Annotated in this window: 82 protein-coding genes and 1 tRNA gene (1 of these 83 running past the window's edge); 48 read left to right on the top strand and 35 right to left on the bottom strand. The window is 73.3% G+C overall.

Annotation, left to right across the window (positions count from 1 at the left end):
• Window positions 1-28 precede the first annotated feature (28 nt).
• From G8D98_RS09060 to G8D98_RS09050, 3 genes are all read right to left on the bottom strand, one after another.
• The gene (locus tag G8D98_RS09060) at window positions 29-658 is read right to left on the bottom strand and encodes an RDD family protein (protein ID WP_166101902.1); all 630 of its coding nucleotides are present in this window, start codon (window positions 656-658) and stop codon (window positions 29-31) included.
• 64 nt (window positions 659-722) lie between these two features.
• On the bottom strand, window positions 723-1,964 hold the full coding sequence (locus tag G8D98_RS09055; protein WP_166101900.1) for a DUF4032 domain-containing protein: 1,242 nt from the start codon (window positions 1,962-1,964) through the stop codon (window positions 723-725).
• A 105-nt stretch (window positions 1,965-2,069) separates the two neighbouring features.
• Entirely contained in the window at window positions 2,070-3,167 is a 1,098-nt protein-coding gene (locus G8D98_RS09050; RefSeq protein ID WP_166101897.1) for an ABC transporter ATP-binding protein, read from the bottom strand.
• A gap of 206 nt (window positions 3,168-3,373) precedes the next feature.
• Here G8D98_RS09050 and G8D98_RS09045 point away from each other — a divergent pair, with 206 nt between their 5' ends.
• The 6 genes from G8D98_RS09045 (at window position 3,374) to G8D98_RS09020 (ending at window position 9,681) form a co-directional block, all read left to right on the top strand.
• Complete coding sequence (locus G8D98_RS09045; RefSeq protein WP_166101894.1) at window positions 3,374-3,802, top strand: CBS domain-containing protein; 429 nt, start codon at window positions 3,374-3,376, stop codon at window positions 3,800-3,802.
• Window positions 3,803-3,893: 91 nt separating this feature from the next.
• Entirely contained in the window at window positions 3,894-5,585 is a 1,692-nt protein-coding gene (locus G8D98_RS09040) for a serine/threonine-protein kinase (RefSeq protein WP_166101891.1), read from the top strand.
• A complete protein-coding gene (locus G8D98_RS09035) occupies window positions 5,582-7,042 on the top strand; it encodes a threonine/serine exporter family protein (RefSeq protein WP_166101888.1) in 1,461 nt (486 codons plus the stop codon). Before G8D98_RS09040 ends, G8D98_RS09035 begins: the two co-directional genes overlap by 4 nt.
• A 74-nt stretch (window positions 7,043-7,116) precedes the next feature.
• A complete protein-coding gene (locus G8D98_RS09030; RefSeq protein ID WP_166101885.1) occupies window positions 7,117-8,187 on the top strand; it encodes an LCP family protein in 1,071 nt (356 codons plus the stop codon).
• A gap of 137 nt (window positions 8,188-8,324) precedes the next feature.
• Window positions 8,325-8,397 (top strand) — tRNA-Thr (locus tag G8D98_RS09025).
• Between the two features lie 153 nt (window positions 8,398-8,550).
• Window positions 8,551-9,681 carry a tyrosine-type recombinase/integrase gene (locus G8D98_RS09020; protein ID WP_166101882.1) on the top strand — a complete coding sequence of 377 codons (1,131 nt, stop codon included), beginning with the start codon at window positions 8,551-8,553 and terminating at the stop codon, window positions 9,679-9,681.
• 8 nt (window positions 9,682-9,689) lie between these two features.
• Here G8D98_RS09020 and G8D98_RS09015 read toward each other — a convergent pair whose 3' ends face one another.
• The 3 genes from G8D98_RS09015 to mobF all read right to left on the bottom strand — a co-directional run bounded on the left by G8D98_RS09015 (window position 9,690) and on the right by mobF (window position 12,833).
• The gene (locus tag G8D98_RS09015) at window positions 9,690-9,878 is read right to left on the bottom strand and encodes an excisionase family DNA-binding protein (protein ID WP_166101880.1); all 189 of its coding nucleotides are present in this window, start codon (window positions 9,876-9,878) and stop codon (window positions 9,690-9,692) included.
• Window positions 9,875-10,084, bottom strand: coding sequence for a hypothetical protein (locus G8D98_RS09010; RefSeq protein ID WP_166101877.1), 210 nt, complete (start codon window positions 10,082-10,084; stop codon window positions 9,875-9,877). Before G8D98_RS09010 ends, G8D98_RS09015 begins: the two co-directional genes overlap by 4 nt.
• A 94-nt stretch (window positions 10,085-10,178) precedes the next feature.
• Complete coding sequence (mobF, locus tag G8D98_RS09005) at window positions 10,179-12,833, bottom strand: MobF family relaxase (RefSeq protein ID WP_205859747.1); 2,655 nt, start codon at window positions 12,831-12,833, stop codon at window positions 10,179-10,181.
• Between the two features lie 591 nt (window positions 12,834-13,424).
• Here mobF and G8D98_RS09000 point away from each other — a divergent pair.
• Both G8D98_RS09000 and G8D98_RS08995 read left to right on the top strand, forming a co-directional pair.
• Window positions 13,425-15,623: an arylsulfatase gene (locus G8D98_RS09000; protein ID WP_240920861.1), complete on the top strand. Its 2,199-nt coding sequence runs from the start codon at window positions 13,425-13,427 to the stop codon at window positions 15,621-15,623.
• Window positions 15,620-17,263, top strand: coding sequence for a SulP family inorganic anion transporter (locus G8D98_RS08995; RefSeq protein ID WP_166101873.1), 1,644 nt, complete (start codon window positions 15,620-15,622; stop codon window positions 17,261-17,263). The genes G8D98_RS09000 and G8D98_RS08995 overlap by 4 nt, the downstream gene beginning before the upstream one ends.
• Window positions 17,264-17,317: 54 nt before the next feature.
• Here G8D98_RS08995 and G8D98_RS08990 read toward each other — a convergent pair whose 3' ends face one another.
• The 4 genes from G8D98_RS08990 to G8D98_RS08975 all read right to left on the bottom strand — a co-directional run bounded on the left by G8D98_RS08990 (window position 17,318) and on the right by G8D98_RS08975 (window position 21,604).
• Window positions 17,318-17,806: a DUF1269 domain-containing protein gene (locus G8D98_RS08990; protein ID WP_166101870.1), complete on the bottom strand. Its 489-nt coding sequence runs from the start codon at window positions 17,804-17,806 to the stop codon at window positions 17,318-17,320.
• A gap of 23 nt (window positions 17,807-17,829) precedes the next feature.
• Window positions 17,830-19,122 carry an ATP-binding protein gene (locus tag G8D98_RS08985; protein ID WP_229661821.1) on the bottom strand — a complete coding sequence of 431 codons (1,293 nt, stop codon included), beginning with the start codon at window positions 19,120-19,122 and terminating at the stop codon, window positions 17,830-17,832.
• 103 nt (window positions 19,123-19,225) lie between these two features.
• On the bottom strand, window positions 19,226-19,783 hold the full coding sequence (locus tag G8D98_RS08980) for an HdeD family acid-resistance protein (RefSeq protein ID WP_166101866.1): 558 nt from the start codon (window positions 19,781-19,783) through the stop codon (window positions 19,226-19,228).
• 108 nt (window positions 19,784-19,891) lie between these two features.
• Window positions 19,892-21,604, bottom strand: a complete 1,713-nt coding sequence (locus G8D98_RS08975; RefSeq protein ID WP_166101863.1) for a SulP family inorganic anion transporter — start codon at window positions 21,602-21,604, stop codon at window positions 19,892-19,894.
• A gap of 184 nt (window positions 21,605-21,788) precedes the next feature.
• Between G8D98_RS08975 and G8D98_RS08970 the strand changes: the two genes are divergently transcribed.
• From G8D98_RS08970 to G8D98_RS15475, 4 genes are all read left to right on the top strand, one after another.
• Window positions 21,789-22,673 (top strand): bile acid:sodium symporter, encoded by an 885-nt coding sequence (locus G8D98_RS08970; RefSeq protein WP_166101860.1) that lies wholly within the window; start codon window positions 21,789-21,791, stop codon window positions 22,671-22,673.
• 61 nt (window positions 22,674-22,734) lie between these two features.
• Window positions 22,735-23,748, top strand: a complete 1,014-nt coding sequence (locus tag G8D98_RS08965; protein WP_205859746.1) for a DUF389 domain-containing protein — start codon at window positions 22,735-22,737, stop codon at window positions 23,746-23,748.
• Between the two features lie 175 nt (window positions 23,749-23,923).
• Window positions 23,924-24,166, top strand: coding sequence for a hypothetical protein (locus tag G8D98_RS08960; RefSeq protein WP_229661822.1), 243 nt, complete (start codon window positions 23,924-23,926; stop codon window positions 24,164-24,166).
• Window positions 24,167-24,213: 47 nt separating this feature from the next.
• Entirely contained in the window at window positions 24,214-26,808 is a 2,595-nt protein-coding gene (locus tag G8D98_RS15475) for a LuxR C-terminal-related transcriptional regulator (protein WP_166101858.1), read from the top strand.
• On the opposite strand, the gene G8D98_RS08950 is transcribed toward G8D98_RS15475, so the two are convergent.
• Complete coding sequence (locus G8D98_RS08950; RefSeq protein ID WP_166101855.1) at window positions 26,761-27,975, bottom strand: hypothetical protein; 1,215 nt, start codon at window positions 27,973-27,975, stop codon at window positions 26,761-26,763. The genes G8D98_RS15475 and G8D98_RS08950 overlap by 48 nt on opposite strands.
• Window positions 27,976-28,063: 88 nt before the next feature.
• On the opposite strand from G8D98_RS08950, the gene G8D98_RS08945 reads away from it, so the two are divergent.
• From G8D98_RS08945 to G8D98_RS08935, 3 genes are read left to right on the top strand one after another with little or no spacing between them, the layout of a single operon-like run.
• Window positions 28,064-30,118, top strand: a complete 2,055-nt coding sequence (locus G8D98_RS08945) for an alkaline phosphatase family protein (protein WP_166101853.1) — start codon at window positions 28,064-28,066, stop codon at window positions 30,116-30,118.
• Complete coding sequence (locus G8D98_RS08940; protein WP_166101851.1) at window positions 30,115-31,218, top strand: AI-2E family transporter; 1,104 nt, start codon at window positions 30,115-30,117, stop codon at window positions 31,216-31,218. The genes G8D98_RS08945 and G8D98_RS08940 overlap by 4 nt, the downstream gene beginning before the upstream one ends.
• 2 nt (window positions 31,219-31,220) lie before the next feature.
• The gene (locus G8D98_RS08935; protein WP_166101850.1) at window positions 31,221-31,802 is read left to right on the top strand and encodes an HdeD family acid-resistance protein; all 582 of its coding nucleotides are present in this window, start codon (window positions 31,221-31,223) and stop codon (window positions 31,800-31,802) included.
• 375 nt (window positions 31,803-32,177) lie between these two features.
• Here the strand turns inward: G8D98_RS08935 and G8D98_RS08930 are convergent, their stop codons facing one another.
• The 3 genes from G8D98_RS08930 to G8D98_RS08920 are packed head-to-tail and all read right to left on the bottom strand — an operon-like array spanning window position 32,178 to window position 33,903.
• Window positions 32,178-32,570, bottom strand: coding sequence for a carboxymuconolactone decarboxylase family protein (locus G8D98_RS08930; RefSeq protein WP_229661823.1), 393 nt, complete (start codon window positions 32,568-32,570; stop codon window positions 32,178-32,180).
• Window positions 32,567-33,079 (bottom strand): MarR family winged helix-turn-helix transcriptional regulator, encoded by a 513-nt coding sequence (locus tag G8D98_RS08925; RefSeq protein ID WP_166101848.1) that lies wholly within the window; start codon window positions 33,077-33,079, stop codon window positions 32,567-32,569. The genes G8D98_RS08930 and G8D98_RS08925 overlap by 4 nt, the downstream gene beginning before the upstream one ends.
• On the bottom strand, window positions 33,076-33,903 hold the full coding sequence (locus G8D98_RS08920) for an MBL fold metallo-hydrolase (RefSeq protein ID WP_229661824.1): 828 nt from the start codon (window positions 33,901-33,903) through the stop codon (window positions 33,076-33,078). Before G8D98_RS08920 ends, G8D98_RS08925 begins: the two co-directional genes overlap by 4 nt.
• A 272-nt stretch (window positions 33,904-34,175) precedes the next feature.
• Here G8D98_RS08920 and G8D98_RS08915 point away from each other — a divergent pair, with 272 nt between their 5' ends.
• The 6 genes from G8D98_RS08915 to G8D98_RS08890 all read left to right on the top strand — a co-directional run bounded on the left by G8D98_RS08915 (window position 34,176) and on the right by G8D98_RS08890 (window position 41,566).
• Window positions 34,176-35,894, top strand: a complete 1,719-nt coding sequence (locus tag G8D98_RS08915; protein ID WP_166101845.1) for a cation:proton antiporter — start codon at window positions 34,176-34,178, stop codon at window positions 35,892-35,894.
• Between the two features lie 227 nt (window positions 35,895-36,121).
• Complete coding sequence (locus G8D98_RS08910; protein ID WP_229661825.1) at window positions 36,122-37,171, top strand: LacI family DNA-binding transcriptional regulator; 1,050 nt, start codon at window positions 36,122-36,124, stop codon at window positions 37,169-37,171.
• Window positions 37,168-38,487: an ABC transporter substrate-binding protein gene (locus G8D98_RS08905; RefSeq protein ID WP_166101842.1), complete on the top strand. Its 1,320-nt coding sequence runs from the start codon at window positions 37,168-37,170 to the stop codon at window positions 38,485-38,487. Before G8D98_RS08910 ends, G8D98_RS08905 begins: the two co-directional genes overlap by 4 nt.
• A 157-nt stretch (window positions 38,488-38,644) precedes the next feature.
• Window positions 38,645-39,496, top strand: a complete 852-nt coding sequence (locus G8D98_RS08900) for a carbohydrate ABC transporter permease (protein WP_166101993.1) — start codon at window positions 38,645-38,647, stop codon at window positions 39,494-39,496.
• A 5-nt stretch (window positions 39,497-39,501) separates the two neighbouring features.
• Window positions 39,502-40,398, top strand: a complete 897-nt coding sequence (locus G8D98_RS08895) for a carbohydrate ABC transporter permease (RefSeq protein ID WP_166101990.1) — start codon at window positions 39,502-39,504, stop codon at window positions 40,396-40,398.
• Window positions 40,399-40,477: 79 nt separating this feature from the next.
• A complete protein-coding gene (locus G8D98_RS08890) occupies window positions 40,478-41,566 on the top strand; it encodes a glycoside hydrolase family 172 protein (RefSeq protein WP_166101839.1) in 1,089 nt (362 codons plus the stop codon).
• A 63-nt stretch (window positions 41,567-41,629) separates the two neighbouring features.
• Here G8D98_RS08890 and G8D98_RS08885 read toward each other — a convergent pair whose 3' ends face one another.
• Together G8D98_RS08885 and G8D98_RS08880 are read right to left on the bottom strand one after the other, a co-directional pair.
• Window positions 41,630-42,112 carry a hypothetical protein gene (locus tag G8D98_RS08885; RefSeq protein ID WP_166101836.1) on the bottom strand — a complete coding sequence of 161 codons (483 nt, stop codon included), beginning with the start codon at window positions 42,110-42,112 and terminating at the stop codon, window positions 41,630-41,632.
• Between the two features lie 333 nt (window positions 42,113-42,445).
• The gene (locus G8D98_RS08880) at window positions 42,446-43,093 is read right to left on the bottom strand and encodes a biotin transporter BioY (protein WP_223179079.1); all 648 of its coding nucleotides are present in this window, start codon (window positions 43,091-43,093) and stop codon (window positions 42,446-42,448) included.
• Window positions 43,094-43,261: 168 nt separating this feature from the next.
• Here G8D98_RS08880 and G8D98_RS08875 point away from each other — a divergent pair, with 168 nt between their 5' ends.
• The 11 genes from G8D98_RS08875 (at window position 43,262) to G8D98_RS08825 (ending at window position 54,114) form a co-directional block, all read left to right on the top strand.
• Window positions 43,262-44,110: an IclR family transcriptional regulator gene (locus tag G8D98_RS08875; protein WP_166101834.1), complete on the top strand. Its 849-nt coding sequence runs from the start codon at window positions 43,262-43,264 to the stop codon at window positions 44,108-44,110.
• Window positions 44,107-44,580, top strand: a complete 474-nt coding sequence (locus tag G8D98_RS08870) for a pyridoxamine 5'-phosphate oxidase family protein (protein ID WP_166101832.1) — start codon at window positions 44,107-44,109, stop codon at window positions 44,578-44,580. The genes G8D98_RS08875 and G8D98_RS08870 overlap by 4 nt, the downstream gene beginning before the upstream one ends.
• 7 nt (window positions 44,581-44,587) lie before the next feature.
• Complete coding sequence (locus G8D98_RS08865; RefSeq protein ID WP_166101829.1) at window positions 44,588-45,787, top strand: M20 family metallopeptidase; 1,200 nt, start codon at window positions 44,588-44,590, stop codon at window positions 45,785-45,787.
• Window positions 45,784-46,779, top strand: a complete 996-nt coding sequence (locus tag G8D98_RS08860; RefSeq protein ID WP_166101826.1) for an ABC transporter permease — start codon at window positions 45,784-45,786, stop codon at window positions 46,777-46,779. The genes G8D98_RS08865 and G8D98_RS08860 overlap by 4 nt, the downstream gene beginning before the upstream one ends.
• Window positions 46,776-47,987, top strand: a complete 1,212-nt coding sequence (locus tag G8D98_RS08855; RefSeq protein WP_166101824.1) for a substrate-binding domain-containing protein — start codon at window positions 46,776-46,778, stop codon at window positions 47,985-47,987. The genes G8D98_RS08860 and G8D98_RS08855 overlap by 4 nt, the downstream gene beginning before the upstream one ends.
• A 29-nt stretch (window positions 47,988-48,016) precedes the next feature.
• Window positions 48,017-49,510 carry a sugar ABC transporter ATP-binding protein gene (locus tag G8D98_RS08850; RefSeq protein ID WP_166101822.1) on the top strand — a complete coding sequence of 498 codons (1,494 nt, stop codon included), beginning with the start codon at window positions 48,017-48,019 and terminating at the stop codon, window positions 49,508-49,510.
• Complete coding sequence (locus tag G8D98_RS08845; RefSeq protein WP_166101819.1) at window positions 49,507-50,487, top strand: ABC transporter permease; 981 nt, start codon at window positions 49,507-49,509, stop codon at window positions 50,485-50,487. The genes G8D98_RS08850 and G8D98_RS08845 overlap by 4 nt, the downstream gene beginning before the upstream one ends.
• The gene (locus tag G8D98_RS08840) at window positions 50,484-51,350 is read left to right on the top strand and encodes an amidohydrolase family protein (protein ID WP_166101818.1); all 867 of its coding nucleotides are present in this window, start codon (window positions 50,484-50,486) and stop codon (window positions 51,348-51,350) included. The genes G8D98_RS08845 and G8D98_RS08840 overlap by 4 nt, the downstream gene beginning before the upstream one ends.
• 61 nt (window positions 51,351-51,411) lie before the next feature.
• Window positions 51,412-52,527 (top strand): pyridoxal phosphate-dependent aminotransferase, encoded by a 1,116-nt coding sequence (locus tag G8D98_RS08835; RefSeq protein WP_166101815.1) that lies wholly within the window; start codon window positions 51,412-51,414, stop codon window positions 52,525-52,527.
• On the top strand, window positions 52,524-53,180 hold the full coding sequence (locus G8D98_RS08830) for a bifunctional 4-hydroxy-2-oxoglutarate aldolase/2-dehydro-3-deoxy-phosphogluconate aldolase (protein ID WP_205859745.1): 657 nt from the start codon (window positions 52,524-52,526) through the stop codon (window positions 53,178-53,180). Before G8D98_RS08835 ends, G8D98_RS08830 begins: the two co-directional genes overlap by 4 nt.
• Window positions 53,173-54,114 carry a sugar kinase gene (locus G8D98_RS08825; protein WP_166101812.1) on the top strand — a complete coding sequence of 314 codons (942 nt, stop codon included), beginning with the start codon at window positions 53,173-53,175 and terminating at the stop codon, window positions 54,112-54,114. Before G8D98_RS08830 ends, G8D98_RS08825 begins: the two co-directional genes overlap by 8 nt.
• 42 nt (window positions 54,115-54,156) lie before the next feature.
• Here G8D98_RS08825 and G8D98_RS08820 read toward each other — a convergent pair whose 3' ends face one another.
• On the bottom strand, window positions 54,157-55,401 hold the full coding sequence (locus tag G8D98_RS08820) for an ROK family protein (protein ID WP_205859744.1): 1,245 nt from the start codon (window positions 55,399-55,401) through the stop codon (window positions 54,157-54,159).
• Between the two features lie 61 nt (window positions 55,402-55,462).
• Between G8D98_RS08820 and xylA the strand changes: the two genes are divergently transcribed.
• Both xylA and G8D98_RS08810 read left to right on the top strand, forming a co-directional pair.
• The gene (xylA, locus tag G8D98_RS08815) at window positions 55,463-56,650 is read left to right on the top strand and encodes a xylose isomerase (RefSeq protein ID WP_205859750.1); all 1,188 of its coding nucleotides are present in this window, start codon (window positions 55,463-55,465) and stop codon (window positions 56,648-56,650) included.
• Window positions 56,651-56,742: 92 nt separating this feature from the next.
• Window positions 56,743-57,729: a LacI family DNA-binding transcriptional regulator gene (locus tag G8D98_RS08810; protein ID WP_166101977.1), complete on the top strand. Its 987-nt coding sequence runs from the start codon at window positions 56,743-56,745 to the stop codon at window positions 57,727-57,729.
• A 34-nt stretch (window positions 57,730-57,763) separates the two neighbouring features.
• Here G8D98_RS08810 and G8D98_RS08805 read toward each other — a convergent pair whose 3' ends face one another.
• The 12 genes from G8D98_RS08805 to G8D98_RS08750 form a co-directional block, all read right to left on the bottom strand.
• Window positions 57,764-58,474: an ABC transporter permease gene (locus G8D98_RS08805; protein ID WP_166101809.1), complete on the bottom strand. Its 711-nt coding sequence runs from the start codon at window positions 58,472-58,474 to the stop codon at window positions 57,764-57,766.
• A 3-nt stretch (window positions 58,475-58,477) separates the two neighbouring features.
• Entirely contained in the window at window positions 58,478-59,392 is a 915-nt protein-coding gene (locus G8D98_RS08800; protein ID WP_166101807.1) for an ABC transporter ATP-binding protein, read from the bottom strand.
• Window positions 59,389-60,285: an ABC transporter permease gene (locus G8D98_RS08795; RefSeq protein WP_166101804.1), complete on the bottom strand. Its 897-nt coding sequence runs from the start codon at window positions 60,283-60,285 to the stop codon at window positions 59,389-59,391. Before G8D98_RS08795 ends, G8D98_RS08800 begins: the two co-directional genes overlap by 4 nt.
• The gene (locus G8D98_RS08790) at window positions 60,278-61,246 is read right to left on the bottom strand and encodes an ABC transporter ATP-binding protein (protein ID WP_205859743.1); all 969 of its coding nucleotides are present in this window, start codon (window positions 61,244-61,246) and stop codon (window positions 60,278-60,280) included. The genes G8D98_RS08795 and G8D98_RS08790 overlap by 8 nt, the downstream gene beginning before the upstream one ends.
• 58 nt (window positions 61,247-61,304) lie before the next feature.
• Window positions 61,305-61,976 (bottom strand): zinc ribbon domain-containing protein, encoded by a 672-nt coding sequence (locus G8D98_RS08785; RefSeq protein WP_166101801.1) that lies wholly within the window; start codon window positions 61,974-61,976, stop codon window positions 61,305-61,307.
• A 41-nt stretch (window positions 61,977-62,017) separates the two neighbouring features.
• Window positions 62,018-62,710 (bottom strand): substrate-binding domain-containing protein, encoded by a 693-nt coding sequence (locus tag G8D98_RS08780; protein ID WP_166101799.1) that lies wholly within the window; start codon window positions 62,708-62,710, stop codon window positions 62,018-62,020.
• Between the two features lie 10 nt (window positions 62,711-62,720).
• The gene (locus tag G8D98_RS08775; RefSeq protein ID WP_166101794.1) at window positions 62,721-63,671 is read right to left on the bottom strand and encodes a VOC family protein; all 951 of its coding nucleotides are present in this window, start codon (window positions 63,669-63,671) and stop codon (window positions 62,721-62,723) included.
• Window positions 63,672-63,737: 66 nt separating this feature from the next.
• Window positions 63,738-64,364 (bottom strand): GntR family transcriptional regulator, encoded by a 627-nt coding sequence (locus G8D98_RS08770; RefSeq protein WP_166101791.1) that lies wholly within the window; start codon window positions 64,362-64,364, stop codon window positions 63,738-63,740.
• 119 nt (window positions 64,365-64,483) lie between these two features.
• Window positions 64,484-65,338, bottom strand: a complete 855-nt coding sequence (locus tag G8D98_RS08765) for an ABC transporter ATP-binding protein (RefSeq protein ID WP_166101788.1) — start codon at window positions 65,336-65,338, stop codon at window positions 64,484-64,486.
• A 1-nt stretch (window position 65,339) separates the two neighbouring features.
• On the bottom strand, window positions 65,340-66,122 hold the full coding sequence (locus G8D98_RS08760) for an ABC transporter permease (protein ID WP_166101785.1): 783 nt from the start codon (window positions 66,120-66,122) through the stop codon (window positions 65,340-65,342).
• A complete protein-coding gene (locus G8D98_RS08755; protein WP_166101782.1) occupies window positions 66,119-66,937 on the bottom strand; it encodes an ABC transporter permease in 819 nt (272 codons plus the stop codon). The genes G8D98_RS08760 and G8D98_RS08755 overlap by 4 nt, the downstream gene beginning before the upstream one ends.
• Before the next feature lie 68 nt (window positions 66,938-67,005).
• The gene (locus G8D98_RS08750) at window positions 67,006-68,025 is read right to left on the bottom strand and encodes an ABC transporter substrate-binding protein (protein WP_166101780.1); all 1,020 of its coding nucleotides are present in this window, start codon (window positions 68,023-68,025) and stop codon (window positions 67,006-67,008) included.
• 253 nt (window positions 68,026-68,278) lie between these two features.
• On the opposite strand from G8D98_RS08750, the gene G8D98_RS08745 reads away from it, so the two are divergent.
• The 7 genes from G8D98_RS08745 to G8D98_RS08715 all read left to right on the top strand — a co-directional run bounded on the left by G8D98_RS08745 (window position 68,279) and on the right by G8D98_RS08715 (window position 75,211).
• Window positions 68,279-69,058, top strand: a complete 780-nt coding sequence (locus G8D98_RS08745; protein WP_166101778.1) for an IclR family transcriptional regulator — start codon at window positions 68,279-68,281, stop codon at window positions 69,056-69,058.
• Between the two features lie 182 nt (window positions 69,059-69,240).
• On the top strand, window positions 69,241-70,266 hold the full coding sequence (locus G8D98_RS08740; protein ID WP_166101972.1) for an amidohydrolase family protein: 1,026 nt from the start codon (window positions 69,241-69,243) through the stop codon (window positions 70,264-70,266).
• Between the two features lie 11 nt (window positions 70,267-70,277).
• Complete coding sequence (ligK, locus tag G8D98_RS08735) at window positions 70,278-70,967, top strand: 4-carboxy-4-hydroxy-2-oxoadipate aldolase/oxaloacetate decarboxylase (RefSeq protein WP_166101775.1); 690 nt, start codon at window positions 70,278-70,280, stop codon at window positions 70,965-70,967.
• A 13-nt stretch (window positions 70,968-70,980) separates the two neighbouring features.
• Window positions 70,981-71,898, top strand: a complete 918-nt coding sequence (locus G8D98_RS08730) for an amidohydrolase family protein (protein WP_166101772.1) — start codon at window positions 70,981-70,983, stop codon at window positions 71,896-71,898.
• A gap of 25 nt (window positions 71,899-71,923) precedes the next feature.
• Entirely contained in the window at window positions 71,924-73,237 is a 1,314-nt protein-coding gene (ligA, locus tag G8D98_RS08725) for a protocatechuate 4,5-dioxygenase subunit alpha (RefSeq protein ID WP_166101770.1), read from the top strand.
• A gap of 1 nt (window position 73,238) precedes the next feature.
• Complete coding sequence (locus tag G8D98_RS08720) at window positions 73,239-74,204, top strand: Gfo/Idh/MocA family oxidoreductase (RefSeq protein ID WP_166101768.1); 966 nt, start codon at window positions 73,239-73,241, stop codon at window positions 74,202-74,204.
• On the top strand, window positions 74,201-75,211 hold the full coding sequence (locus G8D98_RS08715) for an aldo/keto reductase (RefSeq protein ID WP_229661830.1): 1,011 nt from the start codon (window positions 74,201-74,203) through the stop codon (window positions 75,209-75,211). Before G8D98_RS08720 ends, G8D98_RS08715 begins: the two co-directional genes overlap by 4 nt.
• Here the strand turns inward: G8D98_RS08715 and G8D98_RS08710 are convergent.
• A complete protein-coding gene (locus G8D98_RS08710) occupies window positions 75,193-76,053 on the bottom strand; it encodes an SDR family oxidoreductase (protein WP_166101766.1) in 861 nt (286 codons plus the stop codon). The two genes, G8D98_RS08715 and G8D98_RS08710, sit on opposite strands and share 19 nt — an antisense overlap.
• Window positions 76,054-76,196: 143 nt before the next feature.
• On the opposite strand from G8D98_RS08710, the gene G8D98_RS08705 reads away from it, so the two are divergent.
• A complete protein-coding gene (locus G8D98_RS08705) occupies window positions 76,197-76,808 on the top strand; it encodes a sulfite oxidase-like oxidoreductase (RefSeq protein ID WP_166101764.1) in 612 nt (203 codons plus the stop codon).
• A 34-nt stretch (window positions 76,809-76,842) separates the two neighbouring features.
• Window positions 76,843-77,562 carry a ferredoxin reductase gene (locus G8D98_RS08700; protein WP_166101761.1) on the top strand — a complete coding sequence of 240 codons (720 nt, stop codon included), beginning with the start codon at window positions 76,843-76,845 and terminating at the stop codon, window positions 77,560-77,562.
• Window positions 77,563-77,586: 24 nt separating this feature from the next.
• On the opposite strand, the gene G8D98_RS08695 is transcribed toward G8D98_RS08700, so the two are convergent.
• Window positions 77,587-78,582: an aldose epimerase family protein gene (locus tag G8D98_RS08695; protein WP_205859742.1), complete on the bottom strand. Its 996-nt coding sequence runs from the start codon at window positions 78,580-78,582 to the stop codon at window positions 77,587-77,589.
• Window positions 78,583-78,626: 44 nt separating this feature from the next.
• Between G8D98_RS08695 and G8D98_RS08690 the strand changes: the two genes are divergently transcribed.
• Complete coding sequence (locus tag G8D98_RS08690; RefSeq protein ID WP_166101758.1) at window positions 78,627-80,003, top strand: sensor histidine kinase; 1,377 nt, start codon at window positions 78,627-78,629, stop codon at window positions 80,001-80,003.
• Here the strand turns inward: G8D98_RS08690 and G8D98_RS08685 are convergent.
• Window positions 79,975-80,661, bottom strand: coding sequence for a response regulator transcription factor (locus tag G8D98_RS08685; protein WP_166101756.1), 687 nt, complete (start codon window positions 80,659-80,661; stop codon window positions 79,975-79,977). The genes G8D98_RS08690 and G8D98_RS08685 overlap by 29 nt on opposite strands.
• A 187-nt stretch (window positions 80,662-80,848) precedes the next feature.
• On the bottom strand, window positions 80,849-81,121 hold the full coding sequence (locus G8D98_RS08680; RefSeq protein ID WP_166101753.1) for a DUF7218 family protein: 273 nt from the start codon (window positions 81,119-81,121) through the stop codon (window positions 80,849-80,851).
• A gap of 159 nt (window positions 81,122-81,280) precedes the next feature.
• On the opposite strand from G8D98_RS08680, the gene gabT reads away from it, so the two are divergent.
• The 4 genes from gabT (at window position 81,281) to G8D98_RS08660 (ending at window position 87,800) form a co-directional block, all read left to right on the top strand.
• Window positions 81,281-82,615, top strand: a complete 1,335-nt coding sequence (gene gabT, locus G8D98_RS08675) for a 4-aminobutyrate--2-oxoglutarate transaminase (RefSeq protein WP_166101750.1) — start codon at window positions 81,281-81,283, stop codon at window positions 82,613-82,615.
• 70 nt (window positions 82,616-82,685) lie between these two features.
• Window positions 82,686-84,491 carry an ABC transporter ATP-binding protein gene (locus G8D98_RS08670; protein ID WP_205859741.1) on the top strand — a complete coding sequence of 602 codons (1,806 nt, stop codon included), beginning with the start codon at window positions 82,686-82,688 and terminating at the stop codon, window positions 84,489-84,491.
• On the top strand, window positions 84,488-86,350 hold the full coding sequence (locus G8D98_RS08665; RefSeq protein WP_166101747.1) for an ABC transporter ATP-binding protein: 1,863 nt from the start codon (window positions 84,488-84,490) through the stop codon (window positions 86,348-86,350). Before G8D98_RS08670 ends, G8D98_RS08665 begins: the two co-directional genes overlap by 4 nt.
• An 88-nt stretch (window positions 86,351-86,438) precedes the next feature.
• Complete coding sequence (locus tag G8D98_RS08660) at window positions 86,439-87,800, top strand: MFS transporter (protein WP_166101745.1); 1,362 nt, start codon at window positions 86,439-86,441, stop codon at window positions 87,798-87,800.
• Between the two features lie 162 nt (window positions 87,801-87,962).
• Here the strand turns inward: G8D98_RS08660 and G8D98_RS08655 are convergent, their stop codons facing one another.
• On the bottom strand, window positions 87,963-88,442 hold the full coding sequence (locus G8D98_RS08655; protein ID WP_166101742.1) for a hypothetical protein: 480 nt from the start codon (window positions 88,440-88,442) through the stop codon (window positions 87,963-87,965).
• Window positions 88,443-88,504: 62 nt separating this feature from the next.
• On the bottom strand, window positions 88,505-88,992 hold the end of the coding sequence (locus tag G8D98_RS08650; RefSeq protein ID WP_166101740.1) for an acyl-CoA dehydrogenase family protein. 667 nt of this gene lie beyond the right edge of the window; only the last 488 of its 1,155 coding nucleotides appear in the window; its start codon lies off the right edge, out of view; its stop codon occupies window positions 88,505-88,507.

The following is an 88,992-nucleotide window of genomic DNA, read 5'->3' as shown; positions in this document are numbered from 1 at the left end:
GGGCGCCCGCGACGGTCGGCCGCGGCGGTCAGCCGCGGGGGAGCTTGACGACGGTCGAGCCGACCGCCTTGTCGGCGAGCGTCTGGCGGTTGTCGTCCCAGAGCATCCACAGGTAGGACAGCCAGACCACCTGGTTGACCAGGCCCGAGAGCAGCTCCCGCCCGAGGCAGGTCCCGGCACCGACGGGCTGGCCGGTCCGCTCGTCGATGAGCCGCAGCCCGGTGTGCCGCTTGCCGAGGCTCTGCCCGGTGCGGCCCATCCGCCACACCCGGTTCCAGAGGTTGAAGACGGCTGCGGCCAGGCTGGCGAGGACGATGACGGCGATGCCCGCGGCCAGCAGGCCGCCGTTCCCCCCGACGAGGTGGGCGACGCCGTCCGCGTCGTAGGTCGTCTCCCTGGGGACGCCCGCGACCGTCAGCACGATGCCGACGACCATGGGGACGAAGAAGACCAGCGAGTAGGCCATGTCGATGAGCAGGGCCAGGGCGCGGTCGCCGAAGGAGGCCACCGGCCCGAACTGCGACTCCACCCACGCCAGCCGGGCGCCCGTACCGGCCGGGGCGGTGGTCGGCCCGCCGTAGGGGTTGACCTGCGGCGGGGGAGCAGCCGGCGGGTGGGGCTGCTGTTCCGGCGGTGGCGGCGGCTGTGCGTCGCTCATGGTGGGTCCTCCCAGGGAGTGTCGGCCGGCTCCCGATCCTAGGGCGCGGCCGGCGCGGGCGTGCTCAGTCGCCGGCGACGACCGGCAGCTCCTCGGTGTCGACGCCGAGGACGGCCATCTCGTCCGGCTTGCCGGGCAGCACCTTGGCGACGTAGTCGGCGATGACGTCCTGGATGGGGACGTCGTGCTGGGCCCGCTCGGCCATGTACCAGCGGTGCTCGAGCACCTCGTGGAACACCTCGGCCGGCTCGAGCTTGCCGAGCAGCTCGCGCGGGACGCCCCGGGTCACCGGCTCGTACACCCGCTGCAGCCAGTCGTGCGCGACGATCTCCTCGTCCTCGCCCTGGCGACCGGTGGCCGCGGCGAACACCTCGAGGTCGTTGAGCAGGCGCCGTGCCTGGTTCTCGCGCACGTCGAGACCGGTGAGGCGCAGCAGCCGCCGGGAGTGGTGACCGGAGTCGACCACCTTGGGCTGCAACCGGATCGACGTGCCGTCGATGTCCGTGGTGATCTCGAGCTCGTCGACGTCGAAGCCGAGCTTGTTGAGCCGCCGGATGCGGTCGTCGACCCGCCAGCGCTCGGTGTCGTCGATCGTCTCGGCACCGGTGAGCTCCTCCCACAGCTCGCGGTAGCGGGTGACGATCCGCGAGCTGACCTCGATCGGGTCGCGCTCCTCCTGGAGCAGCCCGCCGGCCTCGAGGTCCATGAGCTCGCCGGCGATGTTGACCCGCGCGATCTCCAGGTCGTGCTCGCGCTGGCCCTCGCTGAGGCGCTGGCGCAGCTCGCCGGTCTCGGCGTCGACGAGGTAGGCGGCGAAGGCGCCGGCGTCGCGCCGGAAGAGGGTGTTGGACAGCGAGACGTCGCCCCACCAGAAGCCGGTGAGGTGCAGCCGGACGAGGAGCACGGCGAGCGCGTCGATGAGCCGGGTGGCGGTGCCCCGGCGCAGCGACTGGCTGTAGAGCGCCCGGTAGGGCAGCGAGTACTGCAGGTGCCGGGTGACGAGGCAGGCGTCGAGGGGCTCCCCGTCGGTGCCGACCCGCCCGCTGACCACGGCGAACGGCTCGACCGCGGGCAGGTGGAGCCGGCGCAGGTCGCGCAGCATCTCGTACTCGCGCCGGGCGATGTCGTCCTTGATCTCCTTGATCGCCAGCACCCGCCCGGAGAGCCGGACGAAACGCACGACGTGCCGGGAGATGCCGCGGGGGAGCGCGGCGAGGATGTCCTCGGGCCACTCCTCGAGGGGGATGCGCCAGGGCAGGTCGAGCAGGGCGGGGTCGGGTCGGGCGGCGGTCAGCTCGAGGGCCATGGTGGCGTCCTGCGGGTCGTGGTGTGCGGCACGGGACGCAGCGACGCCCCGGACGAGAGGCTCGTCAGGGGCGTCGCCGCATGCCGGCGTCCTTCGGACGCAGCGTCAGAGACGCTCGCCGGAGGCCTTGTCGAAGACGTGCATGTGCTGGGCCTTGGGGTAGACGTAGATCGTCTCGCCCTTGTTCGGCACGGTGCGGCCGTCGACGCGCGCGATGAACGGCTTGTCGAGGTTGTCGTCGCCGCCCTCGAGCTTGATGTCCTGGTCGGTCGGCGTGCCGTAGACGTAGGCGTCGGCGCCGAGCTCCTCGACGACGTCGACGGTCAGCTGCAGGCCGTCGTCGTTCGTCGTGACCTCGACGTCCTCGGGGCGCACCCCGACGATGACGTGCGAGCCACCGGAGCCGCCCTCGCGCGGGATCGGGACGCTGTGGGTGCCGAACTTGGCGCCGTCGGAGCTGACCGGCACGGTGACGAGGTTCATCGCGGGGGAGCCGATGAAGCCGGCGACGAAGAGGTTGGCCGGCTTGTCGTACATCTCGCGCGGGGTGGCGACCTGCTGGAGCACGCCGTCCTTGAGCAGCGCGATCCGGTCGCCCATCGTCATCGCCTCGACCTGGTCGTGGGTGACGTAGACCGTCGTGACGCCGAGCCGGCGCTGGAGAGAGGCGATCTGGGTGCGGGTCTGCACGCGCAGCTTGGCGTCGAGGTTGGACAGCGGCTCGTCCATGAGGAAGACCTGCGGGCTGCGGACGATCGCCCGGCCCATCGCGACGCGCTGGCGCTGGCCACCGGAGAGGGCCTTCGGCTTGCGCTCGAGGTACTGGGTCAGGTCGAGGATGTTCGCGGCCTCCTCGACCCGCTTGCGGATCTCGCTCTTGTCGACGCCGGCGATCTTCAGGGCGAAGCCCATGTTGTCGGCGACGGTCATGTGCGGGTAGAGCGCGTAGTTCTGGAAGACCATCGCGACGTCGCGGTCCTTGGGGGACAGGTCGGTCACGTCGCGGTCGCCGATCCAGATCTTCCCGCCGTTGACCTCCTCGAGGCCGGCGAGCATCCGCAGCGAGGTGGACTTGCCGCAGCCGGAGGGACCGACGAGGACGAGGAACTCCCCGTCCGCGATGTCGATGTCGAGCTTGTCGACGGCCGGGGTGTCGGACCCTGGGTAGATCCGGGTGGCCTCGTCGAACTTCACAGTTGCCATGGCGTCATTGCCTTCCTTCACCGGCAGGAACGTGCCGGACGATCCGTTGTAAAGGGGATGGAGCTCCCGCTGCGTCGGTGCACACGGTGAGGACCAGTATGCCGGATGCCGCCGCGCGCCGCGAGGGTGCCCCGGCGGCCGCGTGGGACGTGGCGCGGTGACGCGTTCCCCTGGCGCGTCGGGGCGGGAGTCCCTACGGTTGGGTCATGAAGATTGCCGACGTCGTCAAGCGCAAGGGGGATGCGGTCGTCACGGTGGGGCCCGAGGCGAGCGTCGGCGAGCTGCTGGGGCTGCTCTCCGAGCACGGCATCGGCGCGGTCGTCGTCAGCGGGGACGGCTCGGCCGTCGACGGGATCGTCAGCGAGCGCGACGTCGTGCGGCACCTGCACACCGACGGGCCGGCGCTGCTCGAGGTGCCGGTGCGCCAGATCATGACCGCCGAGGTGCACACCTGCACCCCGGAGGACTCCCTCGAGGACATGGCCGCGCAGATGACCGACCGCCGTATCCGGCACGTCCCCGTCGTCGTCGACGGCACGCTCGCGGCGATCGTCAGCATCGGCGACATCGTCAAGACCCGCATCGACGTCCTCCAGGCCGAGCGCGACCAGCTGCGCGACTACATCTCGCAGTAGCCGGCGGGGCCCGCGTGGGCCCGCCCCGCGGGCCGGCGTGCCCCCGCGTGGTCCTCAGCGCGCACCCAGACCGAGCGCTTACCGTGGTGACATGACCGCCGACGCCCCCGTGGACGGCGACGTGCCGCGGGACCACGACGAGCCGGTCTCGCCTGCCCGGCTGGGGCCCTACCGGCTCGTCCAGCGCCTCGGCCAGGGCGGGATGGGCGTCGTCCACCTCGCCCTCGACCGGCACGGCCGGGCGGTGGCGGTCAAGGCGCTGCGCGGTCACGTCGCGCAGGACGCCGACGCCCGGGTGCGCCTGGCCCGCGAGGTCGACACCCTGAGCCGGATCCGCAGCCCGCGGGTGGCCCCGGTGATCGACGCCGACGTCGACGGCGAGACGCCGTACGTCGTCACCCGCTTCGTCGACGGGCCCTCGCTCGACGAGCACGTCGAGGAGTGCGGCCCGCTGCCGCCGCAGGAGCTGCACCGGCTGGCCGCGGGGCTCGCCGAGGCGCTGGACGCCATCCACTCCGCCGGGGTCGTGCACCGCGACGTCAAGCCGGGCAACGTCCTGCTCGTCGACGGCGACCCCGTGCTCATCGACTTCGGCATCGCCCACGCCGTCGACGACGTCCGGCTCACGAGCACCGGGCTCGTCATGGGCACGCCCGGCTACCTGGCCCCGGAGGTCGTCCAGGGCGACGACGTGACCCCGGCGACCGACTGGTGGGGATGGGCCGCGACGACGGCGTTCGCGGCGAGCGGCACGCCGCCGTTCGGCGGTGGGGGGATGAACGCCGTCCTCGCGCGGGTCGCGTCCGGCGAGCCCGACCTCGTCGCCGTCGACCCGCGGATCGAGCCGCTGCTCTACGCGGCGCTCTCGCCGTACCCGGACGAGCGCCCACACCAGGACGAGGTGGTGGCCGCGCTCGAGCGCTACGCCCACGGCGAGCTGGCCACCTCGGCGATCGACGTGCGGCGGGCCCGCCCGGAGACCCGGGCCATCGACACCTCGGGCACGGCGCTGCTGCCCAGCCCGGCCGCGGCGGCCTCGGCCCCGCCGGCGCCAGCCCCGCCCGCGCCGCCACCTCCCTGGACGCCGCCGCCCGCGACGCAGCCGCGCGGGCCGCTCGTCCCGGGTCTCGAGGAGGACGACGAGGACGACGTCCTGCGCGTCCAGGTCGACCCGCGGATCGGCCGGCCGAACCGCTCGGGGACCCTGCTCGCCCTGCTCGCCCTGCTCGTCGGGGTCACGGTGGCCGCCCCGCTGGCCGGCCTGCTCGTCCTGGGCCTGTGGATGGTGCTCGCGCGCACCGCCGACCGCTCGGTGACCTCGCTCGTCATGCGCCGCCACGAGCGTGGTGCGCGCGGGAGCGACGTCGCGGTCGCGGTCGCGAGCGGCCCGTGGCACGCCGTCGTCGGGGCCCTCGGGGCTCTGGTGACCCTGGCCCTGCCGCTGCTCGTCGGGGTCTCGGCGATGTTCGCCGGTGCCCTCGTCGTCGGCGGGCTGACCGGGGGCGCCGACTCCAGCGCCGACGGGCCGCTGCCCCTGGCCGGCGCCGCCGTCTTCACGGCGCTCACCGCGTGGTGGGGGCCGGGCGGGGCGAGCCTGCGCCGCGGCAGCCGCAGCATCGCGCGCGGCCTCGGCGGGCACCCGAGCGTGCGCCTCGTCCTCGTCGTCGCGGCGCTGCTCGCCGGCGCCGGGCTCGTCGCGGTGGCGCTGCGCCGGGGCGAGCCGTCGTGGTGGCCGCTCCATGGCTCGCCCGGCTGGGTCGACCAGGTGGTGCCGCCGCTGTGAGCGACCCGAGGACCCGGCGGGCCCGCATCCTGCGGGGCGACCTGCCGACCGAGCCGATGCCCATGGCCGACCTGCTGCGGCGCACGCCCTACCGGCACGCGCGCATCCCGCACCAGGCCGCCGGCGACCCGACCATCGAACGGGGCCTCGACCTCACCGTGCGGGTCGGTGAGCTCATGCTGCGCTGCGGCGCGGGCGCCCCCCAGGTCGAGGGCGCCATGGCGGCGACCGCCGCGGCGGCCGGCGTCGACAAGGTCGACCTCGACATCACCCTGCAGTCGATCCTGCTCCAGGCGCGCAGCAGCGAGGGGCACCGGCACACCGTGGTGCGGGTGGTCCGGCACACCCGCTACGACTACGCCCGGATCGTCGCGGTGCACCGGCTCGTGCAGTCGCTCGTCGCGGGCGAGGTGACCACCGAGGAGGTCGCCTCCCGGCTGCGCGAGGTGGAGCGCCACCCTCGCAACTTCCCGCGGTGGGCGGTCTCGGCGGCCAACGCCGTGCTCGCCTCGGCGGTGGCGGTCGTCATCGGCGCCAGCCCGCTCGCGGCGGTGCTCACCATCGGGGTCGTGCTCGTCGTCGCCGGCATCGCCCGGCTGCACGCGCGGGTGGAGCTGCCGGAGTTCTACGGCAACGCGATCAACGCCTACGCCGCGACGCTGCTCGCCGGGGGGCTCTACGCGATGGGCGCGGCGGACTGGATCTCATTCGGGGAGAGCGACTTCGCCTACGTCGTCGCCGGCGGGATCGTCGCGATGCTGCCCGGGCGCACGATGGCCTCGGCGATCGAGGACGTCATCTTCGGGTACCCGCTGACCGGTGCCGGGCGGCTGCTCGCCGTGTTCCTGTCGCTGACGGGCCTGATCATCGGGATCGCCTCGGGCCTGGGGACGATGCTGACGATCACCGAGCACTCGGGGGCCGACTTCGTCTCCCCGGACGTGCTCGACCTGCGGGTGACCTCGGCGCCGATCGTGCCGGCGATCCTCGCCGCGCTCGTCGTCGGGCTCGCCGCGGGGGTCACCGTCCAGAGCCGGCGGCGGCTCGTCGTGCCGATGGGAGTGCTCACCGTCGTCGGGGTGGGTGTCTCGGCGCTGCTCACCCGCGTGCTCGACATCGGGGTCGTCACCGGGACGGGCCTCGCCGCCGTCTCGATCGGTGTCCTCGGGCGGCTGGTCGCCCAGCGGCTGGACGCGCCGTCGATGGTGCTCGTCGTGCCGGCGAGCTTCGGGCTGCTGCCCGGTCTGACGATCTTCCGGGGCCTGTACGAGCTCGTCGCCGAGGGCTCGGACTCGGGGCTGCTCACCTTCCAGTCGGGGCTCTCGACCCTGCTCTCGGCCGGGGGTGTGCTGCTCGCCATCGCGACCGGCACCGTCCTCGGTGAGTTCCTCGCCGCGCCCTGGGACCGGCACATGCGCGGGTCGAAACGGCCGCGGACCGACCAGGTGCCCCTCTGAGGGCGGTGCCCGGGCGCTGAGACACGGCTGAGGGGTGTCGAGCGGCGCGACGGGTGCCCCCTACCCTCGTGCCCATGCGTGCCCGTCACCTCGCCGCCGCGCTCGCTGCCGCGGCGGTCGCTCTCGCCGGCTGCTCGGGCGACCCCGACCCGGCCCCCTCCTCGACCTCCCCGACGCCCACACCCTCCCCGGCCATCACGGTCAAGGGCGCCGACGCCGCCCTGACCCGCGCGGTCGCGAAGGTGTACGCCGGCAAGACGGGCGTCACGGCGACCGCCCACCTCGGCACGTGGAAGAGGAAGAAGGTCGCCGTCGTCACCTCCGGCAAGGACGTCACGCTCGCCGTCGGTCCGTCGTGGAAGGTCGTCGGCGGCTGGTGGCCGTCGCTGGAGCGCCGCGCCTCGCTCGGCAAGGGGCCCCGGTTCGTCCTCGTCATCGGCTCGGACGCCCGGCCGGGGGAGCCGCTCAAGGGCACCCGGGGCGACACCCTGCAGATCGTCGGCATCGACGGCAAGGGCGGCGGCGGCATCATCGGCATGGCCCGCGACATCTGGGCACCGATGCCCGGCGGTGGCGAGGCGAAGATCAACGCGGCCTTCGCCTACGGCGGGGGCAAGGGGCAGGTCGAGACGGTCCGGGCGGTGACCGGGCTGCCGATCGAGGGGTACGTCGTCACCGGCTTCGGCGGCTTCCAGAAGATCGTCAACAAGTCCGGGGGCCTGCCGATGAAGGTCGCGGAGAAGCTCGTCTTCCTCGGCACGACGACGGTCAAGAAGGGCAAGCAGGTGCTCAGCGGCAAGTCGGCGCTCGCCTACGCCCGCGAGCGCAAGTCGCTGCCCGACGGCGACTTCGGCCGCTCCGCGCACCAGGGCGACCTGCTGCTCGCCGCCGCCGTCGCGGCCCGGGTGCAGGGCCCCTCGGTCATCCCCAAGGAGATGACGCTGGTCTCGAAGTTCGCCGAGTCCGACCGCACGGCGACCGAGGCGCTGACCTTCGTGGCGTCGATGTACAAGGTCTCCCCGGGCAAGGTCGGGCACACCGTGGCCAAGGGCGGCTTCGGCACCTCCTCGGACGGGCAGTCCATCGTCATCCTCGACGACGAGTCGAAGCAGGCGTTCGTGAAGTTCAAGGACGGCCGGCTGTAAAGGTCGGCACGGATGTCGTGCCCGGTGACCGTGCCGCCGCGGTGCGTTTGCTGGGTCGCCGGATGGCTGCCCCCGGGCGCCCCGGTGCCGGGCGCCCGCCCGCGTAGAGTGTGTGGCCGCCGCCCGGCGGGTGGCTCGCTGGCGTGGCGCAATCGGTAGCGCACCTGTCTTGTAAACAGGTGGTTGGGGGTTCGAGTCCCCCCGCCAGCTCTCCTCCCTGACCTTGTACTTAGCCCTTCTGAACTGCGATGATGTGTGCTGTCGGCACGGTTGACGGCGTGGACACAGGGGGTCACAGATGGACATGGGTAGCACGAGGCATTGCACGCTAATCGCACGAAATTGTCGTGCGATGGGGCCGCCATGACTGCGCGGAAGGGTCACCGGGGCTTCGGCCACATCCGAAAGCTGCCGTCGCGCCGGTACCAAGCGAGCTACATCGCACCCGACCTTCGTCGGGTCAACGCCCCCGTCACGTTCTTCACGAAGGCGGACGCCGAGGGCTGGCTCGGCGTCGAGCATCGGAAGATCGCGGACGGCGCTTGGGAGCGGCCGAAGCCGCCCGAGCCGCCGGCACCACCGCCGGTGCTCGAGACCTTCGGTGGCTACGCCACGACCTGGGTCGCCGTGCGTGACATCAAGCCGAAGACCCGCGAGGGGTACGAACACATCCTGACGAAGTACCTCCTGCCGAGGTTCGGCGCGCAGCCGTTGGTCGAGATCAAAGCGCCGGACGTCCGCGCCTGGTGGTCGTCGATGGACCCCAACACGCCGACGGTCCGGGCCCGCGCCTACGGAGTGCTGAAGGCGGTGATGAACACGGCCGTCGCCGACGACGTCATCGACGCCAACCCGTGCCGTATCCGTGGCGCCTCGAACGCGCCGCGAGCGAGGGACGTCCGGCCGGCGACGGTCGAGGAGCTGACGGTCATCGTCGCGGCGATGCCTGATCGCTACCAGGCGCTCGTGCTGCTGGGCGCGTGGTGCGCGCTGCGCTCTGGGGAGATGCTCGAGCTCCGTCGCCGGGACGTCGACCTCCTCAACAGGACCGTCCGGGTCGAGCGCGCCGTCTCGCAGGTCCACGGCCGTGCCGTCGTCGGGACACCGAAGTCCGCGGCCGGCATCCGGACGGTGGCGATCCCGCCCCACGTCCTCTCGGCGCTCGCGCACCACTTCGAGGAGTTCGTCGCGCCCGGTCCTGACGCGCTGTTGTTCCCCGCGGCCGACGGCGTCTCGAGCCTTCAGCCGTCCGGCTTGTACAAGCACTGGAAGAAGGCGCGGGCTGCGGCCGGTCGCCCGGATCTGCGGATCCACGACCTGCGCCACACCGGCGCCACGATGGCCGCGATGGCCGGCGCTACCCTCGCCGAGCTGCAGCAGCGTCTCGGCCACAGCAGCGTCAACGCCGCCCTGCGGTACCAGCACGCGGCGCAGGGCCGAGACCGGCAGATCGCCGAGGCGCTCTCCCGCATGTCGAACCCGAGCGGCGAGTAGCGGACCGGTCACCGCCCGTTCGGCACCTTGACCAAGATCCGGTCCACGTCGTCCGGGTCCAGCCGGATGAGCCGTCCGCACCGATAGGCAGTCAGGGCGCCGTCCGCGATGCGCCGTCGGAGCGTCTTGGTGCTGATCCCGGTACGTTCCGCGGCCTGGCTGAGGGACTCGTACGAGCGACGAGCGGCGATGGTCATGAGCGGGGGATGCCGAGCCAGCGGCGGGTTTCGGCGACGGTGGTGTAGAGGCGTCCGGTGCCGTTGAAGCGGGACCAGCGGGGGCCGACGCCGCGGCGGCGCCAGTCGCGGACGGTGCGTTGGGGGGTGTGGATGAGGGTGCAGAACTGCTCGAAGGTGAGCAGGGCGCTGTCCTCCCACTGGGTGGGGACCTGGATGGGCTGCATGCGCTGGCTCCTGTCGACCGATACGGCCTCTTGTCTCCAAAAGCCCTTGAGGGGGTGCTTCAGGGTCCTCTGGGCGGTTCTTGTGACCGGATCGTTACCGTCCGATGTGGGGGGAGCGGTCGGGTGACGTCGGCCGCCAGGGGGTGCGCTCGGGTGCGCGGCGTGGCGCCGGGACGACCGGGGAGTACAAGAGGCTGGCAGGCGCTTGGGGTCCGTAGCGGTCGATGTCCTCGAGCGCTTGGTCGATGGCGTGGGCGGGTCCGAGGTCGGCGCGGTCGCGGCTGAAGGTGGTGACCCACTGGGCGCGGGCGCCCTCGAGGGTGTCGGCGACGAGGTGGGCGGTGTTGGTGTGTCGGCCGCGGGTCATGGCGACGTAGGTGGCGGCGGCGCCGGTGGTCTCGTCGAGGAGGAAGTGCGCGGCGGGGACGGTGTCGCCTTGGGCGCCGTGGACGGTGGTGGCGTAGGCGAGCTCGAGGTGGTCCTGGACGTAGTCGGCGGGTAGGTGCCGGGTGCCGCGTCGACCGCCGACGACGACGGAGCCGTCCTTCTCCACTGCGGTGATGGTCCAGCGGTCGCGGTTGGCGACGCGCAGGTCGGGGTGGTTGCGGCGGGTGGCGACGAGGTCCCCGGCCGCGAGGGTCTCCCCGGCACGGGTGGTCACGGCCGGCGCCGTCGGCGAGGTCCGTTCGGTACGGCGGTGGTCGCGGATGGCGGCGTTGAGGGCGGCGATCTGGTCGCGGGTGTCGGCGATGACGAGCCCGTCAACCCGGGCGAGGGCGGCGGTGCGTTCGACGGCGGTGGGGTGCAGGACGACCTGTCCGCGGTCGTGGAGGGCGTCGAAAACGTGGGCGGGGTCCTGGCCGGTGCGCATCAGGAGGGTGAGGGCGGCGTAGTCGGGGTCGTCAAACCGGTGGATGCCGTCGAGGAGGACGTGCGCGTCGGGGGTGGCCCACCTGATGGCGTGGTCCAGGACGCCGCCGCGGCCGACGGCGGGCAGCTGGTGGGGGTCGCCGACGAGGGCGAGGCGGGCGCCGGCGGTGTCGGCGACCTGCAGCAGCGCTTGGGCGGTGTCCTGGTCGAGCATACCGGCCTCGTCGACGACGAGCAGGTCACCCGGGAGCAGCCGCGCCAGCGGGTGGACAGGTCCCGGTTCGTGCCAGCGGTGTCCGTCGCTGTCCCAGCGGTGACCATGGTGGTGGGCCAGCCAGGCGGCGGAGAACGCGTCCGCGCCGGTCTCGGCCTGCACCACCTGGGCGGCCTTCATCGTCGGGGTGACCACGACGAGCCGGTGCCCTTGCACGTCGAGGAGGTCACGGGCCGCGGCGAGAGTCGTGGTCTTCCCGGCTCCGGCGGCGCCTTCGACGACGACCAGCCGCGCAGTCCCGGCCATCGCGCCGACCGCCCCCCGCTGGGCGGGGTCCAGGGCCCGCCCGCCGCTCCGGGCACCGACGGGATCGGGTGTGCCGGGATGGTTGGCGCGGGCGGCGAGGCGGGTGGTGATGTCGCTCTCGACGTCGAGGACCCGCCGCGAGGTCAGCGCCCGCACGTGTTCGGGGACATCGCCGCGGTCCAGCAGCGGCACGCACCGATACACGGCACGTGTGGTGAGGTCCTCGACCAGCTCTCCCCGAACCGTCGGCGCGGTGATGACGTCGAGGCCGGCGACGATCTGTTCGGTCTCGCCGCGGATGTCGGCGGCGTTCCAGGCCGACCGGCGCGCGCCGAGCCGGGTCAGGACCAGGTCGGCCACGGCGTCCCGGTTCACCCGCCCAACAGCCGTCCCGACCAACCCGGCGCCGAGGTCCGGGTCCGGCCGGGGTGGGGTGAAGCCGAGGTCGTGCAGCTCCTCGCGCCACCGCGCGACCAGGTCCGCCCCGCTGGTCGGGGTGACCTTGTCCGGGCGGGCCTGCGCCCAGGCCCGCCGGTCCCACGTGCGACGCAGCCGCTGGTCCGGCTCGGCGCCGGGATGCTCGGTCCGCCACGCCGCCTCGTACCGGTCGATGTTCCGGCCGATCTGGGCCGCGCGGGCACTGAACCGCCCGGCGTACGGGGCCAGCTCGGCGACCTCACCCGACGCGGGGTCGAGGTGGTACCCGCGGGCCGCCAGTGCCCGGCGGAAGTCGAGGTCGCAGGCGACCGCGGCGTGACCGATCCCGTTGACCGCCTGGATGAAATCCACGACCCCGACCGAGTGCAGCCCCCGCCACTTCCCGCCGGCCAGGACGCGGGCGTTCACCTGGAGGTGCAGGTGCCGGTGCGGGTCACCCGCCCGCGAGGTGTGGTGCCGCACCACGGCCGCCTCGAGCCGGTCGACCGGCACCTGGACCTGCCGGCCCCGCGGCCCGACCCTCGTGGTGGCGTGCTCGGCGAGCCACCCGATGATCTCCCGCGCCGCCTTCTCCTGCGCCGTGTCGTACGCGGCGGCGATCTCGGGGTGCAGGGACGCGGCCAGGGACCAGGTCTTGGGTCCGTTGACGACGACCTCGACGAACCGCAGCCCCCGCTCGTCGGTGCGCAGCTGCCCCTTGGCGGCCCCGGTCTCGGCGTCGTAGCCGGCGACCCACCGTTCGTACGCCGGGCCGTCCAACGCCCCCGCCTCCAGCACGGTCGCCGGGCTGTCCGGACCCGTGGTGGCGACGAACCGGGTCGCCAAGCCGGTGCCCTCAGCCAGGTAGTAGTCATCCGCCCGGGACCGGTCCGCCTCCACGTAGGAGCGGGCCGCGACAGCCGATCCGCGGTAGAACTTCACCCCGCCATGCACCCGGCCCCACCACCCGTCACTGCCCGTCAACCAGCCTCGAAACGACGTTCGGCCCGCCCTCACGGGCGGACCGACCTACGGACCTTCGTAGCATGCGTGCCGCTCTATGGAGAGGCTTCTCGCGGGCAGTCCTGGGATGCGTCTTCGGACTCGTCACAGGACGTCAATAACGCCGTGAATAGGAGTTCTGCACGGACTCAGCTCGTGCAGACGTGTGTCCGAGTCGATTGGCGTCCGGCGGTCATCTTGCCTTCGCTCACTCGGGTGACACGGAATGCCGCGACCGACATCCGGCGGATCGCGAGGGCACGTCGCTGGCGCCGGTTCGGTGGTGCGCAAGGGGTCTGCGGACGTCGGGTCACCCTCGGAGGGTGAAGGACTCTCGCCCGGCACGCACCACGATGTCGGCACCCGACCGGTCAAGAGCGGAGACCTTCTATGACACCCGTGAGCAGCCGTTCCCGTCTCCCCCTGGCGACAGCAACGCCACCGGGGGACACCCCGGTCGACGCGCGGGACGGTGTGGCCCCCGAGCCGCAACCTCCGCTGCGCCCGCCGGCCGGCGCACCGAACGTGCTCGTGATCCTCATCGACGACATGGGGTTCGGCGCCAGCAGTGCGTTCGGCGGCCCGTGCGAGATGCCGCACGCCGAGCGGATGGCCGCCGAGGGGACGCGGTTCACCCGTTTCCACACGACGGCACTCTGCTCCCCGACGCGTCAGGCGCTGCTGACCGGCCGGAACCACCACTCCGCCAACATGGGGGTCATCGCGGAGATCGCGACGTCGTTCCGTGGCTACACGGGGATTCGTCCGGACGACTGTGCGACGTTGGCGCAGGTCCTCCGGATGAACGGGTACTCCACGGGCGCCTTCGGCAAGATGCACCAGACACCGCCGTGGGAGACCAGCCCGTCCGGTCCCTTCGACCGCTGGCCGACGGGGGAGGGCTTCGAGAAGTTCTACGGGTTTCTCGGGGGGGACACCCACCAGTACACGCCCGCCCTGGTCGAGGGGACGACACCGATCGAACCGCCTCGGACTCCCGAGGAGGGGTACCACCTGTCGGAGGACCTGGTCGACCAGCTCCTGGCGTGGACCGGGGCCCTGGGTGCGCTCACCCCGGACAAGCCCTGGTTCGCCTACCTGGCCTTCGGCGCGACACACGCGCCGCACCACGCTCCACGGGAGTACCTGGAGCGCTACCGCGGCCGCTTCGACCACGGCTACGACGAGCAGCGGGAACTGACGTTCGCGCGCCAGCAGGAGCTGGGTGTCGTCCCGGAGGACGCCGACCTCACCGAACCCAACGCCTACATCCCGGCCTGGTCCGACCTCACCGACGACGACCGGTTCGTCGGCACCCGCCTCTTCGAGGCCTACGCCGCGATGGCCAGCCACACCGACGACCAGGTGGGCCGGGTCCTCGCCGCCCTCGAGGATCGAGGCGTGCTCGACGACACGGTGGTGCTGTACATCCTCGGCGACAACGGGTCCTCGGCCGAGGCGGGTGCGTACGGGACGTTCAACGAGATGGCCTACCAGAACAACGTCCTGATGACGACGGACGACATCCGCGAGCACGTCGACGAGATCGGCGGCCCGACCGCGTTCAACCACATGCCGTCGGGGTGGGCGCAGGCGATGAACACCCCCTACCAGTGGAGCAAGATCGTCGCGTCGCACTGGGGCGGGACCCGGACCGGCATGGTCCTGCGGTACCCGCCCGTCGTGCCCGCGGGCGAGGCCCGCTCGCAGTTCACCCACGTCATCGACGTCGTCCCCACCGTCCTCGAGCTGGTGGGGATCCCGGCGCCGGACACGGTGAACGGCATCGACCAGAGCCCGTTGGAGGGGACGAGCTTCGTCTACGCCCTCCAGGACGGGGGCGCACCCGAGCGGCACCGCACCCAGTACTTCGAGATCGCGGGCAACCGTGGTGTGTACCACGAGGGGTGGACTGCCGTGACCCAGCACCTGTTGCCCTGGCCCGACCCCGACTGGGTCACCCCACCGCTCGACGAGGACCGGTGGGAGCTCTACGGGCCCGACGACTGGACCCAGGCCCACGACGTCGCCGACGCGCACCCGGAGGTCCTGGCCGCTCTCCAGCAACGGTTCCTCATCGAGGCTGCGAAGTACCACGTCCTGCCTCTTGACGACCGCGAGCGTGAACGGTTCGACGCGCGGCTGGCCGGCCGCCCGGACCTCATGGCCGGACGCACCCGGATGACCCTCCATCCCGGGATGACCCGGCTCAACGAGAACACGGTGCTCAACGTGAAGAACACCTCGTTCACGGTGACCGCTGACGTGTCGCTGCCCGAGGAGCCGGTCCAGGGGGCGATCGTCGCGCAGGGCGGCAGCTTCGGCGGCTGGTGCCTGTACGCACGGGACGGCCATCTCTGCTACGCCCACAACTTCGTGGGGATGGAGACCTACACCGTCCGCTCGCACGAGCCGGTCGGTGGCGGCGACCACGTCCTGGGAATGGCGTTCGACTACGACGGGGGTGGCGCGGGCAAAGGTGGGACGGTGCGGCTGCAGTGCGACGGCCGCGCCATCGGGGAAGGCCGGGTGCCGAGGACCGTGCCGGGTCTGTTCTCGTTCGACGAGGGCCTCGACGTGGGGCTGGACAGCCTCGACCCCGTCGTCCGGGACTACACCACGCCGCGGGGCGAGTTCACCGGCACGATCAAGGCGGTCGACATCGACATCGACCCGGATGCCGAGCACGACGCCGACCTCGTCGTGAAGGCGAGGTACCGCAGGCAGTGACCCGGTCCAGGACCGGTGACCTGCGCTCGGACGCCGTGGCCGGGGTGGTGCTGGGGGTCGAGAGCGTTCCCGATGGTCTCGCGAGTGGCGTCCTCGCGGGGGTCGACCCGGTCTCCGGCCTGTACGGCTACCTCTTCGGGATGGTCGGTGCCGCGGCCTTCACGAGCAGCACCTTCATGGCGGTGCAGGCGACCGGCGCGATGTCGCTCGTCGTCGCCGACACCGATCTCGCCTCCCGGCCGGACCCCGAACGGGCGCTGTTCACCCTCGCGGTGCTGACCGGGCTCGTCATGGTCGTGGCCGGACTGCTCCGCGGTGGTCGGCTGCTGCGGTTCGTCCCCACGGCGGTCATGACCGGCTTCGTCAGCGCCGTCGGGGTCAACATCGTGCTCGGTCAGCTCTCGAACCTCAGCGGGTACGCCTCGGAGGCCGGGAATCGTCTGCTGCGCGCGGCCGACCTGCTCGTCCACCCCGGTCGCGCCGACGTCGCGTCCGTCGCGGTCGGCGCGCTCACGGTGCTGCTGATCGTCGGCCTCGAGCGCACCCGCCTGCGCTCGCTCGGCCTCGTTGTCGCCGTCGCGGCGGCGTCCATCCTTCCCGCCGTGCTGCACCTCGACGTGGCGCTCGTGTCCGACCTCGCCGACCTGCCGGGCACGTTGCCCGCTCCACGGCTCCCGGTGCTCGGAGACCTCCTGTCTCTCGTGGTCCCCGCACTGTCGCTGGCGTTCGTCGGTCTCGTGCAGGGAGCGGCGGTGTCGTCGGGCCTGCCGAACCCGGACGGCCGCCGGTCCGACGCGTCGCGGGACTTCGTGGCCCAGGGCGCTGGGAATGTGCTGTCCGGCGTCTTCCAGGGGATGCCGGTCGGCGGGTCGATGTCGGCCTCGGCCCTGGTCCATGCGGCCGGTGCCCGCAGCCGGGCGGCGTTCTTCGTGGCCGGTCTCACGATGGCGGTCGTGATCCTCGCCCTGTCCGACGTCGTCGGGCGTGTGGCGATGCCGGCGCTGGCCGCGCTGCTCGTCGTCGTCGGCATCCGCACGGTCAAGCCCGCGGCCTTCCTCTCCGTGGTGCGCACGGGCCCGTTCCAGGCGACGGTCCTGGCCGTCACTTTCGTGCTGACCGTCGTCGTGCCGCTCCAGTACGCGGTCGTCACCGGGGTCGGGCTGGCCATCGTCCTGCACGTCGCCGACCAGTCCAACCGCGTCAGCCTGCGCCGGGTGGAGCTGCGCGCCGACGGTCGGTACCGCGAGACGGATCCACCGGCCACGCTCGAGGCGGGAGACGTCGTCGTCCTCCAGCCGTACGGGAGCCTGTTCTTCGCCAGCGCCCCGGTGTTGGAACGGCAGCTTCCGCGGGTGACGGACGGCAGTACGGGTGCGTGCGTGGTCATCCGCTTCCGCGGTGTGGACCAGCTCGGGCTGACGCTCGTGGACGTCCTGCGCCGGTACGGAGCCGAGCTGAGCGCCCGGGGTGGTGCCCTCAAGGTCGTGCTCGGCACCGAGCGCGCTCTGCGGCAGCTGCGGGGCGAGGGCCTCGTCGACGAGCTGGGGGCAGAGCACGTCTACCTCGGGACGGAGTGGATCGGGGACACGACCCGCCGGGCCTACCGGGACGCCCTGAGGGAGTTCCGGTCCGACGAGTGAGGACCTGGACGCGACTCGGCGGCGCCCCGACGGCTCGGGGGCCGGGCGCTCGTCCTACTCCTCGGCGAAGGCAGCGCGCAGGGCGTCCTCCTCCTCGCGCGAGAGGTTGGTCCGGATGAGCTCGAGGTCCTGTCCGGCGAAGGCCTCGCGGACGCGGTCGATGACGGCGTCGGAGGAGAGCAGGAACAGGGCCGAGGTCCCTTCGGTCAGCTCGTCCCGGACGCGGTTGATGAAACCGTCGTCGATCCCGGCGTCGCTGAGGGCTCCCGAGAGGGCCCCGGCGGCGGCGCCGATGGCAGCGCCGAGCAGGGGGACGAAAAAGATCAAGCCGAACAGCATTCCCCAGAAGGCCCCTCCGAGGGCACCGGAGGTGCGCAGGTCGTTCACCTGCCGGGTGCTGGGTTTCTTCTTCCCTTCGGGCCACGACACCGTCGCGGCGTCGTGCACGGTGATGAGCTCCTGGCTCGTGAGCGCCTCCAGCGTTCGTACCGCGTCCTGCGCTCCCGTGGCGGACCCGAACTTCCAGACGGTCAGCGTGGCCATGACGTCCTCCTCTTCCTCGGTGGTCAGATCCGGTCGCGGTCGGCAGTGGCAGCCGCCGCGGCCGGTGCGAGCGGGACGGCGACGTCGGACCCACCGTTGACGGTGAGCCGTCGACCCATCCGCACCCGCATCGGGCACGGGGCGAACCGGCCGGCGAAGACGGCCTCGCCCTGCCGGAAGAACGGCGCCCGTCGCAGCATCTCCGGTGGCGCGAAGCCGAACAGGTCGACGACCTCCTCGACGTCCGCAGGCGAGTTCATCCGCATGAGCATGAGGTTGTCGCACTGCGAGAGCACCTGGGGGTGGACCTTGGACGGACGTTGGGTGGACAGCAGCAGCCACAGTCCGTACTTCCGGCCCTCCCCGGCGATCTGCACGAGACGCTCGACGAGCATCTCCTGGATCTCCCCGACCGGATGGGCAGGGCAGATGTTGTGGGCCTCGTCGATGACGAGGAGCTGCGGGCACCGCTCGTGGCGCCCGGCCCACAGGTTCTCCAGGAGGTCCAGGCTCACCGCCGACCCGGCCCGGGGGTCGTCGAAGCCGGCGAGGTCGAGAACGGTGACGCGGGCGCCACCGCGGACCACCTCGGCCGCGGACCGGTCCTCCCGGGCGAAGACCTCCCACTCCGGAAGCCCGAGGTTCTGGATCCGCTGCGCCAGGGCGCGCTCGTCCGTACCGCCGCCCAGAAGGGTGCGCACGTAGGCCTCGACGCCCTCGAGCGGAGGCCGCCCGGCGCTCAGCGAGTCCAGGAACAGGTTGTACTCCGCCCGGTCCCGGAGCGGGTCGAGCCGGAGCACCGCGGCCTGGGCCCGCCGCGGCATCGTCACGAACCGCATCCGCAACGGCTCGCGCTCCGGCTCTCGGCCGAGGACCCGGATGTCGGCAGCGCCCAGCCGGGCGGCGACGTCGGCCTCGACGTCCGGCCGGGTCTCCGCCAGCCGGACGAAGTCGGCGTTCGGGTCGAGGACCGCCATTGGGAGCTCGGTGCCGAGCAGCAACTGCTCGAGGAGGACGCCGAGGGCGTAGGTCTTGCCCGACCCGCTCTGGCCGCACAGGAAGGTGTGGCGGTTGAAGCCGGAGGCCCGGAGCAGGGCGGCCGACGAGGCGGACCCGGCGTCCCAGGTGCCGACGGGAATCTGCGCCCCGGACGCCCGGTGGATCGCGGACAGGGTGTCGGCGACGGCCGGCCGGGCGTCGAGCCGCGCCCAGCCCGCGACGTCCGGGTCGAGACGGTCGTCGTCCAGACGGCCGAGGACGCTGCCTGTCCGAGGCGTGAGCGCTTGGAGGACGATCTCGCCAGGCCCTTCCTCCACCGTCCACAGGTCGCCGGGCGTCAACGGCGGCTGCCCGTCGTGCAGTCCGAAGGTCCGCCCGTCCGGCGACCCGACCTGCCGGCGGTCGGTCGGCGGACCGCGGTCAGGCGGTGGCCCGGGAGGCATCGTGGCGTCCGGCCGGGACGATCCGACGGCGTCCGGCGACCATGACCGAAATTCCCTCGACGATGGCCTGGACGCCGAGCAGGACGCCGAGGAAGGCGAAGGTCGACGAGAACAGGTTGAAGAGGACGGACAGGCCGAGAAGTGTCGACACACCGCCGCTCAGCAGGAGGGCGACGCGACCCTCGCCGGTCCCGAAGGCGGCGACGAGGCGGACGATGCCCGTGCTGAAGAACAAGGAGCCGGCGACCAGGGTCAGGGTCAGGGCCGCGACCCCCGGGTTGCGGACCATCGCGAACCCGATGGCCGCGAGGAGGCCGCCCCCGATGATCCCGGTCCAGAACCCGTCCTTGCCGATCCGGAAGAGGGTCACGACGACCGCCACGACCCCCATGAGCAGGGTCGTCCACCCGACGAAGAGCACCGACACCGCGGTCGCGATGATCGTGTGCCCGAGGACGACGAACCCGGCGAGGACGAGGAACGCCCCGAGGGCGATGTCCCAGCCCGTGCGCTCCTCCCGGACGATGGTCGACATCGGCAGGCTCCTTCCGGTGGCCGGCGTCACGGTGACGTCGACGGCCAGCCTCCCGAGGACGGTGCCGGTGCCACCTCGCCCGTCATGGGTGAGACCGACGGTGGCGTTTCAGTCGACCGCGTCCCGGATGTGCTGGTGCAGCCGGTGCTCGAACTCCCGGTCCACCCCGGAGCGTGCGAGCTGCCGGCGCGTCGCCTCGTGCGTCCGGGCCAGGTGCAGCGCGACCCCGTGCTCGGCGAGCCACGTGTCCGCGGTGCGCAGGGCGTCCGCGCCGTCGGTGTCGAGGTCGGCGACCATCTCCATGTCGAGGACGACCCGGGTGATACCCGGTCGTCCCTCCACCAGACCGCGGACGGCACGCAGAAGCCGGTCCTGGTTCGCGTAGACGAGCGGGGCGCCGAACCTCAGCACCCCGACGTCCGGCCGGGAGGCGGTCGCGTCGAGTGGTGAGCCGGCGTGGAAGCCGTCGGGACCTTCGGTGAGCTCGACGACAGACGGGAAGCTGGCCCGCCGCACGAGGAAGACGAGGGACAGGAGGACCCCGACGGCCATGGCCGGCAGGGTCTCCCAGACGAGGACGAGGACGAACGTCGTGACACCGGCGACGAAGTCGAGCCGGTTGACGATCCAGAGGCGCAGGACGCGACGGGGGTCGGCGGCGGGCAAGACTGCGGCGATGACGACCGCCGAGACGACCGGCTCCGGGAGGAGGGCGACGACGGGGCCGAGGACGAGGAGGGACGCGAGGACGACGAGACCGGCGACGAGATTGGCGACCTGGGTACGGGCGCCGGCGGCCTGGCTCGCGGCGGACTTCGAAAGGCTGCCGGAGACAGCCAGGCCGCCGAACAGGCCGGCGGCGACGTTCGCCGCGCCGGAGCCGAGCAGCTCCTGATCGCCGTCGACGTCCTCGCCGGTCCGGTCGGCCACGGCGCTGGCCGCGGCGAACCCCTCGGAGAAGCCGACGAGGAGGAGCGCGGTCGCGCCGGCCGCGAGCTCGAGCCAGGCGCCTGCTCCGAGGTCGGGGATCCCGGGTGTCGGCAGCCCCTGTGGGATGTCGCCGAGGACGGGCACGCCGTGCCGATCGAGGTGGAGGACGGCGACGGCGAGGATCCCGGCGACGACGACGACGAGCGCGGCAGGGACGCGGTGCACCCGTCGCTCGAGCACGAGGATGAGGAGCAGGGAGCCGACGCCGACCGCGACGACCGGGGGCTGCCACGCGGGGACGTGGGTCACCACCTCGACAGCACGGCCGAGCGCGGTCTCTCGCTCGAGCTCGAGGCCGAGCAGGGTGTCGAGCTGTCCGACGACGATCGCGATGGAGAGTCCGGCGACGAAGGCGTGGAGGACCGGTCGGGACACGAAGTTGACGATCCACCCCAGGCGGAGGGCTCCGGCGAGGACCAGGAGGACGCCGGAGGCGAGGGCGAGCCCCGTGGTCACGGCCACGGGGTCGACGCCGGTGCCGGCGATCTCGGCCACCAGGGACGCGCTCAGCGCGGCCACGGCGGACGCGGGTCCGACGACGAGGACGGAGGTGCCGCCGAACACCGCGTAGGCCGCGATGGCCGCGATGGCCGCGTACAGTCCGACCTCGGGAGGGACCCCGGCGATGCCGGCGTACCCGATGGACTCGGGGACGAGCAGGGCGGCGAGGGCGATCCCGGCGACGACGTCACGCGGCAGGTCCCGCCCGGGCGCGTAGCGGGGCAGCCAGGCCAAGACGGGCAGGACGCCACGCAGCGACCGCGAGGGTCGCGCGACGAGGTCCTCGCCCGGGGCGGGCGCACCGTCGGGACGGGTCGCACGCTCGCGCATCGCGCCACGGTAGGGACGCGGTCGACGTCGGCGGTTCACCCGGAGGGGATGAGGTGACCGGGCTCGTGGAGCTGGTGCGATGGGCGCCGCACCGGCGGACGTCCGCCGGTCCACGCGAGGGAGCGGTGATGGAGCATTCCCGAGCGTCGTCCGCAGTGAGCGGGTCCACGCTAAGCGGCCCGCGATGACCGGCGCCACCGAGGCGCTGGTGGCCGTGGCCCGGGCGGGGATGCTGACCTTCGTCGTCGTCGGGATGGTGACGACCGGTCTTGCGCTCACGGTGCGTGGCGTGACGAGACCTCTGCGGGACGTGCGGCTCGTCGCCGGGACGCTCGTCGTGAACTTCGCCGTCGTCCCGGCCGTCGTCGTGCTGCTCGTCCGGCTCCTCCCCGTCGAGCCGGCCACCGGCACGGCCCTCGTCCTCGTGGCCTGCTGCGCGGGTGCCCCCTTCCTGCCGACCTTGGCCCGGCTGGTCCATGGTGACCTCGCGATCTCGGTCGCGGTCATGGTCCTGCTCATGGTCGTCACGGTCGTCTACGCGCCGCTCGTCGTGCCCGTCGCGGTCGAGGGGGCCAGCGTGTCCGCCGGGCCCATCGCCCTCTCACTCGTCGTCGTCATGCTGCTGCCGCTGGCGGCCGGGCTCGGGCTCCGCGCGTGGCTGCCGGAGGTCGCCGCATCGTGGGCCCGGGTGCTCGCGCCGGTCCCGACCGGGGCGATCGTGCTCGCGCTCGTGGCCGGACTGCTCGCGGCCTGGCGGGACATCGTCGGGTCCGTCGGCTCCTGGATCTTCGTAGGGACGCTCGGGCTGCTCGCGATCGCCTACGTCGTCGGGGCTCTCGTGAACCGGACCCGGTCCACCCCCGACCGAAGACTCCTCGGACTCGCTGCCGCGCAGCGGAACATCGCGGCGGCCCTCGTCGTGGCCGCGTCCATGGACCCCGACGTCGTCGTGCGGACCCTGGTCGCCGCCATCCTCTCCTCCGTCGTCCTCCTTGTCGCCGCGGCGCGGCTCGGAGCAGGGGCGGTGACCGCCGAGCCGCAGGCCGGCGCGTCGCCGACGGCGGCGTGACGGTGTCGGCCCACCGGCGTGGCGTGGTGGCGGTGTGGCGGGGCCACCGGAGGGTCCGGTCGTGACGGCGGGCGGGCTCGGCGCGCGAGGGCTTGACCGCCTGACCCCCGCGGACGTCGAGCGGATCACGGGCACGTACTTCCTGGACGGTCCGCACCGGGCCCGGATGCTGTCCTCGTTCTGGGTCCTGCTCGTCCTGTCGGCCGTCATCGCCGGCGCCGGGATCGTGGCCGACTCCACCGCGACCGTCATCGGCGCCATGATCGTCGCCCCCCTGATGCGGCCGATCCTCGGCACCGCCTGTGCGATCGTGCTGTCCCGTCGGCGACAGTTAGTGGCCAACATGCTCCTCGTCGTCAGCGGCGCGACAACGGTGGTGGCCGTGGGGTGGCTCCTGGGGCTGACCGTGCCTCTGGACGTCGTGGCCGACACCAACAGCCAGGTCGCCGGTCGGGTCAGCCCCCGGCTCATCGACCTGATCTCCGCGCTCGCCACCGGGGTCGTCGGGGCCTACGCGCTGACCCGCTCGGACGTCGCGGACAGTCTCCCCGGCGTGGCCATCGCGATCTCCCTCGTGCCACCGCTCGCGGTCGTCGGGCTCACTCTTGAGTCGGGCAGCCCCGACGAGGCCCTCGGGGCGCTCCTCCTCTTCGGCACCAACGTCGCGGCCATCATCGCGACGGGGACGGCCGTGCTCCTCATCGCGCGGCTGCGCGAAGCGGCCCACAGGGCCGGTGCCGAGGTCGGCGTCCTCGCAGGCCGGACGCTCGCGATCGTCGCGGGGTCGATCATCCTCGTCGCGGTGCCGCTCGCCGTGGGGAGCCGCAACGTGGTGCAGGAGCAGACCGCTGTCGCAGCGGCCCGACCGGTGGCGCAGAAGTGGGCCGCGGACCAGGGCTGGACCGTGACCGACGTGTTCTTGCGCGCCGGGGTCCTGCACATCGTGAGCATCGGGCGGCCCCCGGAGGCCGACGCGGAGTCCCTCCGTGCCGCCCTCGACCGCGCCGGCCTCGCGGACACCGACGTGGACGTGACCCTGGTGGTCGGCGGTTCGGTGGTGCTGCCCGCCGGCTGATGTCACGGTGCGCAGTCCGCGGTGACCCGGACTCACCCGTCACGGATGAGCCGCCGGCCGGCTCCACAGCCGACGCTGGCACCGGCGACGTCGAAGGAGAGACCATGACACGCCACGACCGCACCCTCACGCCATGGCGCTCCTTGCCGTCCGGGCCCGGCCCGCGGAGGGCGCAATGACGCCGCGCACCGGTCGACGTCGATCCCCGAGCGACGTCGTGCGCTACGAGTTCCGCCTGGACGGGCGGCTCTCGGAGACCGTGACGGCTGCCTTCCCCGAGCTCGAGGAGGCGACAGCGCCCACCGAGGGCACCGTCCTCTTCGGAGAGGTCGAGGACGAGGCGCACCTCTACGGTCTACTCGAGCGGTTCCAGACTCTCGGAATTCCGGTGCAGGAGATGCGACGTCTCCCGGACTGAGCGGTGTCCGGCGAGCGGCCGGTCCGCGACTCCACTACCCTGAGAACATGCTGAGGGCCATCGGCCCCGATCGGGGCGCGGTGCTGGACGAGGGTCTGACGGACGACCTCTCGGGTGTTGTTGCACGCCCGCGGCTCGACCTCCTCATCGACCGCGAGCTCGTGCCGGTCGCAGCGTGCACGGCGGTCCTGCTTTCCGCCCCACCGGGATTCGGAAAGACGACGCTGGCTCACACGTGGGCGCACCGGGCCGAGGCCGCGGGGTGGCCGGTGGCGTGGCTCCAGCTGACCGCAGCCGGCGCGTCGCGTCGCCTGTTCTGGCGTGAGGTGGTGGCGGCGATCCGTGCGTCGGGGGAGGAGTGGGCGACCGCCCTGCGGGGGCTGCACCCACCGGAGACCGCCGGGGACGAGCTCTTCGTCCTGGAGCTCGTGGACCGGCTCGTCGGCGGGCGGCTCCTCGTCGTTCTCGACGGGGTCGACCTGCTGCACGACGCCGTCACCCTCCGCGCCTTCGACCACTTCCTCCACCGCCTGCCGTCCGGCGTGCGGGTGGTCATGACGAGCCGGACACTGCCGCCGCTGCCGACCGTCCTCGACCACCGCCTCGACGGACGGCTGGCGCACCTGCGGGCGCGCGACCTCGCCTTCACGGAGGAGGAGACCGGTCTGGTGTGCCCCTGGCTCGGGCCCGAGGATCGGCGGGCGGTGTGGTCGGGGACCGAGGGCTGGCCCGCCTTGACGCGCCTCGTGGGCGTCGCGCTGCGCGGCGGCGGCCGGGTGGCCGACGTCTGGGACGACGAGCGGCCCCTCATGGACGCCGTGTTCGGGGAGGGGCTACGTCGCATCGGGCCGGAGGCCCTCTCGGTGCTCATGGCCGCGTCGGTTGCGGAGACCGTGCCATTGGCGCTCGTCACGGAGCTCACGAGGTGTCCCCACGCCGGCGCCCTGCTCGACGACGCCGGCCGGGCGACCGGTCTCGTGCACAGGGTCCGGGACCATGACGGGCGGATCGAGTACCACCTCCATGCGAGTCTGCGGGTCTACCTCCAGGCGGAGCAGCTGCGCCGGGACGCCGTCCTCGCCCGAGACCGCCACGCCCGATCGGCGAAGTGGTTCCTCGACCACGGCGCTGCCCTGCAGGCGACCGACCACGCAGTACGCAGCGAGCACGACGGTGTGCTCGAAGCCGTGCTGGCTCGAGCCGGGCCCGGCCTCGTCGCGGTCGGACGCTCCGAGCGGCTGCTGGCGTTGCTGCCCGGCGGCGCACACTCGCCCGGAGGGCGGTGGGTCCGGGCGGTCCGGGCGGCCGCGCTGCTCGACCTGGGACGGGCAGCGGAGGCGGCGACCGAGGTCGACGTGATGCAGGGGGCAGCAGCGGGGGAGGCCGAGGTCGCAGCTCTCGAGGAGGCGGTACGACTGCGGGTCCTAGTGCTCCAGGGAGCCCAGGTCGTCCCGGACTCGGGGGACCCCCCTCCGTCCGTTGGACCCGACGTCGGGCTCCTTCTCGCCCTGGCCCGCGGGACGGCGCTGCTGCGGGCCGGGTCGCTCAACGAGGCGGAACACCTGCTCCGCACCGCTGCCACCTTGGCGGCCGGACGGACCGCCGACGCCGCGCTCTTGGACGCGTTGACGATGCTCGGCGCCGTCCGAGCGGCACAGTCCGACTTCCACGGTGTGCGCGAGTACGTCGAGCGGGCGTCGGCCGTCGCCCAGCGCTGCGGCTGGACGGAGACGGCGCGGGCCACCTACCTGCACCTGCTCGGAGGATGGGCCGAACGGGCCGCGTTGCACGACACAGCGAGCCGTATTCACGCATCCCGCGCGTCCGCGCTCGTCTCGGGACGCGACGACCCCACCGTCCAGCTGGGGGTGGCGGCCCTGGCGGCCGCGTCCCGGTTCGACGGTGACGGTGTCCTCACCGACGTCGACCGCGTCCACCGACTGTGGCTCACCGCCCCGGCCGACGAGCACATCGCAAGCGACGCCGTGGCCGTGCTCGCCGTTGCGGACGCCCTCATCGCCCACGAGACGGGTCGACGCGACCGGTTGCGGGAGATCTCGGAGGCCGCCCGGGAACGCCTCGGGTCGGCCGGCGAGGTCCTCGTCGTCGCGGCGATCCACGCCTTGGCCCGTGGCCAGCGACGGCAGGCCGTCGAAGCCCTCCGGGCCGTCGCCGACGGCGAGCGACCCGTCGTCCTCGAGCTCAACCGGGTCTACGCGGAGATGCTGCTCGTCCGGCTCCACGCCGAGGCCGGGAACCAGCACGTGGCGCTGCGCCGGCTGGCGTCCGTGCTCGACGACGCGGCCCGCCTCGGTGCCGCCCGACCCGTCGTGGACGTCGGCGGACAGGCCGTGCTCGACCTCCTCGACGGCAAGTTCGGGGGATGGGGCCGCAACGAGGCCCTCGTCGAGGAGATCGTGCGGAGGGCGCGCGCGTCGGCGGCGCCGACGGTCGCGCTCACCCAACGTGAGCTCGACGTCCTGTGCGAGCTCCCCACGCTGAAGACGGTCGAGGAGATCGCCTCGTCGCTCGTCGTCTCGGTGAACACGGTGAAGACGCACCTCCGCAGCGTGTACCGCAAGCTCGGAGTGGCCTCACGGCGGGACGCGATCACCGAGGCCCGTCGGGCGCACCTCCTCTGAGCTCCCCGGCCTGCGTCGGGACGCCGACACGGTGAGGGACACCCCCAGTGCGGCACCCGCCGAGAGAGCGATGGTCGACGCGAGTGACGACCCGGCCCAGGTGGTTGCCAGCAGGCACCCGAGGGCCAGGGCGATGCCGAGGACCGGGGTGGCGGGGTGCCGCCGAGCTGCGCGCACCAGGGCGCCGACCGCGTCGGTGCGAGCCCGGTCCACGGCCGTGGCGCCGACCACGACGAGCAGGGCCACCGCGGTCCACCGCAAGGCCCCGCGGACGGGCCCGGTGACGGCAGTGACGACGGCGCCGACCGCCGCACGGTCCGGCGCGGCCACCTCGTCGAGGATCCGTTCCCGGACCAGCGCCACGACGACGAGGAGCACCAGGACGGACACCACGGCACCGGCGGCGCTGCGCCGGACTGCCCGGCGCCGGTCGCGGGCGAGGGAGACACCGAGGAGGAACAGCGCGCCCGGGGCGAGGGCGAGTGCCGTCGTCCCCGCAGTGAGGAGGCGGTAGGACCGCTGCCACTGCTCGAGCCGGTCGGCGCGGACCACCGGGATGACGACCGGAGGCGGGGACAGGCTGGTGACGCCCGGGACACCGGCGTGAGCGAGGTCGGCCAGCACGGTGTCGAGGAGGGGATCGAGGGAGACGCCCACCGTGCCGTCGTCCGTGGTGGGCGGCGTGGTCTCACCCCGAAGGAGGCCGATCGCGCGCTCGTGGGCGGCGGCGTTCGCCGTGGTCCAGGAGCGCGCGAAGGCCGGGCTCGAGACGACCGCGTCCGATGTGGCGCGGACGCGGTCGAGCACGGCGTCCCGAGCCGGGTCGGCGGGCAGCTGCAGGGCACGCGCGAGCGCGGGCGGTACCCCACGCGACTCGAGGGCATCCGCCGCGAGGTCGAGCGGTGCATCATCGACGAGACGGTCGTCGACGGCGTCGACGAGGTGTCGGACGGCCGCGTCCTGCACGGCCGGGTCCTCGGCCAGTGGACCGACGAGCCGGACGTAGGCGTCGCCGTCCGTCGCGACCTGGTGGACCGCCGCCGCGGCCACGGCCGGGCCGGTGAGCAGGGCGGCCAGGACCGAGCAGAGCACCGAGGCCACCCGACGGCCCCGGTCCGTCTGGGCGTCGACCCGTGGACCGGGGCGGCCCGACGGTTGGGCGCTCACCTCGCGAGGCTAGGCGGGCCGGGGATCCGGCGGCCTCACCCGCCCTGGGTGAAGGCGGCCGACCACGCCGATAGGGAGGGTTGGGGCCATGGCCGACACCGTGCGCCCCAGAGTCCTGCGGTGGGGCGACTTGGGGCGGCTGCTGGCCGCCTGGGGTGTCGGGACCGGTGCCCTCTGGGTGAGTGGTGTCGTCCTCCCCGGTCTGTCCGCGGACGGGTGGTGGGCGTGGCCGACCGCGGCGGCCGTGGTGGGCGTCGTCGGGGCGCTGCTGCGCCCTCTGCTCGTGCTCGCCGCCGCTCTCGTCGGCTGGGTGGCGGTCGTCGTCGTGGCCTTCGTGGGGCAGGCCGTCGTGCTCCACGTCGCGCTCGGGCTCGTGCCCGGCGTCCGTTCTGCGTCCTTCGGGACGACGCTCGTGGCCGCCTGGGTCACCGCGGCGCTGGTGACGGCCGTCGAGTGGTTGACCACTGCGGGCACGTCCGACTCGCTCGTGGCCTCGCTCGCGCGGGAGGTGGGGTCCCGGAGCCGTGGCGTGACGCTGCCGGACCCCGAGGTGCGCGGCGTGATCTTCGTCCAGCTGGACGGGCTGCCGTTCCCCCTGCTGCGCTGGGCGCTCCAGTCCGGCCTCATGCCGACCGTCCGACGATGGGTGGACAGCGGGACCCACGTCGCCCAGGAGTGGCTGGTCCAGCTGCCGTGCACAACCCCGGCCAGCCAGCTCGGCCTCCTCCACGGGACCACGTCCGGTGTGCCGGCCTTCCGCTGGTACGACCGCGAGCTGGGCCGGGTCCTCGTGGCCAACCGCCCGGCGGACGCCAGGATCATCGAGGACCGCGTTCGGACCGGACACGGTCTGCTCGCCGACGACGGCGCGTCCGTGAGCAACCTCTTCTCCGGTGACGCCCCACGCTGCTCCATGGTCATGAGCCGGACGGAGGCGAGTCGGGGCAGCCTCGCCACCCGACGGGCCGTGTCGGGGTTCGTCGCCCGACCGGACGGGCTGGCGCGGACGCTCGCGCGGGCCGTGGCCGAGATCGGCCGCGAACGTTTCCAGTCGCGCCGTCAGCGTCGACGCGATGTCGTCCCCCGCATCGTGCGGCCCTGGGCGTTCACCGGTCTGCGTGCCGCGACCAACGGGTTGCTGCGCGACGTCAACCTCGTCGTCGTCGCCCGCGAGCTGGCCGCGGGTCGTCGCTCGGTGTACGTCGACTTCGTCGACTACGACGAGGTCGCGCACCACGCCGGGCCGACGCGGCTGGAGGCCCTGGCCGTGCTCGCCGAGATCGACGGTGTCGTCGAGGCCCTGGCCCGGCTTGCCGACCTCGCACCCCGCCGATACGAGATCCTGCTCCTGTCCGACCACGGTCAGTCGATGGGCGAGCCGTTCGAGTCCCGGCACGGCATCGGACTGGACGAGCTGTGCCGCGGTCTCATGGGGACCGACGTGACGTGGGTGGGTGAGCCCGTCGAGAGCGTCGGCCGGGCCGCGTCCCTGGCGGAGGACCTGGGGGAGGCCGAGGGCGGCTCGGGGCTGACCGACGCGCTCGTCCGGCGGGGGCGCGACCTCCAGGACACCGGGACGGCCGCGGTCGGGACACCGGTCGTGCTCGGCTCGGGCAACCTCGGCCTCCTGTACGCGGGCGGGCGACGGCGGCTCACCCTTCCCGAGCTGGACGACCGGTGGCCGCGGCTGACCCGCGGGCTCGCCGAGCACCCCGGCATCGGCTGGGTCGCCGGCCTGTCGCACGAGGGACGGTCCGTCGCCCTCGGTGCCCGGGGATGGCGCGACCTCACCTCCGGAGCCGGCGACGGGGAGGACCCCTTCGAGAACCTGCCCGCCCACTCCGGACGGATGCTGGCGTCGGCGCTCGCCGACGACCGCGCGCCGGACCTGTACGTGGGGAGCAGTCCCGACCCCAGCACGGGTGAGGTGGCCGCCTTCGAGGACCTCGTGGGCAGTCACGGCGGCCTCGGCGGATGGCAGGACCGGGGAGTAGTCGTCGCGCCCACGAGCCTGTGGCGAGGGGAGACGGCCATCGAAGGGGCCGCGGCCCTGCACCGCGCCCTCGTCGCCGTGCTCGAGGAGGCGGGACACCGCCGCGACCTCGGCGCCTGCCGGCCCGAGACCGCGGAGGCGCTCCGATGACCGCGAGCACCCCCGGACCCATGACCCCGGTCGCCCTTCCGCGTGGGGTCCTCATTCTCGTCGGCCTCGCCGCAGCGACCGTCAGCGTGGCGGGTCTGCACGGGGTGTCAGGGATCCTCGGCCCGGCCTTCCTCGCCGTCGTCCTGTGCATCGCGGCCGCTCCGGTGAGGTCGGTCGCCGAGCGTCTCGGGGCGCCGGCGTGGGTGGGGACGCTGCTCACGGTGCTCGTCGTGTATCTCGTGATCGTCGTTCTCGCCGGCTCGATGGTCGTGGCGGCTGCTCGGTTCGCGGCGCTCGTCCCGGACTACCAGGACGAGCTAAGGAAGGTGCTGGACGGGGTCGCGCGGTGGCTCGCCGACCTGGGGGTGGGGAACGGCCAGGTGTCGGCGATCCTCGACTCCTTCGACCTGCGACGACTGGCTGGGCTCGTCACGACGGTGCTGTCCGGGACGCTCTCGCTCGTCACGAACCTCGCCTTCGTCGTCACGCTCGTCCTCTTCGTCGTCCTCGACGCCGGGTCCTTCGGGCGGCACCTGGCGGTGATCCGGCAGCACCGTCCGGCGTTCGTCGAGGCGCTCGACTCCTTCGCGCGGGGGACCCGCACGTACCTCTTGGTGTCGACCGTCTTCGGCCTCGTCGTCGCGGTCGTCGACACCCTGCTTCTGTGGGCGCTCGGAGTGCCGGGAGCGCTGCTCTGGGGGCTGCTCGCCTTCGTCACGAACTACGTCCCGAACATCGGCTTCGTCCTCGGGCTCGTGCCCCCTGCCGTGCTGGCCCTGCTCGAGGGCGGCCCGGGGCTGGCGCTCGGGGTGGTCGTCGCCTACTCCGTCGTGAACGTCGTCATTCAGTCGATCATCCAGCCCAAGCTGGTCGGGGACGCGGTCGGCCTCTCGGCCAGTGTCACGTTCCTCTCGCTCGTGGTGTGGGCGTGGATCCTCGGCCCGGTCGGGGCTGTACTGGCCGTCCCGCTGACCCTGCTGGTCCGCGAGCTGTTCATCGACGTGGACCCGAACACCCGCTGGCTGCGCGGCCTCATCGGAACCTCCGGGACGACAGCCTCGGACCCGCCAGACCCACCCACCACGACATCCGGGAGCTAGCCATGTCCGACCCAGGTCTCGTCCCCCGTCCCGCTCGTCCGGCATGGCTGACGTACGTCGCGCGGGGGGTGGTCGCCTTCGTTGTCGGTGTCCTCGCGATCGTGTGGCCCGGTCTGACGATCGGGGTGCTCGGCGTCGTCTGGGGGGTGTGGGCGATCGTCGACGGCGTCGGCCTCGTGGGCCAGGCCGCCGCTTCGGACGCCGCGACGTGGAAGCGCGTGCTCGTCCTCGTCGTCGCGGCCGTAGCCACGGTTGCGGGCATCGTGGCGGTCTTCAGCCCGGCGCTCGCGGTCACCGCCGTCACCTGGGCGCTCGGGGTGTGGCTGGCCGTCCGCGGCATCGTCGAGATCGTCGACGCCCTCGGGTCCCCCGCGATGATGCTGCGCTGGCTCGTCGTCGCGGGCGGTATCGTCAGCTGGCTGCTGGGAATCCTGCTCATGGCCAACCCGGGCCGCGGCGCGGTCGGCATCGCGATCGTGCTCGGGCTCGTCGCCGTCGTCTGGGGGCTCCTCTACGTGGCGGTGGGCCTGGTCCTCCGGTCGGAGTCGGCGGGTGCGCTCGACGGCCGGCCGGTGCACGGATGACCGGATCACGAATGTGGCCGTGGTTGACGAGCCGGCGATGAGGGGTCAGAAGTGGCCCCGAGCATGCACTCGCATCGCACGTGGATCGCACGGGGACCCTCGGTGCTATTGCTTTCGTGCGCGTTGTTGCAGGTCAGGGCGTGTCTGAGCTACGGATTCAGGAGGCCTTGTAAACAGGTGGTTGGGGGTTCGAGTCCCCCCGCCAGCTCTCAGACACAGGTACGACTCCGCGCGGCGACGCGACGTTCCCCCGGTTTTTCCCGGACGACGGGGGTGGGGTGGGGTCGCCCAAGCTGCGGTCTCGTGGGGTGGGCCGGGCCGGGCACCGCGGTTTTCAGGACGGCCAGCGAAGCGCTCGGTGACGCTGCCCGCTGGTCAGTCGTCGCGGGCCGACCTGGTGCGGTGGACCGCCGCAGCCCCACGCGAGGTCGCAGGCTGACCGAGATAGGCGCTCAGGAGCACCATCAGTGCGTCGAGCCCGTCCTCGGTGACGCCGGCCCCGCGGGCCAGCGCCAGGTACGGGTCCAGCCGCTCGTCCACGACGTGCTGTGCCACGAGGGCAGCGACGACCGCGAGGGCTCGGTCGCGGTCCGACAGCTCGGGGCTGCTCCACGACGTGCCTCCTGCTGCGAGGTACGCCTCCCGGACGAACTCATGGCCGGCGAGCGCGGACATCCGCGTCTCGGCCTCCGCCTCGGGGATGCCGAGGTTGCGGGCGTAGATGCGCCGTCCGCGGGAGATCCGGTCTTCCGTCGTCTCCCTGGTCACAAGCACGTCCCCTTGTCCTGGTGGGGGCCGATGAGCTCGAACAACATGCGGCGCAGGCGTAGGACGTCGTCGTGGTCGAAAGCCGCGAGCGCCTCGGACTCTGCCCGCTCGGTCGCGTCGGCGACGACGCGTCGCCGCTCTTCCCCCGTCGGGGTCACATTCAGTGCGCGAGCCCGTCGGTCCCGGGGGTCAACGGTACGCATGACGAGCCCGAAGCCTTCGAGCCGGTCCAGCTCGCTCGTCAGTGTCGTCTTGTCCATCCCGACCGCCCTGCCGAGCTCGACCTGGGTCATGCCCGGGGAGAGATGGAGAGCGCTCAGGACGATGAAGTCACGCATCGAGAGCCCGTGTCGCTCCGCCACGTCGCCGGTGACGGAGCGCAGTCGCTGCGCGGCCCGATGCAGCAGCCACGTGATCTCCGACTCCGGGCCGGGCCCGAGGCTCGGCTGGCTCTGTTCGAGCGAGCCGGAGGACGCGTCGACGATCCGCGGGGCCACGGGGTCGCTCATGCGTCCACCGTCCCGGACGGGTCGACCTGCTCCAGGCGCGGGATGGGGTCGTACGCGGACACGTCGTGCGCGGGGACGATGTGGACGACGTCCCGCAGCGCGATGCTGCGCTCGAGCCCGGTCCGGACCAGCTCGGGATCGACGTCGGCGACCCGTCGCATGAACCACGGCCGCTCTGCCCCGCGGGTGATGCCGTCGAGCTGCCAGGTCAGGTCGCCGATGAAGCCGTAGCGCTCGCCCGAGGGCAGCGCGACGAAGACCACGACGGAACCTGGGGTGTGACCCCCTGCGTGGGCGATCACGACGGACCCGTCCCCGTGGACGTCCCAGCTGGCGGGGAACCCCAGGTAGGGCCCGTCGGCCATCTCGTAGCTGCGAGTGGCGGTCGTCTCCGACACGGCCCGGTAGACGGCGCCGTGCTTGTCCTCGGCGCCGTAGCCGGCCTCTGCGGAGTTCATCCAGACGGGGGCGTCCAGCGAGTCGAGGCCACTGACGTGGTCCCAGTGCACATGGGTCACCACGACACCGAGCAGACGTCTGAAGTCGTAGCCGGCCGCTTCGAGCTGCGCCCGGGCGGTACCGGCGCGGTGGTAGGGGGGCCGCTCCATCCTGGCGAGCATCGCGACGTGCTCGTCGACAGCAGCACCGAAGCCAGCATCGACGAGCAGGTCCCCGAGCGGGTGCCTCACCAGGACCGCGGTGGCCGCGAAGGCGCGTTGCTCGAACGGCGAGCCTCCAGTGACCGCGAGGGCGGCGCGCGTGCTGTACGTGCCCGTCGGCAGCTGCCAGAGCCCCATGTCGCCGGGTGGCCTGGCGGGGGGCATCGGCGCGGTCCAGGGAGAAGCCGGTCTCGAGGGCATGGAAGAGATACTACGAGATGAGATCGTCTTGGACAAGAGTATTTTGTCCTCCCACGACCATACCGCGAGACCCCTGCGCCCCGTGGTCGACCGGCGTACCGGACGGCCCCGAAGCCCGGCAGCGAGCGGCGGCCGGGCGCTGCTCGTCGCGCCGCCCTAGGATCGCGACGTCCGGAATGGTCGGGCGGAGAGGCCCGCCCGACCAGGGAAGACCTCGAGACGCGAGGGGCGAGGGGATGAACCACCAGCTGCTGCTCGTCGTCGGTGCGGCGCTCGCCATCATGGTCGCCGCGTCGGTGTTCTCGCGCCGCACGGGGATCGCGACCCCGCTGCTCCTCGCCGTCCTGGGGATCGGCGCGAGCTACCTGCCGGGCGCCCCGACGGTGGACATCTCGCCCGAGGTGGTGCTCGCCGGCGTCCTCCCGGCGCTGCTGTACGCCTCGGCGGTCAACCTTCCGGTGCTCGACGTGCGGCGCAACGTCTCGCTCATCGGCTGGCTGTCCATCGTCATGGTCGTGGTCTCGGCCGTGGTCATCGGCGCCGTCGTGCACCTGCTCTTCTCCGGCATCCCGTTCGCCCTCGGCGTGGCGCTCGGCGCCGTGGTCAGCCCGACCGACGCCGTCGCCGCGACCGCCATCGGCCGCCGCCTCGGGCTGCCGCCGCGGCTGATGACCGTGCTCGAGGGGGAGAGCCTGGTCAACGACGCCTCCGCGCTCGTCGTGCTGCGCACCGCCACGGCCGCTCTCACCGCCGCCGGCGGCCTGACGGTCTGGTCGACGGCGGTCGACTTCGTCTGGGCCGTCGCCGGCGCGGTCGGCATCGGCCTCGCCGTGGGGTGGCTGACGGTGCTGCTGCGCCAGCGCCTCGACGACCCGGTGCTCAACACGACGATCTCCTTCGCCGTCCCGTTCCTCGCGTTCGTGCCCGCGGAGGAGGCGGGCGTCTCCGGGGTCCTCGCGGTGGTCGTCGCGGGCCTGGTCACCGGCACCCTCGGCAGCCGGCGGTTCAGCGCCCGCGACCGCCAGACCCAGGCGACGACGTGGACCACGGCGAGCTTCGTCCTCGAGAGCGCGGTCTTCCTCGGCATGGGCTACCAGCTCCCGCAGCTGCTCGAGGCCGCCCACGACGAGACGACCGTCGGGCGGATCAGCGCGCTCGTCGTGGTCGTCGTCGCCCTCCTTCTCGTCCTGCGCTTCGTCGGCCTCCTCTGGCCGGCCCTCACCGGTCGCGCCGCCCGGGGCAGTGACCGAGGGGAGGCGCTACGCGCCCGGTACGACGCGTTCGAGGAGAAGCTCGACGCGATGTCCCCGCCCGCCGACGAGCGGGAGGCGTCCCGGCTCGGCTGGGCCCGGCGACGCCTCGCGCGCGGTCGCGCCGACGTCGACTTCGAGCAGCGCGAGCCGATCACCGGACGCGGCTACCTCGTCCTGGCCTGGGCCGGGATGCGCGGCGTCGTCACCGTCGCCGCCGCCCAGACCATCCCCGAGGGCACGCCCCAGCGCGCCACCGTCGTCCTCGCCGCCTTCCTCGTCGCCCTGGTCACCCTCGTCCTGTTCGGGCTGACCCTGCCGTGGCTCATCGCCCGGATGGACTTCCGCTCGGCGGACGGGGTCGAGCGGCGGGATGCCGTACAGGCGCTGCTGCGCCAGGTCGGCGAGAGTGCCGTCGACGCCGTCGGCCCGGTCGAGGAGCAGACGATCGACGGTGAGCCGGTCGACCCGGCGCTGGCCAGCCGGCTGCGGGAGGAGGTCCTGCCCCGTCTGCTCGCCGGGGCCGGGCACCTCGACGAGCATCCCGGAGCCGTCGAGCAGATGCTCATCCTCCAGCGCCGCTACCTCGACGCGATGCGCGACGCCCTCCTCACCGAACGGGACATCGGGGCGTACCCGAGCGACACCTACAAGCGGGTCGAGGCCATGCTCGACACCGTCGAGCACCGGCTCGACCGGTCCTGAGGCCGCTCTCGCGCACGCCTGCTGCCCTCGACCCCGGTGGCGCGGGCAGTGTGGCCCACCGCGGGACCCGCCCTGACGGGCGAGGAGGGGGCCCCCCGACCGTGGGCGGAACGCCCTGCTCCGCGTGCTTGCGTCAACGCGTTTGACGTTTCTACGGTCGTTCCCAGGTCCACGTCAATCGTTCGACGTCGATCGCGGTGAGGTCGAGGAGCCACTCAATGGTGAGGATGAAGGACATCGCAGCCGAGCTCGGTGTCTCCGTGTCGACCGTCTCGCTCGTCCTCAACAACCGGGACCAGGGCCGGGTCAACAGCGCCGTCGCCCAGCGGATCCGAGACCGGGCAGAGGAACTCGGGTACGTTCCCAACCTGCTCGCCCGGGGGCTGAAGACGAAGCGCAGCCACACCCTCGGCCTGCTCGCCGACCGCGTGGCGACGGTCCCCTTTGCCGGGCCGATGCTGGCCGGTGCCCAGCGCGCCGCGTGGGAGGAGGGGTTCCTCCTCCTCGTCATCGACACCGGTGGTGACCGTCGGCTCGACACGCCCGCCACCCAGTCTCTCCTCCAGCGTGACGTCGAGGCGCTCGTCGTGGCCGCCGACTTCCACCGCGAGGTCGTCGTCCCCCCGGTTCCTGCCAGCGTTCCGACGGTCGTCCTCGACGGTTGGCCCGACGACCCCGACAGTGCCGACGGTGTCGTCCCCGACGAGGTGGGGGGCGCAACGGCCGCCACCGAGCACCTCATCGCCGCCGGCCACCGGCGGATCGCGATGATCGGGGTTGCCGGGGACACGTACGTCGCTGCGCGGCTGCGCCGAGCCGGGTACGAGAACGCGCTGCGCGGCGCGGGGATCCAGCCCGACCCCGACCTGCAGGTGGAGGCGCCCGACCCCTCCAGCCGGTCGGCGGTGCCCGCCGCCGAGGCACTCCTGACCCGGCCGACCCGCCCGACCGCGATCTTCTGCTTCTCGGACCAGATCGCCCTCACTGTCTCGCAGGTGGCGTCACACCACGGGCTGCGGATCCCGGAAGACCTCTCCCTCGTCGGCTTCGACAACCAGCAGTACGTCGCCGACGCGATGATCCCCGGCCTGACCACGGTCCAGCTGCCCCATGACGCCATGGGCGAATGGGCGGCACGCCGGGTCATCGCCCGGATCAGGGGCGAGACCGACGACGCACCCGTCGTCGAACGCATCCCGTGCGGCCTCGTGGAGCGCTCAACCGTTGCGCCCCCTGCCGCCGACCCCAGCGCACCCATCGAAAGGACAGCACCATGAGATCGACACGACGCCTCCGCACCGGGGTCGTCGCCGTCACCGTCCTCGGCCTCAGCGGGTTTCTTGCCGCGTGTGGCGGGGACTCCGAGGCGGGCGACAACTCCGGCGACACCTTCACGATCGTCCAGTACGAGGACCCCACGACTGCTCAGGGCCAGGGCTGGGCCAAGGCTGTGGAGATCTTCAAGGAGGACCACCCCGATGTGACGGTGGACTTCCAGCAGACGAGCTTCGACGCCGTCCGCCAGAACGCCAAGATCCTCCTGGCCGGCAACGACGTCCCGGACGTGATCGAGTTCAACAAGGGAAACGCCGACGGGGGCCAGCTCGCCGCCCAGGGTCTGCTCGAGCCCCTGACCGACGAGGTCAGCGAGCGGGGCTGGGACGAGAAGGTCACCGGCCCCATGGCCGCCTTCGCCCGCTACGACGAGAACGGGAACGCCGGCGAGGGTGAGTGGTACGGCATCCCCAACTTCGGTGAGTACGTGATGTTCTACTACAACAAGGACGTCTTCGAGAAGGCCGGCATCACCGAGATCCCCACGGACCTCGACGGCTTCGAGGCGATGATGGACAAGCTCCTCGCCCAAGGCGTCACGCCCATCTCGAGCTCGGCGTCGACGAGCCAGGGCTTCAACCAGATGTGGGTCTGGTACTCACTCGTCTCCGCACTCGCGGACCGCGACCAGATCGACGACTTCATGTTCCTGCGCGACGACGTCGACTTCTCCGCGGATCCCTGGGCCGAGGGCACCGAGACGTTCGCCCAGTGGATCGACAAGGGATACGTCGGCAAGAACCTCGGAGGCCTCTCCTACGAGCAGGCCACCGTCAACTTCCTGCGGGGCAACACGGCGATGCTCATCTGGAACAACGGTGAGTTCGCCCGGATCACCAAGGACGCCAGCTTCGACTGGGGCACGTTCACCATGCCCGGGGCCAACCTCGTCATGGGCTCCTCCGGCCACCTGTGGGGCGTCCCGGCGAAGTCTGACAACAAGGACCTCGCCTACGACTGGATCGAGACGACCTTGAGCCCCGAGGTCCAGAACGTCATCGGGAAGAACGGCGGCCTGCCCCTTGCCGGCGACCCTTCCCAGATCGACGACGAGCGCGTCCGGGCGCTCAGCGAGCGGTTCAACGAGCTCGTCGACCAGGACGCGATCTCCTACTACCCCGACTACCCGGTTCCCGGCTTCCTGGACTTCATCCAGAGCAACATGCAGGCGATGTCGAACCAGAACGAGAACGCCTCCGAGTACCTGGAGAAGCTGCAGGCCTTCTACGACGAGGGCAAGGAGAGCCAGGTTCCGTGAGCCGCCACCGCCCGGGCCCCCGCGGGCCCGGGCGGTCGCGACGGCCAGGGCCAAGGAGACCCGCATGACCACACCGCAGATGTCGACGCAGCGCGTCCCCCGAGGACAGCACCGCCGAGGAGCACGCGGCGGCAGCTACTGGCTCTACCTCGCCCCCATGCTCGTCGGCTTCACTGCAGTCGTCGCGGTGCCGTTCGTCGCCAACGTCTGGGTCAGCCTGCACCGGTGGCGAGGTGGCCAGGCACCGATGTCCTGGACCGGCCTGGACAACTACCGCACCTTGGCGACCGACCACGAGTTCTGGACCTCCCTCGGCAACTCGCTCTACATGATCGTCGCCGTCGTCGTCGTCCCCACGCTCGTCGGGCTGCTCCTGGCCTCGGTTCTCTTCGACTACCTGGGCAAGCAGTTCGGGGCCCGGACCGCAGCTGTGCTCAGAGCGACCTTCTACCTGCCCCAGATCGTGCCCATCGCCGTGGCCGGGTTCATCTGGGCGTGGGTGCTGGACTCCCGGGAAGGAGTGCTCACCGTCGGCCTGCAGCTCCTCGGCCTGGACCGGACACCCGACTGGCTCGGCGACCCCGATGTCGCGCTCTACTCCGTGATGCTCATGCTCATCTGGCTCCAGATCGGCTACCCGGTCGTCATCTTCATGGCGGCGCTGCAGCGGGTCGACCCGGAGCTCTACGAGGCCGCCGAGCTCGACGGCGCCGGCTGGCTCAGCCGGTTCCGCCACATCACCGTCCCCCAGATCCGGCCCGAGGTGTTCGTCGTCGTCCTCACGGCAACGGTCAACTCGCTCAAGGTCTTTGCTCCAATCCTCATTCTCACTGCCGGAGGACCGGAGAACTCGACCGTCGTGCCCTCGTACTACAGCTACCGCAACTTCTTCGAGCTCTCCCGCGTCGGCTACGGCTCCACCATCTCGACCGTCATGTCCGTCATCATCTTCGCCGCGGCCAGCCTCCTGCTCGTCTGGCAGCGCCGCGCGGACCGTCAGGAGGCATGATGAGCATCCCGTCAGACACGGCTCTCTCCAGGAGCCGCCCGGTGCGCCCTGCCGAGAAGCGCAGGCGCCGGCGGACCCCGCGTGAGCAGCTCACGCGCTGGGGGGTGCTGGCCGTCGTCGGACTCATGGCACTGGCCACGGCACTCCCCTTCCTGCTCCTGGTCGTCAACGCCTTCCGGAGCGGTACGGACTACAGCACCCACGGACCGCTGTCCTGGCCCGAGGCCTGGACGTTGGAGTCGGTCCGCGGGTACCTCGGCCGGGTCGACTACCCCGTGGCCCTGTGGAACTCCATCCTCATCAGCAGCGTCGTCGCCGTGGTCGGTGTCGTGCTCGGGCTGTTGGCGGCGTACTCGATCGGCGTCGGCCGGGTGCGTGGCGGTGGGGGCCTCCTCGCCGTCCTCCTGCTGGCGACGATGCTTCCGCAGGAGGCCCTCATCTACCCCCTGTTCTACGGCGCTCAGGCAACCGGGACGCTCAACACCGTCTGGTCGGTCATCATCGTCTTCTCCGTGCTCCAAGGCGCGTTCGCCACGTACCTGCTCTCGAGCGTCATGGCGACCGTCCCCGTCGAGTTGCTCGAGGCGGCACGGCTGGACGGTGCCAACCGGCGGCAGATCCTCGTGCGCATCGTCGCCCCGCTGCTCCGCCCCACCATGGGCGTGCTCGTCGTGTTCTTCTTCATCTGGACGTGGAACGAGTTCTACATCCCCCTCGTCCTGCTCAGCGACCCAGCCAGCCAGACCGTGCCGATCGCCCTGTCGACGCTGCGGGGCCAGTACTCGATCGACATCACGGTGCTCAACGCCGGATCGCTCCTGTCGCTGCTGCCGACGCTCGTGTTCTTCGTCATCTTCCAGCGCACCCTGAGCCGGGGCGTCACCGCAGGCGCGGTCAAGTGACCGACCCGCGGCGACTGAGCCGTTCCGTGCCCGGCCACGCCGACAGTCCGACCACACCCCGACCTCTCGAGGACTCGCCATGACCTCCCTGTGGGAACGCCCGCCAACCGTCCGTAGCCGATCCGCGAACGCCGAGAACCCGACCGGCGGAGAGGGTGCCGGCGCCTCGGCGCCCTCGCCGCTGGGTCCCGGGCGCAAGGGATCGCCGGCCCTGCCCCTGGCCGCCGGGGAGACCATCACCCTGGCTGACATCGACGGGCCAGGGGTCATCCGGCACGTATGGGTCACCGTGCCCGACCGCACGGCCGCCGGTCCCTTCGTGCTGCGCGACCTCGTCCTGCGGGTCTACTGGGACGGCGCCGACGCCCCGGCCGTCGAGGTGCCTCTGGGTGACTTCTTCTGCAACGGGTTCGCCGACCGTGCCCTCGTCACGTCCGACCTCGTCGTGGTGGCGCCGACCGGCGGGATGAACGCGTACTTCCAGATGCCCTTCCGCGAGCACGCCCGCATGACGCTGACGAGCGAGCACCCCGGCCCGATCGAGCACGTCTTCTACCAGGTCGACTACACCGTCGGTGATGACGTGGGTCCTCAGGCGATGTCCTTCCACGCCCAGTGGCGCCGGTCCAACGGCACGACCGCGGCCGGCGAGGACCACGTCATTCTCGACGGCGTCCGGGGCGCGGGCACCTACCTCGGCACGTTCATCGCCGTCTCGTCCCTCCAGCGGTTCTGGTGGGGGGAGGGGGAAGTGAAGTTCTTCCTCGATGACGACGTGGACCTGCCGACCCTGTGCTCGACGGGTCTGGAGGACTACGCCGGAGGGGCCTGGGCTTTCCAGGACGAGCTGCGTGCCCATCCCGAGCCCGCGATCCTCACCTACAGCGCACCGTGGTGCGGGTACCCCCAGTTCGTCGACCGGGACCGTACGGCGGCCTCACCGTTCGCGACCCACGCGCCCGCGATGCACGCGCTCTACCGGTGGCACGTGCCCGACCCCATCCACTTCCACGACCGACTGCGCGTCACCGTGCAACAGATCGGTGCGTGGGACCACGGCCTGTTCGAGAGGGTCGACGACTACTCCTCGGTCGCGTACTGGTACCAGACCGCTCCCGCCGCCCCGTTCCCGCCGCTGCCGCCGGCTGCTGAGCGGGCACCCCGCTGAGGTGCCGGACGGGCAGGCCGCGGGGGCGGTCCTCGTTCGGCCTGCCGACCTTTCGGCGTGTCCTCAGCTGATGGAGAAGTACGTCGCCCGGTTGTTCCAGTTGATCGCGAAGCCGTCCTTGAGGTTCGGGGCGTAGTCGATCCACTTGCTGTCCCGGTTGCCCGCCGACAGCTGCACGTCGCAGTAGTTGAAGGTGCGGATCGACTCGACGTTGTAGGCGAACGGCGCGTAGTCACCGTCGGGGAGTGGAGCCTCGAACTCGTCACCGTCGTAGGGCCGGGTGCAGTCGCCGCCGAGCTTCCAGATCCGCAGCCGCTTGCCGGTGAAGTTCTGCCCGGTGAACAAGGCGGCGGCCAGGGTACGACCCTTCTCGGGCGTGCCGACCACCTCCTCCTCGCACGTGTAGCCGTAGCCGAAGCTCTTCTCGTACAGGACGCAGTCCCGCATGATCCCCGCCGACGCGGACCCCTGCGTCACCACGACGCCGCCCGCGACGACCACCGCGGCCACGGCCGCTCCGCGTGCGGCCTTGCCCCATGCCTTCATCGTGTCCCCCTCATGTCTTCGACGCGCCGGACGGCGCCTCGCCGCCCATGCGGCGCAAGCACAGTGTGTCCGAGGGGGGAGGGTGGCACAAGAGGATGCCCGCCGGTGGCCTGCCCTGGACCCGGCGAGCACCGCGGGGCTCAGCCGGGTGGCGTCGGGGACGAGCAAGGTCGGCCGTCGCGACGGCCGGCGGGTCGGCACACCGTCGGCTCCGAGGGCGCCCACCACAGGTCGAACCGCTCACGAGTCGCTCGTCGAGCCCGGTACGTCGTCATGTCAGGCCGAGCGGGCCGAGGGCCTGTGGCGCCCGGCCCGCTCGAGCTCGGCGGCTTGTCAGGCGTCGGGGCGCGAGTCGAGCGCGCCGACCACCTTCCAGGCGCCGGGGAGGGCGCCGGCGGCGAGCAGCGCCTTGAGCGCGTCACCGAGGAGGAAGGGCAGCATGCCCGCGCCGATCGCCGCACCGAGGGACATCCCGGTCGAGAGGGCGAGCCAGCCGACACCGACGACGTAGATCGTCAGCGAGGCGGCGACCGCGACGGTCAGCTCGCGCAGGACCGAGCGGTCGTGGCCGCGGCGGGCCGCGTGGCCGGCGATCGCGGCAGCGGCGAGGAAGCCGACGAGGTAGCCGCCGGTCGCGCCGAGGAGGACGTGCGCGCCGCCCGAGGCGTCGGTGAAGACGGGCAGGCCGACGGCGCCGAGGACGAGGTAGAGGGCCATGCTCGCCACGCCCCGGGCCGGGCCGAGGGCCGCGCCGACGAGCAGCACCGCGAACGTCTGGCCGGTCACCGGAACCGGCGAGCCCGGGATCGGCAGCGCGACCTGCGCGGCGAGCGCGGTGATCAGGGCACCGAGCCCCACAGTGACGCCCGTGCGGGTCAGCGACTGCGGCAGCACGGCCTCCGCGAGGACGGCGCGTGGACGAAGGGGAGCAGCGAGGGTGGTCATCGGGTCTCCGTGGATGGTCGGGTGGGGCACCCCCATCCTGCCGAAAACTCGCCGCCGCCGTACACCGGGGTGACCATTCCGACACGGTCGGGCGCGCCCGCCGCCCCCGGGCGCGCCGGGCCGGCGCACTCCCGCGTGTAAACACTGGGTAACGAAGCCCGCCGCCCCTTCCGTCGGCGGCCCGGGCCGCCCACTATGGACGCCATGTCCGAAATGAGAATGGACCTGGCGTCCATTTCCGGTTCCGCGAAGGGCCTCGTCAAGGGTGTGGCCGTCGTCGACCTGCTCGCCGCGAGCGGGCGGCCGATGCGGCTCACCGACCTCGTCGACGAGCTCGGCCTGCCGCACGCGACGGTCGTCCGCCTCGTCGACGTCCTCGTCCAGCTCGACATCGTGCGGGTGGACGAGCGCGGGATCTACGGCCTCGGGCCGCGGACGGCCGCGTGGGGGCAGGCCTTCCTCGCCCAGCTCGACATCGCCCGTCTCGCGTTCGACCTCATGGAGACCCTCGTCGCCGAGACCGACGAGACCTGCTTCCTCGGCGTCCTCGACCGGGGGAGCGTGCTCTACGTCGCGGCCGTGAGCAGTCCGCAGCCGGTTCGCCCCGCCGCGACGGTCGGCTCGCGCAACCCGCTGCACTCGACGGGCATCGGCAAGTGCCTGCTCGCGTGGTCCTCGCCCGCCCGCCGCGACGAGCTGCTGCACGAGCCCCTCGAGGCGCGTACCCCGAACACCATCACCGAGCGGGCGGCGCTGCTCGCCGAGCTCGAGCGCTGCGTCGAGCGTGGCTACGTCATCGACGACATCGAGAACGAGGAGGGGGTGCGCTGCGTCTCGGCCCCCGTCTTCGACCACCTCGGCGAGGTGGTCGCGGCGCTCTCGGTCTCCGCCCCCGCCTACCGCTTCTCGCGGGAGGACGTCGAACGCTACGGCCCACGGGTCGTCGAGATCGCCCGGGAGCTCTCGGCCCGGGCCGGCCACCGGCTGCCGAGCCGGCCGGACGACGATGGACCCGCCACGGAGCCCACGACGCCGGACCTGGAGACGCTGTGAGCGACCAGGACCAGAGCTGGCGCGGCAAGATCGGCGCCCTGCGCGGCGGCGAGCTCGACGGCTTCCTCGCCGAGGGCGTCATCGCACGGCTCGCCTGCCTCGACGGCGACGGGTGGCCGTACGTCGTGCCCTGCTGGCACGAGTGGGACGGCTCGTCGTTCTGGGTCGTGCCGCGCAGGAAGTCGGCCTGGGCCCGCTTCCTCGCCGACGACGAGCGATGCGCCCTGACGGTCGACGAGGACGGCGGGCAGCGGAAGGTGTCGGCCCGCTGCCGTGCTCACCTCGTCGAGGAGCCCAACGTCGGCGGCGCCTGGGTGCCCATCGCCGAGCGGATGTCGCTGCGCTACCTCGGGGAGAACGGACCGAAGTACCTCGAGCCGACCCTCGACAAGCAGCGCTGGCTCTTCCGCCTCGAGCCGGTCTCGATGCAGACCTGGCAGGGCGTCGAGTGGGCCGAGAAGTACAAGTAGGCCGGTCGTGACCGACGTCCTCGAGCTCGCGCGCGAGCTCATCCGCACCCCGAGCCCCGTCGTCGACGGGGACGAGCGGGCCGTCGCCGCGCTGATGGCCGACGTCCTCACCGACGCCGGCCTGCCCCGGCCGACGGTGCACGCCCTGGACCCCACACGCCCCAACCTGCTGACCACCCTCGACTTCGGCGCCGGGGGTGCGCATCTCGTCCTCTGTGGGCACCTCGACACCAAGCCGGTCGGCGACGCCGCGTGGAGTGCCGACCCGTTCGGGGCCGACCTCGACGGCGACCGCCTCTACGGGCTCGGCTCGGGCGACATGAAGGCCGGGGTCGCGGCGATGACCGTGGCCGCCGAGCGGCTAGCCGAGGAGCCACCGCGCTGCGGACGCCTGAGCCTGCTGCTCACCGCCGACGAGGAGAACGGCGCCGTCTACGGCTCGCAGTTCCTCGGGCGCGCCGTGGAGCTGGCTGCGGACGGGATGGTCATCGGCGAGCCCGGTGGCATCGCCGAGGACTTCGACCGGCTCCACGTCTCCAGCCGGGGTCTCGCGCGCTTCGACGTGCTGGCCTCCGCCCGGCAGGGCCACTCCAGCCTCTCCTCCGTCCTCGGGATGCGCAACGCCGGAGCCGACGTCGCCGCCGCGGTGACCCGCCTCCACGGCGCCGAGCTGGTCACCCCGCTGGCTCCGCCCGGGGTCCGCGACTGGAACGCCACGGTCAACGCCGGCCTCGCCTACCGCGGAGGCTGGGGCTACGGCGTCCTCCCCGACCACGTGAGCGCGCTCGTCGAGGTCCGCACCCTGCCCGGGATGACCCCCGGCGCCGTCCTCGCCGAGCTCACCGAGCGCGCCCGGGAGGGCGCCGACGGCGCGGACGTCGAGGTCCGCCCGGACGCCACGGCCGCGCACTGGATCGACGCCTCGCCCCTGGTCCCGGCGGACGGCGCGCTCGTGCGGGCCGCCGAGGCCGCCGGTGCCGCGGTCCTCGGCCACCGGCCCCCCACGTCCGTCTTCCCCGGCACCACCGACGCCAGCTGGCTCGCCGGCCTCGGGACGCCCTGCCTACCGGCTCTCGGCCCCGGGCTGCTCGCCCGCGCGCACGGCGCCGACGAGTGGGTCTCGGTCCGCGCGGTGCACCAGGCGGCCGACCTGTACGAGCAGCTCGCCCGCGCCTTCTGCGCCCCGACAGCGGGGGAGCCGCGATGACCACCGCGACGACCGGGTCCGCCTCGGTGCTCACCCGCCTGTCGACGGTGCTCGCCCCCCTCGCCGGGCTCGTGCTCGTCCTCGTCCTCGCGGCGGTGACGACGCCGCAGATGTACACCCCCGACGTCGTGCGCATCGTCCTGTTCCAGGTCGGCATCATCGGGATCGCCGCTCTGGGCCAGACGCTGGTGCTCCTCACCGGCGGCATCGACCTGTCGATCAGCGGCGCCATGGCGATGACCTCCGTCGTCCTCGCCGTGACCACGGGCGGGTCCGACGGCCGGCTCGTCGCCGGGGTCCTGCTCAGCCTGGCCGCCGGCCTTGCCGTCGGGCTGCTCAACGGTGGGCTCGTCGTCCTGCGTGGCGTGCCCCCGTTCGTGGCCACCTTCGCCTCCCTCGTGCTCGTCCAGGGCGTCGTCATCGCCTGGACCGGTGGAGCCCCCTCGGGCCGGATCCCTGCCGGGCTGTCCTGGCTCGGGCAGGGGCGCGTCCTCGGGCAGGTGCCGGTCCCGGTCGTCGTCTTCGCGCTGCTCGCGCTCGCCGCGCTCGTCGTCCTCGAGCGCACGACGGCCGGCCGGCGGGTCTACGCCACCGGCTTCAACCCCGACGCCGCCCGGCTCTCCGGGGTGCGCCCCGGTCTCGTCGTCGTCGGCTGCTACGTCGCCTCGAGCCTGCTCGGCGTCGTCGCGGGGATGGTCAACGCCAGCTACATCGGCTACGTGGACGCCGCGCTCGTGCGCAGCCTCAACCTCGACTCGATCGCCGCCGCCGTCATCGGCGGGGTCGCCCTGACCGGGGGGCGGGGACGGGTGGGCAACACGCTGCTCGGCACGGTGATGCTCGCCGTGCTGCTCACCTGGCTCATCCAGCTCGGGGCGGGCGCGGGGGCCCGGCTCGTCGTCTCGGGGGCAGTCATCGTCCTGGCGGTCTTCATGCAGGGCCGACCCGTCCGAATCCCACGAATCACCGCACGAGAGAAGGACACGACATGACCCACCCCACCCGACGACGCGGTCCTCGCCGCCGCGTCCTCACCACCACCGTCGGTCTCGCCGCCCTGCTCGTCGCAGCCGGCTGCAGCACCGAGCAGGAGGGCTCCTCCTCCTCGTCCGGCTCCTCGGCCGCCGAGGACTGCATCAACGCCGACGAGGCCCAGGCGGAGTACACCGCCTCGTGGACCTCGGTCAAGGAGGCCTTCGGCCTCACCGACTTCGAACCCGTCGACGAGACCGTCTGCCAGGTCGACGGCGAGCAGTGGAAGGCCGAGCCCAAGCAGGGCGACAGCTACCGGATCGCCTTCGCCGCGCAGGGCCCGACGAACTCGTGGGGCGTCCTCAGCGACGAGGCGCTGAAGTACCACGCCAAGGAGCTCGGGGTCGACGTCCTGTACGCCGCGGCCAACGGGGACGCCACCACCCAGGTCGACAACATCCAGCAGCTGACGAGCCAGGACCCCGACGCCATGGTCGTCGTCCCGATGGGCGACGGGATCTCCGGTCAGGTCAAGGCGGCGGTGGACCAGGACATCCCGGTCGTGCTGTGCTCGGGTCTGCTGCCCGACTCCAGCGGCGCCGTCTCCACCGTGACCCGCCAGTACGACCTGCTCGGCTCGGCCTACGCCGAGTGGATCGCCGAGAAGCTCGGTGGCAAGGGCAAGGTCGCCATCCTCTCCGGCCTCGCCGGAGTCCCGACGGCGGAGTACCAGAAGGCGGCCGCGGAGAAGACCTTCGCGAAGTACCCGGACATCAAGATCGTGACGACCCAGTACACCCAGTGGTCGCCGACCGTGGCCAAGACGGTCGCGCAGAACCTCATCGCCAGCTACCCGGACCTCGACGCGATCTGGTCCGACTCCGGCTACGGCGCGCTCGGCGTGGTCCAGGCCTACCAGGAGGCCGGCAAGGCGGTCCCGCCGATCACGGGAGACTCGATCAACGAGTTCATCCAGGCGACCGAGGGCACCGACGTCCAGTACGCGCTCTCGACCTTCCCGCCGGAGATGTCGAGCACCTGCCTCGACACCGCCCTCGACCTGCTCAAGGGCGAGCCGGTGCTCGACAAGGTCTACGTCGACTCCCCGAGCTTCACCGATGCCGACGGCGCGCAGTACGCCCGGGACGACTGCGACGGAGGGCTGCTGGTCCCCTCGAGCGCTCCCGAGGACCTGCTCGTGGACCTCAAGATGTGCAAGGCGTCCTGACCACCGAGGACCGAGGAGCGGAGCCCACCATGCCCGAGACCGCGCTGGGCGCCCGGGGAGTGACCAAGTCCTTCCCGGGCGTCCGGGCCCTCGACGACGTCACGCTCGCGTGCGCGCCGGGCCGGGTCCACGCCCTGCTCGGGGAGAACGGTGCGGGCAAGTCCACGCTGGTGCGGATCCTCACCGGCGACGAGTCGCCCGATGCCGGGACCGTGGTCGTCGCGGACCGGGAGACGCGGCTCGGCGCGCCGCGTGAGGCGCTCGGCCTCGGCATCGTCCCGGTCTACCAGGAGCTCACCGTGCTCCCCGAGATGAGCGTCCTCGACAACGTCCTGCTCGGCCAGGAGCGCTCCCGCCGCGGCCTGCTCGACCGGGGCGCCCAGCGAGAGCTCGCCCGGGCGGCCCTCGCGCGGGTCTCCCTCGAGGACCTGCCGCTCGGCACCCGGACCGGGGAGCTGTCGCTGGCCAACCAGCAGCTCGTGGAGATCGCGCGCGCGATCGCCCGACGCAGCTCCGTGCTCATCCTCGACGAGCCCTCGGCGGTGCTCTCCGGCGACAAGCTGCAGGCGTTGCACGACGTCGTCCGCGCCATCGCCGCCGAGGGGACCGCCGTCGTCTACATCACCCACCTGCTCGAGGAGGTGCCGGCCCTCGCCGACGACCTCACGGTGCTGCGCGACGGCAAGGTCGTCTCCTCCGGCCCGGCCACGGACTACACCACCGACCGGATCGTGCGCGAGATGGTCGGCCGCCAGGTCGACCAGGTCTTCCCCGACCCCGCGCCGCCCGCCGGCGAGGTCGTCCTGCGGGTCAGCGACCTCGTCCCGGTCGGCTCGAGCGCACCACCGGCGCACCTCGAGGTGCGCGCCGGTGAGATCGTCGGTCTCGCCGGGCTCGTCGGGGCGGGCCGCTCCCGCTTCCTGCGCACCCTGGCCGGGGCCCGTGGCCGCTCCCAGGGGGGAGTCGACGTGGGTGGGCGGCGCGTGCGCGGCTCGCTCACCGGGGCGATCGCCGCGGGTGTCGCGCTCGTCCCCGAGGAGCGCAAGCGCGACGGCCTCGTCCTCGACCTCACGGCCGCCCAGAACATCACCCTCACGGACCTGCGCCAGGTCAGCTCGGCCGGGCTCGTGCGCACCGCCCGGGAGAACGCCGCCTTCGACGAGGAGCGCGAGCGTCTGGGCATCAAGGCGTCCGGCCCGGGCCAGCCCACCCGCCAGCTCTCCGGTGGCAACCAGCAGAAGATCGCCATCGCGAAGTGGTTGCGCGTCTCCCCCCGGGTCCTGCTGCTCGACGAGCCGACCCGCGGGGTCGACATCGGTGCCAAGAGCGAGATCTACCGGATCGTGCGCGAGCTCGCGGCGAGCGGGATGGCCATCGTCATCGCCTCGAGCGAGCTGGCCGAGGTCATCGGCCTGGCCCACCGGGTCCTCGTCTTCCGGGACGGCGCGGTCGTCGGGGAGGTCCACCGCGACCCGGACAGCGCCGAGCGGATCATGCACCTGGCCCTGGGGACCGCGTCATGACCAGCGTCGCAGCCCCCCGTGGCTCCCGTGCCCCCCGGCTCGCCGCGTTCTCCGGCCTCGTCCGGCGCGGTGGCGCCGTCTGGGTCATCGTCCTTGCGCTCGTCCTGGCGCTGACGTTCGCCCGCGGGACGGGCTTTTGGAACTCGGGCAACATCGCGGCCGTCCTCGCCGGGGCCGCCGTCCTGGGGCTCGTCGCCCTGGGGCAGCACGTCGTGGTCCTCGGGGGCGGCATCGACCTGTCCGTCGGCTCCATGGTCACGCTGACCTCGTTGCTCACGGCCGTGCTCGTCGACGGCTACCCCATCCGGACGGTGCCCGTCATCGTCGCCATGGTCGTGCTCGGGGCCGCGATGGGCCTGCTCAACGGCTCGCTCGTCAGCGTCGCGAGGCTTCCCCCGTTCATCGTCACCCTCGGCATGCTCTACCTCGTCAGCGGGGTCGCCCTGACCGTCAGCGCCACCCCGGCCGGCCGGGTCACCGCGGCGCTGACCGACTTCTCGCGCGCCACCCTGGGGCCCGTCCCGGCGCCCTTCCTCGTCCTCGTCGCGGCGGTGGCGGCCGTCTGGCTGCTCCTCGCGCGCACCCCGTGGGGGCGCCACCTGTACGCGGTCGGCGGCGACCAGCACGCCGCCCGGGCCGCCGGCGTGCGCGTCCGCCCGGTGCTGCTCGGGGCCTACGTGACCTCCGGGGTGCTGGCGGGCCTCGCCGGGGTCCTCCTCGCCGCACGCTCGGCCATCGGCTCCCCGACGGCCGGCAGCGGTCTCGAGCTGTCGGCGATCACCGCGGTCGTCATCGGTGGGACCTCGCTCCTCGGGGGGCGCGGCAGCCTGCTCGGCACGGTCGGTGGCGTCGCCCTCCTGGCCCTGATCACCAACGCCATCACCCTGCTCCAGCTCCCCTCCACGTGGACCGACCTCGTGCGGGGGCTGATCATCATCGCCGCGGTCGCGGTCTTCGTCGTGCGGCGGCCGCGATGAGCACCGCGGTCGTCGACGCCCACGTGCACGTGTTCGAGCGTGCCGACCGGGTCGCCCGAGGCGTCGACGAGCTCGTACCCGTCGACCGGACCGCCTCCGTGGACGCGCTCGGCGCACGGCTGCGCGCGGCGGGGGTCGACGGCGCCGTGCTCGTGCCGCTCGACCGCCACGACGAGCCGGTGCGTCGTGCCCTCGCCACCTCGCCGTGGGCGGTCGCGGCGGTCGCGGTCGCCGGCGAGGCCGAGCAGGGGCGCGCCGGCGTCGACCCGGTGCAGGCCCTCGAGCGCCGGTGGGAGGGGTTCCCCTTCCGGGCGCTGCGGACGACGTGGCTCGGAGATCCCGGCCGGCCCCTGGAGGACTCGCCGATGCTCCCCACCCTCAGGTGGCTCGCCCGCCGCGGGCTCGCCCTGTGGAGCTACCTGCCGCCCGAGCAGGCGCCGCTGCTCGAGCCGCTCGGCGCCCTCGTCCCCGACCTGGCGGTGGTGCTCAACCACCTCGGCTTCGCACCCTCGGGCATGTGGGTCGACGCCCACGGCCGCCCCCGGTTCGACGGCGCGCTGGCGCCGGCCGAGGTCGAGCGGGTCGAGGGTCTGGCGAGGCACCCGCGTACCCACCTGATGTTCTCGGGGCACTACGCCCTCTCGGCGCAGGACCATCCGTACCCGGACCTCGCCGAGACCTCGCAGCGGCTGGTCGCGGCCTTCGGCGCCGACCGGACCCTGTGGGCCTCGGACTGGCCGTGGGTCGACGCCGTCCCGGGGTACACCGCCACCCTGGACGTGCTCGAGGCGTGCCTGCCCGGGATCACCCCCGGCGAGCGGGCGGACATCCTCGGCGGCACTGTCACCCGACTGCTCACCTGACCACCCGCACGACAAGGAGCCCCGCACCGCGATGCCGACACCCACTCCCCACGCCGCGACCATGCCCCGGTCCGGAATCCGCCGGGTCATGGACGCCGCGTGGGCCTCCGGACGGCCCTTCATCGGGATGCACGTCGGCGAGCCCGACTTCGACCCGCCGGCCCACGTCGCCGCGGCCGGGGCCCAGGCCTACCTCGACGGGGACACGCACTACGTCCCCAACGGCGGCATCCCCGAGCTGACCCGCGCCCTCGTGGAGAAGCTGCGGACGGCCAACGGCATCGAGGTCGCTCCCGAGCAGGTCGTCGTGAGCGCCGGCGGTGCCCAGGCGCTGCACCTGGCGCTGTCCATGACCCTGGCGGCGGGCGAGGAGGTCCTCGTGCCGGACCCGGGGTGGCCGAACTACCGGATGGCCGTCGGGCTCCTCCAGGGGGTCCCCGTCGGGTACCCGCTGCGCCCGGAGCAGGGTTTCGTCCCGGTCGTGGCCGACCTCGAGGCTCTCCTGACGCCACGGACCCGGGTGCTCGTCGTCAACAGCCCGTCCAACCCTCTCGGCACCGTCATCCCCGGGCCCCGGCTCGAGGAGCTCGTCCGGTTCGCCGAGCGGCACGACCTGTGGCTGCTGTCGGACGAGTGCTACGACGCGCTGACCTACGGGGTCGCCCACGTCTCCCCGGCGACCTTCGACCGGACGGGTTGCGTGCTCTCGGCGTTCTCCTTCTCCAAGACCTACGCGATGACCGGGGTGCGCGTGGGGTACCTCGTCTGCCCGGCGTCGGTCGCCCCGGTCGCCGCGAAGCTCCAGGAGCCCATGGTGGCCTGCGTCAACGCCCCGGCGCAGCGGGCCGCCCTGGCCGCGCTCACCGGGCCGCAGGAGCGGGTGCACGAGATGCGCGGCACCTACGACGCGCGCCGCCGGCTGGCTCTGGACCTGCTCGAGCAGGCCGGGATCCCCCACGTCGTCCCGCACGGGGCCTTCTACCTGTGGGCCGACGTCAGCGCCCGGGCCGGTGGGGACGTCGAGTCCTGGGCGGTGCGCCTCCTCGAGCAGGAGCGGGTGGCGGTCGCGCCCGGCACCGCGTTCGGCGCCGGCGGTGAGGGGTGGGTGCGGCTCTCGCTCGCGACGTCCACGGACGACATCCGTGAGGGCATTGCGGCGATCGGGAGGATGGCGTGAGCGGCAGCGGCCGGGACATCGTGCTGGGCGAGCTCGCGGCCAGCCCGGTCGTCGCCATCCTCCGTGGAGGTGACGCGCGAGCCACCTGCGCCGTGGGGCGCACCCTCCTCGGCGAGGGTGTGCGCTGGCTGGAGGTGACGACGAACTCGCCGGGGTGGCAGGACGCCCTCGGGGAGCTCGCCGGCGACGGGTCGCGGGTGGGTGCCGGGACGGTCCGGTCCCCGCAGCAGGTCGACGACGCCGCGGCCGCGGGCGCCACCTTCGTCGTGTCGCCCGACACCGACGGGGCCGTCGGCCGCCGGGCCCTCGAGCTCGGTCTCGCGTGGCTCCCGGGCGCGATGACACCGACGGAGGTCGTCGCCGCCCACCGCCTCGGGGCCACGGCGGTCAAGGTGTTCCCCGTCGGGTCGGTGGGAGGGCCCGAGTACGTCCGGGCGGTCCGGGCACCCCTCGACGACATCCCCCTCGTGCCGACGGGCGGGGTGGCGCTCGGCGACATCCCCGCGTACCTGGCGGCCGGTGCGGTCGCCGTCGGGCTCGGGTCCCCACTCGTCGGGGACTCCCTGCGCGGAGGGTCCCTCGAGGCCCTCGGGGAGCGGGCACGGACCGCGATGGCCGGTGCGGTGGCGAGCGAGGAGGTGGCCCGTGGCTGAGGTCGTCACCCTCGGCGAGGCGATGGGGCGGCTCGCCTCCCAGGGGATCGGCCCCCTGCGCCACTCGGCCGCCCTCGACCTCGGTGTCGCCGGGGCCGAGTCCAACGTCGCGATCGGGCTGGCGCGCCTCGGGGTGCCGGTGCAGTGGGTCGGCCGCGTCGGCGACGACGAGTTCGGCCGGCTCGTCGTCTCCACCCTGCGCGGCGAGGGGGTCGAGGTCCGGGCCGCGGTCGACCCGCGCGCCCGCACCGGGCTGCTCGTGCGAGAACGACGGACGGCGGCCGTCACGCGGGTGACCTACTACCGGGAGGGCAGCGCCGGCTCCCTGCTCGCGGTCGAGGACCTCGACGAGGCAGCGATCGCCTCGGCCCGGCTGCTGCACGTCTCGGGCATCACGCCCGCCCTCGGGCCCTCCGCCCGGGCAGCCCTCGACCGCGCCGTGGCGGTCGCCCGGTCGTCGGGGACGGCGGTCTCGTTCGACGTCAACTTCCGGGCCCGGCTGTGGGCCCCCGACGCGGCCGCCGAGGTCCTCCGCCCGGTGGCCGCGGCCGCCGACGTCGTGTTCGCCGGCCACGCGGAGGCGCGTCTGCTCGTCGGGGACGCCGTGGCGGACGCCGAGCTGGCCGACCGGCTCCACGAGCTCGGGCCCCGGCACGCCGTCGTCAAGCACGGCCGCCATGGCGCGGTCTCGTGCGTCGACGGGGTCGCCCGTACCTCGGCGGTCTTCGAGGTGGCCGAGGTCGACCCGATCGGCGCGGGTGACGCGTTCGCCGCGGGCTACCTCGCCGAGTGGGTGGCGGGGGCCGACCCGGCCACGATGCTCGACACGGCGGCCCGCTGCGGCGCGCTGGCGGCCGCGGTCGACGGCGACTGGGAGGGCCAGCCGTCGCGGGACGAGCTGGCCCTGCTCGCGACGGTCGACGTCGAGCGCTGACCCTCCGGGCGTCCGGCGCCGGCAGGCGCGCCGCGGGGGCGGTCAGCCTCCGGACGGCACGGCGGCCGCGGTGCGGCCCTCGAGCCACGGCCCGGGGTCGGCGACGAGGCGGTGCAGCTCGACGTACGCGGCGCCGAGCGCGGCGGCCACCGGCCGCTCGGGCGCGACCTCGACGACGGGAGTGACCCAGGCCGCCGACAGGACCCGCCGGCCGAGGGTGCGCTCCAGTGTGGGGCGGACGAGCTCCCCGAGCTCACGCAGGTGGCCTCCGAGGACGATGACCGGCACGTCGAGGACGTTGACGACCGCCGAGAGCGCGATGCCCAGGCCGGCGGCGGCCCGCTCGACCGCCTCGCGGGCGCGCGCGTCGCCTGCGGTGGCGCGGCGGGCGACCTCGCTCGTGCGCGTCGTCTCGGGCAGGCCCGCGGCGGCGGCCAGCGCCCGGGCACCGGCGTACTGCTCGAGGCACCCCGTGCTCCCGCACGCGCACGCGGGGCCGGCGGGGTCGACGGTCACGTGGCCCACCTCGCCGGCCCAGCCGTGCCGGCCGCGGACGGGGTGGCCGTCCAGGACGACCGCGCCGCCGATGCCGGTGGACCCCGAGAGGTAGACGAAGTCGCGGTGGGTGCCCGGCCGTCCGGGGGCCGCGAACGAGATGGGGACGGCGGCCAGCTCCGCCTCGTTGCCCACCGCCACGGCTGCGAGCCCGGGCAGGTCGGGGAGCAGCTCGGCCACGGGGACGTCGGACCAGCCGAGGTTCGGCGCACGCAGCAGGACCCCGTCGTCGGCGACGATCCCCGGGAGCGCGAGCCGGGCACCGACGACGAGCACGTCGGGCGCGTCGGCGAGGGCCCGGTGGGCCAGCCGGGCGAGCCGGCGCAGCACGGGTGCGGGCCGCGAGCCGCGCAGGTCGTCGTCCTCGACGCGTTCGGCGCGCACGGCGCCGGTGAGGTCGACGACCACGGCCGCCACCCGGTCGACGTCGACCTGCAGCCCGAGCGCCCCGAGCGTGCTCCCGGGCCCGAGCGGCGTCCCCGGGCGGCCGGGGCCGCGTGGACGACCGGCCTGCGCCCCGAGCTCCTCGAGCAGACCGCCGGCGAGCAGGTCGTCGACGAGCCGGGCGGCGGTGGCCCGGGTGGTGGCGGTGGCGAGCGCCAGGTCGGCCCGGGTCGGCGGGGTGGGGCAGGCCAGGGCGGCCGAGAGCACCCGGGCGAGGTTGACCGCCCGCACCCCGCCGGCGTCGACCGCCACCGGGGACGGCGCTCCTCCACGCGTCGGCCGGCTCACGTCTTGACCGTACCCCGGACGGCGTATTAGTTTCATCATTGAACAAAACACACAGGAGATGATGACGATGTCGCCGAGGACGCCGACCGCCGAGGACCGCTTCTCGTTCGGGCTGTGGACCGTGGGCTGGACGGGCACCGACCCGTTCGGCGGTCCGAGCCGCCCCGCGCTGGACCCGTGGGAGTACGCCGACCGGCTCGCCGAGCTCGGGGCGTGGGGGATCACCTTCCACGACAACGACGTCTACCCCTTCGACGCCGACGAGCAGACCATCCGCGAGCGGGTGGGCCGGCTGCGCTCTGCCGCCGACGCCTCCGGCCTGGTCATCGAGATGGTCACGACGAACACCTTCAGCCACCCCGTCTTCAAGGACGGCGGCCTGACGAGCAACGACCGCTCGGTGCGCCGGTTCGGGCTGCGCAAGGTCATCCACGCCGTCGACCTCGCCGCGGAGCTCGGGGCGACGACGTTCGTCATGTGGGGTGGCCGCGAGGGCAGCGAGTACGACGGCAGCAAGGACCTCCACTCCGCGTTCGCGCGCTACAAGGAGGGCCTGGACACCGTCGCCGGCTACATCAAGTCCAAGGGCTACGACCTGCGGATCGCCCTGGAGCCCAAGCCGAACGAGCCGCGCGGCGACATCTTCCTGCCGACCGTCGGGCACGCCCTGGCGATGATCGCCGAGCTCGAGCACGGCGACATCGTCGGGCTGAACCCGGAGACCGGCCACGAGCAGATGGCCAACCTCAACTACACCCACCAGCTCGGGCAGGCACTGTGGTCCGGCAAGCTCTTCCACCTCGACCTCAACGGCCAGCGCGGGTTGAAGTACGACCAGGACCTCGTCTTCGGCCACGGTGACCTGCTCTCCGCGTTCTTCACCGTCGACCTGCTCGAGAACGGGTTCCCGGGCAACCCGGACGCCCCGCGCTACACCGGCCCCCGGCACTTCGACTACAAGCCGTCGCGGACCGAGTACCTCGAGGGTGTGTGGGAGTCGGCCAAGGCGTGCATGAGCACGTACCTGCTGCTCGCCGAGAAGGCCAGGGCGTTCCGCGCCGACCCGCGGGTCACCGAGGCGATGGAGTACGCCGGGGTCGGGACGCTCGTGGAGCCCACCCTCGATGAGGGGGAGTCCCTGGCGGACTTCCTCGCGACCGACGACGGCTTCGACGTCGAGAAGGCCGCCGAGCGCGACTTCGGCTTCGTCCGGCTCAACCAGCTCGCCGTGGAGCACCTCACCTCCTGACCCGAGCCGGTGTCCGACACCGTGATCGGCCGCCGCCCGGCACGCCCTCGGTCGGTAGGATCGGGGGCGTGCAGCCGGTCGGGCGAGTGAAGATGGCCGACGTCGCGCGCGCCGCCGGGGTCTCCGTCGCCACGGTGTCCAAGGTGGTCAACGGCCGCTACGGCGTCTCCCCGGCCACCCACGACAAGGTGCTCGGCGTCATCGCCGACCTCGGCTACGAGGCCAGCCTCGGCGCTCGCAGCCTGCGCAGCCTGCGGACCAACGTCATCGGCGTGCTCGTCGCGGAGTTCGAGCCGTTCAGCACCGAGCTGCTCAAGGGCGTCTCGGCGGCCATCGGCGAGACGAGGTACGAGCTCATCGCCCACTCAGGGCGCCACCACGGGGACCAGGTGGGCTGGGAGCGTCGCTCGCTCGCCCGGCTCGGCGGCTCGGTCATCGACGGGGCGATCGTCGTGACCCCGACGGTCGTCGACGCCCGCGACGGCGGCATCCCCGTCGTCGCGGTCGACCCGCACACCGGGCCGAGCGACGTCCCCACCGTCGACGCCGACAACCTCGGCGGTGCCGTCACCGCGACCGAGCACCTGCTCGCCCTCGGCCACCGGCGCGTCGCGTTCCTCGGGGGGCGCACCGACCTGGAGTCGGCACGGCTGCGGGAAAAGGGCTTCCGCGAGGCGATGCGGCGGGCCGGGGTGCCGGTGGACGAGTCCCTCGTCGTGGTCGGCGGGTACCGGGCCGAGTCGGCGGAGGCGCCCGCCCGAGCTCTCCTCTCGCGCGCCGAGCGGCCCACGGCCGTGTTCGCGGCGAACGACCTCAGCGCCATCCGCACGATGGACGTCGCTCGCTCCCTCGGGCTCGACGTCCCGGGGGACCTGTCGGTCGTCGGCTTCGACAACGTGCCCGAGTCGGCCCTGTCGACGCCGGCGCTCACGACGATCGCCCAGCCCCTGCAGGAGATCGGGGCCACCGCGTTGCGGATCCTCGTCTCCCTCCTCGACGGCGAGGGGAGCAGCCCCGGCCACGCGCGGCTGCCCACGACGATGGTCGAGCGTGCGTCGTGCGCGCCACCCCCGGCCTGAGGAGCCCCGACCGGGTCACCGAGCCGTCGGCGGGCTACTCGTCGCCGCGGAGGGTGAACGAGCGCAGCCGGTCGCCCGCGAACCACACCGTCACGAGGGTGACGAGCGCGGCGGCGACGAGCGAGTAGACCAGCCCGGTGCTCGCCTCGTCGGCGAGCAGGGGGCTCACCTCGCCCGCCACGGCGCGACCCCACGCCCCCACCGAGAGCCAGCGCACGCCGGCGAGCAGCGACCCGAGCACGCCCTCCCAGAACAGGGTGTAGAGCAGGCCGACGACGACGGCGTGCCGGGTCAGCGCGGCCAGGGCCAGGAAGAGGGCCGAGTACGCCGTCCCGGCCACCGCCCCGCCCAGGCCGAGGGCCAGCGCACGGCGCCCGAGCGAGGGGTCGAGGACGAGCGCGGCCAGCGCGAGCGGCAGCGCGCCGAGCACCATCGTCGTCGCCCACGCGGTGGCGTACTTGCTCACGACGACGACGTGCCGGCTCACCGGCTTGGCGAGCAGGTAGACGATCGAGCCGTCGTCGACCTCGGGCCCGAGCACCGCGCTCGAGGCGAGCAGCGCGACGAGTGGCAGGGCGAGGGTCAGCCCGAGCCCGGCCGTGGCCTGGAAGCCCACGTCGCCGTCGGTCAGCAGGCGCACGACGACGGCCAGCAGCAGCAGCGCCACGGGCACGAGCACGAGCACGATCCCGCGGCGGCGGCCGAGCACGGCCTGGGCCGAGAGCCGGATGATCGTACGGTTCACCGCTCAGCCCCCCACCAGGTAGGAGAAGACGCTCTCGAGGGAGTCGTCGGTCGGGCGCACCTCGAGGATGCGGGTGCCGTGCTCGCGGGCGACCCGCGGCAGCCGGAGCGCGAAGGCGCCGAAGTCGGACACGGAGACGTCGACGCCGCCGTCCGTGCGCAGCGCCACGGCGAGGACCGAGGGCTCGGCGATGAGCCGCGAGGCGAGCCCCCGGTCGTCGTCGGCGACGATGACGTACTGGACCGGGCGGTCGGTCATCAGCCGCCGGATCTCGCCGAACTCCCCGGAGGCTGCGTGCCGGCCGGAGACGACGACCTCGATCTGGCGGGCGACCTGCTCGACCTCCTCGAGGATGTGCGAGCTGAACAGCACGGTGCGCCCCTCGGCCCCCATCCGGCGCAGCAGTGCCATGAGATGCAGGCGCTGACGCGGGTCGACCCCGTTGAAGGGCTCGTCGAGCAGCAGCACGGCGGGGTCGTGGACGAGCGCGGAGGCCAGCTTGACCCGCTGGCGCATCCCCTTGGAGTAGGTGCCGATCCGGCGCCCGGCCGGCTCGAGCAGGTCGACGACCTCGAGGGCGCGCCGGGTCGCGGCCCCGGGGTCCCGCAGACCGTGCAGCTCGGCGTTGGCCAGGACGAACTGCCGGCCGGTGAGGTAGCCGAAGCTGACCTCCCGCTCGGGGACCAGCCCGAGGGTCCGGTAGGCGCCGGTGTTGCGCCACACCGGTTCCCCGTCGAGGGTCACCGCGCCCGCGGACGGAGCGAGGAAGCCGGACATCAGGGCGATGAGGGTCGTCTTCCCGGCGCCGTTGGGTCCGAGCAGCCCGGTGATGCCGGGGCCCACGGACATGGTGATGCCGTTGACGGCGACGACGTTGCCGAACCATCGCGAGGTCTGCTCCAGGCGCAGCACGCTCACGACGTCGCCACCCTCCGGTAGCGCAGGACGAGGGCGCCGAGGCAGGCCGCCGACAGGCCGACCAGGACCGCGACGTAGGCCAGCTCCATCCCCGTCGACGCCGGCGGCGTCGGGGCCTCGACCCCCGTCCAGGCGGACATCAGCCCGCGGTAGAGCGAGTACGGCGAGAACAGCCCGGTGACCTCACCGATCCGGGGCCGGCCCTCCGCGCCGGCGATGCCCTGGACGGCGGTGACGATGCCGTTGGCGATGAGCAGCAGGGCGATCGTCGCGACGACGGCGAAGCCCCGGCGCGTGGACCAGGACGCGACGAGGCCGGCGACGCCGGCGAGCGAGAGGGCGAGCAGGACGACCAGCCCGAGGGCGACCGCGACGTCCCGGGTCTGCTCGGCGACGTCGAGCTCGCTGAGCAGGGCGGCGCCGTAGAGGACGAGGACGGGCAGGACGAGGAAGACCAGGGTGGCGCCGAGCAGCGAGACCCAGCGGGCCAGGGCGTAGGTCCCCGACCCGAGCGGCCGGGCGAGGTACAGGGCGATCGTGCCGTGCCGCAGGTCGCGCGAGAAGAGCACCGGGGCCTGGGCGGCGACGAACACCCCGACGAGCACCTGGGTCGTCGACGCGTACTCGGCGTAGCCGATCGGCAGGCTGTCGAGCCCGACGAGCACCATGACCCCGGCGACGATGACCGCGGGCAGGAGGTTCAGGGCGAGCAGGGCGAACGGCAGCACCTTCGAGCGGCCCGAGCGGCCGAGGCCGAAGGCGTTGCGCAGCCCCGTGCCGACGAGCGAGCGGGCGATCGCGCCCTGCCCGAGCCGGGGCCCGGTGTACGGGCGGTAGCCCAGGTCGTGGATGACGCTGCGCCCCTCGGGGGTCGCGGCCGACGGGTCAGTCACGGGGCACCTCCTCGGCGTGGTCGGCCGGCCGGCCGTCGGAGGGCTGCTCGGCGAAGACGTCCTCGAGGTGGCGGTGGTCGGCCTGCATCCGCACCAGCCCGAGGCCGAGGTCGCTCGCCGCGTCCCGGACGACGTCGCGCACGTCGGGCCCGCTGCCGGTGAGGTCCACGGACAGCGCCGACCCGCGCTCGCGCACCCCGATGCCGGCGGTCGCGAGGGCGGTCGCCATCCGGCCCTGGGCGTCCTCGCCGAGGACCTCCACGAGCAGGGTGCCGGTGGCGTCGAGGAACTCGTCGGTCCGGGAGGCCCGCAGCAGCCGGCCGGCGTCGAGGACGACGACGTGGTCGCTCACCCGCTCCAGCTCGCCGAGCAGGTGCGAGGTGACGATGACCGCGATGCCGAAGTCGTGCCCGATCCGGCGCACGAGCCCGAGCATCTCGTCGCGGGCGGCCGGGTCCAGGCCGTTGGTCGGCTCGTCGAGCAGGACGAGGCGTGGGTCGTGCGCGAGGGCCTGGGCCAGCTTGGCCTTCTGCTTCATCCCCGTCGAGTACCCCCCCATCGGCCGGTAGCGCTCCTCGGCGAGGCCGACGTGGCGCAGGACCTCGGCCGCTCGTTCGCGGGCCGCGAGGCGCGGCAGGCCGGACATCATCGCCAGGTGCACGACGAAGTCGCTCGCGCTGACGTCCGGGGGGAGGCAGTCGTGCTCGGGCAGGTAGCCGACGGTCGCCCGGACCTGCGGGCCCTCCTCCTCGACGTCGTGGCCGAGGACCTCGGCCCGCCCGGAGGTCGCGGGCACGAGCCCGAGGAGGATCTTCAGCAGGGTGGACTTGCCCGCGCCGTTGGCACCGACGAGGCCGGTCGTGCCCTCGCCGATGTCGAGGGTCAGCGAGTCCAGGGCGAGCACCGGACCGTAGTCCTTGGTGAGCCCCTCGACCCGCACCACCGGCTGCACGCTGCTCACCCTAGCCTCGCGCGGCGGGGGGCACGTGGTGGGAGTGTGGGGAGGGTGTGGAGGTCTGCTAGCCCTCGGGCAGCGCGACGTAGACCAGCGCGTCGGTGCCCCCGCGGCACTCCACCGGCGCGGTGTTGTCGCACGTCATCGTGTAGCGCTTGGTCGTCACCGGCGAGCGCACCGTCAAGGTCGCCGGCAGCTTCGGGTCCCGGGCGGCGAGCGCCTCGGCCACCTCGACGGCGAAGGCGCAGCTCGTCACCTCGTTGCCGCTGTAGGCGGTGACGCCGTCCCCGGCGCCGGGGCACCGGCTCGCCGTGTGCGTCATGTTGATGTCACGCGGGGGCTGCATGGTCGCGGAGGAGCGCGCCGGGGAGGGGGAGGCGGAGCTCTCGTCGGCTGAGGCGGGGGAGGGGGTCGGGGTCCCGCTGGACCGCGTGGCCGGCGCCGCGGACGACGCCGAGCCGTCGCCGCCGCTGCGGGGCGTGACGACCCAGACGATCCCGGCGACGAGCAGCAGGGCGCCGAGCGAGACGAGCAGGACGCCGAGCAGCCCGCTGTGCGAGGCCTCCTCACGCTCGTCCTGTACGGGCTCGCCCTCCTCGGCGCGGCCGTCCGTCATCAGCTCCTCGAAGAGGGAGCCACGAGCGGCCGCCTCGGCCGCGGCGAGGTCGACGCCGCACACGGGGCAGAACCGGTCGCCGGCGTGGACCTCGGCGCCGCACTCGGCACACGTTCTCACGGCAGTCTCCGTCGGTGGGGGTGGTCACTGACCCCGACACCCTAGCCAGGTCGGGCCGGGAGCATGCCGTGCGCGCGGACGAGGTGGGAGAGCTCGTCGCCGGCGAGGAGGGCCAGGACGCGCTCCGCCAGCGCCGGGTGGGCCGACCCGGCGGCCACCGCACCGGCGAAGGTCGTCGTCAGGGCGGCGGGGCCGGGCAGCGGCCCGACGACGCGTACCCCCTCGATCCCGGTGAGCTCGCTGCGCTGCTGCACGCCCACCTCGGCCACTCCTTGCGCGAGCAGCCGGCCGACGGGCACTCCCGGTGGCGCCTGGACGAGGCGGAGCGTGCCGGCCAGACCCCACTCCTCGAGCCGGGCGACGAGCGCGGTGCCGCTCGGCCCCGTCGAGTACGCGACACCGTCGGCGCTGCGGAGGACGTCGCGCAGCTGGGCGAGGGTGCGCAGGGGCGGTGGCTGGGCCGAGGAGCGCACGGCGAGCACCGCGTCGGACGTGAACAGCGCGGTGACCGTCGCCGGGTGCACCGACCCCTCCGTCGACAGCCCGCGCAGGGCGTCCTCGGCGAGGACGACGAGGTCGACGGGCTCGCCGCGGCGCATCCGACGGGCCACCTCGACGCCTCCGGCGGAGGCGGTGCGCACGGTGAGACCGTGCTCCCGGTGGAGGTGGTCCGTGGCCGCGTCCAGCAGCCGCTCGGGGGCCCTCGAGGAGAGCAGGCGCAGGGCGGGGCTCATCGGAGAGGCCTCACTCCCCGACGGGCGGGGTGCCGTGGGTGTGGAAGCTCTCGATGGTCTTCAGCCCCCACGCCTGGCCCTTGGCGCGCTCGGCCTCGGTCCAGGTGACCGGGGGAGAGTCCGGGGAGAGGAGCAGCCTGGCCCCCGCGTTGCACAGCTCGACCCGGTTGCCACCCGGCTCGTAGACGTAGAGGAAGAAGGTCTGCTGGATCGCGTGCTTGTGTGGCCCGGTCTCGATGAAGACGTCGTTGTCGAGGAACACGTCGGCGGCCCGCAGGATGTCCTCCCGGGTGTCGGTGGCGAAGGCGATGTGGTGCAGGCGCCCCCGCAAGCCAGTCCAGTCGGTGGTGTGGACCAGGTCGTAGCTCTTGTCGGTGACGGTGTACCAGCAGGCCGCCTGCGTTCCGTCGTCGAGGACGATCTGCTCGGAGAGTCGGGCACCGAGCGCGTCGGCGAGGAAGGAGCCGTTGGCGGCGACGTCCCGGGCGAGGTAGTTGACGTGGTCCAGGCGGCGCACGGTGGCACCGCGGCCGGGGAACGCGGCGGCCTGGTTCTTCAGCGACGGCCGCAGGCGCTCCGGCGGCCGGTACGGCTCCGACTCCCAGTACAACGCCAGGAGGTGGCCGTCCGGGTCGGGCACGACGTACGTCGGGCCCAGGCCGGGCGCACCTTCCTCCCACGAGCCGCGATGCCCGCGCTCCTCGAGGGCCGCCACCCGTCGCTCGAGCGCCGCGGGTCCGGCGGTGCGCAGCCAGGTCCGCCCGATGCCCGAGGTCTCGTGCGCGACGACGCGCAGGGTGAAGCCCTCGTAGTCGTCCCAGCAGTGCAGGTGGACCACCCCGTCCTCGCGGCGCACCTCGTCCAGGCCGAGGAGACGGACGAAGAAGTCGGTGGTCGCCTCGAGATCCGGCGTGCGCAGCTCGACGGCGGAGAGGTGGGCGATGTCACGGATGCGCTCCACGGGTGCTCCCTGGGGGGTCGGGCGGAAACGGCGGGCCGGTTCCGGGGGACGGTCGGGTGTCGGCGCTCAGCGGATCTCGCGCAGCGCCTCGATGACGCTCGCGATGTGGGCGCGCATGGCGGCCTCGGCGGCCGCCGGGTCGCGGGACGCGACCGCCTCGATGACCCGCTCGTGCTGGGCCAGTGAGACCGCCGAGCGTCCCGGCCGCAGCGCGAGCTGGAACTGGTGGCGCACCATCTGGCCGCGCAGCTCCTCGATGATCCGCTGGGCCAGGCCGTGGCCGGCGATGTCGCGGATCTTGCCGTGCAGCCGGGCGTTGAGGTCGCTGTAGCGCAGCGGTTCGCCCGCGGCGACGGCTTCGCGCATCTCCTGGCCGATCGCCTCGAGCTCGGCGACGTCCTCGGTCGTCGCGAGCTCGGCCGCACGGGCGGCGACGAGACCCTCGATGACCATCCGCACCTGGGTGATCTCGACGGCCTCCTCGAGGGTGATCTCCCGGATCCGTGCCCCCCGGTTGCGCTGCAGCTCCACGAGGCCCTGGGCCTCGAGGGTCCGCAGCGCCGAGCGCACGGTGAACCGGCTCGCGCCGAAGCGCTCGCACAGCTCGGCCTCGACGAGGCGCTGGTTCGGTGCCAGCTCCCCGCGCAGGATCGCCTCGCGCAGGCCCTCGACGACGGTGCTGTCGGTGGCCATCGCGATCCTTCCTCGGCGTGCTGTGGGCAGGTCGGTCTGCTGGGTGGGAGGGTAGCCGTTCGCCCGCCGGCCCCCGCTCGGCCGGAGCGACCCGCGCGACCCGCGGTGGTCGGTCGTGCTCATGAGGCCGGCCCCGCGTCGTCCTCGGGCCGGTGCCCCGCCTTGGCGCGCTGGATGAGCTCGTAGACGTGTCCGCGCAGCTCCGCGAAGCGGTGCGTCCCCCGGGTGCCCAGCTGGTCGCGCTCGTCGGGCAGGTCGACGGTGACGTCCTCGAGCAGGACCGTGGGGCGGTTGGACAGCACGAGCACCCGTTGCCCGAGGTAGACCGACTCGTCGATGTCGTGGGTGACGAACAGCACGGTGACGCCGAGCCGGTGCCACAGGTCGCGGACGAGGTCCTCGAGGTCGGCGCGGGTCTGGGCGTCGACGGCGGCGAACGGCTCGTCCATGATGAGCACCGTGGGCTCGTAGGCGACGGCGCGGGCGATGGCCACCCGCTGCTGCATGCCCCCCGAGAGCTGCCACGGGTGGGCCTCGCCGGAGTCGCCGAGCCCGACCGCGGCGAGGGCGTCGGCGACGACGCGCCGCCGCTCGGCCTTGGGGACTCTACGTTCGATGAGCGGCCGCTCGACGTTCTGCTGCACCGTCATCCACGGGAAGAGGCTGCGCCCGTACTCCTGGAAGACGACCGCCATGCCGCGTGGTGGGCCGGTGACCCGCTCGCCGTCGAGCACGATCTCCCCGGCGGTGACGTCGAGCAGGCCGGCGATGCACCGCAGCAGCGTGGTCTTCCCCGCGCCCGACGGGCCCACGATGCACGTCAGCTGGCCTCGCGGGACCGAGAAGCTGAGCTCGCGGATCGCCTCGACCGAGCGGCCCTGGCCGCCGTAGGTCTTCTGCAGGCCGCGCACGTCGAGGGCGACGTCGGTCGCGGCGGCCTCCGGGGCGGTCGTGGTGGGCTCGGTGGTAGCCATGTCAGGCTCCTCGGTTGGCGTCGCGCAGACCGCGGTACCAGGCGAGGGCGCGGTGCTCGACGAGACGGAAGATCAGGGAGAGCAGGAAGCCGAGCACGCCGAGCAGGATGATGCCGGTCCACATCTGCGGGATGGCGAAGCTGCGCTGGAACTGGACGATCGAGGCGCCAAGGCCGCGGTCGGCGCCGAACAGCTCGGAGATGACCATGAGGATGACCCCGATCGAGAGGGCCTGGCGCGCGCCGGCGGCGATCTGCGGGCTCGACCCGCGCAGCGTGAGGTGGACGAGCTGCGAGCGGCGGCGGAGGTGGTAGCAGCGCGCGGTGTCGACGAGGACCTCGTCGACGGCGCGGACCCCCTCCACCGTGTTGAGCAGCACTGGCCACAGGCATCCGATGGCGATGGTGACCACCTTGGACGCCGACCCCGTGTAGCCGGCGAAGAGGGCGATGACCGGCACGAGCACCGGCGGCGGGATCGCTCGGAAGAACTCCAGGGTGGGCTCGGCGAAGGCCCGCACCCGGCGGTGGAGGCCGATCGGCACCCCGAGGGCGACGCCGAGGACGAGGGCGAGCAGGTAGCCGGCGAGCAGCCGCAGCACACTCGGCAGGACGTCCTCGCCGAGACGTCCGGTGAGCCAGGTGTCGGGGAACGTCGCGACGATGGTGCGCAGCGGGGGCCAGAAGAAGCTGTCGCTGCCGGCCGAGGCCACCCACCACAGCGCGACGAGCACGGCGGGCAGCCCGGCGGTGTAGCCGACGCGACGCAGGATGCGGGCGGTCACGAGGCCTCCCGGCGGACGCTGGGGTGCCAGCGCAGGACACGCCGCTCGAGGACCCGGGCGAGCACGTTGACGAGCACGCCGACGAGCCCCACCGCGATGACGAGGGCGTAGGTCTCCGGGACCGCCCCCGAGGACTGGGCGACGCCGATGGCCTGGCCCAGGCCGGGGACGCCGATGACGAGCTCGGCGGTGACCTCGAGGATGAGGGCGACCGCGGCGGCCAGCCGGAAGCCGGTGACGACGTAGGGGAGGGCGGTGGGCCACACGACGTTCCACCCGGTGGACAGGAACGAGAACCGGTAGGAGCGGGCGGTGTCACGGGCGACCGGGTCGACGTCGGCGACACCGTAGAGCACCTGGACGAGCACCTGCCAGGTCGCCGCGTAGACGACGAGCACGAGGGCCGACGGTGGCCGGCTGCCGAAGACGAGGACGACGAGCGGGATGAGGGCGACCGACGGGATCGGCCGGAGGAACTCGATCGTCGAGGCGGTCACCTCGCGCAGCACCCGGAAGCTGCCGATGAGCAACCCGAGGGCGACCCCGAGTGCCATCGCGACGGCGAGCCCGGCGGCCCAGCCCCGCAGCGTCAGCCCGAGCAGGCGCCAGAAGTCGGCGTCGGCGAGGACGCCTCCGAGGGCCCGGAGGATCTCGCTCGTCGGCGGCAGGTAGCCGGGGTTGACCAGCCCGGTCCGCGGGAGGACCTCGACGACGGCCGCGACCGTGAGCAGGCCGAGGACGCCGAGCGCGCCGTCACCCGACGGCAGGGGGACGCGGCGCCGGGGGGCGGGGACGTCGGTGGTGGTCGCGGTCATGCAGGCTCCTCGCCTGGTCGTCCGGGGATGGGCGGTGGTCCCTCGCGCGGGGCGAGGGACCACCGGCCTCACGGCAGGAGGGTCGAGATGTCGACGTCCTTCTCGAAGAGCCCGTCCTGCATGCCGAGGTCGGCGAGCTGCTGGACGGTGTCCTCGGTGATCTGCTCGTCCCACTGGGGGAGCACGACCTTCTGGGTGGCTGCCTCGTCGATCTTCGTGTACTGCAGGAGGATCGCGCGGGCCTCGTCCGGGTGCTCCTGGGCGTAGGTGAGCGACTCGTCCATCGCGGCCGCGAACGCCTCGACCGTGTCGGGGTGGCTCTGCGCGTAGGTGGTGGAGGTGAAGTACATCGCCACCTGGAGGTCGGGGGCGACGCCCGCGTAGTTGGAGCCGATGTTCTCCAGGCCGTCGGCGGCGCCCGTGGTGACGAAGGGCTCGACGACCTGGCCGGCGTCCACGTCGCCCTTCTCGACCGCGGCGGGGATGTCGGGGAAGGCGAGCTCGACGTAGTCGATGCCGGAGGGGTCGCCGCCGTCGGCCCGCACGAGGGCGTTGGTCGTCGTCGTGTTGATGTTGTTCAACGTGTTGACGGCGACCTTCTTGCCCGCGAGGTCCTTGGGGCTGGAGATCCCGCTGTCGGAGCGCACGAGGATGCCGGCGAAGTCCTCCTCGGGGTCGTCGGTGCCCTGGTTGCCCGAGGCCACGACCTTGACCGGCAGGCCCTTGTCGGTGGCGAGCAGCAGGGAGGTGGTGTTGCTGAAGCCGAACTGGTACTGGTCGCTGACGACGCCGGGGACGATGGCCGCACCACCCTGGGCGAGCTCGAGGTCGAGCTCGAGGCCGTGGTCGGCGAAGAACCCCTGGTCGACGCCGAGGTAGATGGGCGCGACGTCGATGATCGGGATGACGCCGACGGAGACGGTGCTCGTCTCCCCGGAGGCGCTCGACGCGCCGTCGCTGCTGGACGAGTCGCCCAGCGAGCCGTCGCCCGAGCCGCACGCTGCGAGCACGAGGGCGGCGGCCGATCCGGCGGCGACGAGTCCGGCGCGGCGGGTGATCCGCCGCGATGAGGTCCTGGGCAGGTGCATGGCTGGGCTCCTCCTCGAGTCCGACACCGCTCGCCGTCGAGGGTGCCTCCGCGGAGAGTGAACCCGATTGTTGACAATTTCGTCAACTGTCTCGTCGCCCAGCCACGAGCGGCCGGCCCCGCCCCGGCGCGCCGCCACGCGCCGACGCCACCCCGTCTGACCTCGGAGAACGTCGTGCCCGGCGGACGGCGCAGCGGCGGCGAGCTGTCCCAAACCGCGTCCGCCGGCGGACGCCGGGTGCCACACTGCCGGCATGGAGGGCCGGAGCACCGCAGCAGGCAAGGTCCTCGACGTGCTCGCGACCTTCGACCGGGAGCGGCAGAGCCAGACCCTCACCCAGATCGCGCAGCGCACCGGGCTGGCCCTGAGCACGGCCCACCGGGTCGTCACCGAGCTCGCCGAGTGGGGTGCCCTCGAGCGCGGTGAGGACGGTGCCTGGCATGTCGGCCTGCGTCTGTGGGAGGTGGCGGCGGTCTGCCCGCGCACCCAGATCCTGCGCGACGTCGCCCTGCCCTTCATGCAGGACCTCTACGAGGCGACCCACGAGAACATCCAGCTGGCCGTCCGTGAGGGCACCGAGCTCGTCTTCGTCGAGCGGATCGCCGGTCACCGCTCGGTCGAGCTGCGGACGATGGTCGGGGGGCGCTTCCCGCTCTCGGCGACCGGCATGGGCCGGGTGCTGCTCGCGCACGCCCCCGCCGAGATCCAGGAGGCCGTGCTCGCCTCCCCGCTGGACGCGTGGACGCCGTACACGGTCACCGACCCCGACGTGCTGCGAGCCCAGCTCGACGGCATCCGGCGCGAGCAGGTCGTCGTGAGCGACCGCCAGCTCTCCGAGAGCACCCTGGCGGTCGCCGCGCCGGTACGTGTCGGTCCGAGCGGCCCGGTCCACGCCGCCCTCGGGGTGGTCGTCGCGGCCGACCCCGGCTCCGAACGGGTCCGGGCGCTGCGCCATGGAGTGCTCCGGTCCGCCCAGGCCGTGTCCGCCGAGCTGGGCCGCCGGGCGGGGGTCGCCGTCGTCCGGACCGGCTGACCCGTCCTTCCGCAGGGCGGAAGCCCTGCTGACCTCCCCGGGCCGCCGTGTCACGGTGCACGGGCACGGTCCGACGACGGGACGAGGGAGCAGGCGATGGCGCAGCCCTGGACGGCACGGCCCCGCGGGGGCTGCGTACCGTCCGCCCGCAACGGCGGGCCGAACCCCCAGTGGTGGCCGCGGTGATCATCGACTGCCACGGCCACTTCACGACCGCCCCGCCCCAGCTCGCCGCGTGGCGCGAGCGGCAGGTCGCCGCGGTCGGCGACCCGGCGAACGCGCCCGACCCCGCCGAGCTCGACATCCCCGACGAGGACCTGCTCGCCGCCGTCGAGGGCAACCAGCTGCCGATGATGGACGCACGCGGGAGCGACCTCACGGTGTTCTCGCCGCGGGCCAGCTTCATGGCCCACCACGTCGGCGACCTCGCCGTGTCCACGACGTGGGCGCGGATCTGCAACGATCTCGTCCACCGGGTGAGCACCCTCGTCCCCGACCGGTTCGCGATGGGCGCGATGCTGCCCCAGTCGCCCGGTGCCGCGCCCGCCACGAGCGTCCCCGAGCTGCGCCGCGCCGTCGAGGAGCTCGGTGCGGTCGTCGTCAACCTCAACCCGGACCCCTCCGGCGGCCACTGGAGCGCCCCGCCGCTCACCGACCGCAGCTGGTACCCCGTCTACGAGGCCGTGTGCGAGCTCGACGTGCCGGCCATGGTCCACGTGAGCACCTCGTGCAACGACGCCTTCCACACGACCGGCGCGCACTACCTCAACGCCGACACGACGGCCTTCATGCAGCTGCTCCAGGGTGACCTGTTCCGCGACCTTCCCCAGCTGAGGCTCGTCATCCCGCACGGGGGCGGGGCCGTGCCCTACCACTGGGGTCGCTTCCGTGGGCTCGCGATGGCACTCGGCCGCCCCGACCCCGAGGAGCTGCTCGAGAACGTCCTCTTCGACACGTGCGTCTACCACCAGGCCGGCATCGACCTGCTCACCGAGGTCGTGCCCAGCCGTGCTCTGCTCTTCGCGAGCGAGATGATCGGCGCCGTCCGTGACGTCGACCCGAGGACCGGCCACCACTTCGACGACACGAAGCGCTACCTCGACGCCACCCCCCACCTCACCGACGACGAGCGCGAGGCCGTCTACTCGCGCAACGCCCTGCGCGTCTACCCCCGCCTCGCCGCCCGGCTCGCGGCCGCCGGGCACTGAGAGGAGCCCCGATGCAGCACACCGAGATCGGCGTGGTCCATACCTCGGTCACGCGCGCCGACCCCGAGGCGGTGGCGGCCCTGGCGCAGTTCGGGGTGGCGACCGTCCACGAGGCCCTGGGCCGGGTGGGGCTCATGCGGCCCTACCTGCGCCCGGTCTACGCCGGGGCCCGGCTCTGCGGCCCCGCGCTCACCGTGCTGCTCCAGCCGGGGGACAACTGGATGCTCCACGTGGCCGCCGAGCAGCTGCGGGAAGGTGACGTCGTCGTCGCCGCGTGCACCACCGAGAGCGAGGACGGCTTCTTCGGCGAGCTGCTCGCCACCTCCTTCCGCGCCCGGGGGGCCCGCGGGCTGGTCATCGACGGCGGGGTCCGCGACGTCGACGACCTCGAGGACATGGACTTCCCGGTCTTCTCCCGGGCGGTCAACGCCAAGGGCACGGTCAAGGCGACGCTCGGCTCGGTCAACGTCCCCGTCGTCTGCGCGAACGCCCTCGTGCGGCCGGGGGACGTCGTCCTGGCCGACGTCGACGGCGTCGTCGTCGTGCCCCGGGAGCGCGCCGCCGAGGTGGCGGATGCGGCTGCCCGCCGGGAGGGTGCCGAGGCGGGCAAACGCGAGCGCTTCCGGGCCGGCGAGCTGGGCCTCGACCTCTACGCCATGCGCGGCCCGCTCGCCGAGCTGGGCTTGCGCTACGAGGACTGAACGGGCCGCTGTGATGACGACGTTCGAGAAGACGCCCGGTTGGCTGGACTGGTGCGCCGACCCCAGCACGCCCACCTTCCGCGTCCCGGAGGGCGCGGTCGACGCGCACTGCCACGTCTTCGGGCCGGGGTGGGAGTTCCCGTTCGCGCCCGAGCGCCGGTACACCCCGTGCGACGCGTCCAAGGACCAGCTCTTCGCGCTGCGCGACCACCTCGGCTTCGCCCGCAACGTCGTCGTCCAGGCGACCTGCCACGGTGCCGACAACCGGGCGATGGTCGACGCCCTGCGCGCCTCGGCAGGCCGCGCCCGTGGGGTGGCCACCGTGCGTCCCGAGGTCACCGACGACGAGCTCGCCGAGCTGCACGAGGCCGGTGTCCGCGGCGTCCGCCTCACCTTCCTGCGCCGGCTGGCAGACCGCCAGCCACCCGAGACGCTCCAGCGGCTGGCCGCCCGCGTCCGTCCCCTCGGCTGGCACGTCGTGGTGTACCTCGAGGCCGCTGACCTCCCCCGCCTGCGGCCCGTCCTGCTCGACCTGCCGGTGCCGTTCGTCATCGACCACATGGGGCGCCCGGACGTCAGCCAGGACCCCACCGGCCCACCGTTCGAGGACCTCCTCGGGCTGCTGCGCGAGCGGCCGGACGCCTACTGCAAGGTGACCTGCCCGGAGCGGCTTTCCGTGAGCGGCCCGCCGGCCGTGGACGGGGAGCGGGACGCCTACCGCGACGTCGTCCCCTTCGCCCGGCGGGTGGTCGAGGAGCTCCCGGAGCGCGTCTTGTGGGGTACCGACTGGCCGCACCCCAACCTCTGCGACCACATGCCCGACGACGGTCTCCTCGTCGACGGCATCCCGCACATCGCCCCGAGCGCCGCCCTGCAACAGGCCCTGCTCGTCGAGAACCCCATGCGTCTGTACTGGCCGGACGAGCCCTGAGCCGGCGCGACCGATTGGAGTCACCATGTCCCTCGACAAGACCTACAAGAAGGTCCCCGGCACGACGATCTTCGACGCGGAGCAGTCGGCCAAGGGCTACCACCTCAACCAGTTCTGCATGTCCTTGATGACCGCGGCCAACCGCGAGCGCTACCTGGCCGACGAGCGTGCCTACCTGCAGGAGTGGCCGCTCACCGACGCGCAGAGGCAGGCCCTGCTGGATCGCGACCTCAACGCCGCGATGGCCGAGGGCGGCAACATCTACTTCCTGTCCAAGTGGGGTGCCACGCTCGGGCTGTCCTTCCAGCAGATGGCCGGGTCGATGACCGGGATGAGCGAGGAGGACTACCGCGACATGATGCTCCACGGCGGCCGCTCGATCGAGGGCAACCGGATCGCCGACCAGGTCCGCGAAGCGCACTACGCGGCCGAGGGCGCGCAGCGGCCCGCCGAGCACGCGTGGGTCACCGGCGCCGTGTTCACCTCGCACGTCCCCGCCATCGGCGCGGCGTGGGACCAGCACCGCCGGGAGGAGCCGTACTGGAAGGCGGTCTTCGACGGCTACGAGGTCTCCAAGCAGTGGGAGCGCGAGAACCTGCCCGACGTGGTCTTCCTCGTCTACAACGACCACGCGACGGCGTTCGACCTCACGGTCATCCCGACCTTCGTCCTCGGCACGGGCGCGTCGTACCCGGCGGCCGACGAGGGGTACGGCCCCCGCCCGGTGCCGGGCATCGAGGGTGACCCCGACCTCGCGGCGCACATCGCGCACAGCCTCATCCGGGAGGACTTCGACCTCACGCTCGTCAACGAGATGGCGGTCGACCACGGGCTGACCGTCCCGCTGTCGCTGATGTTCGGCGACGTCGAGCGCTGGCCGGTCAAGGTCATCCCCTTCCATGTCAACGTCGTCCAGTACCCCGTGCCCTCGGGCGAGCGCTGCTTCCGGCTCGGCCAGGCGCTGCGCCGGGCCATCGAGTCCTACGACAGGCCGCTGCGGGTGCAGGTGTGGGGCACCGGCGGGATGAGCCACCAGCTGCAGGGACCGCGGGCCGGGCTGATCAACGAGGAGTGGGACAACCGCTGGCTCGACGCGCTGGTGCGCGACCCCGCCGACCTCGCCCGGGTCCCGCATCTGGAGTACGTCGAGGAGGCCGGGTCGGAGGGCATCGAGCTCGTCATGTGGTTCATCGCCCGAGGGGCGCTGGCCGACGTCGACGGCAGCGGTACGGTCGAGGTGAAGCACCGCTTCTATCACGTCCCGGCCTCGAACACGGCTGTCGGACACCTCATCCTGGAGAACCACCCGCGCGCCGAGGCGCCGGCGGGGAAGGAGTGACATGACCTGCGAGCAGCCGGTCCGGATCGCGCTCGCGGGCGCCGGGGCGTTCGGCGCCAAGCACGCCGCGGCGCTGGCGCGCATCGAGGCCGCGGAGGTGACCACGGTCGTCAGCGACACCCTCGAGCACGCCGAGCGGTTCGCCGACGAGCACGGCCTCGGCCGTGGGGTCGCGACCCTCGAGGAGGCCCTGGCCGCCGACGACGTCGACGCCGTGGTCCTCGCCACCCCGACCCCGCTGCACGCCGCCCAGAGCATCGCCTGCCTCGAGGCCGGCAAGCACGTGGAGTGCGAGATCCCCGTGGCGGAGTCGCTCGCCGACGCCGAGGCGGTCCTCGCAGCGCAGGAGCGCACCGGTCTCGTGGCGATGGTCGGGCACACCCGCCGTTTCAACCCGAGCCACCAGTGGGTGCATCGGCGGGTCGAGGCCGGCGCGCTGCGCATCCAGCAGATGGACGTCCAGACCTACTTCCTGCGCCGCGAGAACCTCAACGCCCTCGGCGAGCCGCGCTCGTGGACCGACCACCTGCTGTGGCACCACGCCGCGCACACGGTGGACCTCTTCCAGTACCAGACCGGCTCCCGGGTGGTCCGGGCCAACGCGGTCCAGGGGCCCCTGCATCCCGAGCTGGGGATCGCGATGGACATGTCGGTCCAGCTGCTCGCCGAGGACGGCGCCCTCTGCACGCTCTCCCTGTCGTTCAACAACGACGGGCCGTTCGGCACCTTCTTCCGCTACATCGGCGACACCGGCACCTACCTCGCCCGCTACGACGAGCTGGTCACCGGCCGCGACGAGCCGGTCGACGTCAGCGACGTCGACGTCTCCCTGGACGGCATCGAGCTGCAGGACCGCGAGTTCGTCGCTGCCGTGCGCGAGGGCCGCGAGCCGAACGCCTCGGTGCGCAGCGTCCTGCCGTGCTACCGCACCCTGGCGGCGCTCGAGCAGCAGCTCGAGGCGCCGTGAGCGCTGCGGCTGCGACGCGCCGCATCGGGCCGTTCGAGGTCCCCGCCCTCGGGCTCGGGTGCATGAACCTCAGCCACGGCTACGGGCGGACGCCGTCACCGGAGGACGCCGAGCGCCTCCTGCGGGCGGCCCTCGACGCGGGGGTCGCCCTCTTCGACACCGCCGCCCTCTACGGCTTCGGCGCCAACGAGGAGCTCGTCGGCCGGGTCCTGGGCCCACGCCGGGACGACGTCGTCCTCGCGAGCAAGTGCGGCCTCGCCGGTGTCGACGGTCGCCGGGTCCTCGACGGGCGCCCCGAGACCATCGTGCGCACGTGCGACGCGGCGCTGGCCCGGCTCGGCACCGACGTCATCGACGTGTACTACCTGCACCGGCTCGACCGGGCGGTGCCCGTCGAGGAGAGCGTCGGTGCCCTCGCCGGGCTCGTCACGGCCGGCAAGGTGCGGGCCGTCGGGCTCTCGGAGGTCTCCGCCACGACGTTGCGGCGTGCCCATGCCGTCCACCCGGTCGCGGCGCTGCAGAACGAGTACAGCCTCTGGTCGCGCAACCCCGAGCTCGGCACCCTGGAGGCGACCCGAGAGCTGGGGGTCGCCCTCGTCGCGTTCAGCCCGCTCGCCCGCGGCCTGCTCACGGCCGACCCGCCCCGACCCTCGGCCCTGCCCGAGCGCGACATCCGGCGGTCCATGCCGCGCTTCGACGCGGCGAACTACCCGGGCAACCTCGCCCTGGCCCACGCCCTGGACGCCCTCGCCCGCGAGGCCGGGGTCACCCTGGCCCAGCTCGCGCTCGCGTGGGTGCTCTCCCGTGGCGAGCACGTCCTCGCCGTCCCGGGCACCCGGTCGGTGGAGCACCTCCACGAGAACCTCGCCACCCTCGCCGCCCCGGTGCCCGAGCGGGTGCTCGCGGCGGCCGGGCGCATCCTCAACGCGGGGACGGTCCGCGGCCCCCGGTACGGTGCCGCGACCCGGGAGGAGATCGACACCGAGTCCTACGACGACGCCGGCTGACTCTCGCGCGCCTCGTCGTGCGGGGTGCTCACCGTCGAGGGCGGGTCGTTCCAGGACCACACGTCCTCGCCGCGCAGGACGACGTCCGAGCCGCCGTCGACGTAGACGGTCTGGCCGCACAGGTGCGTGTTCTCCGGCGAGACCAGCCAGGCGATGAGAGCGGCCACCTGCTGGGCCTCGAGGTAGCCGTGCAGCGGCATCGGGACCGCCGCCTCCAGCCCCGCGCGGCCCTCCTCGGTCGCGATGAGCTCCTCGACCATCGGGGTGCGCACGATGCCCGGCGCCACGGCGTTGAGCGGGATGCCGGCGCCGGCCCACGTGGCCGTCGGCGCGACGCGGCGCACCCAGCGCGAGAGTGCCCGCTTGCTCGAGGGGTAGAGGATGGCGCCGACCTGCGGGCCCTGGGCCTCGAGGTCGGCGGCGATGAGCATGGCGCGCTCCTCGTCGCCGGCGACACAAGCCTCGACGAGCGGGGCGTGCACCGGCATGAGCGTCGCCATCGAGGACGTGACGACGGCCCGCGGGGCACCCGAGGAGGCGGCGACGAGGGCACTGCGCAGGCCGTGGAGCAGCCCGACCGCGCCGAAGTAGTTCACGGCGACGGTCGCGGCGGTGGGCAGGGAGAGCCCGGCGTTCGCGACGACGCCGTCGATCCGCCCGCCGGCCTCGTCGAGGACCCCTTCGACGGCGTCCTCACGGCCCTGCGGGGTCGACAGGTCGGCGACGACGTCACCGGAGCGCACGTCGACGCCGATGACCCGGTTCCCGCGGTGCGCCAAGAGGTTCGCGGTCGCCCGCCCGATCCCCGAGGCCGCGCCCGTGACCACGTAGGTGCGACTCATGACGTCCTGCACTCCCTCCGCTGCGGCCACGGTCGGGAGCCGTGGCTCCACCGTCACGCTACGGACGGCCCGTGACCCGCCGGCGGCGCGGGTTGCCGGGGTCACAGTGTCTGTCCCGTCACGTCACCGGTGACAATGGCGGGGTGGACATCGTCACCCGAGGCTTCGTCGGCCGCCGCACCGACCGTGACCCGCGCATCCCGCCGGGCCAGTACCTCGAGCGTGGCTTTCCCGTGCTCTCGGCCGGGCCGACGCCGGCGGTGCGCGTGGAGGACTGGCGGCTCGAGGTCACGACGGTCGGCGGCGCGGTGACGAGCCTGTCCTGGGACGCCCTCGCGGCCCTGCCGCACGAGACGTTCACGACCGACCTGCACTGCGTGACGAAGTGGAGCAAGCTCGACACGACGTGGCGCGGGGTCCCGCTCGAGGACGTCCTCGCCGCGGCGGGGCCGGATACGACGGCGGGTGCCGCCTTCGTCCTGGTCCACGCCGTCGGCGGCTACACGACCAACCTGCCGCTCGAGGACCTGCTCGGGGGGCGGGCCTGGGTCGCCACCGAGTACGACGGTGCGCCGCTCGCCCCCGAGCACGGTGGCCCGGCTCGGCTGCTCGTGCCCCACCTGTACCTGTGGAAGTCCGCCAAGTGGCTGAGCGGCCTGCAGCTGCTCGCCCGGGACACCCCCGGCTTCTGGGAGCAGCTGGGCTACCACGCCTACGGCGACCCCTGGCGCGAGCAGCGCTACGTCGGCGACTGAGGTGCCGCAGCCCGAACCCGGCCTGCCGGGACCCATGCCCTGGTACCGGGCCCGCGTCGAGGACGCCTGGCTCGAGACGCGTACCGCCCGCACCGTCGTCCTCGAGGTGCCCGGGTGGCCCGGGCACGACGCGGGCCAGCACGTCGACGTGCGCCTCACGGCCGCCGACGGGTACACGGCGACCCGCACCTACTCGGTGGCCTCGGCGCCCGAGACGGGCCGGCTCGTCCTCACCGTCCAGCTCGTCACCGACGGCGAGGTCTCGCCGTGGCTCGTCGAGCAGGCCCGCCCGGGAGACCAGCTCGAGGTGCGTGGCCCGATCGGTGGGTGGTTCCGGTGGTCGGCCCGGATGCCCGAGCCCGTGCTGCTCGTCGCGGGCGGCTCGGGCATCGTGCCGCTCATGGCCATGGTCCGTGAGCGCGTCCGGGCGGGCACCGACCAGCCGTTCCACCTCGTGTACTCGGCCCGCACCCCCGACCACGTCATCTACACCGACGAGCTGCACGCCCTCGGCCTGACCACGCCCGGCCTGCGGGTCGAGCGGGTCTTCACCCGCGCGGGGCTCCCGCAGGACGGCCGGCCCCCCGGTCGGCTCCACCGTGAGGACCTGCCGGCGGTGTCGACCACCCGCGTGCCACCGGTCGTCTACGTCTGCGGCCCCGGCGGCTTCGTCGAGACCGCGACCGGCCTCCTGCTGGGCCTGGGGCACGACGCCGCTGCGGTGCGCACCGAGCGGTTCGGCCCCTCGAGCTGACCGTCGCCGCTCACGGGGGGCTCCTCAGCGGCGCCCGAGCCGCCACGTCGTGTGCGCGGAGAACTGCTCGCCCGGGCGGACGACGGCGCTGGGGAAGCCCGGGTGGTTGGGTGCGTCCGGGAAGCCCTGGGTCTCCAGCGCCAGCCCCGCGTGGGCGGCGTACGCGGTGCCGCCGAGACCGGTCACGCCGCCGTCGAAGTGCGCGCCGCTGTAGACCTGCAGCCCCGGCCGGTCCGTGGCGACCTCGAGCCACCGGCCGCTCGCGCCGACGACCCGCGCCACGGTGCGCATCCCCGCGCCGTCGAGGACGAGGTTGTGGTCGAGCCCACCGGCGCGGGCGAGCTGCTCGTCGTCCTCGGCGAGCACGTCGCCCACCCGTCGCGGGGTGCGCAGGTCGAACGGCGTCCCCGCGACGGGGACGACCTCGCCGGTCGGGACGAGGTCCGGGCGCACCGGGGTGTAGGCGCCGGCCCGCACCTCGAGGGTGTGGTCGAGCACGCCACCGCTGCCCTCGCCGTCGAGGTCGACGTAGGCGTGGTTGGTCATGCCGAGGACGGTCGGCCGGGTCGTGCGGGCCGTGTGCGAGATCGCGACGCCGGCCGGTGACAGCTCGTAGGCCACCCGGGCGGTCACCTCACCGGGCAGCCCCTGGTCCCCGTCGGGGCTGGTGAGCCCGAGCACCACGCGGTCCGGGCCCTCCTCGAGCACCTCCCACGGGCGCGCGTGCCACCCGTCGGGCCCGCCGTGCAGCGCGTTCTGGCCGTCGTTGGCCGGCACGGTGTACGTGACACCGTCGAGCGGGCACCGGCCCCGGTCGAGCCGGTTGGTGAAGCGCCCCACGGTCGCGCCGAGATAGCCCTCGTCGGCACCGTAGAGCGCGAGGTCCGCATACCCGAGGACGACGTCGAGCGGGCCGTCACCGTCGTCGACGACGAGCCGCCGCACGGAGGCGCCGACGGTGAGCACCTCGAGGGTGAGGCCACCGCAGGAGAGGGTCAGCAGACGGGGGGAGTCGCTCACCGGGCCATCCTGCCCTGTCCGGCGGCGCCACCTACACTCGGCGCATGCGCGTCCGGCTGGGTCTGAGGAGCCGCATCCTCGCCCTGACCATGCCGGTCGTGCTCCTCATCAGCGCCGCGCTCGCCGGCATCGTCTACCTCTCCCTCGGGCAGGTGCTCGAGGCGTCGGCGCGCGACGTCGCCGAGGCCGAGGTCGTCGAGCTGCGGGCCGACCTCGGCGTCCACGGCGTCAGCGACCTCATCGGCACCCACGCCGTCGTCGACGGCACCCGGATCGTCCAGGTCGTCGACCCGGCCACCGGCGAGGTCGTCGCGGCCACCGCCGGCGCCCCGGAGGACCCGCTCGCCCTGCCGCGCCTGGACGGCAACGAGGTACGCATCGGCAAGGTCGAGGACGTGCCCGGCCTGGCGAGCGGCACCTGGATCGTCGCCGGGGCCGACGCCGTCTCGCCGGACAGCGAGCACTACACCCTGCTCGTCGGTGTGCCGACGCGCGTCGAGGCCACCGCGCTCGGGCAGTCCACGGAGTTCGCGTTCATCGGGGCCGTCGGCCTCATCGCCCTCCTCGGCTCGGTCACCACCTTCGCCGTCGGGCAGGCCCTGCGGCCGGTGGAGCGGATGCGCGACCAGGTCGAGGCGCTGGCCGCCACCCCGACGGCGCCCACGCCCGGCCCGGCGCTCGAGGTGCCGGCCGGGCGCGACGAGCTCAGCCGGCTCGCGGAGACGATGAACTACCTCCTGGACCGGATGCGGCGGGCCGACGCCTCCCGTCGCGCCTTCGTCGCCGACGCGGGGCACGAGCTGCGCAGCCCGCTGGCGACCATCCGGGTGCTCCTGGACCGCCTGGGCAAGGAACGGCCGGTCGAGGACCGGGCCGCCACGGCGGCGCGCGCCTCGGCCGAGGTCGACCGGCTCGCCGTGCTCGTCGAGGACCTGCTGACCCTCGCCTCCGCGGACGAGCACGCCATGGTCCTCCAGCGCGCCGACGTCGACCTCGACGACGTCGTGCTCGCCGAGACCGGTGCCCTACGGGCCCGGGGAATGCCGGTGTCGGTGAGCGTCGAGCCGGTGCGGCTCGAGGGCGACCAGGCGCGCCTCGGCCGGGTGGTGCGCAACCTGCTGGAGAACGCCGAGCGGCACATGGGCGACACCGTGCGCGTCCGGCTGGCCCGGGAGGGGGACGAGGCGGTGCTCAGCGTCGACAACGACGGCCCCCCGATCGACCCGCGCGACCGGGAACGGGTCTTCGGTCGCTTCGTGCGGCTCGACGACTCGCGTACCCGGGGGACGGGCGGCACGGGCCTCGGGCTGGCGATCGTCGCCGAGGTCGTCGCGGCGCACGACGGGCTCGTGGAGGCCACCGAGAGCCCGGAGGGCTGGTGCCGCTTCACCGTCAGGCTTCCGGTGCGGCCTCCGGGTTGAGCCGGTAGCCGAGGCCCCGCACCGTCTCGATGACCTTGGTGTCGAACGGCGCGTCGATCTTGCGGCGCAGGTAGCCGATGTACACCTCGACGACGTTGTCGGCGCCGGGATAGTCGGAGTCCCACACGTTCTCGAGGATCTCGGCCTTGCTCTGGACGAGCCCGGCCTTGCGCATGAGGTGGTGCAGGAGGGCGTACTCGCGGGCGGTCAGCTGCACCTCCTGGCCCGCCCGGGTGACCCGGCGGGTCGTCGGGTCGAGGCTGAGCGGCCCGGCGGTCAGGGCCACCGGACGCTCGGGCGCCCCTCGCCGGGCCAGCGCCTGGAGCCGGGCCAGGAGCACCGGCGTGCTGAAGGGCTTGGTCACGTAGTCGTCGGCGCCGAGCTCGAAGGCGTCGGTCTGGTCGAACTCGCCGTCCTTGGCCGTGAGCATGAGCACCGGGGTCCACACCTTGTGGGCGCGCAGGTGCTTGAGCACGTCGTAGCCGTTCATGCCCGGCAGCATGATGTCGAGGACGAGGACGTCGTACTGGCTGGCGAGCCCGAGCTTGAGCCCGCTGACGCCGTCCTCGGCATGGTCGACGACCCAGCCGGACTCGCGCAGGGCGTCGCCGAGCGCCGCCGCGAGGGGGCGCTCGTCCTCGACGAGGAGCAGCCTCACGGCCGACCCGTCCCACGGCTCACGCGACCGGCCTCCACGATTCTTCGACGGCATCCGACCTCAGGTACAGTACTCGGGTCCGCGCGGCGGATGCCGCGACGGACCACGGAACCGGCGCCCGGGAGCTGCGAACCCCCTGCACGCAGATCCCGGGCGCCTTCCGCTGTCCGACAGGTGTTTTCGCTGGTCAACGGCTGCGCAGCGCGTCGACGAGCTCGCTCTTGGACATCCTGGAGCGACCCGCGACGTCGAGCTCGCGGGCACGCCGGCGCAGGTCGCGGACGGTCCAGTCCTCGTACGCCGGCGAGTGCCCACCCCGGCGACCGACCGAAGAACGCGACGTGTTCGCGGCGGCGTTGGCGATCCGGGCGGCCTTCTCCTTGCTCGCACCCTCCTCGCGCAGGGTCTCGTACATCTCGTCGTCCTTGACCGACGGGCCGGGGTTCTTGCGTGCGGGCATCGCGACCTCCCTGGTGTTGTGCGGTGTGGCTGACGTGCTACCCGGGGGAACGGCCGGCGACGCCCCGGAGTGCCAGAGTGACGGGATCCTGCGCCGAGCGATCAGATTGCTGCGGAATCCGTGATGTCGACCGGCAACGGTCGCGGATAGGATGCCCTCATGCTGGACCAGCAACGGATCCTCCGCACTCCCGTCCCCGGCCCGCGCTCGCGCGAGCTGCAGGCGCGCAAGGCGTCGGCCGTCGCCGCCGGGGTCGGCACGACGCTGCCGGTCTACGTCACGCAGGGAGCCGGGGGCATCCTCGTCGACGTCGACGGCAACCAGCTGATCGACCTCGGCTCCGGCATCGCGGTGACCACGGTCGGCAACGGCAACCCCCGGGTCGTCGAGGCCGTGACCGAGCAGGTCCGCCGCTTCACCCACACGTGCTTCATGGTCACGCCGTACGAGCCGTACCTCGAGGTGTGCGAGAAGCTCAACGCCCTGACCCCCGGTGAGCACGAGAAGCGGTCGGCGCTGTTCAACTCCGGGGCGGAGGCCGTGGAGAACGCCGTCAAGGTCGCCCGGCACGCCACCGGGCGCCCCGCGGTCGTCGTCTTCGAGCACGCCTACCACGGCCGCACCAACCTGACGATGGGCATGACGGCCAAGGCCATGCCCTACAAGCACCGCTTCGGTCCCTTCGCCCCGGAGGTCTACCGGGTGCCGATGGCCTACCCGTACCGCTGGCCCGGTGGCCCCGAGCGCTGCGCCGAGGAGGCCCTGGCCGTCGTCACCGACCTCATCCACACCCAGGTGGGGGAGGAGAACACCGCGGCGGTGGTCATCGAGCCGATCCAGGGCGAGGGCGGGTTCGTCGTGCCGCCGGAGGGCTTCCTGCCCGGGCTCGCCGCGTGGTGCCGGGAGCACGGCGTCGTCCTCGTCGCCGACGAGGTGCAGTCGGGGTTCTGCCGCACCGGCGACTGGTTCGCGTGCGACCACGAAGGGGTCGTCCCGGACCTGGTGACCACCGCCAAGGGGATCGCCGGGGGGATGCCGCTGGCGGCCGTCACCGGTCGCGCAGAGCTCATGGACGCGGTGCACGGCGGAGGGCTGGGCGGCACCTACGGCGGCAACCCGGTGGCCTGCGCCGCGGCGCTGGCGAGCATCGAGACGATGGAGGCCGACGGCCTGCCCACCCGGGCGCGCCGGCTCGGTGCCGTGCTCGAGGAGCGCCTGACCGGGCTCGCCGCGCGCTTCCCGCAGGTCGGTGACGTGCGGGGGCGGGGCGCCATGATGGCGATGGAGCTCGTCGTCGACCGCGAGACCAAGGAGCCGGACCCCGCGCTCACCGCCGCGGTCAACCGAGGCTGTCACGAGCGGGGCGTCGTCACGCTCACGTGTGGCACCTACGGCAACGTCTTCCGCTTCCTGCCTCCCCTGACCATCGGCGAGGACCTGCTGCACGAGGCGATGGACGTCCTCGAGGAGTCCTTCGCGGCCGCCGTCGGCTGAGCCCGCGGCCGCCTCCCGGGGCGGGAGCGCTGCGCGGGGGTGTCGGTGGGCCGACCTAGACTCACGAGCGATGTCGAGCGTCCGGACCACCGCCCCCTCCGCGCCCGGTCCGGACCCGCAGGTCGCCCCGCCGGCCGACGTGCGCTCGCTGTGGCGGCTGCGGGGGTACCTGCGGCCCTACCTCGGCTCCCTCACCCTGATGCTCGTGGCCGCCCTCGGCGGGGTGGCGCTGTCCATCGGCATCCCGCTCGTCACCCGGGCGATCATCGACGGCCCGGTCACCGCCGGCGACCTCTCCGCCCTGCTGCCGCTGTGCGGGCTGGCGCTGGCGCTCGGGGTCCTCGAGGCCGTCCTCGTGTGGGCCCGCCGGTGGGTGCAGTCCGGCGCGGTGCTCGGGCTGGAGACCACCCTCCGGCACGACCTCTACGCCCGCCTCCAGGCGCTGCCCATGGCCTTCCACACCCGGTGGCAGTCCGGCCAGCTGCTCTCGCGCGCGACGACGGACCTGTCGGCGATCCGGCGGTTCAGCGGCTTCGGTCTGCTCTTCCTGCTGACCAACGCCGTGCAGCTCGTCGCCACCACGGCGGTGCTGCTCCACCTGTACTGGCCCCTGGGTCTCGTCGTCGCCGCGGCCTCGGTCCCCATCGTCTGGCTCTCGATGCGCTTCGAGAAGCGCTACGTCGTCGTCTCGCGCGCGGTCCAGGACGAGCAGGGCGACCTGGCGACCCTCGCCGAGGAGGGTGCGGTCGGCATCCGGGTCGTGAAGTCCTTCGGCCGGGCCGAGCACGTCTCCCGCCAGTACGAGCAGGCGGCCGGCAGGCTGCTCGAGACGAGCCTGACCAAGGTGCGGCTCGCGGCCCGCTTCTGGACCTTCCTCGGGGTCATCCCCAACCTCGCCGTCGTCGTCGTCCTCGCGCTCGGGGCGGTCGGGGTCGGCCGCGGGACCCTGACCCCGGGCGAGCTCGTCGCGTTCATCACGCTCATGCTCAGCCTCGTGTGGCCGGTCAGCTCCCTCGGGGTCATCCTCGCGATGAGCCAGGAGGCGATGACCGCTGCTGCCCGCATCCTGGAGATCTTCGACACCGAGCCCGACATCGTCGGCGGGACGCGGGTCCTCGAGCGCCCCCGCGGCCACCTGCGCTTCGAGGGTGTCGGCTTCGCCTTCCCCGACGCGCCGCAGGAGCCGGTGCTGCGCGACCTCGACCTCGAGGTGCGTCCCGGGGAGACGGTGGCGCTCGTCGGGGCCACCGGGTCGGGCAAGACCCTCCTCACCGCCCTCGTGCCACGGCTCTGGGACGTCACGTCCGGGCGGGTCACCCTCGACGGCGTGGACGTGCGCGAGCTGCGCCTGGAGAACCTGCGCGCGCTCGTCGCGACGGCCTTCGAGGAGCCGACGCTGTTCTCCATGAGCGCCCGCGAGAACCTCACCCTCGGGCGGTCCGACGCCACCGACGCCGAGGTGGCGCAGGCGCTGGAGGTCGCCCAGGCCGGGTTCGTCCACGACCTGCCCTACGGGCTGGACACCCGGATCGGGGAGCAGGGGATGGCCCTCTCCGGCGGCCAGCGACAGCGCCTGGCGCTCGCCCGGGCCGTCCTGGCCCGTCCCGCCGTGCTCGTCCTGGACGACACCCTCTCCGCGCTCGACGTGCACACCGAGCGGCTCGTCGAGGACGCCCTGCGCCGGGTCCTCGGCGCGACGACCGGCCTCGTCGTCGCGCACCGGGCCTCCACGGTGCTCCTCGCCGACCGGGTCGCCCTGCTCGCGGACGGGCGGGTCACCCACGTCGGCACCCACCACGAGCTGCTCGAGACGGTGCCCGCCTACCGCGAGCTGCTCGCCGCCGACGCGGGCACGCCCGAGGACGTGCCCGCGTGAGCGCGCCCGCCCCGACCGACCCCACCGGCCCTGCCCCGGGCCACGGCGGCTGGCGCGGGCGCCTCGGACCGGCCGACGGCGAGGACGACGCCGAGGGGCTCACCGCCGGGACCACCGTCGGCTCCCGGCGGCTCCTGGCCCGGCTGCTGCGCCCGTTCCGGCGCGCCCTTGCCGTGCTCGTCGCCGTGGTCCTCGTCGAGAACGTCGCCCGGCTGGCCATCCCCTACCTCGTCAAGGAGGGCATCGACGCCGGCATCCCGCCGATCCGGGAGCGCGACGACCTCGCGCCGCTGCTCGGCATCGTCGCCGTGGTCCTGCTCGCGACGCTCCTCCAGGCGGTCGCCCGCCACCGCTTCCTCGTCCTCCAGGGCCAGGTGGGGCAGCGGGTCCTGTTCGAGGTCCGCCGCCGGGTCTTCCGGCACTTCCAGGCCCTCAGCCCCGCCTTCCACGACGAGTACACCTCCGGGCGGGTCGTCTCGCGGCAGACCTCCGACGTCGACGCCATCTACGAGATGCTCGAGAGCGGGTTCGACGGGCTGGTCACCGCCGCCCTCACCCTTCTCGGGACGGCGGGCATCCTGCTCTACCTCGACGTCGAGCTCGGCCTCGTCGCGCTCGCCTGCGGTCCGGCCCTCGCGCTGCTCACGAACTGGTTCCGCAAGGCCTCCGCGCGCTCCTACCGGGTGACCCGGGAGAAGGTCGCCCTCGTCATCGTCCACTTCGTGGAGTCGATGGGCGGCATCCGGGCGGTGCAGGCCTTCCGCCGGGAGCCGCGCAACGAGGAGATCTTCGACGACGTCAACGACCAGTACCGCGCGGCCAACCTCGTCGCGTTCCGGCTCGTGTCGCTGTTCATGCCCGGCATCCGGCTCGTCGGCAACGTGACCATCGCCGTCGTCCTCCTCTACGGCGGCTACCTCGCCCACGAGGGGCAGGTCACCGTCGGCGTGCTCGCCGCGTTCCTGCTCTACCTGCGGCAGTTCTTCGAGCCGATGATGGAGATCAGCCAGTTCTACAACACCTTCCAGTCCGCGTCGGCGGCCCTGGAGAAGCTCGCGGGTGTGCTCGACCAACGGCCGGGGGTCCCCGAGCCGGAGCGGCCGGCGGCCCTGGACCGCGCCCGCGGGCAGGTGCGCTTCGAGCACGTCGCCTTCGGGTACGTCCCGGGCCGTCCGGTGCTGCCCGACCTCGACCTCGACGTGCCCGCCGGGCAGACCGTGGCGCTCGTCGGCACGACCGGCGCCGGGAAGACCACCCTCGCCAAGCTCGCGACCCGCTTCTACGACCCCACCGGGGGCCGGGTCCTCCTCGACGGGGTCGACCTGCGCGACCTCGCGAGCGAGACCCTGCGCTCGCACGTCGTCATGGTCACCCAGGAGAACTACCTCTTCTCCGGCACGGTCGCCGACAACATCCGCTTCGGCCGGCCCGAGGCCACGACCGAGGAGGTGGTCGAGGCGGCCCGGGCGGTCGGCGCGCACAAGTTCGTCAGCGCGCTGCCCGAGGGGTACGACACCGACGTCGCCAACCGCGGCGGCCGGCTCTCCGCGGGGCAGCGCCAGCTCGTCGCGTTCGCCCGGGCGTTCCTCGCCGACCCCGCCGTCCTCATCCTCGACGAGGCCACCTCCTCGCTCGACGTGCCCTCCGAGCGGCTCGTCCAGCAGGCACTGCGCACCGTGCTCGCCGACCGGACGGCGGTCATCATCGCCCACCGGCTCTCGACCGTCGAGGTCGCCGACCGGGTCCTCGTCATGGAGCACGGACGCGTCGTCGAGGACGGCTCACCGGCCGAGCTCGTCGGGCGCTCCGGTGGCCGCTACGCCGGGCTGCACCGGGCCTGGGCGGACTCGCTGGCCTGAGCGGCCCGCCCCGCCGAGTCCCCGACGGCCCGGGCCGCGGCGGGGGCGCCGGGGCGGGGGTCGCCCGGCCGGCTCCTACACTCGGCGGGTGACCCGCCCCGTCCTGCGTCAGGTGCACAACATCGGGCGCCGGCGGGCCTGGGCGATCTGGGCGGTCGGACTCTCGGTCTACGTCCTCGCCGTCTTCCACCGCACCTCGCTCGGCGTCGCCGGCCTGCTCGCGGCCGAGCGCTTCCACATCTCCGCCGCGCAGCTGTCGACCTTCACCGTCGTCCAGCTCGCCGTGTACGCCGGGATGCAGGTGCCCGTCGGGGTGCTCCTGGACCGGTTCGGCTCCAAGCGGCTCATGCTCGGCGGCCTCCTGCTCATGTCCGGCGGGCAGCTGTGGTTCGCCGTGGCGGGGTCCTTTCCCGTGGGCGTCGCCGCCCGCGTCATGCTCGGTGCCGGCGACGCCATGGTCTTCACCTCCCTGCTGCGACTCGTCGCGGTGTGGTTCCGGGTCAAGCAGGCACCGTTCGTCACCCAGCTCACCGGCATGATCGGCCAGCTCGGCGCCGTCGTGGCCGCGACGCCGCTGGCCGCGGCGCTGGCCACCTTCGGCTGGACCCGCTCCTTCGCGACAGCCGGCGGTCTCGGCCTCGTGCTCTCGGTGGGCCTGCTCGTCGTCGTCAAGGACTCGCCCTACCGAGGGGAGTCCGTCGAGCGGATCAAGGTCAGGGCGCTGGCCCGCACCCTCGCCGAGGTGTGGGGCAACCCGGGTACCCGGCTCGGGCTGTGGGTGCACTTCACCTCGCAGTTCGGTGCGACGGTGTTCACGATGCTGTGGGGCTACCCGTTCCTCGTGAGCGAGGGGATGGCCCCGGCCACCGCCTCGGTCGTGCTCGTCGTCATGACGCTCACGGCGATGGCCGCCGGGCCGGTGGTCGCGGCGTTCACCGCCCGGCTGCCCTACCGGCGCTCCCAGCTCGTCCTCGGCATCGTCGCGGTCATCGCGACGACCTGGGCCGTGGTCCTGCTCTGGCCCGGGCCGGCCCCCTCGTGGCTGCTCGTCGTCCTCGCCGTCGTCACGGCGGTCGGCGGACCCGGCTCGATGGTCGGCTTCGACCTCGCACGCACCTTCCACCCCTCTTCCCGGCTCGGACGGGCCACCGGCGTGGTCAACATCGGGGGGTTCACCGCCTCGCTGCTCACCATCGCCCTCATCGGGGTCGTGCTGGACCACCTCGCGCCCGGTGGCCCGCAGGACTACACCCGGGACGACTTCCGGCTCGCGATGTCGGTGCAGTTCGTCTTCTGGGGCCTGGGCGCCGTGCAGCTCGTCCGCTACCGGCGCAAGGGACTGGCGCACCTCGAGGCGGTCAGCCCGTCCGCCGTCGAGGCGCTGCGGGCCGGAGACACCCTGCTGCCCGGGATCTCCCGCGAGCACGACGAGACCACCGAGGACCGGTGAGCCCGGGGGAGGAGTTCACGGCGAGTTCGGCGGGTCGCCGCGTGTCGGTGTCCGGTGGGGGGCGTGGCTGTGCCTACCGTTGTCCGAGACCGGGCCAGGTATGAGATGGCCCGGTCTCGCCACGTCCGGGCGTGGCCCCCGGCGCCGGCCGGCCACTCGGGGTCAGTCGGCCCGCGGGCGGTAGCCGCCGCTCGGGGACGCGCAGTAGCTGAACTCGCCCCCGAGCGCCGCGTGGTACTCCAGGGTGCGCTGGTCGACGCGCAGCAGGAGCCGCTCGCCGTCGACGGTGTGCTGGGGGTAGACCCGGCCCTTCTGCGGGCAGCCGAGCGAGCCGTCGCTCCAGGTGACCGCCTCGTAGCCGGCGACGACGACCTCGCCGGGCACGATGCCCGCGCGTCCGGCCGCGTCCTTCATCGCCGCCTGGACCTCCGTCCGATCCTCCAGGCCCGGTGGGAGCGAGGAGTCGGCCGGGGGCGGAACCGTCGGGGTGCTCGAGGCGGCCGGGAGCGACGGGCTCGTCGTCGCCGTTGCGGTGGGGCTCGGCGAGGTGTCGGCGGAGGAGGCGGAGCCGCTGGACTCCGTCCCGCAGCCGGTGAGGACGAGCGCCGTCAGGGCGGCGGTGACGAGCAGGCGTGGTCGCACGGTCGGCTCCTTGCGCTGGGGGCTTGTCGTTCGGACGTGCCGGGCGGCCGGTGGGTTCCGTCTCACCGCAGCAGGTCCCGACCGATGACGAGGCGCTGGATCTGGTTGGTCCCCTCGAAGATCTGGGTGACCTTGGCCTCGCGCAGGTAGCGCTCGGCCGGGAAGTCCTCGGTGTAGCCGGCGCCCCCGAGCACCTGGACGGCGTCGGTGGTCACCCGCATCGCGGTGTCGGTCGCGACGAGCTTGGCGACCGCGGCCTCCCGGGTGAACGGGCGGGCGGCGTCCTGGAGGCGGGCGGCGTGCAGGTAGGTGGCCCGGGCGCTCGTCACGGCGGCCTCGAGCTCGGCGAGGAGGAAGGCCAGCCCCTGGAACTCGGCGATCGGCCGGCCGAACTGCTCCCGGTCGCGGGCGTAGCGGACGGCAAGGTCGAGGGCGCCCTGGGCGAGCCCGGTGGCCGCGGCGGCGATGCCGAGGCGCCCGGTGTCCAGGGCGGCGAGGGCGATGGCCATCCCCTGCCCCTCCTCGCCGATGCGTCGGTCGGCGGCGACCC

It is taken from the genome of Phycicoccus endophyticus (genome assembly GCF_011326735.1).
GTDB classification, from domain to species: domain Bacteria; phylum Actinomycetota; class Actinomycetes; order Actinomycetales; family Dermatophilaceae; genus Phycicoccus; species Phycicoccus endophyticus.
The sequence above is the reverse complement of the archived record's forward strand: the minus strand, read 5'-3'. Positions and strand labels throughout refer to the sequence as shown.

Coding starts and splice junctions, on each gene's coding strand:
- G8D98_RS09060 (WP_166101902.1), bottom strand. CDS start 658: ATGAGCGACGCACAGCCGCCGCCACCGCCGGAACAGCAGCCCCACCCG.
- G8D98_RS09055 (WP_166101900.1), bottom strand. CDS start 1,964: ATGGCCCTCGAGCTGACCGCCGCCCGACCCGACCCCGCCCTGCTCGAC.
- G8D98_RS09050 (WP_166101897.1), bottom strand. CDS start 3,167: ATGGCAACTGTGAAGTTCGACGAGGCCACCCGGATCTACCCAGGGTCC.
- G8D98_RS09045 (WP_166101894.1), top strand. CDS start 3,374: ATGAAGATTGCCGACGTCGTCAAGCGCAAGGGGGATGCGGTCGTCACG.
- G8D98_RS09040 (WP_166101891.1), top strand. CDS start 3,894: ATGACCGCCGACGCCCCCGTGGACGGCGACGTGCCGCGGGACCACGAC.
- G8D98_RS09030 (WP_166101885.1), top strand. CDS start 7,117: ATGCGTGCCCGTCACCTCGCCGCCGCGCTCGCTGCCGCGGCGGTCGCT.
- G8D98_RS09020 (WP_166101882.1), top strand. CDS start 8,551: ATGACTGCGCGGAAGGGTCACCGGGGCTTCGGCCACATCCGAAAGCTG.
- G8D98_RS09015 (WP_166101880.1), bottom strand. CDS start 9,878: ATGACCATCGCCGCTCGTCGCTCGTACGAGTCCCTCAGCCAGGCCGCG.
- G8D98_RS09010 (WP_166101877.1), bottom strand. CDS start 10,084: ATGCAGCCCATCCAGGTCCCCACCCAGTGGGAGGACAGCGCCCTGCTC.
- G8D98_RS08990 (WP_166101870.1), bottom strand. CDS start 17,806: ATGGCCACGCTGACCGTCTGGAAGTTCGGGTCCGCCACGGGAGCGCAG.
- G8D98_RS08980 (WP_166101866.1), bottom strand. CDS start 19,783: ATGTCGACCATCGTCCGGGAGGAGCGCACGGGCTGGGACATCGCCCTC.
- G8D98_RS08975 (WP_166101863.1), bottom strand. CDS start 21,604: ATGCGCGAGCGTGCGACCCGTCCCGACGGTGCGCCCGCCCCGGGCGAG.
- G8D98_RS08970 (WP_166101860.1), top strand. CDS start 21,789: ATGACCGGCGCCACCGAGGCGCTGGTGGCCGTGGCCCGGGCGGGGATG.
- G8D98_RS08960 (WP_229661822.1), top strand. CDS start 23,924: ATGACGCCGCGCACCGGTCGACGTCGATCCCCGAGCGACGTCGTGCGC.
- G8D98_RS15475 (WP_166101858.1), top strand. CDS start 24,214: ATGCTGAGGGCCATCGGCCCCGATCGGGGCGCGGTGCTGGACGAGGGT.
- G8D98_RS08945 (WP_166101853.1), top strand. CDS start 28,064: ATGGCCGACACCGTGCGCCCCAGAGTCCTGCGGTGGGGCGACTTGGGG.
- G8D98_RS08940 (WP_166101851.1), top strand. CDS start 30,115: ATGACCGCGAGCACCCCCGGACCCATGACCCCGGTCGCCCTTCCGCGT.
- G8D98_RS08935 (WP_166101850.1), top strand. CDS start 31,221: ATGTCCGACCCAGGTCTCGTCCCCCGTCCCGCTCGTCCGGCATGGCTG.
- G8D98_RS08925 (WP_166101848.1), bottom strand. CDS start 33,079: ATGAGCGACCCCGTGGCCCCGCGGATCGTCGACGCGTCCTCCGGCTCG.
- G8D98_RS08920 (WP_229661824.1), bottom strand. CDS start 33,903: ATGCCCCCCGCCAGGCCACCCGGCGACATGGGGCTCTGGCAGCTGCCG.
- G8D98_RS08915 (WP_166101845.1), top strand. CDS start 34,176: ATGAACCACCAGCTGCTGCTCGTCGTCGGTGCGGCGCTCGCCATCATG.
- G8D98_RS08910 (WP_229661825.1), top strand. CDS start 36,122: ATGAAGGACATCGCAGCCGAGCTCGGTGTCTCCGTGTCGACCGTCTCG.
- G8D98_RS08905 (WP_166101842.1), top strand. CDS start 37,168: ATGAGATCGACACGACGCCTCCGCACCGGGGTCGTCGCCGTCACCGTC.
- G8D98_RS08900 (WP_166101993.1), top strand. CDS start 38,645: ATGCTCGTCGGCTTCACTGCAGTCGTCGCGGTGCCGTTCGTCGCCAAC.
- G8D98_RS08890 (WP_166101839.1), top strand. CDS start 40,478: ATGACCTCCCTGTGGGAACGCCCGCCAACCGTCCGTAGCCGATCCGCG.
- G8D98_RS08885 (WP_166101836.1), bottom strand. CDS start 42,112: ATGAAGGCATGGGGCAAGGCCGCACGCGGAGCGGCCGTGGCCGCGGTG.
- G8D98_RS08880 (WP_223179079.1), bottom strand. CDS start 43,093: ATGGGGGTGCCCCACCCGACCATCCACGGAGACCCGATGACCACCCTC.
- G8D98_RS08875 (WP_166101834.1), top strand. CDS start 43,262: ATGTCCGAAATGAGAATGGACCTGGCGTCCATTTCCGGTTCCGCGAAG.
- G8D98_RS08860 (WP_166101826.1), top strand. CDS start 45,784: ATGACCACCGCGACGACCGGGTCCGCCTCGGTGCTCACCCGCCTGTCG.
- G8D98_RS08855 (WP_166101824.1), top strand. CDS start 46,776: ATGACCCACCCCACCCGACGACGCGGTCCTCGCCGCCGCGTCCTCACC.
- G8D98_RS08850 (WP_166101822.1), top strand. CDS start 48,017: ATGCCCGAGACCGCGCTGGGCGCCCGGGGAGTGACCAAGTCCTTCCCG.
- G8D98_RS08845 (WP_166101819.1), top strand. CDS start 49,507: ATGACCAGCGTCGCAGCCCCCCGTGGCTCCCGTGCCCCCCGGCTCGCC.
- G8D98_RS08840 (WP_166101818.1), top strand. CDS start 50,484: ATGAGCACCGCGGTCGTCGACGCCCACGTGCACGTGTTCGAGCGTGCC.
- G8D98_RS08835 (WP_166101815.1), top strand. CDS start 51,412: ATGCCCCGGTCCGGAATCCGCCGGGTCATGGACGCCGCGTGGGCCTCC.
- xylA (WP_205859750.1), top strand. CDS start 55,463: ATGACGATGTCGCCGAGGACGCCGACCGCCGAGGACCGCTTCTCGTTC.
- G8D98_RS08810 (WP_166101977.1), top strand. CDS start 56,743: ATGGCCGACGTCGCGCGCGCCGCCGGGGTCTCCGTCGCCACGGTGTCC.
- G8D98_RS08780 (WP_166101799.1), bottom strand. CDS start 62,710: ATGAGCCCCGCCCTGCGCCTGCTCTCCTCGAGGGCCCCCGAGCGGCTG.
- G8D98_RS08770 (WP_166101791.1), bottom strand. CDS start 64,364: ATGGCCACCGACAGCACCGTCGTCGAGGGCCTGCGCGAGGCGATCCTG.
- G8D98_RS08765 (WP_166101788.1), bottom strand. CDS start 65,338: ATGGCTACCACCGAGCCCACCACGACCGCCCCGGAGGCCGCCGCGACC.
- G8D98_RS08755 (WP_166101782.1), bottom strand. CDS start 66,937: ATGACCGCGACCACCACCGACGTCCCCGCCCCCCGGCGCCGCGTCCCC.
- G8D98_RS08750 (WP_166101780.1), bottom strand. CDS start 68,025: ATGCACCTGCCCAGGACCTCATCGCGGCGGATCACCCGCCGCGCCGGA.
- G8D98_RS08745 (WP_166101778.1), top strand. CDS start 68,279: ATGGAGGGCCGGAGCACCGCAGCAGGCAAGGTCCTCGACGTGCTCGCG.
- ligK (WP_166101775.1), top strand. CDS start 70,278: ATGCAGCACACCGAGATCGGCGTGGTCCATACCTCGGTCACGCGCGCC.
- G8D98_RS08730 (WP_166101772.1), top strand. CDS start 70,981: ATGACGACGTTCGAGAAGACGCCCGGTTGGCTGGACTGGTGCGCCGAC.
- ligA (WP_166101770.1), top strand. CDS start 71,924: ATGTCCCTCGACAAGACCTACAAGAAGGTCCCCGGCACGACGATCTTC.
- G8D98_RS08720 (WP_166101768.1), top strand. CDS start 73,239: ATGACCTGCGAGCAGCCGGTCCGGATCGCGCTCGCGGGCGCCGGGGCG.
- G8D98_RS08710 (WP_166101766.1), bottom strand. CDS start 76,053: ATGAGTCGCACCTACGTGGTCACGGGCGCGGCCTCGGGGATCGGGCGG.
- G8D98_RS08700 (WP_166101761.1), top strand. CDS start 76,843: ATGCCCTGGTACCGGGCCCGCGTCGAGGACGCCTGGCTCGAGACGCGT.
- G8D98_RS08690 (WP_166101758.1), top strand. CDS start 78,627: ATGCGCGTCCGGCTGGGTCTGAGGAGCCGCATCCTCGCCCTGACCATG.
- G8D98_RS08680 (WP_166101753.1), bottom strand. CDS start 81,121: ATGCCCGCACGCAAGAACCCCGGCCCGTCGGTCAAGGACGACGAGATG.
- gabT (WP_166101750.1), top strand. CDS start 81,281: ATGCTGGACCAGCAACGGATCCTCCGCACTCCCGTCCCCGGCCCGCGC.
- G8D98_RS08670 (WP_205859741.1), top strand. CDS start 82,686: ATGTCGAGCGTCCGGACCACCGCCCCCTCCGCGCCCGGTCCGGACCCG.